104 protein-coding genes and 3 pseudogenes (1 of these 107 running past the window's edge) are annotated in these 113,288 nt (G+C 64.3%); 53 read left to right on the top strand and 54 right to left on the bottom strand.

What is annotated here, in order from left to right; translation table 11 throughout:
* Positions 1–121: the end of a DUF1127 domain-containing protein gene (locus RTCK_RS19130; protein ID WP_142593978.1), read on the top strand. 176 nt of this gene lie to the left of the window's left edge; 121 of the gene's 297 nt are visible here — the last part of the coding sequence; the start codon falls outside the window, past its left edge; the stop codon is at positions 119–121.
* Between the two features lie 71 nt (positions 122–192).
* On the opposite strand, the gene RTCK_RS19125 is transcribed toward RTCK_RS19130, so the two are convergent.
* From RTCK_RS19125 to RTCK_RS19105, 5 genes are all read right to left on the bottom strand, one after another.
* Complete coding sequence (locus RTCK_RS19125; protein ID WP_142593977.1) at positions 193–1,074, bottom strand: DUF937 domain-containing protein; 882 nt, start codon at positions 1,072–1,074, stop codon at positions 193–195.
* A 79-nt stretch (positions 1,075–1,153) separates the two neighbouring features.
* Positions 1,154–2,527 (bottom strand): glutamate--cysteine ligase, encoded by a 1,374-nt coding sequence (locus RTCK_RS19120; protein ID WP_142593976.1) that lies wholly within the window; start codon positions 2,525–2,527, stop codon positions 1,154–1,156.
* A gap of 114 nt (positions 2,528–2,641) precedes the next feature.
* Entirely contained in the window at positions 2,642–3,379 is a 738-nt protein-coding gene (locus tag RTCK_RS19115) for a 16S rRNA (uracil(1498)-N(3))-methyltransferase (protein ID WP_142593975.1), read from the bottom strand.
* A 13-nt stretch (positions 3,380–3,392) separates the two neighbouring features.
* Positions 3,393–4,898 carry an inorganic phosphate transporter gene (locus tag RTCK_RS19110; RefSeq protein ID WP_142593974.1) on the bottom strand — a complete coding sequence of 502 codons (1,506 nt, stop codon included), beginning with the start codon at positions 4,896–4,898 and terminating at the stop codon, positions 3,393–3,395.
* 145 nt (positions 4,899–5,043) lie between these two features.
* Positions 5,044–5,544: an NUDIX hydrolase gene (locus RTCK_RS19105; protein ID WP_142521616.1), complete on the bottom strand. Its 501-nt coding sequence runs from the start codon at positions 5,542–5,544 to the stop codon at positions 5,044–5,046.
* Positions 5,545–5,829: 285 nt separating this feature from the next.
* Here RTCK_RS19105 and RTCK_RS19100 point away from each other — a divergent pair, with 285 nt between their 5' ends.
* Genes RTCK_RS19100 through glcF form a run of 3 tightly spaced genes read left to right on the top strand, consistent with a single transcriptional unit; the run spans position 5,830 to position 9,770 of the window.
* Entirely contained in the window at positions 5,830–7,269 is a 1,440-nt protein-coding gene (locus RTCK_RS19100; protein ID WP_142593973.1) for an FAD-linked oxidase C-terminal domain-containing protein, read from the top strand.
* Positions 7,266–8,468, top strand: a complete 1,203-nt coding sequence (glcE, locus tag RTCK_RS19095) for a glycolate oxidase subunit GlcE (RefSeq protein ID WP_142593972.1) — start codon at positions 7,266–7,268, stop codon at positions 8,466–8,468. Before RTCK_RS19100 ends, glcE begins: the two co-directional genes overlap by 4 nt.
* Positions 8,469–8,471: 3 nt before the next feature.
* Positions 8,472–9,770 (top strand): glycolate oxidase subunit GlcF, encoded by a 1,299-nt coding sequence (gene glcF, locus RTCK_RS19090; protein WP_142593971.1) that lies wholly within the window; start codon positions 8,472–8,474, stop codon positions 9,768–9,770.
* A gap of 50 nt (positions 9,771–9,820) precedes the next feature.
* Here glcF and RTCK_RS19085 read toward each other — a convergent pair whose 3' ends face one another.
* From RTCK_RS19085 to RTCK_RS19075, 3 genes are all read right to left on the bottom strand, one after another.
* A complete protein-coding gene (locus RTCK_RS19085; protein WP_235988761.1) occupies positions 9,821–10,459 on the bottom strand; it encodes an outer membrane protein in 639 nt (212 codons plus the stop codon).
* Between the two features lie 230 nt (positions 10,460–10,689).
* Positions 10,690–11,370 (bottom strand): L,D-transpeptidase, encoded by a 681-nt coding sequence (locus RTCK_RS19080; protein ID WP_142593970.1) that lies wholly within the window; start codon positions 11,368–11,370, stop codon positions 10,690–10,692.
* 139 nt (positions 11,371–11,509) lie between these two features.
* Positions 11,510–12,253 (bottom strand): L,D-transpeptidase, encoded by a 744-nt coding sequence (locus RTCK_RS19075; RefSeq protein ID WP_142593969.1) that lies wholly within the window; start codon positions 12,251–12,253, stop codon positions 11,510–11,512.
* A 208-nt stretch (positions 12,254–12,461) separates the two neighbouring features.
* Between RTCK_RS19075 and RTCK_RS19070 the strand changes: the two genes are divergently transcribed.
* The gene (locus RTCK_RS19070; RefSeq protein ID WP_142594245.1) at positions 12,462–13,091 is read left to right on the top strand and encodes a DNA-3-methyladenine glycosylase I; all 630 of its coding nucleotides are present in this window, start codon (positions 12,462–12,464) and stop codon (positions 13,089–13,091) included.
* Here RTCK_RS19070 and RTCK_RS19065 read toward each other — a convergent pair.
* The 5 genes and pseudogenes from RTCK_RS19065 to relB all read right to left on the bottom strand — a co-directional run bounded on the left by RTCK_RS19065 (position 13,078) and on the right by relB (position 15,452).
* A complete protein-coding gene (locus RTCK_RS19065; protein ID WP_142521610.1) occupies positions 13,078–13,782 on the bottom strand; it encodes an HAD family hydrolase in 705 nt (234 codons plus the stop codon). The two genes, RTCK_RS19070 and RTCK_RS19065, sit on opposite strands and share 14 nt — an antisense overlap.
* Positions 13,783–13,802: 20 nt before the next feature.
* Complete coding sequence (copM, locus tag RTCK_RS19060; RefSeq protein WP_142521609.1) at positions 13,803–14,162, bottom strand: CopM family metallochaperone; 360 nt, start codon at positions 14,160–14,162, stop codon at positions 13,803–13,805.
* Between the two features lie 36 nt (positions 14,163–14,198).
* Positions 14,199–14,965: pseudogene (locus RTCK_RS19055) on the bottom strand (hypothetical protein).
* A 3-nt stretch (positions 14,966–14,968) separates the two neighbouring features.
* Complete coding sequence (locus RTCK_RS19050) at positions 14,969–15,238, bottom strand: type II toxin-antitoxin system RelE family toxin (protein ID WP_142521607.1); 270 nt, start codon at positions 15,236–15,238, stop codon at positions 14,969–14,971.
* Complete coding sequence (gene relB, locus RTCK_RS19045) at positions 15,222–15,452, bottom strand: type II toxin-antitoxin system RelB family antitoxin (RefSeq protein WP_142593968.1); 231 nt, start codon at positions 15,450–15,452, stop codon at positions 15,222–15,224. Before relB ends, RTCK_RS19050 begins: the two co-directional genes overlap by 17 nt.
* A gap of 138 nt (positions 15,453–15,590) precedes the next feature.
* On the opposite strand from relB, the gene hisS reads away from it, so the two are divergent.
* The 4 genes from hisS to RTCK_RS19025 all read left to right on the top strand — a co-directional run bounded on the left by hisS (position 15,591) and on the right by RTCK_RS19025 (position 19,669).
* Positions 15,591–17,081: a histidine--tRNA ligase gene (gene hisS / locus RTCK_RS19040; RefSeq protein WP_142593967.1), complete on the top strand. Its 1,491-nt coding sequence runs from the start codon at positions 15,591–15,593 to the stop codon at positions 17,079–17,081.
* 161 nt (positions 17,082–17,242) lie between these two features.
* The gene (locus RTCK_RS19035; protein ID WP_142593966.1) at positions 17,243–18,364 is read left to right on the top strand and encodes an ATP phosphoribosyltransferase regulatory subunit; all 1,122 of its coding nucleotides are present in this window, start codon (positions 17,243–17,245) and stop codon (positions 18,362–18,364) included.
* A complete protein-coding gene (gene hisG, locus RTCK_RS19030) occupies positions 18,361–19,071 on the top strand; it encodes an ATP phosphoribosyltransferase (protein ID WP_142593965.1) in 711 nt (236 codons plus the stop codon). The genes RTCK_RS19035 and hisG overlap by 4 nt, the downstream gene beginning before the upstream one ends.
* On the top strand, positions 19,064–19,669 hold the full coding sequence (locus RTCK_RS19025; RefSeq protein WP_142521602.1) for a class I SAM-dependent DNA methyltransferase: 606 nt from the start codon (positions 19,064–19,066) through the stop codon (positions 19,667–19,669). Before hisG ends, RTCK_RS19025 begins: the two co-directional genes overlap by 8 nt.
* A 62-nt stretch (positions 19,670–19,731) precedes the next feature.
* On the opposite strand, the gene RTCK_RS19020 is transcribed toward RTCK_RS19025, so the two are convergent.
* The 3 genes from RTCK_RS19020 to groES form a co-directional block, all read right to left on the bottom strand.
* Positions 19,732–20,187, bottom strand: a complete 456-nt coding sequence (locus tag RTCK_RS19020) for a DoxX family protein (RefSeq protein WP_142593964.1) — start codon at positions 20,185–20,187, stop codon at positions 19,732–19,734.
* Between the two features lie 232 nt (positions 20,188–20,419).
* Positions 20,420–22,060: a chaperonin GroEL gene (groL, locus tag RTCK_RS19015; protein WP_142521600.1), complete on the bottom strand. Its 1,641-nt coding sequence runs from the start codon at positions 22,058–22,060 to the stop codon at positions 20,420–20,422.
* A 59-nt stretch (positions 22,061–22,119) separates the two neighbouring features.
* Positions 22,120–22,416 carry a co-chaperone GroES gene (gene groES, locus RTCK_RS19010; RefSeq protein WP_142521599.1) on the bottom strand — a complete coding sequence of 99 codons (297 nt, stop codon included), beginning with the start codon at positions 22,414–22,416 and terminating at the stop codon, positions 22,120–22,122.
* A 245-nt stretch (positions 22,417–22,661) separates the two neighbouring features.
* Between groES and RTCK_RS19005 the strand changes: the two genes are divergently transcribed.
* Both RTCK_RS19005 and RTCK_RS19000 read left to right on the top strand, forming a co-directional pair.
* A complete protein-coding gene (locus tag RTCK_RS19005; RefSeq protein WP_142593963.1) occupies positions 22,662–23,510 on the top strand; it encodes a TIGR01459 family HAD-type hydrolase in 849 nt (282 codons plus the stop codon).
* A gap of 7 nt (positions 23,511–23,517) precedes the next feature.
* A complete protein-coding gene (locus RTCK_RS19000; protein WP_142593962.1) occupies positions 23,518–24,498 on the top strand; it encodes a bifunctional riboflavin kinase/FAD synthetase in 981 nt (326 codons plus the stop codon).
* A 4-nt stretch (positions 24,499–24,502) separates the two neighbouring features.
* On the opposite strand, the gene RTCK_RS18995 is transcribed toward RTCK_RS19000, so the two are convergent.
* Together RTCK_RS18995 and RTCK_RS18990 are read right to left on the bottom strand one after the other, a co-directional pair.
* Complete coding sequence (locus tag RTCK_RS18995) at positions 24,503–24,787, bottom strand: type II toxin-antitoxin system RelE/ParE family toxin (RefSeq protein ID WP_142593961.1); 285 nt, start codon at positions 24,785–24,787, stop codon at positions 24,503–24,505.
* Positions 24,784–25,344 carry a hypothetical protein gene (locus RTCK_RS18990; RefSeq protein WP_211181463.1) on the bottom strand — a complete coding sequence of 187 codons (561 nt, stop codon included), beginning with the start codon at positions 25,342–25,344 and terminating at the stop codon, positions 24,784–24,786. The genes RTCK_RS18995 and RTCK_RS18990 overlap by 4 nt, the downstream gene beginning before the upstream one ends.
* On the opposite strand from RTCK_RS18990, the gene ileS reads away from it, so the two are divergent.
* Positions 25,343–28,336: an isoleucine--tRNA ligase gene (ileS, locus tag RTCK_RS18985; protein ID WP_142593960.1), complete on the top strand. Its 2,994-nt coding sequence runs from the start codon at positions 25,343–25,345 to the stop codon at positions 28,334–28,336. The genes RTCK_RS18990 and ileS overlap by 2 nt on opposite strands.
* A 140-nt stretch (positions 28,337–28,476) precedes the next feature.
* A complete protein-coding gene (locus RTCK_RS18980) occupies positions 28,477–29,097 on the top strand; it encodes a hypothetical protein (RefSeq protein WP_142593959.1) in 621 nt (206 codons plus the stop codon).
* Between the two features lie 12 nt (positions 29,098–29,109).
* Here RTCK_RS18980 and RTCK_RS18975 read toward each other — a convergent pair whose 3' ends face one another.
* The gene (locus RTCK_RS18975; protein WP_142521592.1) at positions 29,110–29,568 is read right to left on the bottom strand and encodes a nucleoside deaminase; all 459 of its coding nucleotides are present in this window, start codon (positions 29,566–29,568) and stop codon (positions 29,110–29,112) included.
* A 148-nt stretch (positions 29,569–29,716) separates the two neighbouring features.
* Between RTCK_RS18975 and RTCK_RS18970 the strand changes: the two genes are divergently transcribed.
* From RTCK_RS18970 to RTCK_RS18960, 3 genes are read left to right on the top strand one after another with little or no spacing between them, the layout of a single operon-like run.
* Positions 29,717–31,558, top strand: a complete 1,842-nt coding sequence (locus RTCK_RS18970; protein WP_142593958.1) for a pseudouridine synthase — start codon at positions 29,717–29,719, stop codon at positions 31,556–31,558.
* 6 nt (positions 31,559–31,564) lie between these two features.
* A complete protein-coding gene (gene rsmD, locus RTCK_RS18965) occupies positions 31,565–32,125 on the top strand; it encodes a 16S rRNA (guanine(966)-N(2))-methyltransferase RsmD (protein WP_142593957.1) in 561 nt (186 codons plus the stop codon).
* Between the two features lie 8 nt (positions 32,126–32,133).
* Positions 32,134–33,012 (top strand): patatin-like phospholipase family protein, encoded by an 879-nt coding sequence (locus RTCK_RS18960; RefSeq protein WP_142593956.1) that lies wholly within the window; start codon positions 32,134–32,136, stop codon positions 33,010–33,012.
* 7 nt (positions 33,013–33,019) lie between these two features.
* On the opposite strand, the pseudogene RTCK_RS18955 reads toward RTCK_RS18960, so the two are convergent.
* Positions 33,020–34,816, bottom strand: a pseudogene (locus RTCK_RS18955) (monovalent cation:proton antiporter-2 (CPA2) family protein).
* Positions 34,817–34,918: 102 nt separating this feature from the next.
* Here RTCK_RS18955 and RTCK_RS18950 point away from each other — a divergent pair.
* The 6 genes from RTCK_RS18950 (at position 34,919) to lpxK (ending at position 40,715) form a co-directional block, all read left to right on the top strand.
* Positions 34,919–36,265: a TldD/PmbA family protein gene (locus RTCK_RS18950; RefSeq protein ID WP_142593955.1), complete on the top strand. Its 1,347-nt coding sequence runs from the start codon at positions 34,919–34,921 to the stop codon at positions 36,263–36,265.
* A gap of 3 nt (positions 36,266–36,268) precedes the next feature.
* Positions 36,269–37,075: a 3'(2'),5'-bisphosphate nucleotidase CysQ gene (locus RTCK_RS18945; RefSeq protein ID WP_142593954.1), complete on the top strand. Its 807-nt coding sequence runs from the start codon at positions 36,269–36,271 to the stop codon at positions 37,073–37,075.
* Positions 37,076–37,133: 58 nt separating this feature from the next.
* The gene (locus RTCK_RS18940; protein ID WP_142521586.1) at positions 37,134–37,376 is read left to right on the top strand and encodes a DUF4170 domain-containing protein; all 243 of its coding nucleotides are present in this window, start codon (positions 37,134–37,136) and stop codon (positions 37,374–37,376) included.
* Between the two features lie 168 nt (positions 37,377–37,544).
* The gene (gene waaA / locus RTCK_RS18935; RefSeq protein WP_142593953.1) at positions 37,545–38,864 is read left to right on the top strand and encodes a lipid IV(A) 3-deoxy-D-manno-octulosonic acid transferase; all 1,320 of its coding nucleotides are present in this window, start codon (positions 37,545–37,547) and stop codon (positions 38,862–38,864) included.
* Positions 38,861–39,577, top strand: coding sequence for an HAD family hydrolase (locus RTCK_RS18930; protein WP_142593952.1), 717 nt, complete (start codon positions 38,861–38,863; stop codon positions 39,575–39,577). Before waaA ends, RTCK_RS18930 begins: the two co-directional genes overlap by 4 nt.
* A 94-nt stretch (positions 39,578–39,671) precedes the next feature.
* Positions 39,672–40,715, top strand: coding sequence for a tetraacyldisaccharide 4'-kinase (lpxK, locus tag RTCK_RS18925; RefSeq protein ID WP_142593951.1), 1,044 nt, complete (start codon positions 39,672–39,674; stop codon positions 40,713–40,715).
* Positions 40,716–40,725: 10 nt separating this feature from the next.
* Here the strand turns inward: lpxK and RTCK_RS18920 are convergent, their stop codons facing one another.
* Positions 40,726–40,956 carry a DUF2093 domain-containing protein gene (locus RTCK_RS18920; RefSeq protein WP_142521582.1) on the bottom strand — a complete coding sequence of 77 codons (231 nt, stop codon included), beginning with the start codon at positions 40,954–40,956 and terminating at the stop codon, positions 40,726–40,728.
* A gap of 61 nt (positions 40,957–41,017) precedes the next feature.
* Complete coding sequence (gene mutL, locus RTCK_RS18915; protein WP_142521581.1) at positions 41,018–42,829, bottom strand: DNA mismatch repair endonuclease MutL; 1,812 nt, start codon at positions 42,827–42,829, stop codon at positions 41,018–41,020.
* A gap of 195 nt (positions 42,830–43,024) precedes the next feature.
* Between mutL and RTCK_RS18910 the strand changes: the two genes are divergently transcribed.
* Positions 43,025–44,377: a putative bifunctional diguanylate cyclase/phosphodiesterase gene (locus RTCK_RS18910; RefSeq protein WP_142593950.1), complete on the top strand. Its 1,353-nt coding sequence runs from the start codon at positions 43,025–43,027 to the stop codon at positions 44,375–44,377.
* Positions 44,378–44,477: 100 nt separating this feature from the next.
* On the opposite strand, the gene RTCK_RS18905 is transcribed toward RTCK_RS18910, so the two are convergent.
* Together RTCK_RS18905 and RTCK_RS18900 are read right to left on the bottom strand one after the other, a co-directional pair.
* Positions 44,478–45,161, bottom strand: coding sequence for a PRC-barrel domain-containing protein (locus RTCK_RS18905; RefSeq protein ID WP_142521579.1), 684 nt, complete (start codon positions 45,159–45,161; stop codon positions 44,478–44,480).
* Positions 45,162–45,320: 159 nt separating this feature from the next.
* The gene (locus RTCK_RS18900; RefSeq protein ID WP_142593949.1) at positions 45,321–46,202 is read right to left on the bottom strand and encodes an SMP-30/gluconolactonase/LRE family protein; all 882 of its coding nucleotides are present in this window, start codon (positions 46,200–46,202) and stop codon (positions 45,321–45,323) included.
* A gap of 277 nt (positions 46,203–46,479) precedes the next feature.
* Here RTCK_RS18900 and RTCK_RS18895 point away from each other — a divergent pair, with 277 nt between their 5' ends.
* The 8 genes from RTCK_RS18895 to RTCK_RS18860 all read left to right on the top strand — a co-directional run bounded on the left by RTCK_RS18895 (position 46,480) and on the right by RTCK_RS18860 (position 52,898).
* A complete protein-coding gene (locus RTCK_RS18895; RefSeq protein ID WP_142593948.1) occupies positions 46,480–47,211 on the top strand; it encodes a helix-turn-helix transcriptional regulator in 732 nt (243 codons plus the stop codon).
* A 301-nt stretch (positions 47,212–47,512) separates the two neighbouring features.
* A complete protein-coding gene (locus RTCK_RS18890) occupies positions 47,513–48,649 on the top strand; it encodes an Mrp/NBP35 family ATP-binding protein (RefSeq protein ID WP_142593947.1) in 1,137 nt (378 codons plus the stop codon).
* Between the two features lie 186 nt (positions 48,650–48,835).
* On the top strand, positions 48,836–49,981 hold the full coding sequence (locus RTCK_RS18885; RefSeq protein ID WP_142594243.1) for a cell wall hydrolase: 1,146 nt from the start codon (positions 48,836–48,838) through the stop codon (positions 49,979–49,981).
* Positions 49,982–50,243: 262 nt separating this feature from the next.
* A complete protein-coding gene (locus RTCK_RS18880; protein WP_142593946.1) occupies positions 50,244–50,597 on the top strand; it encodes an AtpZ/AtpI family protein in 354 nt (117 codons plus the stop codon).
* Positions 50,598–50,650: 53 nt separating this feature from the next.
* Entirely contained in the window at positions 50,651–51,403 is a 753-nt protein-coding gene (locus RTCK_RS18875; protein ID WP_142593945.1) for a F0F1 ATP synthase subunit A, read from the top strand.
* Between the two features lie 68 nt (positions 51,404–51,471).
* Positions 51,472–51,699, top strand: coding sequence for a F0F1 ATP synthase subunit C (locus RTCK_RS18870; RefSeq protein ID WP_010026583.1), 228 nt, complete (start codon positions 51,472–51,474; stop codon positions 51,697–51,699).
* Positions 51,700–51,781: 82 nt separating this feature from the next.
* Positions 51,782–52,408, top strand: coding sequence for a F0F1 ATP synthase subunit B (locus RTCK_RS18865; protein ID WP_142593944.1), 627 nt, complete (start codon positions 51,782–51,784; stop codon positions 52,406–52,408).
* Between the two features lie 4 nt (positions 52,409–52,412).
* Complete coding sequence (locus RTCK_RS18860; RefSeq protein WP_142593943.1) at positions 52,413–52,898, top strand: F0F1 ATP synthase subunit B; 486 nt, start codon at positions 52,413–52,415, stop codon at positions 52,896–52,898.
* An 87-nt stretch (positions 52,899–52,985) separates the two neighbouring features.
* Here the strand turns inward: RTCK_RS18860 and RTCK_RS18855 are convergent, their stop codons facing one another.
* Together RTCK_RS18855 and RTCK_RS18850 are read right to left on the bottom strand one after the other, a co-directional pair.
* Positions 52,986–53,651, bottom strand: a complete 666-nt coding sequence (locus RTCK_RS18855; RefSeq protein ID WP_142593942.1) for a ribonuclease HII — start codon at positions 53,649–53,651, stop codon at positions 52,986–52,988.
* Positions 53,652–53,824: 173 nt separating this feature from the next.
* Positions 53,825–54,982, bottom strand: a complete 1,158-nt coding sequence (locus RTCK_RS18850) for a PA0069 family radical SAM protein (RefSeq protein WP_142593941.1) — start codon at positions 54,980–54,982, stop codon at positions 53,825–53,827.
* 127 nt (positions 54,983–55,109) lie between these two features.
* On the opposite strand from RTCK_RS18850, the gene RTCK_RS18845 reads away from it, so the two are divergent.
* A complete protein-coding gene (locus RTCK_RS18845; RefSeq protein ID WP_142521569.1) occupies positions 55,110–55,616 on the top strand; it encodes a glycosyltransferase family 2 protein in 507 nt (168 codons plus the stop codon).
* Here the strand turns inward: RTCK_RS18845 and RTCK_RS18840 are convergent.
* The 3 genes from RTCK_RS18840 to RTCK_RS18830 all read right to left on the bottom strand — a co-directional run bounded on the left by RTCK_RS18840 (position 55,613) and on the right by RTCK_RS18830 (position 59,539).
* Positions 55,613–56,566: a 4-(cytidine 5'-diphospho)-2-C-methyl-D-erythritol kinase gene (locus RTCK_RS18840; protein WP_142593940.1), complete on the bottom strand. Its 954-nt coding sequence runs from the start codon at positions 56,564–56,566 to the stop codon at positions 55,613–55,615. The genes RTCK_RS18845 and RTCK_RS18840 overlap by 4 nt on opposite strands.
* Positions 56,567–56,570: 4 nt before the next feature.
* Positions 56,571–58,403, bottom strand: coding sequence for a tetratricopeptide repeat protein (locus tag RTCK_RS18835; protein WP_142593939.1), 1,833 nt, complete (start codon positions 58,401–58,403; stop codon positions 56,571–56,573).
* Positions 58,404–58,522: 119 nt separating this feature from the next.
* Positions 58,523–59,539 carry a polyprenyl synthetase family protein gene (locus RTCK_RS18830; protein ID WP_142521566.1) on the bottom strand — a complete coding sequence of 339 codons (1,017 nt, stop codon included), beginning with the start codon at positions 59,537–59,539 and terminating at the stop codon, positions 58,523–58,525.
* Positions 59,540–59,637: 98 nt separating this feature from the next.
* Between RTCK_RS18830 and RTCK_RS18825 the strand changes: the two genes are divergently transcribed.
* The 4 genes from RTCK_RS18825 (at position 59,638) to RTCK_RS18810 (ending at position 61,803) form a co-directional block, all read left to right on the top strand.
* The gene (locus RTCK_RS18825; RefSeq protein ID WP_142521565.1) at positions 59,638–59,868 is read left to right on the top strand and encodes a putative signal transducing protein; all 231 of its coding nucleotides are present in this window, start codon (positions 59,638–59,640) and stop codon (positions 59,866–59,868) included.
* On the top strand, positions 59,865–60,644 hold the full coding sequence (locus RTCK_RS18820) for a tRNA1(Val) (adenine(37)-N6)-methyltransferase (protein ID WP_142593938.1): 780 nt from the start codon (positions 59,865–59,867) through the stop codon (positions 60,642–60,644). Before RTCK_RS18825 ends, RTCK_RS18820 begins: the two co-directional genes overlap by 4 nt.
* A 79-nt stretch (positions 60,645–60,723) precedes the next feature.
* The gene (locus RTCK_RS18815) at positions 60,724–61,587 is read left to right on the top strand and encodes a S49 family peptidase (protein WP_142593937.1); all 864 of its coding nucleotides are present in this window, start codon (positions 60,724–60,726) and stop codon (positions 61,585–61,587) included.
* Positions 61,588–61,611: 24 nt separating this feature from the next.
* On the top strand, positions 61,612–61,803 hold the full coding sequence (locus RTCK_RS18810) for a hypothetical protein (RefSeq protein ID WP_142593936.1): 192 nt from the start codon (positions 61,612–61,614) through the stop codon (positions 61,801–61,803).
* Here the strand turns inward: RTCK_RS18810 and RTCK_RS18805 are convergent.
* Complete coding sequence (locus RTCK_RS18805; protein WP_185928061.1) at positions 61,784–62,146, bottom strand: hypothetical protein; 363 nt, start codon at positions 62,144–62,146, stop codon at positions 61,784–61,786. The two genes, RTCK_RS18810 and RTCK_RS18805, sit on opposite strands and share 20 nt — an antisense overlap.
* A gap of 162 nt (positions 62,147–62,308) precedes the next feature.
* On the opposite strand from RTCK_RS18805, the gene RTCK_RS18800 reads away from it, so the two are divergent.
* From RTCK_RS18800 to glyS, 4 genes and pseudogenes are all read left to right on the top strand, one after another.
* Positions 62,309–63,238, top strand: coding sequence for a glycine--tRNA ligase subunit alpha (locus RTCK_RS18800; protein WP_185928085.1), 930 nt, complete (start codon positions 62,309–62,311; stop codon positions 63,236–63,238).
* Positions 63,239–63,310: 72 nt separating this feature from the next.
* Entirely contained in the window at positions 63,311–63,862 is a 552-nt protein-coding gene (locus RTCK_RS18795; protein WP_142593935.1) for a LemA family protein, read from the top strand.
* Between the two features lie 11 nt (positions 63,863–63,873).
* A complete protein-coding gene (locus RTCK_RS18790; protein WP_142593934.1) occupies positions 63,874–65,799 on the top strand; it encodes a DUF2207 domain-containing protein in 1,926 nt (641 codons plus the stop codon).
* A gap of 107 nt (positions 65,800–65,906) precedes the next feature.
* Positions 65,907–68,202: pseudogene (glyS, locus tag RTCK_RS18785) on the top strand (glycine--tRNA ligase subunit beta).
* Positions 68,203–68,274: 72 nt separating this feature from the next.
* Here the strand turns inward: glyS and RTCK_RS18780 are convergent.
* The 3 genes from RTCK_RS18780 to purD all read right to left on the bottom strand — a co-directional run bounded on the left by RTCK_RS18780 (position 68,275) and on the right by purD (position 72,094).
* Complete coding sequence (locus RTCK_RS18780; protein ID WP_142593933.1) at positions 68,275–70,110, bottom strand: methyl-accepting chemotaxis protein; 1,836 nt, start codon at positions 70,108–70,110, stop codon at positions 68,275–68,277.
* 172 nt (positions 70,111–70,282) lie between these two features.
* Complete coding sequence (locus RTCK_RS18775; RefSeq protein WP_142593932.1) at positions 70,283–70,726, bottom strand: plant virulence effector HPE1-like domain-containing protein; 444 nt, start codon at positions 70,724–70,726, stop codon at positions 70,283–70,285.
* A 96-nt stretch (positions 70,727–70,822) separates the two neighbouring features.
* On the bottom strand, positions 70,823–72,094 hold the full coding sequence (purD, locus tag RTCK_RS18770; protein WP_142593931.1) for a phosphoribosylamine--glycine ligase: 1,272 nt from the start codon (positions 72,092–72,094) through the stop codon (positions 70,823–70,825).
* A gap of 146 nt (positions 72,095–72,240) precedes the next feature.
* Here purD and RTCK_RS18765 point away from each other — a divergent pair, with 146 nt between their 5' ends.
* From RTCK_RS18765 to ubiA, 3 genes are all read left to right on the top strand, one after another.
* Entirely contained in the window at positions 72,241–74,547 is a 2,307-nt protein-coding gene (locus RTCK_RS18765) for a Tex family protein (protein WP_142593930.1), read from the top strand.
* 154 nt (positions 74,548–74,701) lie between these two features.
* Positions 74,702–75,958, top strand: coding sequence for an SAM-dependent methyltransferase (locus RTCK_RS18760; RefSeq protein WP_142593929.1), 1,257 nt, complete (start codon positions 74,702–74,704; stop codon positions 75,956–75,958).
* 58 nt (positions 75,959–76,016) lie between these two features.
* A complete protein-coding gene (ubiA, locus tag RTCK_RS18755) occupies positions 76,017–76,970 on the top strand; it encodes a 4-hydroxybenzoate octaprenyltransferase (RefSeq protein ID WP_142593928.1) in 954 nt (317 codons plus the stop codon).
* A 59-nt stretch (positions 76,971–77,029) separates the two neighbouring features.
* Here ubiA and RTCK_RS18750 read toward each other — a convergent pair whose 3' ends face one another.
* Positions 77,030–77,596: a DUF6101 family protein gene (locus RTCK_RS18750; protein WP_142521550.1), complete on the bottom strand. Its 567-nt coding sequence runs from the start codon at positions 77,594–77,596 to the stop codon at positions 77,030–77,032.
* A 278-nt stretch (positions 77,597–77,874) separates the two neighbouring features.
* Here RTCK_RS18750 and RTCK_RS18745 point away from each other — a divergent pair, with 278 nt between their 5' ends.
* Positions 77,875–80,199 carry a DUF1217 domain-containing protein gene (locus RTCK_RS18745; protein ID WP_142593927.1) on the top strand — a complete coding sequence of 775 codons (2,325 nt, stop codon included), beginning with the start codon at positions 77,875–77,877 and terminating at the stop codon, positions 80,197–80,199.
* A 27-nt stretch (positions 80,200–80,226) separates the two neighbouring features.
* On the opposite strand, the gene RTCK_RS18740 is transcribed toward RTCK_RS18745, so the two are convergent.
* Genes RTCK_RS18740 through RTCK_RS18730 form a run of 3 tightly spaced genes read right to left on the bottom strand, consistent with a single transcriptional unit; the run spans position 80,227 to position 83,335 of the window.
* Positions 80,227–81,663: an FAD-binding oxidoreductase gene (locus tag RTCK_RS18740; protein ID WP_142593926.1), complete on the bottom strand. Its 1,437-nt coding sequence runs from the start codon at positions 81,661–81,663 to the stop codon at positions 80,227–80,229.
* Between the two features lie 14 nt (positions 81,664–81,677).
* Positions 81,678–82,655 (bottom strand): L-threonylcarbamoyladenylate synthase, encoded by a 978-nt coding sequence (locus RTCK_RS18735; RefSeq protein ID WP_142593925.1) that lies wholly within the window; start codon positions 82,653–82,655, stop codon positions 81,678–81,680.
* Positions 82,656–82,708: 53 nt separating this feature from the next.
* On the bottom strand, positions 82,709–83,335 hold the full coding sequence (locus RTCK_RS18730) for a DUF6656 family protein (RefSeq protein WP_408004574.1): 627 nt from the start codon (positions 83,333–83,335) through the stop codon (positions 82,709–82,711).
* A 134-nt stretch (positions 83,336–83,469) separates the two neighbouring features.
* On the opposite strand from RTCK_RS18730, the gene RTCK_RS18725 reads away from it, so the two are divergent.
* The 4 genes from RTCK_RS18725 to RTCK_RS18710 all read left to right on the top strand — a co-directional run bounded on the left by RTCK_RS18725 (position 83,470) and on the right by RTCK_RS18710 (position 87,282).
* Positions 83,470–83,934 carry a BA14K family protein gene (locus tag RTCK_RS18725; RefSeq protein WP_142521546.1) on the top strand — a complete coding sequence of 155 codons (465 nt, stop codon included), beginning with the start codon at positions 83,470–83,472 and terminating at the stop codon, positions 83,932–83,934.
* Between the two features lie 179 nt (positions 83,935–84,113).
* Positions 84,114–84,560 carry a BA14K family protein gene (locus RTCK_RS18720; RefSeq protein WP_142593924.1) on the top strand — a complete coding sequence of 149 codons (447 nt, stop codon included), beginning with the start codon at positions 84,114–84,116 and terminating at the stop codon, positions 84,558–84,560.
* Positions 84,561–84,734: 174 nt separating this feature from the next.
* Positions 84,735–86,516, top strand: coding sequence for an acyl-CoA dehydrogenase (locus RTCK_RS18715; RefSeq protein WP_142593923.1), 1,782 nt, complete (start codon positions 84,735–84,737; stop codon positions 86,514–86,516).
* A gap of 10 nt (positions 86,517–86,526) precedes the next feature.
* The gene (locus tag RTCK_RS18710; protein WP_142593922.1) at positions 86,527–87,282 is read left to right on the top strand and encodes a crotonase/enoyl-CoA hydratase family protein; all 756 of its coding nucleotides are present in this window, start codon (positions 86,527–86,529) and stop codon (positions 87,280–87,282) included.
* A 299-nt stretch (positions 87,283–87,581) separates the two neighbouring features.
* On the opposite strand, the gene RTCK_RS18705 is transcribed toward RTCK_RS18710, so the two are convergent.
* The 3 genes from RTCK_RS18705 to RTCK_RS18695 form a co-directional block, all read right to left on the bottom strand.
* A complete protein-coding gene (locus RTCK_RS18705) occupies positions 87,582–89,162 on the bottom strand; it encodes a peroxidase family protein (protein ID WP_142593921.1) in 1,581 nt (526 codons plus the stop codon).
* Between the two features lie 138 nt (positions 89,163–89,300).
* Positions 89,301–90,545 carry a class I SAM-dependent RNA methyltransferase gene (locus RTCK_RS18700; RefSeq protein WP_142593920.1) on the bottom strand — a complete coding sequence of 415 codons (1,245 nt, stop codon included), beginning with the start codon at positions 90,543–90,545 and terminating at the stop codon, positions 89,301–89,303.
* Positions 90,542–91,294, bottom strand: a complete 753-nt coding sequence (locus tag RTCK_RS18695) for a TlyA family RNA methyltransferase (protein ID WP_142593919.1) — start codon at positions 91,292–91,294, stop codon at positions 90,542–90,544. Before RTCK_RS18695 ends, RTCK_RS18700 begins: the two co-directional genes overlap by 4 nt.
* A gap of 202 nt (positions 91,295–91,496) precedes the next feature.
* Here RTCK_RS18695 and RTCK_RS18690 point away from each other — a divergent pair, with 202 nt between their 5' ends.
* Entirely contained in the window at positions 91,497–93,545 is a 2,049-nt protein-coding gene (locus RTCK_RS18690) for a methyl-accepting chemotaxis protein (protein WP_142593918.1), read from the top strand.
* Between the two features lie 77 nt (positions 93,546–93,622).
* Here the strand turns inward: RTCK_RS18690 and dxs are convergent, their stop codons facing one another.
* From dxs to RTCK_RS18650, 8 genes are all read right to left on the bottom strand, one after another.
* Positions 93,623–95,542 (bottom strand): 1-deoxy-D-xylulose-5-phosphate synthase, encoded by a 1,920-nt coding sequence (gene dxs, locus RTCK_RS18685; protein ID WP_142593917.1) that lies wholly within the window; start codon positions 95,540–95,542, stop codon positions 93,623–93,625.
* Positions 95,543–95,633: 91 nt separating this feature from the next.
* On the bottom strand, positions 95,634–96,557 hold the full coding sequence (locus RTCK_RS18680) for a pirin family protein (protein ID WP_142593916.1): 924 nt from the start codon (positions 96,555–96,557) through the stop codon (positions 95,634–95,636).
* A 70-nt stretch (positions 96,558–96,627) separates the two neighbouring features.
* On the bottom strand, positions 96,628–97,731 hold the full coding sequence (locus tag RTCK_RS18675) for a GNAT family N-acetyltransferase (protein WP_142593915.1): 1,104 nt from the start codon (positions 97,729–97,731) through the stop codon (positions 96,628–96,630).
* 122 nt (positions 97,732–97,853) lie between these two features.
* Positions 97,854–98,213: a DUF1850 domain-containing protein gene (locus RTCK_RS18670; protein ID WP_142593914.1), complete on the bottom strand. Its 360-nt coding sequence runs from the start codon at positions 98,211–98,213 to the stop codon at positions 97,854–97,856.
* Positions 98,210–100,321 carry a TRAP transporter permease gene (locus tag RTCK_RS18665; protein ID WP_142593913.1) on the bottom strand — a complete coding sequence of 704 codons (2,112 nt, stop codon included), beginning with the start codon at positions 100,319–100,321 and terminating at the stop codon, positions 98,210–98,212. The genes RTCK_RS18670 and RTCK_RS18665 overlap by 4 nt, the downstream gene beginning before the upstream one ends.
* 82 nt (positions 100,322–100,403) lie before the next feature.
* Positions 100,404–101,339 (bottom strand): TAXI family TRAP transporter solute-binding subunit, encoded by a 936-nt coding sequence (locus RTCK_RS18660; RefSeq protein ID WP_142594240.1) that lies wholly within the window; start codon positions 101,337–101,339, stop codon positions 100,404–100,406.
* A 143-nt stretch (positions 101,340–101,482) separates the two neighbouring features.
* A complete protein-coding gene (locus tag RTCK_RS18655; protein ID WP_142593912.1) occupies positions 101,483–101,737 on the bottom strand; it encodes an exodeoxyribonuclease VII small subunit in 255 nt (84 codons plus the stop codon).
* Positions 101,738–101,739: 2 nt separating this feature from the next.
* The gene (locus RTCK_RS18650) at positions 101,740–102,672 is read right to left on the bottom strand and encodes a histone deacetylase family protein (RefSeq protein ID WP_142593911.1); all 933 of its coding nucleotides are present in this window, start codon (positions 102,670–102,672) and stop codon (positions 101,740–101,742) included.
* A gap of 127 nt (positions 102,673–102,799) precedes the next feature.
* Here RTCK_RS18650 and RTCK_RS18645 point away from each other — a divergent pair, with 127 nt between their 5' ends.
* A complete protein-coding gene (locus RTCK_RS18645) occupies positions 102,800–103,204 on the top strand; it encodes an acyl-CoA thioesterase (RefSeq protein ID WP_185928059.1) in 405 nt (134 codons plus the stop codon).
* 1 nt (position 103,205) lies between these two features.
* Here RTCK_RS18645 and RTCK_RS18640 read toward each other — a convergent pair whose 3' ends face one another.
* From RTCK_RS18640 to RTCK_RS18630, 3 genes are read right to left on the bottom strand one after another with little or no spacing between them, the layout of a single operon-like run.
* Positions 103,206–103,769 carry a biotin transporter BioY gene (locus RTCK_RS18640; protein WP_142521529.1) on the bottom strand — a complete coding sequence of 188 codons (564 nt, stop codon included), beginning with the start codon at positions 103,767–103,769 and terminating at the stop codon, positions 103,206–103,208.
* Positions 103,770–103,778: 9 nt separating this feature from the next.
* On the bottom strand, positions 103,779–104,399 hold the full coding sequence (locus RTCK_RS18635) for an energy-coupling factor transporter transmembrane component T family protein (RefSeq protein WP_142593910.1): 621 nt from the start codon (positions 104,397–104,399) through the stop codon (positions 103,779–103,781).
* On the bottom strand, positions 104,396–105,076 hold the full coding sequence (locus RTCK_RS18630; protein WP_142593909.1) for an energy-coupling factor ABC transporter ATP-binding protein: 681 nt from the start codon (positions 105,074–105,076) through the stop codon (positions 104,396–104,398). Before RTCK_RS18630 ends, RTCK_RS18635 begins: the two co-directional genes overlap by 4 nt.
* A 112-nt stretch (positions 105,077–105,188) precedes the next feature.
* Between RTCK_RS18630 and RTCK_RS18625 the strand changes: the two genes are divergently transcribed.
* The 3 genes from RTCK_RS18625 to RTCK_RS18615 all read left to right on the top strand — a co-directional run bounded on the left by RTCK_RS18625 (position 105,189) and on the right by RTCK_RS18615 (position 107,575).
* Positions 105,189–106,379 carry a winged helix-turn-helix domain-containing protein gene (locus RTCK_RS18625; protein WP_142594239.1) on the top strand — a complete coding sequence of 397 codons (1,191 nt, stop codon included), beginning with the start codon at positions 105,189–105,191 and terminating at the stop codon, positions 106,377–106,379.
* 62 nt (positions 106,380–106,441) lie between these two features.
* Positions 106,442–106,876 (top strand): antitoxin Xre-like helix-turn-helix domain-containing protein, encoded by a 435-nt coding sequence (locus RTCK_RS18620; protein ID WP_142593908.1) that lies wholly within the window; start codon positions 106,442–106,444, stop codon positions 106,874–106,876.
* A gap of 3 nt (positions 106,877–106,879) precedes the next feature.
* Positions 106,880–107,575 (top strand): RES family NAD+ phosphorylase, encoded by a 696-nt coding sequence (locus RTCK_RS18615; RefSeq protein ID WP_142593907.1) that lies wholly within the window; start codon positions 106,880–106,882, stop codon positions 107,573–107,575.
* A 29-nt stretch (positions 107,576–107,604) separates the two neighbouring features.
* Here the strand turns inward: RTCK_RS18615 and ribB are convergent, their stop codons facing one another.
* From ribB to RTCK_RS18600, 3 genes are all read right to left on the bottom strand, one after another.
* Positions 107,605–108,705, bottom strand: a complete 1,101-nt coding sequence (gene ribB / locus RTCK_RS18610; RefSeq protein WP_142521524.1) for a 3,4-dihydroxy-2-butanone-4-phosphate synthase — start codon at positions 108,703–108,705, stop codon at positions 107,605–107,607.
* 12 nt (positions 108,706–108,717) lie between these two features.
* Positions 108,718–109,815 (bottom strand): chorismate synthase, encoded by a 1,098-nt coding sequence (aroC, locus tag RTCK_RS18605; protein WP_142521523.1) that lies wholly within the window; start codon positions 109,813–109,815, stop codon positions 108,718–108,720.
* A gap of 97 nt (positions 109,816–109,912) precedes the next feature.
* Entirely contained in the window at positions 109,913–113,017 is a 3,105-nt protein-coding gene (locus RTCK_RS18600) for a bifunctional diguanylate cyclase/phosphodiesterase (protein WP_142593906.1), read from the bottom strand.
* Positions 113,018–113,288: the final 271 nt, after the last annotated feature.

Raw genomic sequence — 113,288 nt, 5'->3', positions numbered from 1 at the left:
GCGCCACGATCTGATGAAGGCCACGCATGGCTCCGGCCTGTTCGACGATCCTGCTGCCTTGCTTTCTGAGAGCGCGCGTTTGCGTGCCAAGTCCCGCTTCGAGCGTCTCCGGACCTATTGATCCGTTTCCCCGCAGGGTGAGAGCCAATAGCCCTGCCGCTTGCCCGGCCCGGTTTTCCCGGCCGGGCTTTTTTATTCGCCCTTCGGCGTTTCGGGGGTGCCGCCTAGGGAGGATGGGCGGAAGTAGCTGTCGAAGATCGATTCCATGTTCTTCTGGTAGGCCTTCTGCACTTCAAGCCCGCTGTCGAACATGCTGTTCAGGGCCTCGGCATAGGGATTGGCGCCTGTCGTCCCCGAGCCGGCGGCTGGCGGCTGGCTGCTGCCGCCTCCGCCAAATCCTGTCATCATGTCCTGGAAGGCCTTGGCGAAAGGATTGTCGCCGAAGGAGCCCGCTCCCATAGGTGCGCTCGCAGGCTTGTCCTTGTCCAATCCCCAGGCATTGCGCAGGCTCTGCATGAACGGGTTGTCGAAGAGATCCGTAGCAGCAGCGCTCGTGGCCGTCGGCTTCGGCTGCAGTCCGAGCGTGTCCAGCCACTGCTTCGCCATCTGCCCCATCGGCGTGGAGGAATAGATGTCGCCGGACTGCTGCATCTGCCCCGTCGCCTGCTTGAAGAGGCCGCCCATTAGCGTGTCCGCCATGATCGGCATCATCTTCTTCAGGATCTCCTGCCCCACACCCGTAAGCTGCTCGGCCTGCGCGGCGATGGCGCGCGAGACTTCCCGCGAGCCGAACAGCCGTTCCAGCACGGCGTTGCCGTCCGCGATCCCCTGCGGCGTGAAGGCCTTTCCCATGTCCTCGAAATACTTTGCATAGGCGCCGGACATCATCGTGTTCATCAGCGTGGTGAAGTCGTAAGGGTTTGCGGCTGTCCGCTTCAGCCCGGCGGAGAAGGCCGGGGTCAGCGCGGCCATGGCCTGGGCAGCCTGTTCCTGGGCGAGATTGAACTGCTTGGCCATCGCCTCCATGGCCGCCCCGTTCTGTGCCTTCAGCATCATGTCGAACAATGGCAGCATGGAATGTCCTTTCCGATTGCGCGATATGCCAATATATCCGGAAAGTCACGGACGAAAACCGCTTTTCGGCCGGTAACCTCTAGTACTGGTACTCGTCGAAGACCGGCTCCACCGACTGCTGCCAGCGCCCGTGGTAAAGCGTCAGCAGATCCTCCGCCAGCGTGGTCCTCTTGGCGATGATCTCCTCCAGCGAGGCGAGGAAGACGCTCTCGTCCTGGCCGTCGTCGTTGAGGCGATTGCGGGCCTTCAGTCCGGCCGAGGAAATGGCCAGTACGTCACGCGTCACGTCGAGCAGCGATTGGCCGGCGATCTCGGCCTTGAGGCCCTGTGCCGGGACGGCGTCGCGAAGCGCGAGCACGTCCTCGTAGGTCCATCCGGCGGTCAGTCTTTCCGCCGCATCGAGTGCGCCGTCGTCGTAGAGCAGCCCGACCCAGAAGGCGGGAAGCGCGCAGATGCGCCGCCAGGGGCCGCCGTCGGCGCCGCGCATCTCCAGGAACCGCTTCAGCCGTACATCCGGGAAGAGGGTGGAAATGTGGTTCGTCCAGTCGCCCATGGTGGGCTCCCATGCCTCGATCTCACCCTTCAGCGCGCCTTCCATGAACTGGCGGAACGTCACGTGCGTGCAGTCGTGATACTTGCCGTCGCGGACCACGAAATACATCGGCACGTCGAGCGCCCATTCGACATAGTCGGTAAAGCCGAAATCCGTCTTGAAGACGAAGGGGAGCAGCCCGGATCGCCGGTTGTCGGTGTCGCGCCAGATGTCGCCGCGCCAGGAGAGCAGCCCGTTCGGCCTGCCCTCGGTGAAGGGGGAGGAGGCGAAGAGCGCGGTGGCCAGCGGCTGCAGCTTCATCGATACGCGCATCTTGCGCGCCATGTCGGCTTCCGAGGAGAAGTCGAGGTTCACCTGGATCGTGCAGGTGCGGTACATCATGTCGAGACCCTGCTTGCCGACCTTCGGCATGTAGCGGGTCATGATCTCGTAGCGCGATTTCGGCATGCGCGGCGTTTCGGCCAAGCTCCATTTCGGGCTGCCCCCGATGCCGAGGAAGCGGATGCCCATGGGCTCGGCCACCTCGCGAAGGACCTCCAGGTGCCGGTTGGATTCGCGGCAGGTCTCGTGGATCGTTTCGAGCGGCGCGCCCGAAAGCTCGAACTGCCCGCCTGGCTCGATGGAAATGGCGCCCATGCCGGCAGGTTCTGCGAGCCCTATGATATGTTCGCCGTCCATGATCGGCTCCCAGCCGAGCTTCTCCTGCATGCCGTTCAGCAGACCGGATATGCTCGCCTCGCCGAAATAGGGGACGGGGCCGTGGTCGGTCCGGAAGAAGGCGAACTTCTCGTGCTCGGTACCCAGCCGGAACTGCTCTATCGGTCGTGCGCCGCTCGCCAGGTAGGCGGAAAGCTCGGACACCGAATTCAACGGTGTCTGGTCGGTAGTGTCACGGGCCATGGGAGATAACCTTGTAGGTCCGACAGGGCTGTCGCATTCGGCTGCTTTAACTGGATTGAAGTGCGGCGCAAATGAATTTCTTTCAAGATGCTTTCAGAAAATCGAAGGGCCTTGTCAGCGCCAGTCGCCGATGCCGGCCTGGATGACGGCAAGGGCGGCCACGGCGGCGGTGTCGGCCCTCAGGATGCGCGGCCCGAGCGGGATCGGGGTTACGAAATCCAGGCTCCGCAGCAGGCTGCGCTCCTCCTCGGAAAAACCGCCTTCCGGCCCGACCAGCAGGGCGAGTTGCTTTTCCTCTATGCGGGCGAGGATCGTCAGTGGATTTTGACCTTCGTCGCCCTCGTCGCAGAAGATGATCCGGCGCTCGGCCGGCCATCCGTCGAGCAGGTCGCGCAGTCGTGCAGGCGCCTTGACCTGCGGTATCGACAGGATGCCGCATTGCTCGGCCGCCTCGACCGCGTTCGCCTGCAGCCGGTCGAGGTTCGTGATCTTGCCTTGGACATGCTGTGTCATCACCGGCTGCAGGACACCGGCGCCCATTTCGACGGCCTTCTGCACCATATAGTCCAGCCGGCCCACCTTCAGCGGCGCGAAGAGATAGTGGAGATCCGGTGCCTGGGCTTGCGGACGCGTCTGTTCCAACGCCTCGATCATGAGCCGCTTGCGGGAGGGGAAGGAGAGCCTTGCCCTCCATTCGCCGTCGCGGCCGTTGAAGACGAGGATCTCGGCTCCATCGGTCAGGCGAAGCACGTTGGCGAGATAGTTGAACTGCTCCGGCTCAGCCTCGATGTGACTGCCGGCCGACAGGCCGCCGTCCAGGAAAAGGCGTTGCATTCGGAAGTTGGCGCGCATGTCCGTTCACCCCTCAGAGGAAGAACAGAGCCATAACCATATAGAGCAGGGCTGCAAGAGCACCGGCCGCCGGGACAGTGATCACCCAGGCCGCGACGATGGTCATGAAATGCGAGCGGCGCACGAGATAGCGGCGGCGCAGTTCTTCCGCGTTGCGCTCGGGCCGTTCCTCGATCTCCCACCTGTCCGCCTTCATCTTCATGTATTCGACGCGGCGCTTGGAGTTGCGGGTATACCATTCGCGGAAGAAGCCGACGCCGAAGACGGCTCCGACGGCGATATGTGTCGAGCTGACCGGCAGGCCGAGCCACGAGGCGATGATGACGGTCAGCGCTGCGGAAAGGGAGACGCAGAATGCGCGCATCGGGTTGAGCTTGGTGATCTGTTCGCCCACGAGCTTGATGAGGCGCGGCCCGAACAGAAGGAGGCCGACCGAAATCCCCAAGGCCCCGATCACCATCACCCAGAGCGGGATGTCGACGGCGCCGGAGACACTATTGCCCTGGGCCACGGAAACGATTGCCGACAGGGGGCCGATGGCATTGGCAACATCGTTGGCCCCATGCGCGAAGGACAGAAGTGCTGCAGCGAAGATCAGCGGCATCTGGAACAGCTTGCGAAGCGACTGGTTGCGGTTTTCCAGGCCCCGCGACTGGCGTCGGATCAATGGCACGCTCAGCGCCCAGGAGAGGACGCCGGCTCCGAGCCCGATGAGGCAGGCCGCAAGCAGCGAGACGTGGATGATCTGGCGTAGCCCCTTGAGGGCAAGATAGGCGGAGAAGGAACCAACCATGACGGCGATCAGGACAGGCACCCAGCGGCGCGCAGCGCCGATCTTGTCATGCCGGTAGATGATGAATTCCTTGATGAAGGCCAGGAATCCCGCGGCGACCACACCGCCCATGAGGGGGGAAACCACCCAGCTCGCCGCGATGCCTCCCATTTGCGGCCAATCCACCGAACCGAACCCCGCTGCCGCAACGCCGGCACCGACCACGCCTCCGACTACGGCATGCGTCGTCGATACGGGAGCGCCGATCCAGGTCGCGAGGTTGACCCAAAGGGCTGACGACAGCAGCGCGGCCATCATGGCCCAGATGAACATGTCCTTGTTGGAGAACAGCTCAGGATCGATGATGCCCTTCGAGATCGTCTCGACGACATCCCCGCCGGCGATCATGGCGCCGGCAGTTTCGAAGACGGCGGCAATCAGGAGCGCGAGCCCCATGGACATGGCCTTGGAACCGACCGCGGGCCCGACATTGTTCGTCACGTCATTCGCGCCGATGTTCATGGCCATGTAGGCACCGACAGCGGCTGCGGCCACGACGACGATCGCTCCCGGCTTGTCGATCACGTAGACCGCCGCAAACATCATCGCCACGACGAGGAAGATCAGGGCGATACCCGGGCCTGCCAGTCGCCGGGAGACGTTGTGGGTTGCAGCTTCGACGGAGGTGATCTTGTCGAGGTCTTTGTCCAGCGTCTGTTTGACGAGGCGCGGGGTCTGCTGTGCCATGTGGGATCCTTCGGCCTAGGGGGCGGTGCGACGGGGGCGCCGCGATCGATCGGCCGGTCGGGAATGCCTGCCGAGACGACGATGGCGTCCGCCTAGCGGCATTGCACCCTCAATGCAATATGACAGTTTTGTGACAGTGGCCGTGTCAGGCGCCTGTCGCCGATTTAACCGCAGACTGTTGCTGTCTTTCGGCAAAACCAAGGAGAAGCTCCTTTAGTTCCGGTTCGTTCACCCGAGCGGCGGCCTCGGAGGGGGAAACCCATTCCAGCCGGCGGCTTCCCTTCTCGGGGAAGTTTCTCGCCATGTCCTCGACTTCAAGCGCATGCACCTGCACCCGGACCGGGATTTTGAGCCCTGACGTCAGCGCCTTTCGATAGTGGTAGAAGCCGAGCGGCTCCTTCTCGACCTTGCCCTTGGCTCCGGCCTCTTCGAACGCCTCCCGTTCCGCGACGGCATGCGCCTTCTTGCCGGGCATCGGCCAGCCTTTGGGAATGACCCAGCGCCCCGTATCGCGGCTGGTAAGCAGGAGGATCTCGCAGATGCCCTGTTTCTTCTTTGCGCGGTAGCACAGCGCGGCATACTGTTGCTTCGGCGGCCGCCGCAGCATCAGGCTGACGTCTGTCTTCAAGCGGCTCAGAAGTTGCAACAGGCTTTCCTCCTTCCACTGGGATCTCGCTCGCCGTTCTCCGGCGGGCGCTTCACGTTGTCGCGCGGCCGGAAGTGAGTCGTTTTATTTTCATCTTCAAATATAGTGCTTTTCCGAGGCTTGTGCAGGGATGGTTCGCCGAATGCGGCAGAGTTTTCCGGAACAGTGCAGCGGAGAGTTCAGCATGCTTCCGCGGAGAGCTGTTTCGGTTGAGGGTTCTGCGAGGGAACCGTGGCAGAATGGCGTGTCACCTGCTATGAGAGCCGGCATGCGGGAGGAGATGCCGTGTCCGACGCTATAAAATTTCTGGAGCCACGTCAGGCGGTTGTTTCGCGCCGGCCGGCGATTGTCGAGGATCTGGCAGAACTGCTGCCGCCCGAATGTCTCGTGCATGAACCGCGTGAACTCGTGCCGTTCGAAACTGACGCCTTCGTGGCCTACCGCCGCCTGCCGCTCGCGGTGGCCTTGCCGAAGACGACGGAACAGGTGGCGGCGGTGATGAAATACTGCCATCGCTATGGCGTTCCGGTGGTTCCGCGCGGCGCCGGTACTTCCCTTTCCGGAGGGGCCATCCCGCAGGAGGACGCGGTCGTTCTCGGGCTTTCCAAGATGTCGCAGATCATCGAGGTAGACCCCGCCAACCGCACAGCGACCGTCCAGGCCGGTGTCACCAATCTGAGCATTTCCGACGCGGTCAGCCCGGAAGGCTTTTTCTACGCACCCGACCCCAGCTCGCAGCTTGCTTGCACGATCGGCGGCAATATCGGCATGAATTCGGGTGGCGCGCATTGCCTGAAATACGGTGTCACCACCAACAACCTGCTCGGCGTGAAGATGGTGCTGGTCGACGGCACGGTGATCGAGCTCGGCGGCAAGCATCTCGATGCCGCGGGCTACGATCTTCTGGGCCTCGTCTGCGGCTCCGAAGGCCAACTCGGGATCGTCACGGAGGCAACGGTGCGGCTGATCGCCAAGCCGGAGGGCGCCCGGCCGGTCCTCTTCGGCTTCGATACGTCCGAACAGGCCGGTGCCTGTGTTGCCGACATCATCGGGTCCGGAATCATCCCTGTGGCGATCGAGTTCATGGACAAGCCGGCAATCGAGATCTGCGAGGCCTTCGCGCAGGCGGGCTATCCGCTCGATGTGGGAGCACTGCTGATCGTCGAGGTGGAGGGGTCGGAGGCCGAGATGGAGGCGATGCTGAAAAGCATCGTCGAGATCGCCAGCCGCCATGGTGTCAGGACGGTGCGCGAGAGCCAGAGTGCCATGGAGGCGGCGCTGATCTGGAAGGGGCGCAAGTCCGCCTTCGGCGCCACCGGCCGCATCTCGGACTACATATGCATGGACGGCACCGTGCCCCTCGGCAAGCTCCCCTACGTCCTGGAGAAGACCTCCGAGATCGTCGAGCGCTTCGGCCTGAGGGTCGCCAACGTCTTCCACGCGGGTGACGGCAACATGCACCCGCTGATCCTGTTCAATGCCAACGATCCGGAAGATGCCGCCCGCGCCGAAGAGGCGGGCAACGAAATCCTCAAGCTCTGCGTCGATGCCGGCGGCTGCCTGACCGGCGAGCACGGAGTCGGCATCGAGAAGCGTGACCTGATGCGCCACCAGTATTCCGATGCCGACCTCAACCAGCAGATGGCGGTGCGTTCCGCCTTCGATGCAGGCTGGCTCCTCAACCCGTCCAAAGTGTTCCCGCTGGAGGGGCGTCCGGCCGCATGACCTTCGTACCCCACAGTGAAGCGGATGCGGCCTATGTCATCCGTAACGCCGCCGCCAGGGGCACGCGCCTGGCGATCTGCGGCGGCAATACCCGAAGCGGTTTCGGAAATCCGGTCGCCGGCGACGAAACTCTGAGCTCCAGGGGGCTGTCCGGGATCGTCGATTACGAACCGGCCGAAATGGTCATGACGGCGAGGGCCGGCACCCCGGTCGCCGAGATCGAGGCCGCCTTGGCGGCGAAGGCCCAGGTGATGGCCTTCGAGCCGATGGACCACCGGCCCGCGATGGGTACGTCCGGCGAACCGACGATCGGCGGCGTCTTTGCAGCCAACGTCTCAGGCCCGCGCCGCTTCGTAGCCGGTGCCGCCCGCGACAGCCTGCTCGGCATCCGTTTTGTCAACGGCAGCGGTGAGATCATCCGCGCCGGCGGACGGGTGATGAAGAACGTTACCGGCCTCGACCTCGTGAAGCTGCTCGCCGGCTCGCACGGCACCCTCGGCCTCATCACGGAAGTGACGTTCCGGGTCCTGCCGGTGCCCCAGACGGCGGTGACGATCCTAGTTTCCGGATTGGATGATGCGGCCGCCAGCCGAGTCATGGCGGTGGCGATGGCCATGCCGGTGGAAGTCTCGGGGGCCGCGCATCTGCCCCAGAGCGTAAAGGGCCGCTTCCTGGGCGGTGCCTTGCCGGAAGGCGAGGCAACGGTGCTGAGGCTCGAGGGACTGGAGGCCTCCGTTGCCGTTCGTGCCGACAAGCTGGCCGCCGCCATGGCGCCCTTCGGTCCGGTGTCGCGCCTCGCCGCGGAGGAAAGCCGCCGCCTCTGGCAGGAGATCCGCGACGTGATGCCGTATGCCGGGGTGGCGCACAAGCCGCTGTGGCGGGTGTCGGTTGCACCCTCGGCCGGCCACCAGCTGGTCGCGGCACTTCGCTTGGAAGCGGGGATCGACGCATTCTACGACTGGCAGGGAGGGCTGGTCTGGATGCAGATGGAGGCCGATCCGGAAGCCGCGCTCTTGCGGCGCTACATCAAGGCGCTCGGAGGCGGCCATGCGACGCTGGTGCGGGCACCGGAGCGGGTGAGGGCGATGACGCCGGCGTTCGAGCCGCAGCCGGATGCCGTCGCGGCCCTTTCGGCACGCATCAAGGAGAAACTCGATCCGGCCGGCATTTTCGGTCCGGGAAAGATGGCAGGAGCCTGAACGTTGCAGACCAACTTCACCGCCGAACAGCTCGCCGATCCGCATGTGGCGGAATCGGAGAAGATCCTGCGGCGCTGCGTCCATTGCGGCTTCTGCACCGCTACCTGTCCCACCTACGTAACTCTCGGCAACGAACTCGACAGTCCGCGCGGGCGCATCTATCTCATCAAGGACATGCTGGAAAACGGGCGGCCGGCGGATGCCGAGGTCGTCACCCATATAGACCGCTGTCTCTCCTGCCTTGCCTGCATGACCACCTGCCCCTCGGGGGTCGACTACATGCATCTTGTCGACCATGCACGGGTCCATATCGAGAAGACCTACCGGCGCCCCTTGATGGACCGCCTGATCCGGCAGATGCTGGCCACGGTCCTGCCCTATCCGAAGCGGTTTCGCCCTGCTCTGGCGCTCGCCAGGCTCGGTCGCCCCATTGCGCCGCTGTTGAAGGCCCTGCCGCCCCTCAGGCCGCTCGCCGCCATGCTGGAACTTGCGCCCCGGGGAAGGCTGACATCTTCCAATTCCGCTCGGCCCGGTGTGCGGGCGGTGGAAACCGAGCGCCGTGGGCGGGTGGCGATTCTGACGGGATGTGCCCAGCCGGTTCTGGATGCCGGCATCAACGAAGCGGCGATCCGTCTTTTGACCCGCCTCGGGATCGAGGTCGTCGTACCGGAAGGGGAAGGCTGCTGCGGCGCCCTCGTCCATCACATGGGCAAGGAAGAGCCGGCGCTGGACTTCGCCCGCCGCAACATCGACGTCTGGAACCGCGAGATCGAGCAGGGGGGACTGGATGCGATCGTCATCACCGCCTCCGGCTGCGGCACGACGATCAAGGACTACGGCCACATGCTGCGGCTCGATCCGGCTTATGCGGAAAAGGCGGCACGGGTATCGGCACTGGCGAAGGACGTGACGGAATACCTTGCGACCCTGGATCTGCCGGAGAACGAGCCGCGCGGGCTGACGGTCGCCTATCATTCCGCCTGCTCGATGCAGCACGGCCAGAAGATTACCCTTCTGCCGAAGGTTCTTTTGAAAAGGGCGGGCTTTGCCGTGCGTGATCCGGCGGAGGGCCATCTCTGCTGCGGCTCCGCCGGCACTTATAACATCCTGCAGCCGGAAATCTCGGCGCAGCTCAAGGCGCGCAAGGTAAGAAATATCGAAGCGACCCGCGCCGATATCGTCGCCACCGGGAACATCGGCTGCATGACCCAGATCGGAACTGCAACCGCCCTGCCGATCGTCCACACCGTGGAATTGCTCGATTGGGCCTATGGCGGCCCCAAACCTGCCGATCTGGCATGAAAAAAGCCGGCGCTGCGGCCGGCTTTTTAAATGTTCCTGCTCGCGAGGCTTCAGAACTTGAAGGAAACGCCGACATTCACCGCGTTGGTGAAGATCTCGGTCTTCAGCGAATCGCCGCTGTCGATATCGACGTCGACGAAGGAATAGTTGCCTTTGTACTCGACGAAGGCGGCCCAGCGGTCGGTTATGTCAAACTTCACGCCGGCCTGGGCCTGAAGGGTCGCGCCGCCGAATTGGTATTCGGACGTCGTGCCGCCTGGGCGCGTCACCTCGATGTGCGGAACGTTGATACCGACGCCGGCGCCGACATAGGGCGTGAAGCGGCTGCCTTCGATCGGGAAACGGTAGAGCGCGTTCACCGTCAGGAGGTTGATGCCGTCGGTCATCTCGAAGTGGCTCCAGCCGGCCTCGGCCAGCGTGTCGTCGTCCGCATAGACCTTGGCATGGGTAAAATCGAGCGAAATGCCGAGGTTGGAAAGGCGGCCGCCATCGAACCAGTAGGTTCCGCGCACACCCCAGTAGATCGGCATTGAGAAGGAGTTTCCTTCCCAACCGGCGGTGAAATCCGGCTCACCCGTTACTTCCACATCGCTGTGTGGGGCAGTCTGGTAGCCACCATAGACGGAGAACTCGTAGCCGCCGGTGCTTTCAACGGCAACGGCTTCCACGGGAGCTTCGATCGGTGCCATGTCTGCTGCCTGCGCAGAGGAAAGGACGGCGAGCCCGACGATTGCTGAGGACGCCAGAAAAAGCGAAATGGATTTGCGCATGGAGAGCCCGGAGTGTTGCTTGCTTCGACCCAATCTTAGCGAGCTGAGGCGTTGCGGTCTGTGGTTTTTCTGCACCACCACGCAGGAACTTAATCCTTGCATGGTGAATGAATGGTAAAGGGCGGCGGTTTCGCCGCCCCTTTGGAGCGTCAGCCGCCGAACAGGGTTCGCAGGATGTCGACGCCGCGGTCTTTGAAGGCCACGTCCCCATGCTTGTTGCCGGGTCCGATGACGATGACCTTCGTGCCTACCGGGGCGCGTGCGTAAAGGTGCTCGACATCCTTGTTCATCATGCGGATGCAGCCGGATGACAGGTTGAGGCCGATGGACCACGGCTGGTTGGTGCCGTGGATGCGGAAGATCGTGTCCCGCCCGCCCTTGTAGAGATACATCGCCCGTGCGCCGAGCGGGTTGTCGGGGCCGCCCTTCTGGACCGCGGGGAGGATATGCCCCCTCGCTGCCTCGCGGCGACGCATTTCCGCCGGCGGCGTCCACGAGGGCCACTCTGCCTTGCGCCCGATCTTCACCACGCCCGACCAGCCGAAGCCTTCGCGGCCGACGCCGATCCCGTAGCGGGTCGCGCGGTTCCTTCCTTCCACGTAGTAGAGGAACTTGTTGTGCGTATCGACGATGATCGTCCCGGGCGCCTCATTGGTGGAGAATCGCACCATGCGGCGCTTGTACTTCTCCGGTACGGCGCGGTCGCGCACCGAAGGCGCAACGTCGCTTGCCGTCGTCGGACGTGCCCCTGAAGCCGTCTGGGCCGGCGCCTCGCCCGCCATCATGGCCGCAATCAAGCTGACGGCAACCAGCATTTTCCGCGATTTCATCTTACCCCTCTTGTCCGCTGTGCGGTGAAACCGGAGCAAGATGTCCCGGCACATGACAAACGGCAAGATCGCGGAAAACGAATCACGGGGTGCGACGGTCGATTTTTAGGCCGGCCCGTGGCGGACCGGCCACATTTTCTCACATCACAATGACTTTCGTCCCCACCTTCACCCGCTCGTAGAGATCGACCACGTCCTCGTTGCGCATGCGGATGCAGCCCGAAGAGACGGCGCTGCCGATCGTCCACGGCGCGTTCGTCCCATGAATGCGGTAGAGGGTCGAGCCAAGATACATCGCACGCGCGCCGAGCGGGTTGGCCGGGCCGCCCTCCATGCTGGCGGGGAGGACATGTCCCTTGGCGGCTTCGCGCGCTACCATCTCCTTCGGCGGTGTCCACCGCGGCCACTCTGCCTTGCGGGTGATCCTGTGGGTGCCGGCCCATTCGAAACCCGGTTTGCCGACGCCCACACCATAGCGGCGGGCCTGGCCGTTACCAGACACGAGGTAGAGGAAGCGGTTGTTCGTATCGATGACGATCGTGCCCGGCGCATGCTTCGTCTCGAATGCCACTGTCTGCGGCAGGAACTGCGGCTCGATCTGGCTCCGCACGACCTTGTTTGGCCGCACGCTTGCCTGGTGCACATTGCTGCGGCGGACATGGGCGTCGCTGCGCGAGCGGGACTGGAGGAGGCCTTGCGGTTTCGCCGGCCGCGCAGGGTAGACGACGGGCCGCACATTGTTGCCGCCGAGTTGCATCACCCACGGTGCCATCAGGTCCGGGCTGACGATCACGGGCGGCCGTTCGCGATAGCGGTCATTGGCCTGAGCCAAGGTCGCGAAGGCAGGAAGAAGGCCGAGGGCCAGCAGAAGCATCTTGTTCATTGTCGGATCCACTCGCTACACATGCACCGAAGGGGCTTTCTCGCCCGGTTGCGGAACACGCTGCCAAGGGAGAACGAGGGAAGTGTAAACGGGTGGCGATTCGAATTGCCGTTCGGCGATAAACCCTTCGGCAGGGTTACCTGCTGGTGTGGGGATATGGTTGACCAAGATTGAAAACGGTCCCTCGGGCATTAACGGAGAGATGAAGATGGAAGGGACGGGCATCATCACGGGAGAGGACGGCCTTGGGCGCTGCGCGTGGCACGGCGGTCTGGAGGACTACCGCCGCTATCATGACGAGGAGTGGGGCAGGCCGGTGACCGATGACTTCCGGCTGTTCGAGAAGATATGCCTCGAAGGATTCCAGTCCGGCTTGTCCTGGCTGACGATCCTGCGCAAGCGGGAGAACTTTCGCGCCGCATTCGCGGGCTTCGACTTTGAGAAGGTTGCCGATTTCGGCCAGAACGATGTGGAGCGGCTGGTCGCCGATGCCGGCATCATCCGCCATCGCGGCAAGATCGTCTCGACCATCAACAACGCCCGCCGGGCGATGGAACTGCGCGACGAGTTCGGTTCGCTCGCGGCCTTTTTCTGGCGCTTCGAGCCTCCAGCGGGGGAGCGCCCTGCGGTGATGGACATTGCGACGCTGCGGGCGAACCCGACCACGCCGACGTCTGTCCGGCTGTCGAAGGAGTTGAAGAAACGTGGCTGGACCTTCGTCGGCCCCACCACCGTCTATGCCTTCATGCAGGCCATGGGGCTCGTGAACGACCATCTCGCCGGCTGCTTCTGCCAGCCGGAGGTCGACCGGCTGCGGGCCGCCTTCATTCGCCCGTGATATCCGTCAGTACGTCCCGCAACTGCCCCAGATGCTCGATCTGCCGGAAGCGCGGCGCATCGGTGGGCGGCTCGACATGCTCGACGACCCATGTCAGCGCGTGGGGCACGAACACGCCATAGCTGCCGGCGGCAATCGCCGGCACGATGTCAGACTTCAGCGAGTTGCCCACCATCATCGCCCGATCGGGCCCATCGGCGACCTTGGAGAAGATCCGCCGGTAGGTGGTGGCGCTCTTGTCGCTGACGATCTCGATCACGTCGAAGAGGTCGCCGAGTCCCGATTGTGCGAGCTTGCGCTCCTGGTCGAAGAGGTCGCCCTTGGTGATCAGCACCAGGAGATAGTCTCCGTTCAGCGCCCGCAGCGTCTCCTCAGCGTGCGGCAGCGTTTCGACCGGGTGGCGCAAGAGCTCGCGGCCGATGTTCAGGATCTCGGAGATCGTCTTCGCCGGGACCTTGCCCTCGGTGATCTCGATCGCCGTCTCGATCATCGACAGGGTGAAGCCCTTGATGCCGAAGCCGTAGTGCTCGAGATTGCGCTTCTCGGCCGTCAGCAGGCGTTCCGAGATCTGCTCCCCCTCGGCATAGTCGCCGAGCAGACCGGCAAAATGCTCTTCCGTCAGCCGGTAATACTGCTCGTTCTGCCAGAGCGTGTCGTCGGCATCGAAGCCAATGGCGGTGAGGGGGCGCATGGCTGGCGCTCCTTTGTCCACTATTTCCCGTGCTCTTCGAGCCATTTGCGCATCTGGGCGATTTCCGCCTCCTGCGCCGCGATCACCTCTTCCGCTATCTTGCGGAGTTCAGGATCCTTGCCGTGCTCCAGCTCGATCTTCGCCATGGCGATAGCCGCTTCGTGATGCGGGATCATGCCGCGCACGAAATCGACGTCTGCATCGCCGGAATAGTCGATCGCCATGTCCTCATGCATCTTGGCGGCGGCTTCCTCGAAGGCGCTGATGACGGCATCGGGCGACGCCTCCGCGCCGGCATGCGAATGCCCCTCCTGGGCGGCGGCGGGACCGGCGAGGAAAAGGGCGAGGGCGGAGGCAAGGAGGAGAGATTTCGCAGCCATGGTTTTCTTGTCCTTTGCTGTTGAAGGTGCGCGCCGTCATGCCTTGAGCGTACGGACCGCGACCACCCGGTGAAGGATCTGGTAATCGCGGCTCTGTTCGCCAAGGGGGACCACCGGCCAATCCCATGCTTCGTCCGCCAGCGGTACCGTCTCGCCGTGCAGAAGATCGGCCTCCTCCAGGGTCCTGCCCTCACGATCCATCACCGGAAGCCGGTGTCCGTCAGCAGAACCGTGCTGCAGGGAAGCGCCGCAAGCCCGTTCAGGTGAGCGCGGATCAACTGCGGCAGAATGTCCGCCTTTCCCGTGGGGCCATCCTGCTTCAGACGCCGCTCTGCCCCGACGCCGACCTGCGACAGGAGGTTCGCCGAAACGACGAGGTTGAGATAGGGCACCTGACGCAGGAAGGCGAGCGGCTCGACCTCGTGGCCTGCCAGCGCCGCATCGAATCCGGACAGGTCGCGGCTGATCAGCCGGACATCGCGCAGCCGCTTCGCCTTGAGCCGGAAGCGGACGCTTGCGAGATGTACGAGGTCGACGAGGACGACCGTATCGAACGCCTTGGCCATTTCCTCGACCGGCACGTCGCGCAGGAGGCCGGAGCCCAGCACCACGGCCGTGCGCCGTCGCTTCATCCGCCCGAGCATGTCGGCGACAAAGGCGAGGCAGTTCGCTTCATGCTCCGCCCATTCCCGCGAGCAGCGGTTGGCACGCGACCAGAGGCTGACGGAGGAGCGGATGAAGGGGCGGAACCCGGCCTCGGTGGCCGGATAGGTCGCGGCATATTGAAGAGCTTCGGAGATCATGAATTACCGGTAGACGTCCCGTCGGTGCCCGACCTCGACCACCAGCACGACGAGCCGCTGGTCCTGGATGTCGCAGATGATGCGGTAATCCCCGACCTTGTAGCGCCAGTAGCCGCCGAGAGCATGGCCTTTGAGCGCGGTCCCGAGTTCCCTCGGGTTCTCGTGTGCCGCCAGACGATCTTCCAGAAACGAGATGATGCGGGCAGCATCTCTCGTCGCAAGGCGCTGCAACTGCTTTTCCGCCTTTGCGCGAAATTCAATCGTCCAGGCCAAGTCTCTGCTTCACTTCTGCCAGAGTGCGGGTTGGTTCACCATTGCGGACGCTTTCCATCGCCTCTTCCGCCAGAGCGATGTCGTGCAGGTCCTCCAGATGCTGCTCGATGACATCGCGCAGATAGGCGTCCGGCGCGGTGCCGGCCTCCGTCGCATATTCCTCGACGAGCTTGAGCATCTCGTCCGGCATTTCGATCGTGACGCGCTTGTTCATGGCCGTGACCCTTTTCGTGGCGCAGATATACCACCGCTCCCTACCTTTCGCCAGCCGGCCGCCCTTGCCGCTCCGGGTCCGATCCTCTAAGAAACCGCTCACAAAATCCGGCTTTTCCGGTGGCATTGGAAGACGATCATGAGCGACAAGCAGAAGAAACCCCTCAAACTGAAGGCCCGCCTGCCGCGCGGCTTCGTCGATCGCTCGGCTGCCGATATCCATGCCACGAACGAGATGATCGGGAAGATCCGTGAGGTCTACGAGCGCTACGGCTTCGATCCGGTCGAGACGCCGCTCTTCGAATACACCGATGCGCTCGGCAAGTTCCTGCCGGACAGCGACCGGCCGAACGAAGGCGTATTCTCGCTGCAGGACGACGATGACCAGTGGATGTCGCTCCGCTACGACCTGACGGCGCCGCTCGCCCGCCATGTGGCCGAGAACTTCAACGAGATCCAGCTGCCGTTCCGCACCTATCGCGCCGGCTATGTGTTCCGCAACGAGAAGCCCGGCCCCGGCCGCTTCCGCCAGTTCATGCAGTTCGACGCCGATACCGTCGGCGCGCCGGGCGTCCAGGCCGATGCCGAGATGTGCATGATGATGGCCGACACGATGGAAGCGCTCGGCATCCAGCGCGGTGACTATGTGATCCGGGTGAACAACCGAAAGGTCTTTGATGGTGTTCTAGACGCCATAGGCTTGGGTGGTGACGACAATGCGGGGCGGCGCCTGAATGTTCTGCGGGCTATCGACAAACTCGACAAGTTCGGAATCGACGGGGTGCGCCTCTTGTTAGGACCTGGCCGCAAGGATGAGTCTGGCGACTTCACCAAGGGCGCGGGTCTTTCGGAAAATCAAATTGCTCAGGTCGTAGCCTATCTGACCGACGATAGCTTTCATCCCGCCAGCGATCTTTACGATCAAGGTCAGGCCGAACTGATGCAGATCGAGGCTCTGGTGACGGCGGCGGGCTACGCCGCGGACCGTATCAAGATCGATCCGTCGGTGATCCGCGGCCTCGAATACTACACCGGCCCGGTCTTCGAAGCCGAACTTACCTTCGATGTCACTAACGAGAAGGGCGAGAAGGTCGTCTTCGGCTCCGTCGGCGGCGGTGGGCGCTATGATGGCCTCGTCTCGCGCTTCATGGGCCAGCCGGTGCCCGCCACGGGCTTCTCCATTGGCGTCTCGCGGCTGATGACGGCGCTGAAGAACCTCGGCAAGCTCGGGCAGGACGAGGTGCTCGGTCCAGTCCTTGTGACCGTCATGGATGGCGATGTGGAGAGCATGGGCCGCTACCAGCGCTTCACGCAGCAGCTTCGCGCCGCCGGCATCCGCGCCGAAATGTACCAGGGCAACTGGAAGAAGTTCGGCAATCAGCTGAAATATGCCGACCGCCGCGGCTCGCCGATTGCCATCATCCAGGGCGGTGATGAGCGGGCAGAGGGCGTCGTGCAGATCAAGGACCTGATCGAGGGCAAGCGCCTCTCGGGAGAGATCGAGGACAACGCCACCTGGCGCGAGGCCCGCGTCGCGCAGGAGGTCGTGCCGGAAGCCGATCTCGTCGCCAAGGTGAGGGAAATCCTGGCAGCCCAGGCGGAAGACCGGCGGCGGGCAAAGGATGTTTGACGTGATGCTGCGTCGTTACCCCCCTCTGCCCTGCCGGGCATCTCTCCCCCAAGGGGCGAGACCGATCTGGGGCGGGCGTCGCGAACTCCCTCCGATCTCCCCCTTCGAGAGGGAGATGTCACGAAGTGACAGAGCGGGCATCGTTGGGGAGAAAGCCTAACATGCCCCTGACCGACATGCCCGACTTCGCTGCCGACCTGCTCGCGGAGTTCGAGGCGCGCCGCACCACGCGCGTCAACACGCCGGTCATTCAGCCGGCCGAACCCTTTCTCGACATGGCCGGAGAGGACCTGCGCCGCCGCATCTTCCTGACGGAGAGCGAGACGGGCGCCAGCCTCTGCCTCCGCCCGGAATTCACCATTCCCGTCTGTCTTCGCCACATCGAGACCGCAACCGGCACGCCGAAGCGCTATTCCTATCTCGGCGAGGTCTTCCGCCAGCGCCGCGAAGGTGCACACGAATTCTATCAGGCCGGCATAGAGGACCTCGGCGAAGTCGATATCGCAGGCGCCGATGCCCGTGCCATCGGCGACGCCATGGGCATCCTTTCCCGCCTCCTGCCCGGCCGCCCGCTGGCGCTGACGCTGGGTGACCAGGCGGTGTTCGAGGCGGTGGTGAAGGCCCTCGGCCTGCCGCTCGGCTGGCAGAAGCGGCTGATCCATGCCTTCGGCGACATGGTCCATCTCGACGCTCTTCTGGAGCGGCTGGCACGCCCGCAGCCCGTGGCGGGCCTCGATCCGCAGATTGCGGCCCTTCTCGCCACCGGCCAGGAAGACGAACTCGTGGCCCGGATCGACCGCACCATGCAGGACACGGGCTATTCCACCAATGCCAGCCGTTCGCCGCTCGAGATCGCGCGGCGACTGAAGGAGAAGCTGACGCTTGCCGAAACGAAGCTCGACGGCGGCGCGCTGCTTCTCCTGCGCGAGTTCCTGACCCTGAGGCTGCCGCTCGCGGAGGCCTCCTCGGCGCTTGCCGGCTTTGCCGATGCGGCGGGCCTGACGCTCGGGCCGGCCCTCGAACAGTTCGATGAGCGGCTGGCGGCGCTCGCCCGTGCCGGGATCGATCTTGGGGGCATGACCTATCGCGCGGCGTTCGGTCGCCCGCTGGACTATTACACGGGCCTTGTCTTCGAAGTGACCGAGGCGGAATCGCCGGCGGTCCTCGCCGGCGGCGGCCGTTTCGACAGGCTCCTCACGCTTCTCGGCGCTAAGGACCACATTCCGGCGGTGGGCTTCGCGCTTTGGCTCGACCGTATGGAGACGGCGAGGGGGAGCCGATGACGATTACGATCGCACTGCCCTCCAAGGGCCGCATCAAGGAAGACACGGCGGCGGTGTTCGAGCGCGCCGGTCTCGCCATTTCCGCAATCGGCAATGATCGCTCCTATCGGGCCCGGGTCGACGGCCTGGAAGGCGTCGAGATCGCCTACCTCTCCGCCTCCGAAATCGCACGCGAGCTGGCAGGCGGCTCCGTCGATTTCGGCGTCACCGGCGAGGATCTGGTCCGCGAGGGCATGGCCGATGTCGACGAGAAGGTGGAGTTCTGCGCTCGCCTCGGTTTCGGCCAGGCGGATGTCGTCGTCGCCGTGCCGGAGATCTGGCTGGACGTGGAGACGATGGAAGACCTCGGAGACGTCGCCGCCGATTTCCGCGCCCGCCATGGCCGCCGCCTGGGGATCGCGACGAAATACTGGCGGCTCACGCAGCAGTTCTTTTCGCGCCAGCACGGCATCCAACTCTACCGGATCGTCGAGAGCCTGGGTGCTACGGAAGGCGCGCCTGCGGCAGGTCAGGCGGATATCATCGTCGACATCACCTCCACCGGCTCGACCCTGAAGGCAAACCATCTCAAGGTGCTGGACGACGGCGTGATCCTGAGCAGCGAGGCCTGCCTGGTGAGGGCGAGGAAGCAGGGACATGAGGGGGATCCGCGCATCCGCCGGATCGTGGAGGCGGTGCGGAGCGCGGTTGCGTCCGGGGATGGCTGAAGACGAGAACATCGTCGGGCTCTATGAGCGCCATGCTCAGGCGTTCGACAGCCTGCGCGGCAAGAACCTGTTCGAGAAACCCTGGCTGGACCGGTTTACGGCTCTTCTTCCCGCCAGCGGCACGGTTCTGGACCTCGGTTGCGGATCGGGCGAGCCGATCGCCGCGTACCTCATCGGCCGGGGTTTGCGCCTGACCGGGATCGACAGTTCGGAAACGATGATCGAACTCTGCCGCCAGCGTTTTCCCGGCCACCGGTGGATCGTCCGCGACATGCGCAGGTTGCCGCCGGGCCGGACCTTCAACGGCATCGTCGCCTGGCACAGCTTCTTTCACCTGAGACCAGAACAACAGCGCAGCATGTTTCCGGTCTTCGCCTATCTGGCGGCGCCCGGCGCGGCCCTGATGTTCACCGCCGGCCATTTCGAAGGCGTGGCGATGGGCGAGTTCGGCGGCGAGCCGCTCTACCATGCAAGCCTTGCCGGGGAGGAATACGCCTCTCTCCTGCAGGAAAACGGCTTCCGGCTGGTCTCGCAGGTGGATCAGGATTCGGGCTGCGGCGGTGCGACCGTTTGGTTGGCGCAGCGGACAACCGGGTGAAAGAAAAAAGGGCGCCGGACGTATGGTCCAGCGCCCCGTCTCGGGCAGGGAATTCGGTCAGGTTAGGCAGCGATTGCGACAGAACCGCGGCGGCGGGCGTCGAGCGAGTAGGCGCCGGCGCCCACGGCTGCGAGTGCAAGGAAACCGCCGGCAATCGTCAGGTTCTTCATCATCATCAGGCCGTTGAACATGGTCAGCATGCCGTTGGCGGCTGCCGGGAAGTCAGGCACGTTGATGGTGCCGGAATGGAAGACGAGGCCCGTGAAGGCGGCGAAGAGAGCGAGCAGGATCGCCGCGGTGCGCGTCTGGAAGCCGACCAGCACGAAGAGGCCGGCAACGAGTTCGAACAGGCCGGCAAGGTAGGCGAGGAGGGTCGCAGCCGGGAATCCTGCACCGGCGATCATGCCCGCGGTGCCAGCGGGGTCGAGCAGCTTGGGATAGCCGGACAGGATGAACATGGCCGAGAGCAGCACGCGGCCGGCAAGAAGCAGAAGATTGTTGGTGGTTGTGTTGGTCATTGCAGGTCTCCAGAAGGATGGTCGTTGATGTTCAGTGGCATCGAATTCTGGAAGCCAATATGCCATATGATCCGATCAGCAATAAGATGAACAATAAGAGACGGATCGTCTCCAATAATTGAACGATCCCGGTGTAATTGCTGCCGCGCCAGGGGCGTAAACCAAGAAGGGCGGCCCGAGGACCGCCCTTCCTGAACTGAACCGGATGGCTCGGATGTAGGACCCGAAGGTCTTACATCATGTCCATGCCGCCCATTCCGCCCATGCCGCCAGGCATGCCGGCCGGAGCGTCCTTCTTTGGCAGTTCGGCGATCATGGCTTCCGTCGTGACGAGGAGGCCGGCAACCGAGGCTGCGTCCTGAAGGGCGGTACGGACGACCTTGACCGGGTCGACGATACCCATGGCGATCATGTCGCCATACTCGCCGGTCTGGGCGTTGTAGCCGTAATTGTCGCCGTTCTGTTCGAGGATCTTGCCGACGACGATCGAAGCTTCGTCACCTGCGTTCTCGGCGATCTGACGGGCCGGAGCCTGCAGGGCGCGACGGACGATGTTGACGCCGGCTTCCTGGTCGGCATTCTCGCCCTTGACGGTGAGCTGAGCGGATGCACGCAGCAGGGCGACGCCGCCGCCCGGCACGATGCCTTCCTGAACGGCAGCGCGCGTCGCGTTGAGGGCGTCGTCGATGCGGTCCTTCTTTTCCTTCACTTCGACTTCCGTGGAACCGCCGACGCGGATCACGGCAACGCCGCCTGCGAGCTTGGCCAGGCGTTCCTGCAGCTTCTCGCGGTCGTAGTCGGAGGTGGTCTCCTCGATCTGCGCCTTGATCTGGGCAACGCGGCCTTCGATGTCGGCCTTCTGGCCGGCGCCGTCGACGATCGTGGTGTTTTCCTTGGAGATCGACACCTTCTTCGCACGGCCGAGCATGTCGAGCGTGACGTTTTCGAGCTTGATGCCGAGGTCTTCGGAGATCACGGTGCCGCCCGTCAGGATGGCGATGTCTTCGAGCATGGCCTTGCGGCGGTCGCCGAAGCCCGGAGCCTTGACGGCAGCGATCTTGAGGCCGCCACGCAGCTTGTTGACGACGAGCGTTGCAAGCGCTTCGCCTTCGACGTCTTCAGCGATGATGAGGAGCGGCTTGCCGGACTGAACGACGGCCTCCAGAACCGGCAGCATGGCCTGCAGGTTGGAGAGCTTCTTCTCGTGCAGGAGGATGTAGGCGTCGTCGAGATCGGCGACCATCTTTTCCGGGTTGGTCACGAAGTAGGGCGACAGGTAGCCGCGGTCGAACTGCATGCCTTCGACGACTTCGAGTTCGGTCTCGGCGGTCTTGGCTTCCTCGACCGTGATCACGCCCTCGTTGCCGACCTTCTGCATGGCTTCGGCAATGTCGAGACCGATCTGGCGCTCGCCGTTGGCGGAGATGGTGCCGACCTGGGCGACTTCTTCCGAGGTGTTGATCTTCTTGGCCTTGGCCTGGAGGTCGGCGACGACGGCCTTGACGGCGAGGTCGATGCCGCGCTTCAGGTCCATCGGGTTCATGCCGGCTGCAACGGCCTTGGCGCCTTCGCGAACGATGGCCTGGGCCAGAACGGTAGCGGTGGTGGTGCCGTCACCGGCGATGTCGTTGGTCTTCGAAGCGACTTCGCGGACCATCTGGGCGCCCATGTTCTCGAACTTGTCTTCCAGCTCGATTTCCTTGGCGACCGATACGCCGTCCTTGGTGATGCGCGGAGCGCCGAAGGACTTGTCGATGACGACGTTGCGACCCTTCGGGCCGAGCGTAACCTTGACGGCATCAGCGAGGATGTCGACGCCGCGCAGCATCTTCTCGCGCGCGGTGCGGCCGAACTTGACTTCTTTAGCTGCCATTTTGAGAACTCCTGAAAAGGGGTGTCAGCGTTGTTTCGGAAAGGCGAAAGGCTGGCAAATCAGCCGATGATACCCATGATGTCGGCTTCCTTCATGATCAGAAGGTCTTCGCCGTCGAGCTTGACTTCGGTGCCGGACCACTTGCCGAACAGAACCCGGTCGCCGACCTTGACGTCGAGTGCGACAACCTTGCCGGACTCATCGCGGGCGCCGGAGCCGACGGCGACGATTTCGCCTTCCTGCGGCTTTTCCTTGGCGGTATCCGGGATGATGATGCCACCCTTGGTCTTCTCTTCAGACTCGACGCGACGAACGACGACGCGGTCGTGCAGGGGGCGGAAATTGGTGCTTGCCATTGTCTAATCCCTCGATCAAATGACATGGACGGATACGAGATCCGTGTCTTGCGTTAGCACTCGGTTTGAAAGAGTGCTAACGGCGGTCGAGATAAGCGCGGCCAGATCGAGAGTCAAGAACGGCGCGGCCCTAAAATCGGATTGCCGTTAACGTGCCTGCCTGGAGCAGACGGCAGGAAATCCCTTGCCATCGGGCCGAAGCTTTGCGATGTCAGCGCCTGTTCCAACACGGGTTCAGAAGCAGCATGGCCAAGCGCATCAGCAATCTCAGCGAGATCACCGGAAACTATGAGGTGATCCTGTCCGATGTCTGGGGCGTAGTCCACAACGGCGTCGATGCCTTCCCCGATGCCTGCAGCGCCTTGTCGGACGCGCGCGCGCCAGGAGCGACCGTGGTGCTCATCACCAATTCTCCGCGTCCGTCACCGGGTGTCATCTCGCAGCTGAGGCTGCTCGGCGTTCCGGACGCAGCCTATGATCGGATCGTCACCTCCGGCGATGTGACCCGCCACCTCATCGCCGAAGGCCCGAAGAAGGTTTTCCTGCTTGGCCCCGAGCGCGACATGCCGCTGTTCGACGGCCTGGAGGTGGAAGTCGTCGGGGCTGACGAAGCGGATGCCATCGTTTGCACCGGCTTCTTCGATGACGAGAAGGAAGTGCCGGAAGATTATCACGACATGCTCGTCGCCTTCCGAAAGCGCGACGTTCCGTTCATCTGCGCCAATCCGGATCTCGTGGTCGAACGCGGTCACCGCATCATCCCCTGTGCCGGATCGGTTGCCGCCTATTACGAGGACCTCGGCGGCAAGACCCGCATCGCCGGCAAACCGCATACCCCGATCTACGAGGAGGCGCTGGCCTTCGCCCGGCAGACCCGCGGCGAGTTCGCCCGCGAGCGCGTCCTGGCGATCGGAGACGGCATGCCCACCGATGTGCGCGGCGCCATCAGCCAGGGCCTCGATCTGCTCTATATCAGCGCCGGCATCCATGTGAACGAGTATACGGTGAACGGCCAGATCGACGAGGCGGTCATGAACGCATGGCTGAAGCGCGAAGGGGCGGCGCCGAAGTGGTGGATGCCGCGGCTCGCCTAGGACGCCAATGACCGTGTTTCACCGCAACGAGAAGAAGCAACCGCTACCCCCAGGCCTGCAGGGAGGGGTCGTCGCGATCGGCAATTTCGACGGCGTTCATCGCGGGCACCGCAGCGTTCTTGCGCGCGCGCTGTCGCTGTCGCGGGATCGGAATGTGCCGGCGCTGGTGCTGACCTTCGAGCCGCATCCGCGCACGGTGTTCCGGCCGGACAGCCCCGTCTGCCGCCTGACGCCCGCCCCCCTCAAGGCGCGCCTGCTGGAGGCCATGGGCTTCCGCTGCGTCATCGAGTATCCCTTCGACCGCGAATTCTCCCAGCGCTCGGCGGAAGAATTCGTCCAGACGGTGCTCGTCGACTGGCTGCAGGCCAGCGCCGTCGTCACCGGCTTCGACTTCCACTTCGGCAAGGGCCGGGAGGGAGGGCCCGCTTTTCTGATGTCGGCGGGGGAGCGGCTGGGTTTTTCCGTCAGTCTCGTGGACGCCTTCCGCGACGAGAACGCCGAGGTCATATCCTCCAGCCGCATCCGGGCGCTGCTGGCAGAGGGCGACGTGGTGGCGGCCGCCGGCCTGCTCGGCTACCGGTATACTGTCGAGGCCGAGGTGATCGGCGGCGAGAAGCTCGGCCGCACCCTCGGTTACCCGACGGCCAACATGGCGCTGCCGCCGGAGACGGAGTTGAAGCCGGGCATCTATGCCGTGCGCTTCCGCGCCGCCGACGGAATTGTCCGGGACGGTGTGGCGAGCTACGGCCGCCGTCCGACGGTGACGGAGGACGGCGCGCCGCTTCTGGAAACCTATGTCTTCGATTTCAGCGGCGACCTCTATGGCCAGACCTGCTCCGTCTCCTTCTTCGGGCGGCTGCGCGACGAACTGAAGTTCGACGGACTGGATCCGCTGGTCGAGCAGATCAGGCGCGATGGGGAAGAGGCGAGGGCGCTACTTTCGGGCGTGGCGCCGTTGGGCGAACTGGACGCGAAGATCGCGTTCTAAAGGCTTAGTCCCGCGTAGGAGGCCAGGTGCGGGCAGTATGCACGATCGTCAGGATGGAAACTGTCGCCTCATCGACTTCATAAACGATGCGATAGCTTTCGTGCGGGATGATTTCGCGTGTTCCCGGTATCGCACCTGGTCTGCCCAGGAGGGGGAAGTCTCTCAGTTGGGCGATTGCAGCGGCGATTAGCTCGTCCATGCGTATCGCCGCGCTTGGATTATAGGACGCGATATAGTCAAATATCTGTGCGCGGTCGCGTCTTGCCGCAAGTGCCCATCGGATGATCACGATCTCGAGCGGCTGCCGCCGGCAACGGCAGCGCGCCGCGCTGCGAATTCTTGCTCGACATCGATCGCGTCCAGGCCTTCTCCTGAGGAGATCTGCGATCGGGCAGCATCGACCTTCCTTTGGAGGAACGCTGTGTATTCCGGCTCCGTCGCTTGCTGCCTGACGAAGTCGCGCATCATGTCGCGTAGGATCTGCGAAGCAGATTGCTGCGAATCCTTGGCTGCTGCCATGAAGGCGTCGTGGAGCTCGACGTCCAGATGGAACGTGAAGACGGCATCTTTAGTCATCATTGTCTCCTCTGTTGGAAAAGATAGATGCTGTCTGAACCTCTCGCAAGCTGCCGGGAATACCTCTTCCTTTCCTCCTTCAAAACCCGTAAGACGCCGATCATGAGAACGTACCGGCCGGTCCCCTTCATACGAATTATCGGCCCGGCCTTCCGCGTCGCCTGAGACGGGCGTCGGGAAGGTCCGGGTTTCCGGCGCTTTGTCACGCGCCTCCGCCACCTCATCTCTTTCCGATGCGCTCGCGAGCGCCAAAACGATTGCCCGACCCATGACCGATACTGCCGACAAGCTCGACTACTCGAAGACCCTCTACCTGCCCGAAACAGATTTCCCGATGCGCGCCGGCCTGCCGCAGAAGGAGCCGGAACTCGTCAAGCGCTGGCAGCAGATGGACCTTTACAGGAAGCTCCGCGCTTCCGCCGCAGGTCGCCAGAAGTTCGTTCTCCATGACGGCCCGCCCTATGCCAACGGCAACATCCATATCGGCCACGCGCTGAACAAGATCCTCAAGGACGTCATTACCCGCTCCTTCCAGATGCGCGGCTATGATTCCAACTACGTCCCCGGCTGGGATTGCCACGGCCTACCGATCGAGTGGAAGATCGAGGAGAAGTACCGCGAGAAGGGCAAGAACAAGGACGAGGTGCCCGTCAACGAGTTCCGCCGGGAGTGCCGCGAATTCGCCGCCCACTGGATCAAGGTGCAGTCGGAGGAGTTCAAGCGCCTGGGCATCGAGGGCGACTTCGACAATCCCTATACGACGATGAACTTCCACGCGGAAGCGAGGATCGCCGGCGAACTCCTGAAGATCGCCATGAGCGGCCAGCTCTATCGCGGATCCAAGCCGGTCATGTGGTCGGTGGTCGAGCGAACGGCGCTGGCCGAGGCGGAGGTCGAGTATGCCGATGTCGAGAGCGACACGATCTGGGTGAAGTTCCCGGTGGTGCGGTTCAGCGATCCGGGTGTGGCGCTGGAGACGGGTGAGGCCTATCGGCAGGCGGTCATCGAGCAGAACGCGGATGGCGGTATCCTCGAAGATCTTCAAGGTTCATTCGTGGTCATCTGGACGACCACGCCGTGGACGATCCCGGGCAACCGCGCGATCAGCTACTCCCCGAAGGTCTCCTACGGATTGTATGAAGTCACGGCCGCCGAAAATGACTTCGGTCCGCGCCCGGGTGAGAGGCTGATCTTTGCCGATAATCTGGCCGAGGAGTCCTTCGCGAAGGCGAAGCTGCAATACAGAAAGCTTCGCGGGGTTACAGGGGAAGAGCTCGCGTCACTCGTGTGCGGGCACCCGTTGCGCCAGTTCGGCGGCGGCTATGAGTTCCCTGTCCCGCTTCTCGCCGGCGACCACGTCACCGACGACGCCGGCACCGGCTTCGTGCACACCGCACCCAGCCACGGCCGGGAGGACTTTGACGCCTGGACGGATAATGTCCGCGAACTCGAAGCGCGCGGCATCGACACTAAGATCCCGTTCCCCGTCGACGACGCGGGCTTCTACACGGCTGACGCTCCCGGTTTCGGTCCCGACCGCGAGGGCGGTCCCGCCCGCGTCATGGACGACAACGGCAAGAAGGGCGATGCCAACAAGGCGGTGATCGAGGCCCTGATCGCGGCAAACTGCCTGTTCGCCCGCGGCCGGCTGAAGCATTCCTATCCCCATTCCTGGCGGTCCAAGAAGCCGGTCATCTTCCGCAACACGCCGCAGTGGTTCGTCTACATGGACAAGGAACTCGGCGACGGCACGACGCTGCGCTCGCGTGCGTTGCGAGCCATCGACGATACGCGCTTCGTGCCCGCTGCCGGCCAGAACCGCCTGCGCGCCATGATCGAGCAGCGCCCTGACTGGGTTCTTTCCCGCCAGCGCGCCTGGGGTGTCCCGATCTGCGTCTTTGTCGACGAAAAGGGCGCGATCCTGCAAGACGAGTCCGTCAATGCCCGCATCATGGAAGCCTTCGAGCAGGAGGGTGCCGATGCCTGGTTCGCCGAGGGCGCGCGCGAGCGCTTCCTCGGTTCCCGCGCCAATGAAGGCTGGAGTCAGGTCCGCGACATTCTGGACGTCTGGTTTGACTCCGGTTCGACGCACACCTTCACGCTGGAGGACCGTCCGGGCCTCAAATGGCCAGCCGACGTCTATCTGGAAGGTTCCGACCAGCATCGCGGCTGGTTCCATTCCTCGCTGCTGGAATCGGCCGCCACCCGCGGCCGCGCGCCCTACGACACGGTCATCACCCATGGCTTCACCATGGACGAGAAGGGCCAGAAGATGTCGAAGTCTCTCGGCAACGTCGTGGCGCCCCAGGACGTCATGAAGGATGCCGGCGCCGACATCCTTCGCCTCTGGGTCATGACCACCGACTATTGGGAAGACCAGCGCCTCGGCAAGACGATCATCCAGACCAATGTCGACGCCTACCGCAAGCTGCGCAACACCATCCGCTGGATGCTCGGCACGCTGGCGCACGACGAGGGCGAGGAGATTGCCTGTGCAGACCTGCCCGAGCTCGAGAGGCTGATGCTGCATCGCCTGGCGGAGCTCGACCGGCTGGTGCGCGACGGCTATGACGCCTTCGACTTCAAGAAGATCGCTCGGGCCCTGATCGACTTCGCCAATATCGAGCTGTCAGCCTTCTACTTCGACATCCGCAAGGACGCGCTTTACTGCGATGCGCCGTCGTCGCTGCGCCGTCGTTCGGCACTTTCCGTCATCCGCCGGATCTTCGACTGCATGGTGACGTGGCTGGCGCCCATGCTGCCGTTCACGACGGAGGAAGCCTGGCTCTCACGCAACCCGGATGCCGTGTCGGTGCATATCGAGCAGTTCCCGGAGGTTCAGGCCGAATGGCGCAACGATGCGCTGGCGGAAAAATGGGCCTCGGTCCGTCGGGTGCGCTCGGTGGTCACCGGCGCGCTGGAGATCGAGCGCAAGGAAAAGCGGATCGGTTCCTCGCTGGAAGCGGCACCGGTGGTGCACGTCTCCGACCCGTCGCTCATGAAGGCGCTGGAAGGGCAGAAATTCGAGGAGATCTGCATCACCTCGGCCATCCGCGTCGTCGGGGGCGAAGGGCCTGAAAGCGCGTTCCGCCTTCCCGAGGTGCCGGGCGTTGCCGTCGAACCGAAGCTCGCGGAGGGCACGAAGTGCGCGCGTTCATGGCGTGTCACCACGGATGTGGGGTCCGATCCGGAATATCCGGAGGTTTCGGCGCGCGATGCCGCAGCCTTGCGGGAACTGGCCGCCCTCGGCCGTCTCGGCTGACCAGGGTCCCTCTCACCGGATGATTGCGCTTTGGCGTGTCATCCGGTACATCTGCCCGAAATTGGCCGGAATTTCCGGTCAGGGGGTATCGAGCGGAAATCTGAAGGCGTCGAAGGACGGGCGCCGCTGGAAGGGTTTTGATGAAGACGTCGCATGGGTTTCGCGCAGCATCCAGCGCGGCCGGCCTGATGGCCGGAATGCTCGCCCTTTCGGGCTGCATGGGAAGTCCCACCTACGGGACCGGAACCTCCGCGATGGAGCAGTTGAGCAACGACCTCACCTCTGCGGTTTCCATAGGCCCCCAGGACGAGCGCAACGTGAAGTACAACCCGCGCCCGAACCTCGTCGTTGCGGCTGAAGACAAGTCGCTGCCGCCCCCGCAGGCGTCCCTCGCCAACCGCGAGAACAATCCGGGCTGGGTTGAATCGCCGGAAGAAACCCGCGCTCGCCTGCGCCAGGAGGCCGACGAGAACGAAAACAACCCCCGCTATCGTTCACCACTGCTGGCCGGGAAGGGCAAGGCCGGCCAGATGACGGAGTCGGAGAAGTGGGAAGCCTTCCGGCAGGCCAAGCAGAACCTCCACAATGCAGACGTGACGCAGCCGCGCCGCTCTCTGACGGACCCGCCGGTGGAGTATCGCGCAGTGGATTCTGCAGCACTTGATGATCTGGGCGAGCCGGAACTCAAGAAGGAGCGCCGCCGCAAGAAGGAAGCGGAAGCGACACAGAAGACGTCCAGTTGGTGGAAGCCCTTCCAGTAGTCCGGACTTCGCCTACCCAGGCTCCCGTTTTGCCTGGAAGAAATCCCTCAAGACAGTGGCCGACCGTCGCTCCTCGATGCCGGAATACACGTCCGGTGCGTGGTGGCAGGTGGTTTGCGCATAGAACCTGCCGCCGTGGTGCACGCCGCCCCCCTTCGGGTCCTCCGCGCCGTAGTAAAGACGGCGGATGCGGGCAAAGGAGATGGCGGCCGCGCACATCGCGCAGGGCTCCAGCGTAACGTAGAGATCGGCGCCTGTCAGCCGCTCCTGTCCCAGGAGCCGCGCAGCCTCCCGGATGACGTTCATCTCCGCATGGGCGGTCGGGTCGTTGTTCTCTCGCGTCCGGTTTCCCGAGCGGGCGACGATCCGGCCGTCCAGCACCAGCACGGCTCCGACGGGTATCTCGTCCCTCTGCCCGGCCAGCACCGCCTCATGCAGGGCTTCCGCCATGAAACCGTCGTTCTGGGCCATGATCGGCGATTTCCTCTTAACCCCGGTGGCTTGAACTGGTAGGAAGCGATCGAAAAGGCCCGCGCGTCGCGCGGCAAGCCTAGATGCACCTCAACCAGCATGAATGTCCGGCTAACCCGTTCGACTTCACGCTTCAGGCAAACAACAAATGACACCCAAAGACAAGCCAAAGCGCGGCGGATCCAAATCCTTCGAACGCAGCACCAAACCCAAGCCGTCTGCAAAGGGGGCCGGAGGCAAGTCCGGTTTCTCGGCGAAAGCAGGGTTGAAGCCCAAAGCCGGGAAGGAAAAGGTGGAGGCTCATGCCGTGGAGGCAGCGGCAAAGCCCGAGCGGATATCCAAGATACTGGCACGGGCAGGAGTGGCATCCCGCCGCGACGTCGAGCGCATGATCATGGAAGGCCGGGTTCGCCTCAACGGCCAGGTTCTGGAGACGCCCGTCGTCAATGCCACGCTCGAGGATCGCATCGAGGTCGATGGAGAACCGATCCGCGGCATCGAGCGCACCCGCCTCTGGCTCTACCACAAGCCGGCGGGGCTGGTGACCACCAATGCCGATCCGGAGGGCCGTCCCACGGTCTTCGACAATCTCCCCGACGGGTTGCCGCGGGTCATGTCGATCGGTCGCCTCGATATCAACACCGAAGGCCTTTTGCTGCTGACCAATGACGGCGGCCTTGCGCGCGTTCTGGAACTGCCGACCACCGGCTGGCTTCGGCGCTACCGGGTCCGGGCCCATGGCGAGGTCGACCAGGCTGCCCTGGACAAGCTGAAGGAAGGCATCGCCGTCGACGGCGTCCTCTATGGCGCGATCGACGCTACGCTCGACCGCAAGCAGGGCCATAATGTCTGGATGACCGTCGGACTGCGCGAAGGCAAGAACCGTGAGGTCAAGAACGTGCTCGGCGCCCTCGGTCTCGAGGTCAACCGCCTGATCCGGATCTCCTACGGTCCGTTTCAGCTTGGCGACCTGCCGGAGGGTCATGTCCTCGAAGTGCGGGGTCGGATGCTGCGGGAGCAGCTCGGTCCGCGCCTCATCGAAGAGGCCAAGGCAAACTTCGACGCGCCGATCTACAACGAGCCGGCCAGGGCCGATGATGCCGCTGCCGCGCCTGCTCATGCCGAACGTTCCGAAAGCGGCGGATGGGCGAAGCAGGCAAGGCCCGAGCGGAGCGAAAAGCTCGCGAAGCGGCCGGAACCCCGGGGCGCGGAACGAGGCTTTGCCGGGAAATCGGCGCCTCGCGGAGGCTCCCGTGACGACCGTGGCTCCGGCGCGGAGAAGCCAAAGAAGCGTCTGCCGATGGGAACCTCCCGCACGGCCAACGTCTGGATGGCGCCGGGAGCGCGTCCGACCACCGACAGCAAGGCGAAGAAATCCTCCGCCCGGGCGGAGGCGGAAAGACTGTTCGACAAGCCGAGCCCGCAGAGCGAGCGCCGCGTGGTCGTAAAGCGCGCCGACGAGGACAGCGATTGGATTCGCGCCGAAACGCCGCCGCCCGGCCGCGAGGAGCGAGGCGGCGATTTCGGTCGCAAGCGCGCCTTTGGGGGGCGCTCCGAAGGAGGCGGCCGAGAGCGATCGTTCTCCGACGAAGCTCGCAGAGAGCGCAAGCCCCGCGACGGCGGCGATCGCCCGCGCGGCAAATCGTTCTCGACTGAGGCCAGATCTGATCGTCCTCGCGGCGATCGCCCGTTCGGTGACCGCCCGGCACGCGGCGAACGTCCGTTTGCCGACAAGCCGCGGGGAGCGCGCGCCGAGGGAGATCGTGCCCGCGGCCCGCGCGCCGACAAGCCAGCCGGTGATCGTCCCTTTGGAGACAAGCCGCGCGGGAAGCCCTTCGGCGGCAAGCCTGCGGCCGGCAAGCCCGGCGGCGGAAGCGCGTTCGGCGGCAGGCCTGGCGGAAAACCGGGCGCTGGACGCGGCAAGCCTGGTGGGGGCGGTGGCAGGCCGGGCGGACGTCCTGCCGGTGGAAAGCCGCGGACGCGGGGGTAGGGAGCCATGCGTATCGTCGGGGGCGAATTTCGTGGCCGCACACTGGCTGCACCCAAGTCGAACGATATCCGGCCGACCATCGACCGGACCCGCGAAAGCCTGTTCAACATTATCGGCCACGTCTATCCGGAGGCGCTTCAGCAGACCCGGGTGATCGATCTCTTCGCCGGTACCGGGGCGGTCGGTCTCGAAGCCCTGTCCCGCGGTTGCCGTCAGGCGCTGTTCGTTGAAAACAGCGTCGAGGGGCGCGGCCTGCTCTGGGAGAATATCGACAGCCTCGCCCTGCATGGACGTACCCGCATTCTCCGGCGCGACGCCACCCTGTTGGGAGCGGTCGGAACGGTGGAGCCGTTCGATCTCCTCTTCGCCGACCCGCCTTACGGAAAGGGGCTTGGCGAGGCTGCGATGCTTTCTGCCCATTCCGGCGGCTGGCTCGTCCCCGGCGCCCTCGCGATCCTCGAGGAGCGCGCCGACGTTACACCGGTGGCGCATGAGGCGTTCAGGCCGCTGGAGCAGCGGCTGTTCGGCGACACGCGAATCCACTTCTTTCGATATCAGCCCGGCTGATCCGCACGATGAACACGAAACTCGCCTTCAACGATCCTGATGTGAACAAGCGGTCGGGCGATCTGACTTTCGCCGTGGCGTTCGGCGGCGGAGGCGCCCGCGGCCTCTCGCACGTCCATGTGATCGAAACGCTTGATGAGCTGGGCATACGCCCGGTGGCGATTGCGGGATCGTCCATCGGCGCGATCATGGGAGCGGGCATGGCGGCGGGAATGTCCGGTGCCGACATCCGCGCCTATACGATGGAAACGGTCGGCAATCCGTCCGTCCTTGCCAACCGCCTCTGGAGCCTCGGCCCCTCGTCCATGCGCGATACGCTGGGCGATTTCCGCTTCGGCCAGTTCAACCTCGAACTCGTCCTGAAGGCACTCTTGCCCGATGCCATCCCGGCACGCTTTCAGGATCTCCGGCTTCCCCTCAAGGTCCTGGCGACAGATTATTACGGTCGCTCCGAAGTGGTGTTGCAGGAAGGAGACCTGCGGGCGGCGATCGCAGCCTCCGCGGCGCTTCCGGGCATCTTCATGCCGGTGCCGATCAACGGGCGCATCATGATCGATGGCGGCATCTTCAATCCGGTGCCCTATGACCACCTCATGGATCTCGCCGACGTCGTGATCGGGGTAGATGTCGTGGGTGCTCCGGAAGGCGACGGATTCTCTCCGCCCAGCCGCATGGACAGCATGTTCGGCGCCAGCCAGCTGATGATGCAGTCGGCGATCGCGCTCAAGCTGAAGCTGCAGCCGCCCCATATCTTTCTGCGTCCGCCGGTGGGCCGCTTCCGTGTTCTCGACTTCCTGAAGGCGAAGGACATCCTCGAGCAGTCGCTCTCCGTCAAAGATGATCTCAAGCGCGCTATCGACGCGGTCCACCTGGCCGCCGGGGGCTAGGGAGCGGTCAAGGAGCGGGCTGCTCCTCCGCCTCCATTCCCGTTGCCTCGGTCGGCGTCACGTGCTTGGGCTTGATCAGCGGTTCGGGCTTCACGGGACGATTATGCAGCATGTGGCCGCCGGCTGCGATACCTTCGGCGGCCTGGATCAGCAGCCGCTCCTCGTCCCGCCAGCGGATATCGGCCTCGATCGCCTCTGCCTCCGACATGCTCATCCCCAGCGCTTCGAGCGTCTTGCGGCCGAAGACGAGCCCCGATTCCAGTGTTTCCCGCAACTCGTATTCGACATCGCAGCGACAGCGTATGGATCCGGTCATAGGACCGGACGAACAGCCGGACGTTCGGAAACTCCGAGCGGATCAGGTCGACGATCCTGTCCGTCACCTCCCGCTTCTGCGTGAGAACGGCGACGATCTTGGCCTTCTTGATGCCGGAGGCCAGGAGAACATCCTTTCGGGTCCCGTCGCCGAAGTAGATCCGGAAGCCGAACGATGCCGCCTGGCGGACGCGGTCCGCCGAGTCGTCGATTACCGTGACCTCGCGTCCGCCCGCCAGCAGGATTTGCGCCGCGATCTGCCCGAAGCGGGAAAAGCCGATCATCAGAACGTCGGCGCCCGCACCTTCGAACGTCTCCTCCAGTTCCTCCCGCTCGAAGCGCAACAACCGCCGCGACAGCGCCGCGCCGACCGGGGTCAGTGCCATCGAAAGCGTGACGACCGCGATCAGCAGCGACGCGGTCGACGATGAAAGCAGTCCGGCACCGACGGCGGTGGTGAACAGCACGAACCCGAACTCGCCCCCCTGCGGCAGGAGGAATGCGATCCGCAGGCTGTCGTTGTGGGGTGACCCCACCAGGCGGCACAGGCCATAGGTGATCGATCCCTTGGCGAGCATGAAGGCGGGGACGGCGACGAGGATCAGCCCCAGTTGATTCCACAGGACATGGAGTTCGAGCGAGAGACCGACAGCGACGAAGAAGAGCGCGAGCAGCAGTCCCCGGAACGGCTCGATATCCGCCTCCAGTTCATGGCGGTAGGAGGATTCCGCCAGCATCACGCCGGCGAGGAAGGCTCCCATGGCCATCGACAGTCCGACCGCTTGCATGGCCGCGGCCGAACCGAGAACGATCAGGAGCGCGGTGGCGATCATCACCTCCCGCGCCCCGGTGCGGGCGATGACCTGGAAAAGCGGGGTCAGCAGGAAGCGGCCGGCAAGCACCATGGTGGCAATCGCGGCAAATGCCACCAGCAGCCCTCTCATCGCGGAAGGTCCGTCTCGTCCACGCCCGTCGCGAGGATGCTGGTCAGGGCGAGGAGCGGCACGATGGCGAGATCCTGGAACAGCAGGATGGAGAAGGCGCGCTGGCCGTACTTGCTGTTGAGATCGCCCTCGTCGTTCAGGATCTGGACGGCAAAGGCCGTGGATGACAGGGCGAGGCCGAAGCCGATGATGAGGCTGCCACGCCAATCCGCCAGGCCCGCTGCCATCACGAGACCCGTCAGCACGGCGCCGCAGAGGATGACTTGCGCCGGCCCGAGACCGAAGACGTCGCCGCGCATCTGCCAGAGCCGGGAGGGCTTCAGTTCCAGGCCGATCACGAACAGCAGGAAGACGATACCGAATTCCGCGACGTGCAGGACTTCCTCGGCCTCGGTGATGCGGTGCATGATCGGTCCGATGACGACACCCGCCGCCAGATAGCCGAGAATGGTGCCGAGACCGAGCTTCCGGAAGATAGGCGCGGCAATCACCGCGCCCCCCAGCAGCACCAGCATCTGGGAAAAGAAAGAGCCGGAACCGATCATCGGGAGTGCCTTGATGTGATGGATCTGTTTCAAGAATCGCAGCAGCGCGTCTTGATGCCTTACATGCCGCACAATAAATGGAGCGGCAACGAAAGGTACACAATGACCTCCGCTATCGACTCCGAAACTCTCCTCGCCCGCGCATCCGAATTGATCGACCTTGCCCGGGCCGCCGGGGCCGACCAGGCCGATGCGGTCGTCGTCCGCTCCCGTTCGCGCTCGGTCAGCGTCCGGCTGGGCAAGGTGGAAGGTACCGAGGCCTCCGAGAGCGACGACTTCTCGCTTCGGGTCTTCGTCGGAAAGCGCGTTGCCAGCGTGTCGGCCAATCCCGGTTTCGACATGAAGGTGCTGGCGGAGCGGGCGGTCGCCATGGCCCGCGTTTCCCCGGAGGATCCCTATGCCTGTCTGGCCGAGGAAGCCGACCTGGCCCGGAGCTATCCGGACCTTCAGCTTTTCGACCGCACCGACGTGCCGACGGAGAAGTTGCGGGAGGCGGCGCTGGAGGCGGAACAGGCCGCTCTCGATGTGGAGGGCGTTACGAATTCCTCCGGTGCGGGAGCTTCCGCAGGCATGGGCGGCCTCGTGCTGGTCACCTCCCACGGCTTTTCCGGAAGCTACATGGCAAGCCGCTTCGGCCGCTCGGTCAGCGTCATCGCCGGCGAAGGCACGAAGATGGAGCGCGACTACGACTACGACAGCCGGCTCTACTTCGCCGACCTCGATGATCCGCGGATCATCGGGCGCCGGGCGGGAGAGCGCGCCGTCCGCCGTATCAATCCCCGCCAGGTGGACACCGGCAGCAATCTGACGGTGGTCTTCGATCCGAGGATCGCGCGCGGCTTCGTCGGGCACATGGCCGGGGCCATCAACGGTGCCGCGGTCGCCCGCAAGACGAGCTTTCTCCGCGACCGGATGGGACAGCAGGTGCTGAAGGCGGGGCTCGACGTTACCGATGATCCCCTGGTCCTGCGAGGCTCTTCCTCCCGGCCCTTCGACGGCGAGGGAGTTACGGGAAAGCGTCTGGTGATGATCGCGGACGGTGTCCTCAATCACTGGTTCCTGTCGACCTCCACCGGCCGCGAGCTGGGGCTTGCGACCAACGGGAGAGGCGTGCGCGGCGGTTCGGCGGTAACTCCTGCCGCGACCAACCTGGCGCTGGAGCCGGGGGAGATGTCACCCGAAGAACTGATCCGCAATGTCGGCAACGGGTTCTACGTGACGGAACTCATCGGGCAGGGGGTCAACATGATCACCGGCGAGTATAGCCGCGGCGCGACCGGGTTCTGGATCGAGAACGGCGAATTGTCCTTCCCCGTGTCCGAGGTGACCGTCGCCTCCAACCTGAAGGACATGTTCATGCGCCTTACGCCGGCAAATGACATCGACCGGAAGTTCGGCGTCGCCTCGCCGACACTGGCGATCGAGGGCATGACCCTCGCCGGGCGCTGATCGATGGCCGGCGGGCATCGGGACTGGCAGGAAGACCTCGCACTGATCCGGCAGGCGGCTCGGGAAGCCGGAGACGTCGCGCACTCCTTCTTCGGGCAGTCCCCGGAGGTCTGGTGGAAAAACGAGGGACGGTCCCCCGTCAGCGCTGCCGATTTCGCGGCGAACGACCGTCTTCAGGGCCTGCTTGCCTCCGCCCGCCCGCATTACGGCTGGCTTTCGGAGGAGACGGACGACGACAGCGCCCGCCTTTCCCATGACACCCTCTTTGTCGTCGATCCGATCGACGGAACGCGGGCGTTCATCGCCGGCGAGCGGACCTGGTGCGTGTCCGTCGCGGTGGTGCATCGGGGCCGCCCCGTGGCCGGGGTGCTTGTCGCGCCGGCACTGGGCGAAGAGTTCAGCGCCTCGGTGGACGAGCCGGCCCTGAAGAACGGTGAGCCCATATCGGTCTCCCATCCCGATCCCGCCCTGCCGTTGACGCTGGCGATCGCCGAGGATCTGCTGCGAAAAGTCCCGGCGGAGCAGACGCACACCATCCGCCGGGTGCGCCACGTGCCCTCCCTGGCCTACCGGCTGGCGATGACGGCCGAAGGCAGTATCGACGGGACCGTGGTGAAGCGGAACTCGCATGACTGGGATCTGGCGGCTGCCGACATCATCCTCGAGCGCGCCGGCGGTCGGCTGCTCGACGCTGGCGGGCTTCCGCTCGTCTATAACCGCGAAAGTGTGACGCACGGTATGCTGCATGCGGGCGGCGGGCCGGCTCTGGACAAACTGCGCCGGTTCATGCCAGACGAACCGGCAGGTTGACGTTTCTCTCCCGGACAGCAAGAGCAACCTTCGGGAGGACAAGCTGAAGGGACTGACAATGCCGGAAACGAGCGAAAAGAAACAACTGCTGCACCTGGTCTTCGGTGGCGAACTGGCGAGCCTCGAGGGAGTGCAGTTCAAGGACCTCGAGAATCTCGATGTCGTCGGCATCTTTCCCGACTACGCCACCGCCCTTACCGCGTGGCGCGCCAAGGCGCAGCAGACGGTGGACAATGCCCAGATGCGCTATTTCATCGTCCACATGCACAAGCTCCTCGACCCTGACACCAAGGGCGCATAATCACCTAAAACAGGGGATATCCTGTCGCTGTGGGTGGCTGCGGAGACCATTGTGTTCCAAGGTCTCCCGGCGCTATTTTTGACGCATTTGTACCAGAGTAGGTCGGGCGCCGATTGCACGGAGGGTTTCCAGATTAGCGGACACAGGCGGGTAGCGAGGGTTGGTGCGATGAGCAAGGGTCTGGCGCGTGCTGCGCTGACCGGCTACCGCGTGGCCGGAATCCTGCTTTATCCGCTTGCCGTGCCCTACCTCACCTATCGAAGCTGGAAGGGAAAAGAGGATCGCGCCCGACGGGCGGAACGGCTGGGCCGTCCGAGCGCTCCCCGGCCCCGCGGCCCGCTTGTCTGGGCCCATTCGGCGAGTGTCGGCGAGACCCTGGCGCTGGTGCCGCTGCTGCGTGAGCTCGGCCGGCGCGATATCCACGTCCTGCTGACGACCGGAACGGTGACGTCGGCCGAACTGGTCAGGAACCGCCTCGGGAATGAGGTCATCCACCAGTACGTGCCCCTGGACCTGAAATTTCCGGTCAAGCGGTTCATCTCCTACTGGCGGCCCGACGCCTGCATCACAGCGGAATCGGAAATATGGCCCACCACGATGCTGGAGCTGTCCCGCCGGAAGATCCCTCAGATCAGGGTCAATGCCCGCATTTCCGACCGGTCGTTCGATCGGTGGCGGAACCATGAGCAGATCGCCGAGGCGCTTTTCGGCAGGATGTCCCTCGTCGTGGCGCAGTCCGACGTCGATGCGGAGCGCTTCCGCGATCTCGGCGCCTGGCCGGTTCTCGTCTCCGGCAACCTGAAAGGCGACACCGATCCGCCTCCCTGTGATCCGGCCGTGCTCGATCGCTATCGCCGGGAGATCGGCGACCGCAAGACCTGGGCGGCCATCTCGACCTTCGAAGGCGAGGAAAAGGTCGCTGCGGGCATCCACAAGGTCCTGAAGCCGCGCAACGGCCAGCTGACGATCGTCGTTCCCCGCCATCCGGAGCGGGCGGATGGGATCGAGGAGATGTTGAAGGCCCAGGGGCTTGTGGTGGCGCGCCGGTCGCGCAATGACGCCATCACGCCGGAGACCGACATCTTTCTCGGCGACTCGATGGGCGAGATGGGCCTCTACCTCCGCCTGACGGAAGTCGCTTTCGTTGGCCGCTCACTGACTGGAGAGGGTGGGCAGAACCCGCTCGAACCCGCGATGCTCGGTTGTGCGGTCCTCTCCGGAAGCCAGGTCCAGAATTTCCGCGATGCCTATGCGAACCTGGTCCGCAAGGGCGCGGCCCGGCTGGTGCGCGATGTGGAGATGCTGGCGAAGGCAGTCCACTACCTTCTGTCCAACGACCTTGCCCGGCGCAAGATGATCGATGCCGGTCAGGAGACGATCACCGAGATGAGGGGCGCCCTGGCCGTGACGGTTAAGGCGTTGGAACCCTATATCAACCCGCTGACGGTGAGCGCGCGGCTGCAGCCGAAGGCCGCTGCTGCGCAATGAACGCACCGCTCCGCTCCGATATCGCCGGTATCCTGTTCGACAAGGACGGCACCCTCATACGCTATGACGAGAGCTGGAGCCCCGTGAACCGGGAGGCCGCGCGCATTGCGGCGGCCGGAGACCTGCAACTGGAGCCCCGGCTTCTCCTCGCCGTGGGCATGGATCCGCAAACCGGCCTGACGCGGGCCGACAGCCTGCTTGCCGCCGGCAATGCCGCGGAGATCGCGCTCGGTTTCGAGGCGGCGGGTTCGCCGATCGATGCGGCGGAACTGACGGTCCTTCTCGACGAGCTGTTCGTGCGCGCTACGGAATACGCTGTGCCGGTTACCGATCTTCGCGCACTGTTCTCACGGCTGAAGGCGCGGGGGTTGAAACTCGGCATTGCCTCCAGCGACAACGAGCTCTCGATCCGCCAGACGGCGGAGCGGTTCGGGATCACGTCCTGCGTGGACTTCGTCGCCGGCTATGACAGCGGCTTCGGCACGAAGCCCGATGCCGGAATGCTGCTCGGCTTCTGTGCCGCGACGCGGCTTGAGCCGCGGCAGGTGGCTATGGTCGGCGACAACCGGCACGATCTCCAGATGGGGGCAAATGCCGGAGCCGGTGCAAAGATCGGCGTCCTGACGGGCACCGGTTCCCGCGAAACGCTTGCCGAACTTGCCGATATCTGCATCGAGGATATCACGGCCCTGGAGACGCTGTTGCGGAGGTAGCCGCGGATGCGGGCATCGAAGCCTGCCCCTTGCCTTTTGCGCGCACTTTCCCTTTTGTGCCGGTGACCGATTGGATCGCGGGGAGTTTCTGCTGATGGTATCCGAGGCGCCGCCGTTCTGGTGGTCGAAGGCCGACTGGCGAGCATGGGCGCTTGCGCCTTTTTCCTTCGTCTACGGGCAGATGGCGGGCCGCCGAATGGCGGCGACCGGACGGGCGAGTGTCGGCGCGCCGGTCCTCTGCGTCGGAAACTTCACGGTGGGCGGCGCCGGCAAGACGCCGACCGCCATGGCGCTGGCGCAGGCGGCGCAGGCGAAAGGCTATAAATCGGGCTTCCTCACCCGCGGCTACGGCGGCTCGCTCGATGTCACCACGCTCGTGGACACCGGCCACCACAGGGCGACGGCCGTCGGAGACGAAGCCCTGCTGTTGGCACGCGTGGCGCCGACGGTGATCTGCCGCCGCCGGGTGGAGGGTGCGCAGAAGCTCATCGCCGAAGGGGTCGACTTCATCATCATGGACGACGGCTTCCAGAGCGCCCGGCTGATGCTCGATTTCGCCCTGATCGTCATCGACAGCGTCCGGGGAATCGGCAATGGGCACCTGGTGCCGGGAGGCCCGGTTCGCGCTCCGATCGCACAGCAGATGCGCGACCTGTCGGCGATCCTGAAGGTGGGGGATGGCGATGCCGCCGATCGGCTGGTACGTCAGGCGGCGCGGGCGGGAAAGCCCGTTCATGTCGCGACCCTGACGCCGCGGCCCGCGCCGGACCTTAAGGGTAGGCGGGTGCTGGCCTTCGCCGGGATTGCCGATCCCGCCAAGTTCTACCGTACGCTGGAGGCCCTCGGCGCAGACATCGTCGCCCGGCGGTCCTTTCCCGACCATCACTATTTCACCGGGGACGAGGTGGCCGATCTGGTTCGCGAGGCCGACCGGCAGGGCATTCTGCCCGTGACGACCGCGAAGGATGCCGCGAGATTGGCGGGTATGCACGGCGCACATGAAGAACTGCTGGGCAGGACGAGGGTGGTGGAGGTGGATATGTGTTTCGACGACCCCAACGCCCCCGGCAAGATCATTGACCTCGCTGTCGCCAACTATCGCCAGAGGCGCCTTCGGGAAGGCCGCAAGGAAGGCTGACCCCGCAGGCTCAGCCGCGCTGGCTGGGCAGGATGCCGGCGCGCTTGTCGGCCTCCAGCGAGGCGGCGGCGTCGGTATAGGCTTCCTGGCGGGCGACGCTCCAGTAGCGAAGCTCGTCGAGGGGGATCATCGCGCCGGTGACCGCACAGACCACATGGGAGCCGGCGGAGACGATCTGGTAGTCCCCGTCGAGATACCGGACCTTCGCTTCCCGGCTGCCGCTTCCCTCGAACCGGTTCATCTTTCGTCTCCTGCGGAAAATCATGCGGTCATCTAGCGCGCTCGCGGAATGAGCGCCAGCCTCAACTGCGTCCGAACAGCCGTTCGATGTCGGCGAGCTTCAACTCGATATAGGTCGGCCGGCCGTGATTACACTGGCCGGAGCCCGGCGTGTCTTCCATCTGCCGCAGGAGGGCGTTCATCTCCTCCGGCCGCAACCGCCGGCCGGAACGGACGGAACCGTGGCAGGCCATGGTGGCCGCGACGCCTTCAAGCCTGTTCCGAAGACCGCCGGCGGTGTTCCATTCGGCAATCTCGTCGGCAAGGTCGCGCACGAGCAGGCCGGCGTCGATTTCACCCAGCATCGCCGGTGTCTCGCGTACCGCGACGGCGCCGGGTCCGAATCTCTCTATGGAAAGTCCGAAACCGTCGAGCTCGGACGCATGTGCCATCAGCCGGTCGCAGTCCTCCTCCGGCAGGTCGATGATCTCCGGGATCAGGAGCGCCTGGGAGGGCAGCCGACCGGCATCGAGGGCCTTGCGCATCGCCTCGAAGACGAGCCGTTCATGTGCGGCGTGCTGGTCGACGATGACGAGGCCGTCCTCGGTTTGCGCGACGATATAGTTTTCGTGAAGTTGTGCGCGTGCCGCGCCGAGGCGGTGGTGGGCCGTGGAGGCAGGTGCATCGTCCGGCTCCCGCGGTTCAGGAGCCGGCGGTGCCGCGTCCGTGCGCGCTGCCGGCGCAAGCAGGGTTTCGAATGCAGCCTGTGGGCGCTCCGCAAAGGAATAGCTTTGCGCCAGCGGACGCGACGGGGAGGTTGCGGCATTCCACGGCCTGCCGGGAACGGTGTCTCCCATCCCCGGCCTGAACGCCCGCATCAGCCCGCTGCCCCCGGTCGTGGAAGCGCGGCTTCCGTCACGGGCGAGAGCCTCGCGGATCGCGCCTACGATCAGGCCCCGGACGAGGCCCGGATCGCGGAAGCGGACATCCGCCTTGGCGGGATGGACGTTGACGTCGACGAGAGCCGGGTCGAGTCGGATCGAAAGCACCGCGACGGGATACCGGCCGGCCGGTATCGTTTCGGCATAGGCACCCCGGATGGCGGAGAGGATCAGCTTGTCCTGTACCGGACGGCCGTTGACGAACGCGTACTGATGCGCCGAATTTCCCCGGTTGAACGTGGGAAGGCCGGCAAAACCGCTGAGGGAGACATCCTCGCGGGTGGCGTCGATCTCGATCGCGTTGTCGCGGAACTCGGATCCCAGGATCTGGGCGATGCGGGCCAGTTGATCGTCACCCGTCGCCGGCAGTTCCAGGGTCGAGCGGTCGGTGCCGGACAATACGAAACGGATCGCCGGAAACGCGATCGCCATCCGCTTCACCATCTCGGTAATGGCGGCGGCTTCCGCCCGTTCGGATTTCAGGAATTTCAAGCGTGCCGGCGTCGCGAAAAACAGATCCCGGACCTCGACCACGGTGCCACAGTTGGCGGCAGCCGGTCTGACCGGCGACATGCGACCGCCGAGCACCGTCACCTGCGAGCCCTCTGAATCTCCCTGGCGCCGGCTGGTGATCGAGAGCTTTGCCACGGAGCCGATCGACGGCAGTGCCTCGCCCCGGAAGCCGAGGGTTCGGATATCGTCCAGCGTCTCGCTAATCTTGGAGGTGCAGTGGCGCCGAACGGCAAGGTCGAGGTCGGCACTGTCCATGCCGCAGCCGTTGTCGGTGATGCGCACGAGGCTTTTCCCGCCACCGGCCGTGGCGATCTCGATTCGCGTCGCTCCCGCGTCGATGGCGTTCTCGACCAGTTCCTTGGCCGCGCTGGCCGGCCGTTCGATGACCTCGCCGGCGGCGATCTGGTTGATGAGGGTCTCGGGAAGCAGCTTGACGGTCATCTGCCGATAATCCGGGATTCGAGGGAGCTTGGGAAGCCCCGTCCATTGATCCGGCTGCAGGAAGGAGCCGCTATCCTTGGGTTATCGCGCGTAATCGAAGGGGCAGGGGTCCGTTTCTGGCAGGAGCGCGGAGACGTATTTGTTAACGTTTCTGCCTCATCGTGCCGATATGTATACAATAGGTCGGATTTTGGAATGAGGTCGGCAGGCACCCTGTTGCCGCAGGTCACTCAGAATGAACTGCAGGCGATGGCATACAGCGATCCTCTGACCGGTCTGGGGAACCGGTACCGGCTGCGCGACAAGGTGCGCCTGCTTGCGGCCGAGCGGGCACAGGATCCGGCGCCCTTCACGATCTGCATTGCCAATCTGGACGGCTTCAAGCCGATCAACGACCTGTTCGGCGCCGACGCGGGCGACGAGATCCTCTGCCAGGTCGCCCATCGGCTGAGGGCTTGCGTGCCGGATGGCGCCACGGTGACCCGCCACGACGGCGACGAGTTCGCCTTCGTCTTCCCTCTGGTCTTCGAACGGCTCGGGGCGGAGCGGATGGGGCAGATGATCAGGGATGTCCTGTCGGCGCCCTACGATCTCGGCGATCGCAACGTCCGCTTGTCCGCCTCTTTCGGCTTTGCGATCTATCCCTTTGCGGGGGAAGAGTTCGAAGACCTGGTGAAGAGCGCGGAAACCGCCCTCTATCGCTCCAAACGGCGGGGCAGGGGGCAGATCACCGTCTATTCCCGCGAGATCGCCCAGGAGATGAAGCAGGCGACGCAACTGGAACAGGCGTTGCGGACGGCTGTCATTGCCGACGCCGTAGATGTACACTTTCAGCCAATCGTCCGGCTGGGCGACGGCGCGGTGCTCGGCTTCGAGGCCTTGGCCCGCTGGATCGACCCCGATCTCGGCTTCGTTTCCCCCTCCGTCTTCGTGCCGCTGGCGGAAGAGCGCGGGTTCATCGACGCACTGTCGGAAACACTGCTGCGCAAGGCGGCGGAAGCAGCCTTGTCCTGGCCGAGCGATCTTTTCCTTTCCTTCAATCTGTCCTCCGCGCAACTGATGGATCCCGGCACGGCGGATGCCATCCTGTCGACGCTCGCGCGGGTGGATCTCGATCCTCGCCGGCTGGAGCTCGAGATCACGGAGACCGCCGTCATGACGTCGGCGGATACCGCGCATCGGATCATCACCGACCTGCGGGCAAAGGGCGTGAAGATCGCCCTCGACGATTTTGGGACGGGCCAGTCGAGCCTTGGAAGGCTGCGGGATTTCACCTTCGACAAGGTGAAGATCGATCGCGCTTTCGTGTCCCGCATCACCACGGACCGCGCCTCCGAGCATATCGTGAAGGCGATCATCGCCATGTGCGAAGGGCTCGACCTGCAGGTCGTGGCGGAGGGCATAGAGGAATACGCGGATGCCGAAAAGCTGAAGGCCCTCGGCTGCCCGATGGGGCAGGGCTATTACTACGGCAAACCGATGACCGGAGCGGCGACTCACCGCTATCTTCAGGAACATCGCCCCGCTTTGATGGTCGAAGGAGCATAGCTGTCTCTCCCGCAGCATCATGGCCCGCCGAGCGGCATGGAAAAGGCGGCGCCGCGGCGCCGCCCCTTCAGGATCCCTCAACGCGTCACTCGCTCCAGGCTTAGTTGTTGCCTTCAGCCGTCGGCGGGGTAGTTGCGTTGTTGGGCATGGCGGTACCGGCGCCCGTTCCGGTCGACGAGGTCGTCGTCGTATCGGTGGAAGCAGCGTCGGCTGCGGCCTGCTGGTCGTCAAGGGTCATGAATTCGGGCGCTGCCTTCAGCGACTCTGCGGTTTCCGTCGTGGTGAGACGGACTTCGTTGTTGTTTTCCGTGTCGCGGGACATGGTGATCTTGTCCATGGGCACCGCCACGTCCTTTTCACCGATGCCGAGGAAGCCGCCGACGCCGATCACGGCAGCGACGATGCCGCCCTGCTCTTCCATGATAAGGTCGTTGACGTCGCCGATGCTCTCGTCTTCGGCATTGTAGACCGGCTTGCCGATATAGTCGTTCGCGCTGATCTGGGTTTCGGACTGCTCCGTGATATAGGAGCCGGACGCCGCTGCGGTATCCGTCGAAGCGTCGGCTTCGGGCGCCGCCGCGCTGTCGGTCGAGGTGGCGCCGCCCGTTGCAGGAGCGCTAGCGGCGCCACCGTCCGTCGGCTGCATGGCCGGGTCTGCCGGGGCAGCCGGCGAAGCAGGAGCGGCCGGTGCAGCCGGGTCGCTGGTCTGGGCCATGGCCGGTGCGATCGCGGTCGAGGCCATCAGGACGGCTGCGGCCGCCATCGTGCTGAGTGTCTTCTTCATGTCGAACCTACCTTCTTCTGTTGATCTTATGAACGCGCAGCGAGCATCTCGCCGCGCCGGTTCGACAGCACAATGGTTAGGTTCGTTGTTTAGTTCCGCATCAGCTTGCCGAAAATTTATGCTGCCTCCGGTTGCGTCGGGGGCTCGCGACGGACGCGATCAAAGGCGGAATGCAGGTTCCGGCAGCCCGGCCATGTCCACCGCAAAGCTGAACAGTTGACCAGCCAGGAGATCCGTTTCCCGCTCCGCAGGACCAAGCCCTTCCCAAGCGGAAGTCACCGCGAGCCGGTCGAAGGTATCTCCGTGAAATACCGGGCATGTCGGCTGCCGGGCAGGAACGGCGAGACTCCTCAGGAGCCGTCCGTCCGGTGCATAGCAGTCCACGGCGCCCCCGCCCCAGCGGGCGTTCCAGATATTCCCTTCGAGGTCGCACACCGAACCGTCCATTCCTCCCGATCGATCGCTCGTATCGGCCAGGAGAGAAGCATCCCCCACCGGCAGCCCGGTTGCCGGATCGAGCGGAACGCACATCAGGTGGTTGACCTTGGTATCGACGAAATAGCCCGTGGTGCCATCCGGCGAGAAGCAGATCCCGTTCGGGATGCTGATGCCGGCGAAGAGCCGCGTTACCGTCGCCCGCGCCACGTGGTATATTGCTCCCGCACCCTCTTCAGCCCTTTTCCCCATCGTTCCGATCCACAGGCTGCCGCTCGGATGAACGCGGCCGTCGTTGGAGCGATTGGTCGTCGTCCCAGGCTCCAGCTCGACATGAGGCGTAAGCGCGTCATCGGAGCGGCTCCGGATGTAAAGGCCCTTTTCGGTGGCAAGCAGTTGTCGCTCGTCATCGATCCTCGCGACGACGCTGGCCAGGAAGGGCAGGCGGTGATGTCGCTCCTGGCCGGAGGCGAGATCCCGTTCGTGAAGCGTCCTGCCCAGGATATCGAACCACCACAGCCTGTTTGTTTCGGCTTCGAAGCTCGGGCCTTCACCCAATTCGCAGATAGTCTCTGAAAGGACATGGGAAATGGGTTCATCTGACATGGATTCGGTTCCTGACTGTCGCGCCTGAAACAGGGGGCGTGGTTTTATCGTGGCGGCAGAGTGACGAAGTGATGTATGCAAAATCCGACTTTTTGTCGGAAACTTGATTGCTATTGGGGTCTTTTCGGCTTACCTGTCTACAATCTTTACATGCGAAGGCAACGGCACTGACGTTCGGGATTCGGGCGCTCACCGATCCGCCTGAACATGATTCGAATATTTGCCTGCCAGCCTGCTTTTCAGGTCCATCCGAAGATAGTCGAGAACCTATTTCCCTATGTCGCATCTGGATAGAGTCGTCCCGCGCGAGCCCATCGAGGAGCAACTCCTCGAGCTTGAGCGGCTGAAGACGCAGTTTGATGTCTTCCGATTCATGAAGCGACTTTGCGAGGCCTATGGGGCCCGCGTCTTCATGGTCGTGAACATGCCCGGGGCCACCTCCATGGTGCTTTCGGCGCATACGGTGATAACGAACTGGCCGGCCGAACTCATCACCCATTTCGACCGGGAAGGGCTTCTGTCCTCCAGTCCGCTTTTGAAGAAGCTGCAGATCTCCTTCGTGCCGTTCCAGTTCGACATGGAACGGGTCAGCCAGGAGCGGGGCAGCGCCGTATCCCTGGAGATGTTCCGGCCGTACCATCTCCTGCGGGGAGCATATTTTCCGGTGCAGGACAGTTTCGGAATGCGCGGCGCGGTTTCCCTGTTCGGCGATGCGCCGCCCTTCAGCCTTCAGCAGATGATGGAACTGAGCTTCATTGCCATCCATGTCTATCAGAAGCTGGGCGAGATCCGGAATCTGACGACCCGCCCCGTCGATACGCTGACCGACCGGGAACTGGACTGTCTCAACTGGACCGCAGCCGGAAAGACGAGCGCGGAAATAGCGGAAATCCTGGGATTGTCCGAGCATACGGTCAATCACTACCTGAACCGCGCCGCCAAGAAGCTCGACAGCGTCAACCGGACGCAGGCGGTCGCCAAGGCGCTGCGGGCGGGCCTGATCACCTGAGCTTATCAATATCGCGCGGTCGATCCGCGTGCTGCGGAATCGGATCCGTGGGATAATCCGTTGATATCGAGCCGGTGGCTCCTCCTTTCCCGACTGGCACGTTTCCTGCTTCAAAGGATCAGGTCCAGAGGGGCTGGAAGCGTCCGCAGAGGCGCCGTTAAGAAGATGCCGTCCGGCACGAGCGCTTCGCAGCCGCTGTGCCGGACGGCATTGTCATTCCCGGTTGCGGCCAGGCGGGACCGGCGCCTATATAGGCGCCGACGGTGCCGATTGCCGGCACCGTCCGCGACAGGAGTGTGGCATGACGGATGTGACCAAGGAACAGGTTCTTTCAGCGCTGGCCAAGGTCCGCGGCCCCGACCTCACCAACGACATCGTGTCGCTGAAGATGGTCTCCGATGTCTTCATCTCCGACAACAAGGTCTATTTCTCGATTACCGTGCCCGCGGACCAGGCGGAAAAGCTGGAGCCGCTCCGGGCGGCGGCGGAGCGATCGGTGAGGTCGCTTCCTGGCGTCAAGGGCGCGCTCGTGACCTTGACGGCTGACCGCAAGGCGGGCGCGCCCGCCGCATCGCCGCCGCGCCCGCAGCCTGCCCGCGCACCGCATGCGCATGCCGCTCCGGGCGGCCCGGCCAAGACGGGTGTCCCGGGCGTGAGCAAGATCATTGCCGTCGCGTCCGGCAAGGGGGGAGTCGGCAAGTCCACCACCGCCGTCAACCTGGCGCTGGGGCTCAAGGCGAACGGCCTGCGGGTCGGCATTCTCGATGCCGACATCTACGGGCCGTCGATCCCGCGCCTCCTGAAGATCTCGGGCCGGCCCCAGCAGATCGAGAACCGTATCATCAAGCCGATGGAGAACTACGGGCTGAAGGCCATGTCGATGGGTTTCCTCGTCGACGAGGAAACTGCCATGATATGGCGCGGGCCGATGGTGCAGTCGGCCCTGCTTCAGATGCTGCGCGAGGTGGCCTGGGGCGATCTCGACGTGCTGGTGGTCGACATGCCGCCCGGCACCGGCGACGTGCAACTGACGATGGCGCAGCAGGTGCCGCTGGCGGGTGCAGTGATCGTCTCGACGCCGCAGGACCTGGCGCTGATCGATGCCCGCAAGGCGATCACCATGTTCCGCAAGGTCGAGGTGCCGCTCTTGGGCATCGTCGAGAACATGAGCTATTTCCTCGCCCCCGATACCGGTGCCCGCTACGACATCTTCGGCCATGGCGGTGCCCGGGACGAAGCGGAGCGTATCGGCGTGCCGTTCCTCGGGGAAGTGCCGCTGACGATCGAGATCCGCGAGAAGTCTGATGTCGGCACCCCCGTCGTGGCCGCCGAACCGGACGGGCAGGCGGCCGGGATCTACCGCGACATTGCGGCGAAGGCCTGGGCAGAGCTGCAAGGACGCACCGCGAGGCCGGCCCCGGCCATCGTCTTCGACTAGGTCCGGAGGCGTCCTCGTCGCACGGGGATCGGAGGTCATCATCTGACATTTATGTGATGCTGCTAATTTTCTGCGGTTGCGCCGGCATCTCGCCGTCCGGCGTTAACTCCGCATCAAGGTTAATGATTGATTCTCCACGGGTCGCTGTTGCCTGTGGAGTCTCTCGTTTTGCGTTCGAAGTTCGTTCTGAGTCGCAAGTCCCGCGCCCGCCTGAATGCCTGGACCGCCCCCGCCGTCTTCGGTCTCGCGTCCTGGCTGGCTTTCCCCACCGCGGCTGCGCACGGCGATCTTTCCGACCTTCTCTCCGGCCTCGATGCCAGCCACAGATGGCGCGTCGTCCTCACCCAGTCCCCGGCGGGATCGATCCACTCCTCCGAACTCTCGTTCCCGGACATGGAGCGGCTGGTTCCTGCCGATGCCGGCATGACCCTGCCCAACGGCGGCAAGGTGGCGTTTGCCGGCGGTGCGGCAGAGCCGGAGGCGTCCCCCGACGAGGATCGCGTCAACCGCAAGGCGAAGAAGGGGCGTATTGTCGCTGTCGTCCCGATGCAGCCGCCGAAGGCCTTCAGTGCCGGATCGGTTCTCCAGCGGACGAGTGCGCTAAGGCTGCCGTTGGAGACGGAGGAGGAACTGGCGACCTTCGCCAAGCCCGGAAAGGCTGCCGCGCAGATCGAGTTGGCGGAGTTCTATTTCCGCAAGGAAGAGAAGGCGAACCCGAACCTCTCGCCGATGATCGCCGATCTGGTCACCAACGACAAGGCCGATGTCCTGGCCACCGCCTATGCGCCGGCCGAGCCGGATTTCGCGCGCGAATCGCCCTTCGATGCGGTCCTGAAAAAGCCGGAGGCCGGCCGCTTCATCCCGCCGATCGGCGAGGACGACCATGCCTGGGCCGCCACGCCTCTCCCGGCCGAGGCCTTTTCCGCCCGCGAGCAGCAGTGCCTCGCATCGGGGATCTACTTCGAGGCGCGCGGGGAATCGGCGCGGGGGCAGGCGGCGGTGGCGCAGGTGATCCTCAACCGTGTCCGCAATCCGGCCTATCCGAAGACCATCTGCGGCGTCGTCTACCAGAACGAGGACTGGCGCAACCGTTGCCAGTTCTCCTTCGCCTGCGACAATATCCGCGACCGGGTCCGTTCGCAGCACCACTGGAAGATGGCGCGCGAGGTGGCGATGGCGGTGACCGCCGGCAAGATCTGGCTGAAGGAAGTGGGGTCCTCCACCCACTACCATGCCGTCTATGTGCGCCCGAAGTGGGCGAAGTCCATGAAGAAGGTCGGACGCATCGGGCTCCATGTCTTTTACCGGACCTATGGCGGCGGCTGGAGCTGACAGCGGCCGCCGGCCGCCGCCGGGATTCCCGTCAACTTTCGGACAATCTGCCGGCCGGCAGCGGAAGATGTTGATTTTGTTTATGAAAAATACCATTGGCCTTATCTTCCCGGTGCCTTGACTACAGAAGCGCTCAAAACTATGTTGCGCCCGACTTGAAAACGGGCCGGAAGGCGCGAAATCCCTCGCTGTCAGCATGTTTCGGACGGATCGGACGGTCTCGGAGCCGTAGGATGCGGCAGGATGGCAAGGAAGATCGCGGATGACGGATAATCGGGACGAAAGTCTGGAGCAGCGCCGCAGGCGCCTGTCCGCCGAACTGGCGGAACGGGACCGGGAAGAGGCGGCTGAGGCGAAGAGGGATGCTCAGAGCGAGGAAAGCCGCAAAGGCTTGGCTCTCGGCCTGAAGATCTCCTCCGAGTTCATCGCCGCGATCGCGGTGGGCGCCATGCTCGGCTATCTTCTCGACCGTTTCGCCGGGACGGGCCCCTGGGGAATGATCGTTCTCCTTCTGCTGGGGTTCTGCGCCGGCATATTGAATGTTCTGCGTGCCGTCGGAATGGTGGCGATGCCGCCGTCGCTTGCGGGCGGTCAGGATAAGAAGCGGAAGCCATAGATGTGCTCTCGGCGGATCTGTGGCGGGCGAGTGAAGTAGAAAGAAGGTAGACGGTGGCCAACGATCCGACCCATCAGTTCCAGATCAGCAAGATCGTGCCGATCGAAATCGGCGGAATGGACTTTTCCTTCACCAACGCCTCGCTCTTCATGGTTGCGACCGTGGCTTGTGCCGCCGGTTTCCTGTATTTCGCGACCTCGCAGCGCGGCCTGATCCCGGGCCGGGCGCAATCGGTCGCGGAGATGTCCTACGAGTTCATCGCCGGCATGCTGCGCGAGGGCGCGGGCAATTCGGGCATGAAGTTCTTCCCGATGGTGTTCACGCTGTTCATGTTCGTGCTGACCGCGAACCTGCTCGGCATGTTTCCCTACTTCTTCACCGTCACCAGCCAGATCATCGTCACCTTCGCGCTCGCGCTGTTCGTGATCGGCACGGTTCTCGTTTACGGCTTCTACAAGCACGGCTTCCATTTTCTGAACGTCTTCGTGCCGAGCGGCGTGCCGGGAATTCTCCTGCCGCTGGTCGTTGCCATCGAAATCATCTCCTTCCTCTCCCGTCCGATATCGCTGTCGGTGCGTCTCTTCGCCAACATGCTGGCAGGGCACATCACGCTGAAGGTCTTCTCGGGCTTTGTCGCCTCGCTGGGCGCGCTCGGCGCACTCGGCATCGGCGGCGCGATCCTGCCCCTCATCATGACCGTCGCCCTGACGGGTCTCGAATTCCTCGTCGCCTTCCTGCAGGCTTACGTCTTTGCGGTACTGACATGCATGTACCTCAACGACGCGGTCCATCCGGGCGGGCACTAAGGAATAACCACATTGGCGTCCTGAGGCGTCAGTCATCAGCCGCAACAACCCATTCAAGGAGTTCTTACATGGAAGCGGAAGCAGCAAAGTTCATCGGTGCAGGTCTCGCTTGCTTTGGTATGGCCGGCACGGCTCTCGGCCTCGGCAACATCTTCGGCAACTACCTGTCGGGCGCCCTGCGCAACCCGTCCGCTGCCGACAGCCAGTTCGGCCGTCTGGTATTCGGCTTCGCCGTTACGGAAGCTCTGGGCATCTTCTCGCTGCTCGTTGCTCTCCTTCTCCTGTTCGCCGTCTGATATCGGCATCGGGTACGGGATCACGGCCGCTTGCGATGGCGCGCCGTGATCCTTCGCATTTGAATTCCACCTGGAGGTGATGATGTTCGTGACTTCGGCATTTGCGCAGACCGCGCCGGAAGCCACAGAGACGCATGAAGCGCCGGGCGCCGCGCCTGCCGGCGAAGTGCACACCGAAACCGGCGTCCCTCACGACGACGCGCACGCCACGGGCGTCTTTCCGCCCTTCGACGCTTCGACCTATCCGTCGCAGTTGCTCTGGCTGGTCATCACCTTCGGTCTCTTCTACCTTCTCATGAAGAAGGTCCTCGTTCCGCGCGTCGGCGGCATCCTCGAACAGCGCCACGACCGCATCGCCCAGGACCTCGACGAGGCTGCGCGCCTCAAGACGGAAGCCGACGTCGCTGTCGAGACCTACGAGCGGGAATTGGCAGCCGCCCGTTCCAAGGCGCACACCATCGGCGAAACGGCCCGTGAAGCCGCCAAGTCGAAGGCTGCCGTGGACCGTGCCGCCATCGAGGCGGAGCTTGCCCAGAAGCTTTCCGCCGCCGAAACCCGCATTGGCGAGATCAAGGCGCAGGCCTTCGCACAGGTCGGCGCGATCGCCGAGGAAACGGCCACCGCCATCGTCGATCAGCTGATCGGCTCGAAGGCGAGTGCCGACGACATCAAGACTGCCATTGCGGCAGCATCCTCGAAGGGGGCCTGATTCCATGGCGTTCGACGCAACATTCTTCGCCCTCGTCGGCCTGATCCTCTTTTTCGTTCTCCTGGTCTACCTGAAGGTTCCGGGCATGATCGGCAAGTCGCTCGACGAGCGCGCCGACAACATCCGCAACGAACTGGCCGAAGCCAAGCGCCTTCGCGAGGAAGCCCAGCAGCTGCTCGCGGAATACCAGCGCAAGCGCAAGGAGGCGGAAGCGGAAGCTGCCCAGATCGTGGCGGCCGCCGAACGCGAAGCCGCCGCCCTGACGGAAGAAGCGCGCCAGAAGACGGAGGAATTCGTCGCCCGCCGCAACGCGCTTTCGGAGCAGAAGATCAAGCAGGCCGAGGCCGATGCCATCGCCGCCGTGCGCTCCGCCGCCGTGGACCTGGCCGTCGCCGCCGCCGAGAGCGTCATCGCGAAGAAGGCGGACGCCGCGACCCAGGACGCGCTGTTCAGGGATTCCCTGGGCAAGGTACAGTCGCGCCTGAACTGATCGAAAGCGCTTTAGAACCTGCAAAAGGGCCGTGTGCTGCAGCACGCGGCCCTTTTCTGTGACCGGTTCGCGTCAGAGGAATGGGCGCTATTGCTGCACGTCGTCCCGACGCATCGGCCGGAAGCTCATCCGGTGCAGCAGGCAGGGGCCGTGCGCCTCGATTCCGGCACGGTGTTGGGGCGTTGCGTAGCCGGCATGGCTGTTGAAGCCGTAGAGGGGGAAGACTTGGTGGGCGCGGGCCATCATCCGGTCCCGCGTGACCTTGGCGATGATCGAGGCCGCCGCGATCGAGACCGATCGTGCGTCGCCCTGGATGACCGCCTTGCCGGGACAGCAGAGCCCTTGCGGCACGTCGCGGCCGTCGGCCAGCACGTAGGCCGGTCTGAGCGAGAGGCCTGCCACGGCCCGCCGCATCGCGTCCAGGCTCGCCCTCAGGATGTTGCGCTCGTCGATGTGACGCGGGCCTGAGGCGGCGATCGAGACTTCGGCGGTCGCCATGATGGCCTCGAACAGCGTCTCGCGCTGGATCGCCGTCAGTTGCTTGGAATCATTCAGGCCGTCCGGAATGTTTTCCGGGTCGAGAATGACCGCCGCCGCGACGACAGGCCCTGCAAGGGGGCCGCGACCCGCCTCGTCCGTTCCGGCAACCGGCCAGTGCCCGGCCTTGCGCGCAAGAAGTTCGAGGCTGAAATCCGGCACAAGCGGAGCATCCTCGAAGAGCATGGGAGAATCGGGGGGCGTGCGAGACAACATGGCGGCAGAATCGCACGCCCACCCGATCTCCTGCAAGCCCCGGCGCGTGTGATGCGGCACACTGTCCCGCCACGGGGAGGCGGGGCCGAGGCGGTTCCGGCGTCGGAGTGAGCGGCAGTCCGCGCCGAAATCCTGATGAGGGCGCCTTTCCCGCCCGGCCTGAAAAGCTCCGTCTAGAGCAGCGACAGCTGAATACCGCCGCCGTCCGGCCTCACGAACAGATCGTCGCGCAGCGGCAGCCCGCGCCGTCCCATGCCCAGGCGCTTCGTCGCCATCTCGAAACGGCGGCCGATCTGCCAGGCATAGGGACCGGAACCCTTCATCCGCTTGCCGAACTCCGCATCGTAATCCTTGCCGCCGCGCATGGAGCGCACCAGCGACATCACGTGCCGGTAGCGGTCGGGATAGGCCCGCAGCAGCCAGTCGCGAAACAGCGGGCTCACTTCCAGCGGCAGCCGCAGCAGGACATAGCTCGCCTCGGCGGCGCCTGCGGCATGTCCCGCATCGAGGATGCGTTCGATCTCGTGATCGTTGAGGCCCGGTACGACCGGAGCGACCATGACGGCCGTTGGGATTCCGGCATCCCTCAGCGCCTTGATCGCCTCCAGCCGTTTAGCGGGCGTCGAGGCGCGGGGCTCCATGGATCGTGCCAGCTTGCGGTCCAGCGTCGTCACCGAGATCCCCACCTTGGCCAGGCCCCTGGAAGCCATGTCCGCAAGAATGTCGATGTCCCGCATGACGAGCGCGGATTTGGTGACGATCGCCACCGGATGGTTTGCCTTCTGCAGGACCTCCAGGATCTGGCGCATGATGCGCCATTCCCGCTCGATCGGCTGATAGGGGTCCGTATTTGTCCCGATCGCAATGGCGCGCACCTTGTAGTCCGGCCGGCTGAGTTCCCGTTCCAGGAGCTTCGGCACGTCGGGCTTGGCAAACAGTTTCGCCTCGAAGTCCAGCCCGGCCGAAAGGCCCATGAAGCTGTGGGTGGGCCTGGCGAAACAATAGATGCAGCCGTGCTCGCAGCCGCGATAGGGGTTGATGGACCTGTCGAAGGAGATGTCCGGCGAATCGTTGCGGGTGATCGCCGTGCGCGGCTTTTCGACCTGCACTTCCGTCCGGAACGGCGCCAGATCTTCGAGGGTCTGCCAGCCGTCGTCGAAAACCTCCCGTCGCTCCTGCTCGAAACGACCGCTCGGGTTCAATCCTGCGCCGCGGCCGCGCCTGCGGTCGACCTCTATGCGCAGTCCGGAAGACTTTACCAGTGCATCGGCAGTATCGGCCGTATGGGCAGGCGCAAAGGCGCTCTGCCGCAGATGAAGCAGCTCGTTCATGGGACCTCCGAAGGGGCATTGCCCCGACCTGATGATTAAATTCCTATCGTTAAAAAGAGAACAATGCAAGAACAAACTCGGAAAACGTCCTGTGGAAAACATCGGGGCGATGCGTTAGAAGCAGATCATGCTGACGGTGATGATTGAGACACGCAATCAGGAGGCGGAACTGGCTCAGACGCTGTCCGGGCTGGTCTCGGCGGCTGTCGAAGGCCTGGTGGCCGAGGTGGTCGTGCTTGATCACGCATCCAGCGACGGTTCCGCGCGCGTCGCTGATGCGGCCGGTTGCCGCTTCCTTGCCGAATGGGACATCGCGGAAGTGCTGGCATCTGCGAGAGGCGACTGGATCCTTCTCGTCGAGCCGGGAGCACGCTTCCAGAAGGGTTGGATCGACGAGGTGCTGGAGTATGTCGCTCTCAACCAGGCGCCGGCCCGCTTTTCGCCCGCGCGGGGCCACAAGCGCCCCTTTCTCAAGCGAATGGTTGCCAAGACGCCGCCGCTCGAACACGGCCTGCTGCTGACGAAGCGGCAGGCTCTTTCGGCCGCGCAGTCCGGGCTGGACCTCACGCGGCTCAAGGCTGTCAGGCTGACGAGCGAACTCATTCCCGCCCGCTCGCTGCGTGTCGCAGGTTAGCCTTCGGTTACATCGTTCGGCGTCTTTGAGAGGGGTGATGACGGCGATCCGGTGACCGTCTCGGCAGCTTGGAAATACCAGTCAGGTCTCAGCGTCCGGAGCGCGGCAGCCGCCTGTTCCGCCTCCGCCCTCGAAGCAAAGATGCCGAAGCATGTGGCGCCCGAACCGGACATCCGGGTCAACCGCGCTCCCTGAGCCGCAATCAGCGCCGATATTTCGCCGATCTCCGGCACGAGCTCTCGCGCCGGGTCTTCGAGATCGTTGCGCAGGCGGGACAAAAGGGTGATCCAGTCCGATGTGCCGAAGGCTTCCATCCCGGGATTTCGTTTGGACCTGAGCCGCGAGAAGACCTCCGGCGTCGAGACCCCCCGCAGGGGATTGCCCAGCACGAGAGGCAGGGCAGGGAGGTCCGCAAGAGGGGAGAGATCTTCGCCGATGCCGCGAGCGAGTGCGGGGCGCTCCCTCAGGCACATCGGCACATCCGCTCCCAACGAAAGGGCCAGCGCGTCCATGTCGTCCGCTGCGAAGGCTTCCGCTTGCCAGAGGCGCAGGAGCCCCCGCAAGGTTGCGGCGGCATCGGCGGAGCCGCCGCCGATCCCGGATGCCACAGGCAGGTTCTTCTCCAGATGGATGGCGGCGGGTGAAGCCGTCAGCCCCCGCTTCGTCAGCAGGTGACGGAGACCGTCCCGCGCCCGCGCCACCAGATTGCTCGCGTCTGGCGCAATGCTCCCCGAAAACGGTCCGGAAATCGTCAGCCGATCCCGATCGGAGGGCATGAAGGTCAACCGGTCGCCGATGTCGGCGAAGGTGACGAGGCTTTCGAGCAGGTGGTAGCCGTCCGGCCGCTGCCCGACGACATGGAGCGCCAGGTTGATCTTCGCCCGCGCGAGCTCGGCCACACCGGCCGCAGCGTCCGCCTCCGATGTAGTGGATGCCGGTTTGGCAGGCATGAAGTCAGGATTTCTTGTCCGGTTCCGTGGCCGGCGGCGGTGCCGGCATCTCGGGCTCTGCGGCTCCATTCTTGGCGGTGGTCGCGTCGGGGTCGAGCGGCGGAAGGCCCTTCTCGATCTTCTCCTTGATCTGTTCCCGGTTGACGTCCTCGCCCTCGGAAACCAGCGCCCGGTTCCATTGATAGACCGCCTCAAGCTTACGGCCGACCCGCCAGTAGGCATCGCCAAGGTGGTCGTTGATCGTCGCGTCGCCGGCACGAAGCTGCACGGCCCGCTCCAGCTCCGTCACCGCTTCCTCCAAGCGGCCCATGCGATAATAAGCCCAGCCGAGCGAGTCGACGATATATCCGTCATCCGGCCGGAGCTCGACGGCACGCCGGATCATGTCGAGACCTTCCTCGAGGTTCCGGTTCATATCCACCCAGGAATAGCCGAGATAGTTGAGCACCTGGGGTTGTTCCGGATTGAGTTCCAGCGCCTTCTTGAAATTAGGCTCTGCCTGCTCCCACTTCTTCAGGCGTTCGTAGGCGATCCCGCGCTGGAAGAAGATCGTCCAGTCGCCCTGCTTCGGAACCGGTCCGATGACCTCCACGGCCTTGTCGTAATTCGACGCCATCTCGGCATAGTCCTTGGCATCGGAAAGCACGCTGCCGTAGGCGAGATAGCTGCGGATGTCGGAAGGATCGGCTGCAATCAACTCCTTGAGGTGCTCCCGCGCCTCTTCGATCTGGTCGGAGCCGGCGAGCGCGAGACCGAGCTGCAGCTCTGAAATGCGCCGCATGGGCGAGCCGGCGGGCACCTGCTCATAATAGCCGATGGCGCGTTCCGGCTTTTCCAGCTTCTCGGCAATGCCGCCGAGCAGGATCAGCGTGTCGGCACTCTCCGGATCCAGCGCATGCGAAACCTGGAGATAGAGCGACACCATGTCTTCCGCACCCTGGCGGTTCAGTGCGGCGCCGATGGAGAAGAGGACGGAAGCGGCGCCTTCCGTCGCATCGGAGACCTGCTGGGCGGGTTTGTCGCCGTTCTCGATGCTTTCCCGCAGGGCCTTCAGCGGCGCGTAATTGCTGATCATCTCGTCGCCGACGGAGATTGCGTCCAGCGCCTTCTGTTTGTTGCCTGCGGCGGCCTCCAGCCGTGCCAGCGCCATCACGCCGCGCATGAACGTGTCGGGCGCGGTGGCGACCGCATCCTGGTTGGTGATGGCGGCCGTCAGGTGCTCCCGCGCCGTCCCGGCGTCGCCGGCAACGAGCGCCATCATGCCGAGCTGGTATTCGGTGAAGACCTTGAACCACTCGGGGCCGTCCATGCTCCGCACGGATTGCAGGGCCTGCTTCTCGCGCCCGGCACCGACATCCGCCCAGGCGCTGATCAGCGAGTGGGTCAGCTTGTCGAGATCGTTCGAGCCGTCATAGGCAAGCAGCTTCTTCGCCTCGTCGTATCGTCCGTCGCGGATGGCGTCGAGGCCCCGGACGATCGTCGTGATGCGCTCGACGGCTTCGTCGTCCTTCAGGGCTTCCGCCTCGGCCAATCCTTCGTCGAAATCGCCGTTCAGGAACAGCGAGATCATCAGTCGTTCCCGGATCTCCAGGTTGGCGGCGTCGAACTCCAGCGCCTTGCGGTAGAGGGTGATCGCCGTCGGATAGTCGTGATCGACATCCGCCGTCCGTGCGGCGAGGAATGCGCCTGCGAAGGATTGCACCTTGGCGGGCTCGAACGTGACGGTCTCGTCCTTCGGCTTGCCTTCCGGGGTCGCGGCACGCGGCGCGCCGGCCAGTGACAGTGCCATCGCCAGCGCAGCGCCGGAGAGCAGGAAGAGATTGAACTTGTGCCGCATAAGATGCCTTTCGCTAAACGTGACGCGGCGACCACGGGCCTCGTCCCGTCCCGATTGATTCACAACAGCATGGCTTTTTTGGCGCGGGACCGCAAGAAAACTCCGGCAAGCGCGCCCGGTCAATTCACCCGCTGGATCGAGAAATCGATCACTTCGAGGAGAGCGGCCTTGTGCGGCGAGGCCGGCAACGGCGCCAGCGCGTCGCGGGCAATGGTCCCGTAGTGGACAGCCCGGCTGAGGGTGTCGTTCAGTGCGTCGTACTTCTTGATCAGGCCGAGCGCGTGCTCGAGGTTCTCCTCTGTGCTTTCGCCGTTCTCGATGGCATTGCGCCAGAAGCTACGCTCTTCTGCCGTGCCTCGCCTGTAGGAGAGAATCACCGGAAGCGTGATCTTGCCTTCCCGGAAATCGTCCCCGACATTCTTGCCGAGATTGGCAGCCGTTCCGCCATAATCCAGCGCGTCGTCGACCAGCTGGAAGGCGAGGCCGAGATTCATGCCGTAGGATTTGAGCGCATTGCGGCCGGCCTTGTCGGTCCCGGCGATGATCGGACCGACTTCGGCGGCGGCGGCGAACAGGGCGGCGGTTTTCGCGCGGATGACGGAAAGATAATCGTCTTCCGTCGTCTCCATGTTCTTGGCAACCGAAAGCTGCAGCACCTCGCCTTCGGCGATCACCGAGGCGGCGGTGGAGAGGACGTCGAGGGCCTCCAGCGATCCCACGTCCACCATCATGCGGAAGGCCTGGCCGAGCAGGAAGTCGCCGACCAGCACGCTCGCCTGATTGCCCCAGATGGTGCGGGCGGTCGATTTGCCGCGGCGCAGATCGCTCTCGTCCACGACGTCGTCGTGGAGTAGGGTGGCCGTATGCATGAACTCGACGCTGGTGGCGAGCTTCACGTGTCCGTCGCCCTCGTAGCCGAACATCGAAGCGGCCGCGAGCGTCAGCATCGGCCGCAGCCGCTTGCCGCCCGAAGAGATGAGGTGGTTGGCCACTTCGGGGATCATCTGTACGTCCGATCCGGCCTTCGACAGGATCAGCTGGTTGACGCGCTCCATGTCGGCCTTGGTGAGGTCGACCAGCGGTTTGACCGAAGCCGGCTTCTTCTTGCCTTCTTCAAGCGATAAGACGACGCCCAAGGTCCGGTCTCCTGTTCAAATGCCGTGACGGTCTGTAGATGTGGCCCTATACCGTTCCCGGCGCGAATTGCCAAACATTGAAATGCGAAATCGGATCCATGCGCGAACTCATCCGCACCAATGATGCAGTCCTCCTCTCCTTCGCGGAGAGCCTGATGCGGGATGCCGGCATCCACTGCATGATCGCCGACCAGACGATGAGCATCCTGGAAGGTTCTCTCGGTCTCCTGCCGCGCCGATTCCTGGTGGAGGAGGAGCGTGCGGACGAGGCGCGGGGTATACTTGTCGATGCCGGGCTGGCACCGGAGCTTCGGGATGCGGAGCCATGAAGGAGACCGTGGACGCGTTTCATCGCGGCCGCTTTCATGTCGTGCAGCCGAAGGGCGAGGGACATCGCTCGGGGGTCGATGCGATGCTGCTCGCATCGCTGGTGGATGGTTCAGGCCCCCTGAGCGTTGCTGATCTCGGGGCAGGAGCAGGGGCGGCTGGCCTGGCGGTCGCTTCGCGCCTGCCGGAGGCACGTGTTCTTCTCGTGGAACGCTCGCCGCTGATGGTCGAATATGCCCGCAAGACCCTGGCCCTGCCGGAAAACGATACGATGGCCGGGCGGGTCACCCTTCTTCAGGCGGACGTGGCGCTGACCGGCAGGGCGCGGTTGGAGGCGGGGCTTGCCGATGAGATCCACAATCACGTCATCATGAACCCGCCCTTCAACCATGCCGCCGACCGCCGCACACCGGATGCGCTGAAGGCGGAGGCGCATGCGATGGGTGAAGGATTGTTCGAAAACTGGATCCGAACCGCGGGCGCGATCATGAAGCCCGGTGGGCAGTTGTCCCTGATCGCCCGGCCGCAGTCGATCGTCGAGATCATCGCCGCCTGCGGCAAGCGCTTCGGAGGCCTTGAAATCACGGCCGTGCATCCGCGTCCCGGCGAAGATGCCACGCGCCTGCTGGTCACGGCCATCAAGGGTTCCAGGGCACGCCTGACGTTCCGGGCGCCGCTTTTTCTCCACGATCGTGAGGGGCACGCCTTTACCCGAGAGGCCGACGACCTGAACAACGGAAGGGTTCCCCATTCGCGGCGGAAGGCGGTGAAAGCCTGAAAAGGCGGCATGGCCATTGTGTTCCCGGCCGTCGATCATACATCTCAACCAGAACTTTGTTGCAGAAGAAGGGTTTGAGATGGCTGGCCTGTTGTCGCGTGTGTTGCCGAAGCGGTTCCGCAAGGAGGGGGTGGCGATCCCCGTCGTCAGGCTCCAGGGCGTGATCATGACCGGCGGCAGCCAGTTCAGGCCGACGCTGAACCTCGCTTCCGCGGCGCCGATGCTGGAAAAGGCCTTCTCCAGGAAGGATGCGCCCGCCGTCGCCATCTCCGTCAACTCCCCCGGCGGCTCGCCGGTCCAGTCGCGGCTGATCTATCAGCGCATCCGGGCGCTCGCGGAGGAGAAGAACAAGAAGGTGCTGATGTTCGTGGAGGACGTCGCCGCCTCCGGCGGCTACATGATCGCGCTCGCCGGCGACGAGATCTTCGCCGATCCGACCTCGATCGTCGGCTCGATCGGCGTCGTTTCCGGCGGCTTCGGCTTTCCCGAGCTTCTGCGCAAGATCGGCGTCGAGCGCCGCGTCTATACCGCCGGCGAAAACAAGGTGATCCTCGATCCGTTCCAGCCGGAGAAGGAAGGTGACGTCGAGTACCTGAAGACCCTGCAGCTCGAGATCCACAAGGTCTTCATCGACATGGTCAGGGACCGGCGCGGCAGCCGGCTGACGGATGACGAGACGATCTTCTCCGGCCTGTTCTGGACCGGCACGCGGGGGTTCGATCTCGGCCTGATCGACGGGATCGGCGAGATGCGCGAGACGCTCAAGCGCCGCTTTGGCCCGAAGACGCGGCTGGAACTGGTCGGCGGTGCCCGCAACATCTTCGGTCGCCGCCTGCCCGGCGTCGTGCGCGACAGTGCCGCAGGCGCAATCGGCGCGGGCGCGGTCTCGGGCCTTGCCGAGACGCTGGAGGAAAGGGCATTGTGGAGCCGCTACGGATTGTAGCGCAGACGGGCCGAGGCGGGGGCGATGACACAACTCATATTCTTCATCCTGATCGTCGGCGGCGGCTGGCTCCTCTACAAGCGTTTCATCCGCGATGCCGAGAAGCTGACGGCACGTTCGCGGGAGCGGCAGAAGGAGCAGGAGACCGGTGCGCTCGGCACGCTCGTCAAGGATCCGGAAACTGGCGAATATCGGGTCAAGCGGGACGAGGAGTGACGCTCAAAGCCGCTCCTTCACCCGCGACGCCCAATCCGATCCGGCATAGCCGACGCATAGGATGAAGACCGTTCGGGTCGACTCGGGCCCGGACTCGATCGAACAGGTTGTCCTTGTCCATCGGAATGAACTGGTCTCGCGGCGTCTGCATCCGTCGCCGGATTTCGTCGGCCATGCCGGCCAGGGGTTCGTTCGGGCCGGCGGGAGCGGTGTCCTCGCGCATCAGACTGTCGATTCCCGCTTCGACGACCTTCTCGATCGACGGAAACTGCCCGTCCTCGACCATGCGCTCGGCGTGGCGCAGGTAGCGTTCCGACAATGTCACGGTGTTCGTGACGTTCATCGCAAGTCTCCAGCAGTGCCCGAACGATAGCATGGATCGCCGCGATCCGGGAGCGGACATTTCGCGCCGGCGTATGAAACCTTGACCGGAACCCTTCGGACGTGGCACTCGTCCGCATCCGATCAAGACCCGGCGATACCGATGACCGACCTTCCCGACCACATGTCCCCGACCCGCTCCTTCCAGGGGCTGATCCTTGCGCTCCACAATTACTGGGCGGACAAGGGCTGCGCCGTGCTGCAGCCCTACGACATGGAAGTCGGCGCCGGCACCTTCCATCCGGCGACGACCCTGCGCGCACTGGGGCCGAAACCGTGGAAGGCGGCTTACGTGCAGCCCTCGCGCCGTCCTTCCGACGGGCGCTACGGAGAGAACCCGAACCGCCTTCAGCATTACTACCAGTACCAGGTCATCCTGAAGCCGAACCCCTCCAACCTGCAGGAGCTCTATCTGGGTTCGCTGAAGGCGATCGGGCTCGATCCGCTGCTGCACGATGTGCGCTTCGTCGAGGACGACTGGGAAAGCCCGACGCTGGGGGCCTGGGGCCTCGGCTGGGAATGCTGGTGCGACGGCATGGAGGTTTCGCAGTTCACCTATTTCCAGCAGGTCTGCGGCATCGAATGTTCGCCCGTCGCCGGTGAACTCACCTATGGCCTCGAGCGCCTCGCCATGTATGTCCAGGGCGTCGACAACGTCTACGACCTGAACTTCAACGGCCGAGAAGGCGAGGAAAAGATCTCCTATGGCGACGTCTTCCTGCAGGCCGAGCAGGAATATTCACGCCACAATTTCGAATATGCCGATACGGCCATGCTGCATCGCCACTTCATCGATGCGGAGAAGGAGTGCCAGGCGCTACTCGCCGCCGGCGCACCGGGGGATGCGGGCCGCCTCCACAAATGCGTCTTCCCCGCATACGACCAGTGCATCAAGGCATCCCACGTCTTCAACCTGCTCGATGCCCGCGGCGTGATCTCCGTTACCGAGCGGCAGAGCTACATCTTGCGGGTGCGCACGCTGGCCAAGGCGTGTGGCGAGGCCTTCCTTCTGACTGATGCCGGCGGAGCAAGTTTCGGCGTGAAGGCTGCCTGAGGCGCGCCGTTTGACGCTCCGCTGAAACCTTTCTACTGTCCCCAGGTCACGTTTATCCGGGGGTTTTCCGGGATGTATATCCTGCTCGCCATTGCCGTTCTCGTCGGCCTCTACCTCGTCTATCTCTACAACAGCCTCGTGAAGTCGCGGCAGATGGCGGAGGAGGCCTGGTCCGGCATCGACGTGCAGTTGAAGCGCCGGGCGGACCTGATCCCCAACCTCATCGAGACGGTGAAGGGTTACGCCGCCCATGAAAAGTCCACCTTCGAAGAGGTGGTCGAGCTTCGCAATCGCGCTCAATCCGTTCCTGCCGGTGACGTTGCGGGACGCGCCCAGGCGGAAGGCTTGTTGTCCCAGGCGCTCGGCAAGCTCTTCGCGTTGGCGGAAGCCTACCCCGACCTCAAGGCCAACCAGAACTTCCTGGAACTGCAGAACTCTCTGGAGACGATCGAGGGCGAAATCCAGATGTCGCGCCGCTACTACAACGGTGCGGCGCGCGACCTGAACGTCCGGGTGGAGAGCTTTCCCTCCAATCTGGTCGCCGGTCAGTTCGGCTTCTCAAAGCGGGAGTATTTCGAGATCGACGATCCGGCCGATCGCGCCGTTCCGGCGGTCAAATTCTAGCCCGGCCGACCATGCTGCGTCTCCTGCTGCCCATCCTGCTCTGGTCCACTATCGGCCTGCCGGCTGCGGCCGAGGAATATATCCGGTCCTATCATTCGGATATCCAGGTCGCGGCCGGCGGTGAACTCACCGTGGCCGAAACCATTACGGTCAATGCCGAGGCGCGCGATATTTCCCGCGGCATCTTTCGCGATTTTCCCCTGACGATGGAGGACGAGGAAGGCCGGACGATCAGGGTGGATTTCGAGGTGCTGTCGGTGACGCGCGACGGCAGACCGGAGGCTTGGCATACCGAACCGGTCTTCGGCGGCATCCGCATCTATGCCGGCTCTGCCGACGTTCTGCTCGATCCCGGCGAACATACCTACGTCATCACCTACCGCACCGACCGGCAGATCCGTTATTTCGGCAACCATGACGAACTCTACTGGAACGTCACCGGCAACGGCTGGATGTTCCGGATCGACCAGGCTTCGGCGCGGGTGACGCTGCCCGAAGGCGCGCCGGTGACGGAGACGGTGGCCTATACCGGTCCGCTGGGCGCGGCCGATACCGATGCCAACATGCGGGTCAGAGGCAACACCGCCGTCTTCTCGACCGTCCGGCCGCTTGCGCCGAACGAGGGGCTTACGGTCGTGGTCGGCATTCCGAAAGGCGTCATCGCGCCGCCCTCCGCCGAGGAGCGGCGTAGCTGGTGGCTGCGGGACAATCTGAACATGATCCTCGGTTTCGCCGGCCTTACGGTGGTGCTGCTGTATTACGCCCGCAACTGGACCCGCGTCGGCCGGGACCCGGCGGCCGGCATCATGGTGCCGCGCTGGGATCCGCCCGATGGCTTGTCTCCCGCCCTCGTCAACTACGTCGACAACAAGGGCTTTTCCGGGCAGGGCTGGACGGCATTGTCGGCAAGCCTGCTCGATCTGGCCGTAAAGGGCTATGTGACGCTGGAGGACCTGACTTCCTCCATCACCATCCGTCGCACGGAAAAGCCGGTTGCCGGGCACCTGCCCGCGGGACAGATGTCGCTGATGAACAAGATCGGCGAGCCGGGGCAGACGCTGACCATCGACAGGGCGCATGGCAGCGAAGTGCAGGCGGTGGGTACAGATTTCCGTCGGGCGATCGAGAAAGAGCACAGGGGCAAGTACTACCGCTCCAACCGGGGCTATGTCGTCGGTGGCCTGATTCTCAGTGCCGCCTTGCTGGCGGTGCTTTTCGTCTTCGGCAATGTGGAGCCGGATCTTCTCGTTGCCTTCCTGGTGCCGGCGTTCTTCGCGGGTGTCTTCGGTAGTTTTGCCGTGAACCTCGGGAAGGGGCTGCGGCGGGGCCGTTCGCTGGTTTCGAAGATCGTCAGCATCGTGATCCTCGGCTTTATCGGCTTCGTGGCGCTGTCCGTGATTTCCGGCATTCTCGTCCTGCTCTTCTCGGAACTCTCGGGCAGCGAACATTGGCCGGTCCTCGTTTCCGCCGGCGGCATCGTGCTCGTCAACGTCATCTTCTTCTTCCTGATGGGCGCCCCGACGCCGCTCGGCCGCAAGCTGATGGACGGAATCGAGGGACTGCGGACCTACCTGACGCTTGCGGAAAAGGACCGCATGAACATGGCGGGTGCCCCGAAGATGTCGCCCCGGCATTTCGAGACCCTGCTTCCCTATGCGGTGGCGCTGGGGGTGGAGAAGCCGTGGAGCGAGACGTTCCAGACCTGGCTCGCCACTGCCGCGGCCGGTGCCGCCGCCGCGTCCTATTCGCCATCCTGGTACAGCGGCCATGACGCCGGCGGCATCGGCGACCGCATCGGCGGCTTCTCCTCGTCCATGGCTTCGACCATCGCCTCGACCATCCCTGCGCCGAAGGCGAGCTCCTCCTCGTCCGGCTTTTCCTCCGGCGGCGGCTTTTCCGGTGGTGGTGGCGGCGGTGGCGGCGGCGGGGGTTGGTAGGCGGCGGCAGACTTTCGCCGTGCCCGACTGATGACTTTTGCCAATGGGCTTGCTAGAGCCTCGGCACGTTCCACCATTCGCGTGAAATTCACTGAAAAGCTGAAGATATGCCCGATCTGCTTCTTGAACTCCGTTCCGAGGAAATCCCGGCCCGCATGCAGCGCAAGGCGGCGGGTGACCTGAAGAAACTTGTGACCGACGCGCTGGTCGAAGCAGGCCTGACCTACGAGGGCGCCCGCGAGTACTGGACGCCGCGCCGGCTGGCGCTCGACATCCGCGGGCTGACGGCCCGCTCCGCCGACCAGCGCGAGGAAATCAAGGGTCCCTCCACCAAGGCTCCGGAACAGGCGGTTCAGGGTTTTCTGCGCAAGGCCGGTCTTTCCTCCGTCTCGGAAGCCCAGGTTGTCAGCGATCCGAAGAAGGGCGATTTCTACGTGGCGGTCATTTCCCGCCCCGGACGTGCCGCGGAAGATATCATCGCCGATGTCATGCCCGGCATCATCCGCAACTTCCCGTGGCCCAAGTCCATGCGCTGGGGTGCGGCTTCCATGCCGAAGGGTGCCCGTTTTGCCGGTGTGGAAGGCAAGGGGCCGGAAAGCCTGCGCTGGGTGCGCCCGCTGCAGTCGATCGTCTGCGTCTTCGGCCCCGAGCACGATGAAACCCAGGTCATCCCCTTCGAGATCGACGGGCTCGTTGCCGGCAACGTCACCTACGGCCACCGCTTCCATGCCCCGGAGGCGATCACCGTTCGCCGTTTCGATGACTATGTGAGGAGCCTGGAGAAGGCCAAGGTCATGCTCGATGCGGAGCGCCGCAAGGACGTGATCCTGCACGACGCCCGCGACATCGCTTTCGCCAATGGTCTCGAACTGGTCGAGGACGAGGGCCTGCTGGAGGAGGTGTCCGGCCTCGTCGAGTGGCCGCATGTGCTGATGGGCGAGTTCGAGCAGGATTACCTGGAAATTCCGGCCGAGATCATCCGGTTGACGATCAAGACGAACCAGAAGTGCTTCGTCACCAGGCCGCAAGGGGCGGGAGAAGGGCTCTCCAACCGCTTCATCCTCGTGTCGAATATCGAGGCGAAGGACGGCGGCAAGGAGATCATGCACGGCAACGGCAAGGTGGTGCGCGCACGCCTTTTCCGACGCCAAGCATTTCTGGACCCGCGACCAGGGCGACCTGCCGGATCTGCAGGAACTGACGGCTTCAGCCGATAAGTTCGGGCTCGACCTCAAGAAGCCGCTCGACCAGCGCATGGCGAAACTCGATGTGCTGAACGTCACCTTCCACGCCAAGCTCGGCACGCAGGGTGAACGCGTCGCGCGCATCCGCGCGCTGGCGAAGGAACTGGCACCGGTCGTCGGCGCCGACCCGGCGCTGGTGGACCGCGCCGCAGTGCTCGCCAAGGCCGACCTTCGCACCGAAGCGGTCGGGGAGTTCCCGGAGCTTCAGGGCCTGATGGGACGCCGCTATGCCGTTCTCCAGGGGGAGCATCCTTCCGTCGCCGCGGCGATCGAGGATCACTACAAGCCGCAGGGCCCGTCCGACCGCGTGCCGGACGACAAGGTCGCCATCACCGTGGCGCTCGCCGACAAGCTGGACACGCTGGTCGGCTTCTGGGCGATCGACGAAAAGCCGACCGGTTCGAAGGATCCGTTCGCACTGCGCCGCGCGGCATTGGGCGTCGTGCGTATCCTGCTGGAACGCGGTGTACGGCTTTCGCTGCTGGATACGTTCGCTAGGCGCCTGTTGGGACGATCTATCGCTCCAGCGGAACGCGCAGTGGTTTTCGCTACCTCTACTGTCGACATCGTTAGCAGCGTTTTGTCCGTCAGCAGAGATTCTAAAGGTGAATGGGAGAGCTTTAGGAGTGTATTCGCGGATGGATCACTCCTCTCCTTCTTCCACGACCGCCTGAAGGTCTATCTGCGCGATCAGGGTGCCCGCCACGACATCATCGATGCCGTGCTGACGCCGGAGGCCGACGACCTGCTGATGGTCGCCCGCCGCGCCGAGGCGCTGACCGCCTTCATCACCTCCGAGGACGGCATCAACCTGCTGGCCGGAACGAAGCGCGCCACCCAGCTTCTGGCCGCGGAGGAGAAGAAGGGGACGGTGGTCGCCGATGGCGTCTCGGAGGAACTGCTGCGGCTCGATGCCGAAAAGGCGCTGTGGAATGCGATCACCACCGCCTCGAAGGAGGCCTCCGAGGCAGTCGCCGGCGAAGACTTCCGTTCCGCCATGCAGGCCCTGTCGAGGCTTCGGGCGCCGGTCGACCGCTTCTTCGAGGAGGTGCTGGTCAACGACGAGGATACGGCCATTCGCGCCAACCGCCTGGCCCTGCTGAAGGCCATCCGTGAAGCGACGGCGACGGTCGCGGATTTCTCGAAGATCGCTGGTTGAGAAGAGTTCACATCCAAAAAAAAAGGCCGCCGGCGGGAGCCGACGGCCTTTCTTTGTTGTCGATGTCGGTTGTTATCCGGCCTTGCGCATCTGCTCCGCCATGCCCTGCAGGCGGTGCACTTCCGAGCGCTGGCTCACCCGGAAGGTCCGGATCAGCGTAAGCAGTTCTTCCGTGTCGACAGCCAGCGATTCGGCAGAGGCGGTGGTCTCTTCCGCCATGGCCGCATTGTGTTGGGTCGCCGCGTCGAGCTGGTTGAGCGACGACGAGATCGACCGCAGCGTGGTGTCCTGTTCTGCGGCGGAATGGGCGATCTTGCTGACCACGTCGCTTGCCGCCTTCACCTGGTCGGAAATCCGCTTCAGGGCCTCGCCCGCTTCCCCGACCAGCCGGACGCCGTTCTGCACCTCGCCGGACGAACGGGAGATCTGGTCCTTGATCTCCTTGGCGGCGGCGGCTGACCGTTGCGCCAGTTCGCGCACTTCCTGCGCCACGACGGCAAACCCCTTGCCGGATTCGCCGGCGCGCGCCGCTTCCACGCCGGCATTCAACGCCAGCAGGTTGGTCTGGAAGGCGATCTCGTCGATGACGCCAATGATCTTGGCGATTTCCGCGGACGACTGCTCGATGCTGCTCATCGCATTGATCGCTTCGGTGACGACGCTGTCGCTGCGCCCGGCCTCGCTGCTGACCGCGGTCACGCGCTGCGCTGCTTCCCGCGCGCCGTCGGCCGTCTGACGCACGGCGACCGTGAGTTCGTCCAGTGCCGCCGAGGTCTCTTCCAGATTGGCTGCCTGCCGCTCGGTGCGCTGCGACAGCTCGCTGGAGGCGCGGCGGATTTCCTCCTTGGAGCCGCCGATGTCGATGCCCTTGGCGTTGACCTTGGCCATGGCCGCCTCCAGGCGCGACAAGGCATCGTTGAAATTGTCGCGAAGGGCGGCGTAGCGGCTGCCGAGGTCGCCGCAGCGAACCGTGAGGTCGCCTTGCGCCAGCGCCTCCAGTGCGGTGCCGATGGTAGCTACCACGCGCGCCTGCGATTGCGCTTCCTCCTGCTGCAGGGCGACGTTCTGCTGGCGCTCCCGGTCGAGTTCCTGCTGCTGCTGCACCTGGCGTTCGGAAAGGGCATGGCGCTCGCGCACCTTTTCCTGCAATTCGGCGGTCGCCTTGGCCATCATGCCGACCTCGTTGCGCATGTCCGTGTGCGGTATGGCACGAGAGACATCCTCGTTCGCCACCGCTTCGAGCGCCGAATGCACCGCTGCGAGGGGCTTCGTGATGTTGCGGATGACGAGGAAGGCCAGCCCAACGGCCGCGAGAAAGACGACGAAGCCGAAGGCGATCACTTCCATGATGGTGTTGCTGACCTTCGTCTCCAGATCGTCAACGTAGACGCCCGTTGCGACCACCACGTCCCAGGGCGCGAACATGTTCGAATAGACGGCCTTCTTGTAGACCTTGTCGGCCGCCAAGCCTGGCTTTTCCCAATGGTATTCGACGATTCCGCCGCCGGCCTGGGCGTTCTTGACGATCTCTTCGCGGAACAGCTTGCCCATCCTGTCCGGTTGTCCCTTCTGGGATGTCCCGACATTTTTCGAGTTGTAGTGGAACGTCATGACGATGTCCTTCGTCATGCCGAAGACGTAGCCGGCGGGCTCGTACTTGATCGCGGCGACGGTGGCGTAAGCCTGCTTCTGGGCCTCTTCCCGGCTGAGCGTGCCCGCCTTCTCCTGGTCGTGGTAGACCTGCATGATCGAAATGGCGGACTCCACCTGGGTCCGCAACATGTCGTAGCGCTCCGCGTAGATTGAGGCGACGGACGTGCGTATCTGGTAGTAGGTGACGCCGGCGAAGGCGATCATCAGCCCTGTAATGAGAATAAAGAGCTGGTGTGAAATCTTGAGGTTTTTCATGTGGACTCGCTGAACACGCCGCAACTGTTGCCAGCCGCGAGCGCGTGACTTGGGCTATGGGAGGGAAGTTGCGCGTCCTGCGCTTCACGGTGCTGCACCGCACTGCAGGCACAATGAAGATTAAAGATTGATTATTGGTTTAGTCGCCAGGCCCGAACTGACAGCCAGCCTGTCAGTTCAGCCGCAAATGCAAGGCATCGAGGTCGAGGGGCGACGATTCGTTTGCCGGGGCTACGCCGTCGGCATCGGTCTTCACAGCTCCTACCAGGGCATGGTCGACACCGTCTCCTACGGTGCCGGCCAACATGGAGCCGCCTTCCACCATCCAGTCCTGCATCTTGCTGATATGCACGACGGGAGAGCCGCCGAGCCATGCTTCCGTCCGGACGAGCTTCTTCTCACCGCCGATCTCAACGATCTCGATGCGCTGCGGCCCCTTGTCCAGGACCGGAACCTTGTAGCCGGAAACCTCTTCCTCGGTCTTGGGAGGCGGGCAGTCGCCGCAGGTCTTCATGACAATGCTGCCGTTGCCGCCGTTGCCGGCGAGCGGCAGGATCGATGAAGCCGCCGCCGATCCCGCCATCAGGATCAGGGCACTGGTCAGCACAAACCGCATGGCACAACTCCTCTCAGAATGGAGAAGCAGTATCAGCCGAAGGTTTCGAAGCGGTCAGCGTGACTGGTAAGTTTTCGGTAAACAGTTGGCGTTCGTTCAGGAGCGCTCGCGCTCGATCGCCCGCCAGCCGATGTCGCGGCGGGTGAAGCCGTTCTCCCACGGGACGCGGTCCACCAGGGCGTAGGCCTTAGAATGGGCCTCTGCCACTGTCTTGCCCGTGGCGGTGACATTCAAGACGCGCCCGCCGGTCGCCACGAGCCTGCCGTCCTTCAATGCCGTTCCGGCATGGAAGATCTGCTCCTTCTCAGACGTCTGCGGCAACGGGCCGATCGGCGTTTCCTTTTCATAGGTGCCCGGATAGCCCTTCGAGGCCATCACCACCGTCAGCGCGATATCTTGCGACCACTGGGCGGAAACCTGGTGGAGCGTCCCGGTTGCCGCGGCATGGAGCAGCACGAGAAGATCGCTCTTGAGCCGCATCATCAGCACCTGGCACTCCGGATCGCCGAAGCGGACATTGTACTCGATGAGCTCCGGTCCCTTGGCGGTGATCATCAGGCCCGCGAAGAAGACGCCGGTGAAGGGATGGCCGCTCTCCGCCATGCCGCGGATCGTGGGCTCGATGATCTCCTTCATCGTCCGCTCGACCATGTCCGGCGTCATGACAGGCGCGGGAGAATAGGCGCCCATGCCGCCCGTATTGGGGCCGGTATCCGCATCGCCGACCCGCTTGTGGTCCTGGGCGGTCGCCAGGGGCAGCGCCGTCTTGCCGTCGCAGAGGCAGAAGAAGCTCGCTTCCTCGCCGTCGAGGAAGGCTTCGACCACGACTTCGGCGCCGGCTGAACCGAAGGTGCCGGAGAAGCAGTCGTCGATGGCAGCCAGCGCCTCGCCGGGCGTCATGGCCACGGTCACGCCCTTGCCGGCGGCAAGCCCGTCCGCCTTGATGACGATCGGCGCGCCCTGTTCCTGCACGTAGCTTTTCGCCGCTTCCGCATCCGTGAAGCGCCGGTAGGCACCGGTCGGAATGCCGTAGCGGGCGCACAGATCCTTGGTGAAACCTTTCGAGCCTTCCAACTGCGCGGCGGCCGCCGACGGTCCGAAGGTCGCGATGCCTGCGTCCCGGAGCCGGTCGGCCAGCCCCGCCACCAGCGGCGCCTCCGGACCGACGACGACGAGATCGATACCGGCATCCCGGCAGAACGTCGCGACGGCGGCATGGTCGTCGACATCGAGCGGAAGGAGTTCTGCATGTTCGGCGATGCCGGGATTGCCGGGGGCCGCGAAAAGCTTGGTCAGCGTCGGTGACTGCGCGAGCTTCCAGGCCAGTGCATGCTCGCGTCCGCCGGAGCCGATCAGCAGAACCTTCATCTCTCGCCCTCTCTTCTTGCCTTACGCGGCGGTTAAGGGGAGGGGAGGCAAAGGTCAAGCGCATCCTGTGGAATCGCCGGTTCTCCACGTTGCCATGCCGTAAAGTTTGATTATGGTCGCCCTCCCTTGCGAACAGAGAGAGTGCCATGGCCGCCGACATCCGTCTCCTTGCCGCCGCGATTGCCGCCGAGATCAACGCCCGGCCGGACCAGGTTGCCGCCGCCGTCGGCCTGATCGACGAAGGCGCGACGATCCCCTTCATCGCCCGTTACCGGAAGGAAGTGACCGGCGGCCTGGACGACACGCAACTGCGTACGCTCTCCGAGCGGCTCGTCTACCTGCGCGAACTGGAAGCGCGCCGTGCCTCGGTGGTCGAGTCGATCACCTCGCAGGGCAAGATGACGGACGAACTGGCGGCAAAGCTCGCCAGGGCCGCCACCAAGGCGGAACTGGAGGACCTCTATCTCCCCTACAAGCCGAAGCGCCGCACACGCGCCGAGATCGCCCGCGAGCGGGGGCTCGGACCGCTGGCGGAAGCGATCTGGGCGGATCGCGCTGCCGACCCGGCGGATCTCGCCGCGGCCTACGTTGCGGGCGAGGTGACGGATGTGAAGACGGCGCTCGAAGGTGCCCGCGATATCGTCGCCGAGACCATTTCCGAGAATGCCGACCTGCTCGGCCGCCTGCGCCAGCATATGCGCGAACGCGCCGTGCTCAAGGCGAAGGTGGTCGACGGCAAGCAGGAGGCCGGCGCGAAGTTCGCGGACTATTTCGACCATTCGGAACGCTGGGCGACGGTGCCGGGCCACCGGGCGCTCGCCATGCTGCGCGGCTGGAACGAGGAAGTGCTGGCGGTGTCCATTGAAGTGGATCAGGACGATCCGTCGCCGGTCAAGCCGGCGCAGCGGATCATCGCCTCCGCCTTCGAGATTGGCGACAAGGGGCCTGCGGATCGCTGGCTGATGGAGGTTGCGGGCTGGACCTGGCGCGTCAAGCTCTCCACGTCGCTCTCGCTCGACCTGATGCGGGAACTGCGCGAGCGCGCCGAGGAGGAAGCGATTCACGTCTTCGCCCGTAACCTCAAGGACCTGCTATTGGCGGCTCCCGCCGGGTCGCGGGCGACCATGGGACTCGATCCCGGTATCCGGACCGGCGTCAAGGTTGCCGTCGTCGACGGTACCGGCAAGCTGCTGGAGACGACGACGGTCTACCCGTTCCCGCCGAGGAACGACCTCCGCGGCACGCAAGCCGAGCTCGCATCGCTCGTCCGTAAGCACGGGATTGAACTTATCGCCATCGGCAACGGCACCGGCAGCCGCGAGACGGAGAAGCTGGTGGCAGACATGCTGGCCAACCTTCCGGCGCCGAAGCCCACCAAGGTGATCGTCTCGGAAGCTGGCGCATCCGTCTACTCCGCGTCTGAAACGGCTGCGGCCGAATTCCCCAACCTCGATGTCTCCCTGCGCGGTGCGGTTTCCATTGCGCGCCGCCTTCAGGATCCCTTGGCGGAGCTCGTGAAGATCGAGCCGAAGTCGATCGGCGTGGGCCAGTATCAGCATGATGTCGACCAGGGAAAGCTGTCGCGCTCGCTGGATGCCGTTGTGGAGGATGCGGTGAACGCGGTGGGCGTCGATCTCAACACGGCATCCGCGCCGCTGCTCTCCCGCGTCTCCGGCCTCAGCCGCGCCATCGCCGAGGCGATCGTTCTGCACCGCGACCAGAACGGTCCCTTCGAGAGCCGGAAGGAACTCCTGAAGGTCGCCCGCCTCGGCAACCGGACCTTCGAGCAGGCGGCGGGCTTCCTTCGCATCCCCAACGGAAAGGAACCGCTGGATGCCTCGGCCGTCCACCCGGAAGCCTATGGGGTGGCGAAGAAGATCGTTGCCGCTTGCGGCCGCGACCTGCGCACACTGATGGGCGACAGCGCCACCTTGAAAAAACTCGATCCGCGGCAGTTCATCGACGAGCAGTTCGGCCTGCCGACCGTGAAGGATATTCTCGCCGAACTGGAAAAGCCCGGCCGCGATCCTCGCCCCAGCTTCAAGACGGCGACTTTTGCGGAAGGCGTGGATGAGATCACGGACCTGAAGCCCGGCATGCTGCTCGAAGGGACCGTCACCAACGTTGCCGCCTTCGGAGCCTTCGTGGATATCGGCGTGCACCAGGACGGGCTTGTCCACGTGTCCCAGCTCGCCGACCGCTTCGTAAAGGATCCACATGAGGTCGTGAAGGCGGGCGACGTCGTGAAGGTTCGGGTTGTCGAAGTGGACGTCAAGCGCAAGCGCATTGCTCTCACCATGCGAAAGGATGGCGGGGAGGCAGCTCCGGCTCCCCGCGGCGCAAATCGAAACGGGCCGCACCCGAACGCCCGGCAGATGAAGGCGGAGCCGAAAGGCGCCGGCTCCCAGGGTGCGCTCGGCGCCGCCCTCGCGGAGGCCCTCAAGCGCCGTTAGCAACTTGTCTGTTTGCGCGAAAGGATGCGGCCCAAACCCGTTGGACGGCATCCTTTTTTGTGCAATGTTTTCGCGCGTAGATGTGCTTGCAACTGCAGAGAAAGCAATTATTCCTTATTATTCTGCAAGATAGACTTCGTCCGGAGGTAGTTTCATGACCTCGTCCCTGCGTCGACTTCTCGCCAAGATCATCAGGAAGGGAAGGCTGACCGTCAGCGGCCCGACCGGCTCGCAGGTGTTCGGCGACGGAGGCGGGCGGACCGTCGCCATCCGCTTCACCGACACGGAGGCGGAGGAAGAAATCGCCTCGGACCCGCAGCTCAAGCTGGCGGAGGTCTACATGGACGGGCGCCTCCTGATCGAGGAGGGCGACATCTACGAATTGCTCGCGATCGTCAAGGACAATACCTTGAGTGAGGCGCTGACTCCGGGGATGATATGGCGCGGGCTCCTCCGCATCGCGCAAGCGCGCGTCAGGCACGGCGTGCCGGTCAACCGCAACCAGCGCAACGTCGCCCATCACTACGACCTGAGCGCCAAGCTCTTCGACCTCTTCCTAGACGAGGACTGGCAATATTCCTGCGCCTATTTCAATCCGCCTGATATCAGCCTTTACGAGGCGCAGGTCGCCAAGAAGCGCCATATCGCGGCAAAGCTCCTTGCCGAGCCGGGCCAGAGGGTTCTTGAAATCGGTTCCGGCTGGGGCGGAATGGCCATGTATCTGGCGGAAGCCTGTGGCACCGACGTCACCGGCATCACGTTGAGCCAGGAGCAGTTGCGCGTGTCCCGCGACCGGGCGGCGAAGCGGGGCCTTTCGGATCGCGTGCGTTTCGAACTGCAGGATTACTATTACCTGCCGGCGTCGGTGAAATACGACCGCATCGTTTCCGTCGGCATGTTCGAGCATGTGGGGCGGCTGAACTTTGGCCGGTTCTTCCGCAAGGCCGTCGATGTCCTGCAGGAAGACGGAGTGATGGTCCTGCATGCCATTGGTCAGCCTTACCCGGCGCGCTACAACGGTCCGTTCATCGAGAAGTATATCTTCCCCGGCGGCTATATCCCCTCGTTGGCGGAAGTCATGCCCTCGATCGAGAAGGCCGGTCTTTTGGTTGCCGACATCGAGATCCTGCCGATGCACTACGCGCACACGCTGCGCCATTGGCGCCAACGTTTCCTCGCCAGGAGGGAGGAAGCGGTGGCGATCTACGACGAGCGCTTCGTGCGGATGTGGGAATTCTACCTCGCCGGCTCCGAGATGGCCTTCACGCACGAGAACTTCTTCATCTTCCAGATGCAGCTCACCAAAAAGCGCATGGCTGTGCCCGACAACCGAAATTACATCGCCGAGCGGGAAGAGCGGATGAAGGCGTTCGAAGCGACCCGGAGCCCACTGGAGCCGGTGACTTTCTGAAAGCGTCTCGCGCGGTTCCTGCCTTGCGAACGGGCCGCAGGGCCGCTACGACCTGAGCATGACGAAAATCGACGATCTCAACGGCCGCGTCTATGATGCGCCTTCCGACAACTGGGTCTACCGCGTGCTGCCCAGTCCTGCATGGCCCTATGCGCAGCTCGCCCGCTGGGACAGGCCGATCGGCTGGCAGTTGCTGATGTGGCCGTGCTTCTGGTCCTCGGCGCTGGCTGCAAATGTTGCCGCCGGCCGCGAGGAGCTGTCCGTCGGCCTCTTCGTCTTCCACCTGCCTCTGTTCTTCATAGGTTCGGTCGCCATGCGCGGCGCCGGCTGCACCTATAACGACCTCGTGGATCACGACATCGACAGCGAGGTCGCCCGGACCCGCTCGCGGCCCCTGCCGTCGGGCCGGGTAAGCCGTTTCCAGGCGAAGGTCTTCCTCGTCCTCCAGGCGCTGGTCGGTCTGCTTGTGCTGCTCCAGTTCAACGGCTTCGCGATCCTGCTCGGCATCCTGTCGCTGGGGGTGGTGGCGATCTATCCCTTCGCCAAGCGCTTCACCGACTGGCCGCAGTTCTTTCTCGGGCTTGCCTTCTCCTGGGGCGCGCTGATGGGCTGGGCCGGCTTGTTCGGCAGCCTGGCATGGGCGCCGATCTGGCTCTACATGGGCTCCGTCGCCTGGACGATCGGCTACGACACGATCTATGCGCACCAGGACAAGGAGGACGACGCCCTTGTCGGTGTGCGCTCGACCGCGCGGCTGTTCGGCGAGAACACCGGGCGCTGGCTCGTCGGCCTCTACGGGCTGACGCTGGTTCTTCTGCTCGCGGCCTATCTCGCGGCGGGCGTCGGCGTGCCCGCCTATATCGGCCTGCTCGTGGCGGCCGTCATGTTCGCGTGGCAGATCCTCGTCCTCGACATCGACAACCCGGACCAGTGCCTGCAGCTCTTCAAGTTCAACACCCGCGTGGGCGCGGTCGTCTTTGCCGGACTCGTTCTGGCGCTGCCGTTCGCCTGAAACGCAGGAACCCGGCTTGCGGCCGGGCTCCAGCATCAGCGCGGGCGGCGGTGGATCGGCTAGCGTCGCGCGATGATCTCCTTGCCCTCGATCTTCATCGTCACACCGAGCTTGCCCGTGGTGCGGCGGACCAGGAAGCGCGGACGGCGGGCGGCGAAATAGGAATGGCGGCGGCGCGGTCTCGCCTCCTGCGTGCGAACATCGCCCAGATGGTTTTCGAGCGGCCGTGCGACGCCGTCGGCCTCCACCATCAGCATCGGGATGCGGAAGGCCTCCGACCAGCTGCGCCAGTCGGCGGCGATGTCGCACAGGTCATGGGCGACGAGGAGCGGGATGCAGAGTTCCGGGTCTTCGTGATGCAGTTCGAGCGTCACGGTGACCTGCCCGTCGCCATGGTCGATGGCCCGTGCGGCCACTCCCTTGAAGGCGCGGGCGGGAAGGGCGAAGGAGAGTGGCAGCCCGCTCGACGGCAGCGTCTTGCGCAGGATGGCGCCCCGCGAGTCGATGGTGATCACGACATCGCCGGAGGTGTCGCGCAGGGCATAGGTGACTTGCTGCGGAAACCGCGTGGGGTCGAGCCTGAGCGTGGAGCCTGCCCAGGCAGGCTTCAGAACCGTGTTTGTCATCGTGTATGCTACCCTTGTTTTACCTGAGAGCCGTTTCCGGTTTCTCGTGCGGGACTTTTGTCCTCTGATGGGCAGACCATACGGGCCGCTCTATGCCGGACCGCTTAAAAATCGCGGTTAAGGAAGTTTTGCGTCGGGGAATGGTTATCAAACGCCAATCCTGCTCGGTTTCCAGAAGGTGAACACGTTCTCTCGCGTGCACGTCGGGAAGCAAAAGCCCCGGGCAAGCAAGCTCGGGCATGCTGCTGTCGGCAATATTGCGACCGGAGCACCTGTCCATGGTTTCGACATATCTCAGCTACGACCTCGTCAACCGCGACATGTTCAAGACCCTGCAGCGTGTCGCAAGTCAGGACATGGTGGCGCGGGATGCGGCCTACTATGCGGAGAATATCGGCAAGATCACCTCGGTCGAGGAGTTCGTCAACGACTACCGCCTGTTCTCCTACGCCATGAAAGCCCATGGCCTGGAAGAGATGACCTATGCCAAGGCCTTCATGAAGAAGGTGCTCGAAAGCGATCTGAGCGACCCGAACAGCTACGCCAACCTTCTCACCGACGACCGCTACAAGAACTTCGCCGCCGCCTTCAATTTCTCCGGCAGCAGCACGCCGGTCGCGCAGTCGGCCGCGCAGCAGGAGGAGATTCTTGAACTCTACGACCAGAGCATCGTCGCGGCGCAGGATCATGTGGCGGAGGAGACACGCTACTACAAGGCCATGATGGCGCAGGTCGATCATGTGGACGACATCCTGAGCAATGACAGGCTGCGCCGATACGTCTTTGAATCGCTGGGCATCGACGACAGCGTGTATTCCTATCAAGTCGTCCGCAGCGCAATGAGCAGTGACAAGGATGATCCTGCGAGCTACACCAACACCGTGCTCAAGGATCAGATGACCTATCTGATGGCCAAGCTTTCAACGGCCCAGGCAGAACTTGCTGCCCTTGGTACCAATTCTAGTGAGCATGTGGAAAGGAAGGCGTCCCTTAAGCTGGAGATCGCCGGCTACCAGAAGGCCATCAAGTCGACACAGGCTCATATCGATCTCGCCGGCGCCTTCGAATTCGCTGCGGACGGCACATCGGCGAAGGGTGCAGCGCAGACAGAACAGCAACTGGAGGCGATTACCGACCTCTACCTGCTCAGCCGGCCGCGCCAGACGCAGGCTTCGGCGCTTCGCGAACGGGACTATTTCGAGGAAAAGATCCCGACGATCACCAGCGTCGATGATCTGCTGGACGACCCGAGACTTTACGATTACGTCCGCAAGGCCTTCAACCTTAACGAGCTTTTCGTGGTAAAGTCGACGCTGGAGCAGATCCTGACCAGTGATCTTTCGGATCCGAACAGCTACGCCAATCTCTACGGCAAGGACCGACCCCAGTACCTGGAGCTTGCGACCGCCTTCAACTTCAACACCGATGGCAGCCTCGATGGGCCAGTCGCGCAGACCGCCGCCCAGACGTCGCTGACGTCGAACCATTACTTCAGCCGCTATGACGACAAGCAGGAAGAGGCGGACGAAAAGGCGATCAAGCTCTACAAGTCGGAGATGGCGGCGGTGAAGTCCGTCGAGGATTTCCTGTCCGACAAGGCGATCTATGGCTTTCCCCTGCAGGCCGTCGGACTGGATCCGGACTCGATCTCCCTGCTGACGCTGAAGAACGTGCTGAAGAGCGACCTCTCCGACCCCAAGAGCTACGTCTACCGCCTCAAGGACGAACGCTACCTGACGCTGGCGCAGGCCTTCAATTTCACGCGGGACGGCGGTATCATGGCGCCGGTCCAGGCTCAGTCGACGGCCACCATCACCGAGACGGCCAAGGCCTATATCGTGCAGCAGACCCGCTTTCTGGAGGGGGACGAGAAAGAGGCTGCGCGAAAGAAGGCGGACGAGGAATCAAGCTACTACACCGAGACGATGAGCGGCATCAAAACGCTCGACGAGTTCCTGAAGGATCGTCGCCTGGTGGATTTCGTTCTGACGGCGAAGGGTATCGACGCATCGACGGTCACGGATGACTTCCTGAAACAGATATTCGCTTCGGACCTCGATGACCCTGACAGCTTCGTGAACCAGCAGACGAACAGGGAATTTGCCGAGCTGCTGGGCTCGTTCAATTTCGACGAGAATGGCAATCTGGACCGCGACGCGCCGGCGACGATCCAGGGGCGCGGCAAGGTCCTTGAGACGCAGAACCTCTACCTGCGCCAGACCCTGGAAATCCAGCAGGGCGAGGAGAATGCCGGAGTGCGCCTTGCCTTGTATTTCGAGCGCATGGCGGACTCGATCACCGATGCCTACGGCATCCTCGGCGACGAAGCGCTGATGGAGTTCTTCCGCATCACCTTCAGCCTGCCCACCGAGATCGGCTCCATGGATATCGATCAGCAGGCGAAGATCGTGGAAGAGAGGCTCGACCTGAACGACCTGAAGGATCCCGAGAAGATCGGCAAGCTGGTCCAGCGCTTCACGATCCTGTACGATCTGGAGAGCGGCGTGACCGGTCCCTCGCCGGTCGATATCCTCACCGGCAGCGGTGCCTATACCGGCATCAGTGCAGATACCCTCTGGGCGCTGTCCCAGGTACGCCGCTAGCGCCGGGCGATCAGCCCGCCACCGGTCTCATTCGATGGCGACGACCTTTCCGGGGTTCATGATGTTGGCGGGGTCGAACGCACGCTTGATGCGACGCATCAGGTCGATCTCGATCGTGGGCCGGATGCGCGCGAGTTCGTCGCGCTTCAACTGGCCGATCCCGTGTTCGGCGGAAATCGAACCGTCCAGCGACAGGACTATGCCGTGGACGACCTCGTTGATCTCGTACCAGCGCGCGAGGAAGGCGGCCTTGTCGGCCCCAACGGGCTGCGAGATGTTGTAGTGGATATTGCCGTCGCCCAGATGGCCGAAGGCGCAGATGCGGGCGCCGGGTATTGCTGCCATCACCGCTTTTCCGGCTTCTTCCATGAACAGCGGAATGCTGGACACGGGAACCGAGACATCGTGCTTGATCGAGCCGCCCTCGGGCTTCTGCGCATCCGACATGCTTTCGCGCATCTGCCATAGCGCCTTCTGCTGCGCCACGGAGCCTGCGATGACCGCGTCCCGCACCAGGCCCGTCTCCAGGCCCCATTCCAGCAGAGCGTGGACCATGGTCTCGGCTGTCTCGGCCGAGTCGGAAGTGGAGATGTCGATCAGCGCATACCAGGGATGCGGCTCCGACAGCGGATCCCGGACGCCTTCGATATGGCGGGTCGTGAACTCGACGCCGAGGCGAGGCATGAGTTCGAAGCCGGTGAGGGAGGTGCCGCACAGGTTCGATGCCTTCTCGAACAGCCGCAGCGCATCGGCGGGGGAGGCGATGCCGGCCAGCGCCACCTGCCGGCCGATGGGCTGCGGGAAGAGCTTCAGCACCGCCCCGGTGATCACGCCAAGGGTACCTTCCGCGCCGATGAACAGATCGCGCAGGTCGTAACCGGTATTGTCCTTCTTCAGCCGGCGCAGGCCGTCCCAGATTTCGCCGGTGGGCAGCACCACTTCCAGGCCGAGGCAGAGCTGCCGCATGTTGCCATAGGCCAGGACCGCCGTGCCGCCGGCATTCGTCGAGAGGTTGCCGCCGATGCGGCAGGAGCCCTCGGATCCGAGCGACAGCGGGAAGAGCCGCTGCACCCCTTCGGCTGCCTTCTGCACGTCTGCGAGAATGGCGCCGCCCTCGGCGACAAGCACATTGGCGACGGGATCCACGTCGCGGATCCGGTTCATGCGCTCGAGCGAGAGGATCAGATCGGTGCCGCTCCCGCGGGGCACCTGTCCTCCCACGAGGCCGGTGTTGCCGGTCTGCGGGACCACCGGTGTCCGGGTCTCCGTCGCAAGCTTCAGTATGGCAGCCACGTCCTCCGTAGAGCCGGGCTTCAAGACCATGGGGGAGGCGCCCCGGTAAAGCCCGCGGTTCTCCACCAACCTGGGCGCGATGTCCTCAGGTCTGCGCAGGACGTTGCCCTCTCCGACGATGGCCGCGAAACGGTCCAGCAGGTCCGGAGATATACCCGAAATGGTGTCCATCGGTATCCTCCCTGCTAAGGTCTCGGCGCTGCGGCGCGCGAAAGGCGGTCGTTGATCGCTTCTCCCAGTCCCTTGTCGGGGATGGAGGCGACGGCGATCCCATGGGCTCCGGTCGCATCTGCCTGCTTGAGGTAGCCGAACAGATTGGCTGCGGCTTCCGCAAGGTCGCCGCGCGGGCTGAGATCGAAAACGGCTATCGCCCGTTCCTCGCCCTCGACGTGCCGCTCGCCGAAACGGATCAGCGCCTCATCCGCCTGGACTTCGGTGGCATTCAGCCTCACCGGCGCGCCAGGTGCGTAGTGGCTCGCCAGCATCCCCGGTGCTTCGATGCTCGCTGCGGCACCCTGCGGGCGGACGATCGGCAGCCCCGCTACCGCCTCGATCCGGTCGGCGGAGACGCCGCCGGGGCGCAGGAGGCGGACGAGATCGCCATCGACACGGACGATCGTCGATTCCAGGCCGACCGGTGCCGCATCGCCGTCGATGATCAGGGTCAGCTTTTCACCAAGATCCTCGGCGACATGCTTTGCGCTGGTCGGACTGACCTTCCCGGACGTGTTGGCGCTGGGGGCGGCAAGCGGCTTTCCCAACTGGCGGATGACCGTGGACGCAAAGCCCTCCGGCACCCGTATGCCGACGGTGTCCAGGCCTGCCGTCGCCAGAGGGTGGATCGCCGAATCCGTCCTGAGCGGTAGGATAAGGGTCAGGGGGCCCGGCCAGAACTGCTCGGCAAGCCGCCGCGATACCGGATCGAAAACCGCATGCCACTCCGCCATGGCGATATCGGCCATGTGGCAGATCAACGGGTTGAAGCGAGGCCTGCCCTTGGTTTCGTAGATGCGCGTGATGGCTGCCGGATTGGTCGCGTCCGCGGCAAGGCCGTAGACCGTTTCGGTGGGAAGGGCGACCGGCAGGCCCTCGGCCAGTGCCGCCACCGCTTCGTTCAGCGCGTGCTGCGCGTCTGTTCGATGATGAATGATCCTTGCCGTCATGTTCCGCGTCCTATCGCGGAACCGGCCGGCACGGCAACGGCAAACTCCGCAGGCTAGAGCTTTTTGATCATCGCGCGGATGGATTGGTTGCGGGCGCCCAGCAACAGGACGTTCTTCATGGCTTCGTGCGGATCATCGGTTCGAAACAGCAGCCCGTCCTTCCTCAGGGAACGGTCGATGCGCAGCGTCTCACCCGGTGCCTTCTCGTATGCGACCGCAAAATACATCCGCGAATAGCCGCTGCGGATGTTCTCGAAGAACGGATAGGTCTCACTGATGTCTGAGGAGAAGTTGGCGATATAGAAGGACCAGTGGATCGGTCCGCGCTGACCGAACGACGTCGTCGAGGTGGTGACGTGGCAGTAGCCGAGGTGTGGGATCTCGTCGAAGACACGGTAGAAGATGAGCTTGGGAAAGCGGATCGCTTCATGGAATGCGTTGATCCGCTGATGCGTGGTCTCGCCCGCCCTCGTCAGTTTCCGGCCCGTACGCTCCGCAACCTCCTCGCGGGTGAGGTAGCGTTTCCCGCCCACACCGGCCCAGGGAGGCGCCGGCCGCGCAATCCGGCCCGTCCGCAGGAACTCGGAATGCGGCGCGGCACTGATGGAGGGCAGGCGCCTCGGTGGATTGGCCTGATAATATCGCAGCTTTTCGCTCGCCTGCACCCCTGATCCTCCCATGTCGGATTCGATGATCCTACGTGCATTATGGTTAACTGCAGGTATCGCTGCGGCATGGTCACTCGCTGGACCGGCGGGAACCAACGCTGGTTCGTTTCCGTTGATGACGGCACAAAAAGGAAAGAGGAAGCGCCATGAGAACCTTGAGATTTCGTCTCGCAACCGTTGCGGCGGCCTTGGCTGTAACAGTCACCAGTTACGTTCCGGTTCAGGCGATGCCATTGCCGGCAGCACCGGCCGCGGCAACTCAGAATGCGGTGACGGAGGTCCAGTATCGCGACCGGTGGGAAGGCCGCCGGGACCGCCGGGAAGCGCGCCGTGACTATCGCCGCGGATACCGGGCAGGCTACTATAACGGTCACCGCGGCTATCGGGACCGTCGTCCGGGCTACCGCTACTACAATGGCTACTGGTTCCCGCTGGCGGCGTTCACGGCCGGGGCGATCATCGGTGGCGCGGCTCAGGCCCGGCCCAGTGCCGCCTTCAGCGCCCGCCACTACCAGTGGTGCGAGAACCGCTATCGCTCGTATCGGGCTTCGGACAACACCTTCCAGCCCTATAACGGTCCGCGCCAGCAGTGCAATTCGCCTTATTCCTGATACGAGCGTTGATGTTCGAAGCCGCCCTCACCGAGGGCGGCTTCTTGGCGAAAAGCTCTTCGGGCTCGATGTTAATCCATGGTTCAGCTTGAAAAGGATAGCATCTTCATGATCCATCGACGCCCGGCAGCAGAACGGACGGCAGGAGCGCAGACAGTTCAACTTGAATGGAGACGATAATGAAAAACCTGTTCAGGAAGGTCGCGATCGCCGCCGTCTCGGTGGCGGCCGTGGCCGCCAGCATGATGCCGGCACAGGCAATGCCCCTGCCTGCCGCACCGGTGGCCAAGATCGAGGTCAGCTCGGATGTAACCGAAGTGCGCCATCGCGGCTACCGTCGCGGCTACTATCACGGGCACCGCGGCTATCGGCATCACCGTCCCGGCTACCGCTACCACGACGGCTACTGGTTCCCGCTGGCGGCGTTCGGCGCCGGAGCGCTGATCGGCGGAGCGATTGCGGCTCAGCCCCGCTACGTGGAGCCGGAACCGGTCTATCGCGCCACCGGACTCAACCCTCGCCACTACGACTGGTGCCACGCCCGCTACCGGTCCTACGACGCCTATTCCAACACGTTCCAGCCCTATAACGGGCCGCGCCAGACCTGCTACTCGCCGTACTACTGATCGGTCACGCCGCTCGTGGCGGCCTCAAGCTTCTGAAGCCTGCCCGGCGCCCGCCCGGCAGGCTTTTTGGTGACCTGTTCTCCAGGGCTCCATTGACAAGCTGATTTACGTTTACGTAAAAAGCAGGGAGTTCCGCCGAGCCTTTGTCTCGGCCGTCCATGAGGAGGATGCAGCATGTACAAGGCTCCGGTCGAGGAGATCGCCTTTACCCTGAACCAGGTCGTCGGACTGTCTGGAGCCATCGAAACGGGCAAACTCGGCGATCTGTCCGCGGATCTGGTGGAAGCAATTCTCGAAGAGGCCGGACGCTTCGCCACCAACGAGATGGCGCCGCTCGGGGAGGCCGGCGACAGGCAGGGCTCCCGTATCGCTAACGGCGTGGTGACGACCCCGGACGGCTGGGCCGACCTCTACCGTAACTGGCGGGAAGGCGGCTGGAACGGCCTCACCGGGCCGGAGGCCTATCGCGGCCAGAACCTGCCGCACATGCTCAACGTCGCTGCCCTCGAGATGTGGAATTCGGCCTCGATGGCCTTCGCGCTCGCGCCGACCCTTACCATGGGCGCGATCGAGGCGCTCGATAAGCATGGCAGCGAGGACCTCAAGGCGAGGTATCTCGAAAAGCTCGTCTCCGGCGAATGGACCGGGACGATGAACCTGACGGAGCCGCATGCCGGTTCCGATCTCGGCGTCCTCAAGACCCGCGCCGAGCGCCGCGACGACGGCACCTACCGCATCTTCGGCCAGAAGATCTTCATCACCTGGGGCGAGCACGATGCCGCCGACAACATCATTCACCTGGTGCTGGCGCGCCTTCCCGACGCGCCGGCCGGGACGCGCGGCATCTCGCTCTTCCTCGTGCCGAAGTTCCTGGTCAACGAGGACGGCTCGCTCGGCGCCCGCAACGACGTCTTCTGCCATTCCATCGAACACAAGCTCGGCATCCACGGCTCGCCGACCTGCACGATGATCTACGGCGACGGCAAGTTCGGCGACGGGAAGGGCGCGATCGGTTGGCTCGTGGGAGAGGAGAACAAGGGTCTCGCCTGCATGTTCACGATGATGAACAATGCCCGTCTCGCCGTCGGCATGCAGGGCGTGGCGATCGCGGAAGCCGCGACCCAGAAGGCGATCGCCTATGCGCGCGAGCGGACGCAAGGTAAGGCCCCGGGATGGACCGGGGCCGGCATGAGCCCGATCATCGAACATCCTGACGTCGTCCGCATGCTGCTGACCATGAAGGCGCTGACCCAGGGTTCGCGCGCCATCTGCTACGCTTGCGCCCACGCCATCGACATGGCCCATCACAGCGAGGGCGATGAGGCGAAGGCCTGGGGCGAACGCGCCGCGCTACTGACCCCGATCGCCAAGTCATTCGCCACGGATGCCGGCGTGGACGTCGCATCGCTCGGTATCCAGGTGCATGGCGGCATGGGCTTCATCGAGGAAACCGGTGCCGCCCGCTACCTCCGCGATGCCCGCATCGCTCCGATCTACGAAGGCACCAACGGAATCCAGGCGATCGACCTGGTGACCCGCAAGCTGCCGCTCTCCGGCGGTGGCCAGGTGAGCGGCTTTATCGCCGAGTTGAAACAGATCACCGGACACGTCGCCTCCTCGAACGACCCCGCCTTCGGCGAGACGGCTGCCGGCCTGCAGGCGGCAATCGCCGATCTGGAGGCCGCGACGGAATGGCTCCTCACGGCACAGGCGCAGGGCCGTGTTTCGCAGGCACTTGCCGGCGCGACGCCCTATCAGCGGCTGTTCGGCCTCGTGCTGACAGGGATCTATCTTGCCAAGGGCGCGCTTGCCCCCGCCGAGGACGGCAAGGGAGCGTCGCGCCTGGCGCTCTGCCGTTTCGCAGTGGAAAACCTGCTTCCGGAGACGGCGGCGCTGAAGCGCCAGGTCGTCGAGGGGGCGGCAAGTCTCGAAGCGGCCCGCGCCGTGCTCGCCTGAGGAGGAAGCCATGAGCGACAGCCACATCCTCTTCGAGCGGCCCGAGGCACAGCCGGGCGTCCTCGTCATCCGCCTCAACCGGCCGGAGAAGAAGAACGCCATTACCACCGCCATGTATGCGCGGATGACCGAGGCGTTGCACGATGCGAACAACCATGCCGATATCCGCGCCATTGCCTTCCTCGGCACCGACAATTGCTTCTCGGCTGGCAACGACATGGGGGATTTCCTCGCCTATGCCATGGGCGGTGGCGGTCGCCCCTCGGCGGCAGACTTCCTTCAGGCGCTGGCCACCTGCGACAAGCCGATGGTGTCCGGCGTGGATGGCCTGGCGATCGGCATCGGCACGACGATCCACCTGCACTGCGACATGACGATCGCCTCTGACCGCAGCCTGTTCCGCACCCCCTTCGTGGACCTCGCGCTGGTGCCGGAGGCCGCTTCCAGCCTCATCGCGCCGCGGGTCATGGGCCACCAGCGAGCCTTCGCGCTCCTGGCCGCCGGCGAGGGCTTCTCCGCCGAGCAGGCCCGTGAAGCGGGCATCGTCTGGAAGGTCGTCCCCGCCAGCGATGTCGAGGCCGAGACGCTTGCGCTCGCGGCAAGCCTTGCGGCCAAGCCGCCGCACGCTTTGAAGATTGCCCGCAATCTCATCCGCGGCAATGGCGACGACGTGCTGGCGCGCATGGACGAGGAACTGGTGCATTTCACCGCCCAACTCCGCAGCGCCGAGGCGCGGGCGGCGTTCGAGGCCTTCATGCGTCGCTGAAGGGCCCGAAACTTAACTTTAGTCAAGTATTAATAAGTTTATCCTTAAGTATGCGCCGGGCGCAGGAGGCGTCCCTGCGCATGATGCGCCTTTTCCCTTCCCAGAATGGTCGGTCGCCTGAGCAATGCTTCGGACCTCGCAACGGAAGCCGCCGAGCTCATGGAGCTTCTGTGGCGCTTCAATCTGGGCACGTCCGTGCAGCCTGCGGCAACGAGCCGGGACGGACGTCGGGCGGCCTGAGCCGCCCATCCGGATGAACATAGCGAAAGGCCGCGGCATCCTCGCCGCGGCCTTCCGATTCAGGGGCCGAGGGGATTGATGTCGCCCACGAAACGGATGAGGTCGGCCATGGTGAAATGGCCTGGCTCTTCGCAGGGCAGTTCCGGCTTCCAGTTCGAGCGCTTCCACAGGAACGACTCCTCGTCGCCATGGATCATGCCCAGGAAGGTCTCGGCGATGATGGTGGAGGCCATGGGCCCCAGCCGCCTCCCTTCGTGATGGTGCTGTGCTTCCTTCAGGACATAGTACCAGAGCGGTGTCGCCTCATGCAGGCCGTGCTTCTTCGCGATCTCGCCATCGGGTCCCGTGGCAATCTCCTCCGGCGTCATGGGCTGGATTCTCATCGCGCGACAGATGTCCTGACCGGACGGCAGGCCGATCTGGACGCCGCGCCGCAGGTTGCGGAAGGCGAGGTTGGCCTCGCGCTCCTCCTGCTCCGTCGGGTCTTCGCGCAGGCCGGGAAGCGTATGAAGCGAGGGGGCAATGAAGGGATCGAGCTTCCGTGAGAAGTTGAACGTGAAGTCCGCGCCTCCTTCGCCCGCCAGGTCGAAGAAACGCCGCCAGTCGATAATCCAGTTCGACGGCAGTTGCGCAAGTGGCGGCAGAGGGGGAGGCGGCGGCGGTGAGGCCGGGGCCAGTTCTCCGACGATCTTCCCGGACTTGCCGGTGAAGAAGAACAGCGCCTGGAGGGTCCCGTTGGCGATCCGGGGACTGCCGGGGTGGAATGCCCGGTTGTGGCTGTAGGTTTCGCGAACCATGGAATGGCCCAGCCGGTAGCAGGCGGCGGCGAATTCCGCCGGCATGTAGGGGCGTTTCTTGAAGCGATAGAAGCGTCGTCCCTCCTTCTTTATGCGGTTGATGAGGCCCGGTTCCGTCAGCCGCTCCACGAAGTCGAACAGGACGATCCACTGGTAGTGCCACGTCACGATCCGGCGCGCCTCCAGGAACAGGGCCGTGCCCGTGAGCGGCGAGCCGTTCTGCCTCAGCCAGTAGACGACCGCATTGTGGAACTTCAGCATCAGCAGGTGCATCTGTGCCACGAGCAGGTTCTCGTCATTGCGCTCGTCGAAGATCAGCGCATGACCCACCTGGTTGCGCGGCAGGTCGTTCCGGAGCAACGGAATGGGCTGGTCCAGTTCATTGTCCGACGCGGCCGTACGCCCGATCAGAAGCAGCGGCGTGATCTCGAACGTCGCGGGGTCGCGCTGGTAAAGATAGGGATGGATGCCGGGTCCGTCGCCATACAGGGAGTCGAGGTCGAGCGCCGGCGTCCTGAAGTTGTCGGTCGCGTTCGGGTCAGCCTTCTGCTGGTCGAGCGGCGTCGTGTCCAGCGTGATGTCGTGGTCGATGAACTGGCCGAGATAGGTATAGCCGGCAGGTATGCTCGCATTGTCGCCGTCCGGGTCCGGATCCACGCCGATATCGCCTTCGTCCCGCATCGCCCGCGCGAGGGCGAACAGCGCGTCGTCGTCCACATGGAGCGGCAACAGGTCCGGAAACATGACTCCGAACTTTCCGGGATCTCCGATACCGCTGAATGAGTGGAGCGTCTCGCGCTTCATTCCGCGTACGCCATGTCCGTGCATTGCAATCGCTGTCATGACTTCCCTCCCGCTGCAATCTTCGGTGACAGTGTGTCTGTCAATAATCGCAAAGATTGCATCTGTGAGACGGAAGTGCAACCAACTAGGTGCACAACTTCCGGATGCGCGCGGTTGATGCTTTGCTGGGCCGGTTTGTCAACGCTCGAGAAGGGCGACCGCTTCCACGTGGGGCGACCAGAGGAACTGGTCCACCGGCACGACGGTGCGGATCCCGTAGCCACCGTCGGCGAGAAGCCTGAGGTCGCGGGCGAGCGTCAGGGGATTGCAACTGACGGCGACGACCTTTTTGACGCCGGAGCGGGCCAGTTCCCTGACCTGCGCCTCGGCTCCGGCGCGGGGCGGATCGAAGACGACCGCATCGAAGGCCTTGAGTTCCTGGGCCGTGAGCGGCCGGCGGAACAGGTCGCGCTTCTCCACGCTGACCGGCTTCAGGCCCTGCGTGTTGCGCGCCGCCTGATCGAGTGCCTTCAGGGACTTTTCCTCGCCCTCCACCGCATGCACACGCGCCGTCCTGGCGAGCCGGAGCGCGAAGGTCCCTGAACCGGCGAACAGGTCGAGCACGCGCTTCGCCTTTCCTGTATGGGCAAGGACGAGCGCCGCCATCGCGTCCTCGGCCTCCTTCGTCGCCTGCATGAAGGCTCCGGGCGGGGGTGATACGAGGACGCCGCCGAAATCGACCACCGGCTTCTGCGGTTCGACCAGGATCTCGCCGTTGGCGGAGACGCGGGCGATGCCCCTCAGCGCGAGGACCGCCTCGACCACCCCCCTTCGCTGCTTGTCTCCGAGAGGTTTCAGGCCGTCGGCGGCGAGATCGAGCCCCGTCAGGGTCTCCAGCACCGCGAGCCGGAAGGCCCCCGCGGCGCTGGCAAGCGCCGCCGCGACCCGCCGGATCTGCTCCAGCCTGTCCATGATTCCCGGCGATGCGACGGGACAGTCTTCGATGGAGACGATATGGTTCGTCTCGGCCCTGTTGAAGCCGAGCAGCAGCTCCTTTTCCGTGCGGCGCACGGAAAACACGGTCCGTCGCCGCTGGCCCGGCCCGCAAGCCACCAGCGGCCCCACCTCCGGCGTCAGACCCTTGGCTGCGAGAGCCGCGACAACCAGCTCCCGCTTGAAGTCGCGATAGGGGAGCTCCGCCAGGTGCTGGAGGGAACATCCGCCGCAGGCGTCCCGGTCGGGATCGTAGTGGCGGCAGGTCGGCGCCACGCGGTCGGTTGAGGTCTTCGCCGTCGAGATCACGGTGCCTTGGCTGCCATGCCGGGCGATCGCCACTGTCTCCCCCGGAAGGGCATGCGGCACATATACCGGTCCCTCGGAAGTATGGGCGATGCCGTGGCCCAGTGCGCCAAGCCTGTCGATGGTGACCGTCTGCGTGCTCATATGGTCTTCGTTCCTGCCAGCAGGAATTCCTGGTTGCCGTCGCCGCCGGGGATGGGCGAGGGCATGAGGCCGAGGCTTCGCCAGCCCATCTCGTCCGTCAGCCACTCTGCGAGCGACGCGGCGATGCTCCGTCCGCTTCCCGGCTGCTTCAGAAGGCCGCCCTTGCCGATGGCATCGCGGCCGGCCTCGAACTGCGGCTTGACGAGAAGCACGCATATGGCTCCGCGCTCGGCCAGATTCAACGCCGGCGGCAGCGCGAGCTTCAGCGAGATGAAGGATACGTCGGATACGACGAAGTCGATCCTGCGCCCTGCAAGGTCGCCCGCGGTCAGGCTGCGGGCATTGAGGCCCTCGATATTCGTCACGCGCGGGTCTGCCGCCAGCGACGGATGCAACTGGCCATGACCCACGTCGATCGCCGTTACATGGGATGCGCCCCGCTGCAGGAGGACCTGCGTGAAGCCGCCAGTCGAGGCGCCGACATCGAGACAGGTGTGTCCGGCAGGATCGAGTCCGAAATGATCGAGCGCCGCCGCCAGCTTCAGCGCCGCCCGCGACACATAGTCCTGCGCGGGATCATCGATCTCGATCACCACATCGTCATGGAAGGTCTGGCCGGGCTTGTTCACGACCTGGCCGTTCACCTTCACCGTGCCGCGCGCAATCGCATCGCGGGCCCGGGAACGGCTGGGAAACAGGCCGAGCGAAAGAAGCAGTTGATCGAGCCGTTGCGGCGGATGGATGGGCATGCTCCTCCATGGGAGTCTTTCCGCGGCAACGCAAGTGGTTGAACCCTCCGGCGCGTCAGAAAGGTCATGTGAAATATCAATCTAATTTTAAGTCGTATGCGATTCAGTGCGCGGAACGCCATCCTCAGGCGCTGCTGTCTTCCGACTGCCCGAAATGACTTCGGTTTCATCTGGTAATGCTCTTCGGTCGTGCAGGTGCCCAATGTCGCTCAGAAATCTTTCGCTCAACAAGAAACTCATCGGCACCTTCGCGGCGCTCATGTCCGTCTGCCTCCTGGCCTCCGCGGGCGTCTTCTGGCAGGTCGTCCAGTCGACCTATGCGTCGGTGGAGCAGGCAAAGGCGCATGAGATCCTGCACCATGTGGACGACGCTCTCGAAGGCATGCTCGAACAGGCGGTCAACCAGAGAGGCTTCCTGCTGTTCCGCAGCGACAGCACCTATAACGAGGTGTTTGCCCAGCGCGAGAAGATGATCTCCGCGATCGAGGAGGCGAAGAAGGCGGCGGCCGGACAGCCGGCCATGGTCGCTTCCCTGGACCGGATGCGTGCAGCAGCCGATGCCTTCCACACCCAACTGAGCGAACCGCAGCTTGCGGCGCGCAAGAGCACCGACGCGCCGATCGAACAGATCATCGAGATCGGCCAGAACCAGTCAAAGGGTCAGCTCGACGCCTTTCGCGAGGCTGCGGCGGAGATCAAGCAGGATGCGGCCGCCCTCGCCGCCAGGATGCAGGCGGAACAGAAGAGCGCGCAGTGGGACATCATGATGGCCCTCCTCTTTGGGGGTGCTGCGGCCGGCATCATCGCGTCCGGTCTGGTATGGGCCCTGTCGCGGGCGATCGTCACGCCGATCATCGGCATGACCAATGCCATGACCGAGCTTGCCTCCGGTAACAACGACATCGAGGTGCCAGCGCTGGGCCGGGGTGACGAGGTCGGCGAGATGGCCAAGGCCGTTGCGGTCTTCAAGGATGCGGCCATCGAGAAGATCCGGCTGGAGAACGAAAGCGAGGCGATGCGGACCGCTACCGAGCGCGAGCGGATGAGCAATGACGAGTTGAAGGCCCGTGAAGCAGGGCAGCTGGAATTCGCCGTGGATTCTCTTGCCAAGGGACTGTCGAGCCTTGCAAACGGAGACGTGGCCTATCGTATCGACACGCCCTTCACCGGCAATCTCGACCGGCTGCGGGTCGATTTTAACGACGCGGTCACGAAGCTGCAGAAAGCCCTGCAGTCCGTCGGCGCCAACGCGGCCGCCATCAATGCGGGAGCGGAGGAGGTCCGCACCGCCGCCGACGACCTGGCCCGCCGGACGGAACAGCAGGCGGCCTCCATCGAGGAAACCGCCGCTGCGCTCGAAGAAGTCACCACGACCGTCAAGGATGCCGCCAAGCGCGCCGAGGATGTCGGGCAGCGCGTCGAACGTGCCCGCGTCGGTGCCGAGAAGTCCGGCGATGTCGTTCGCCGCGCCGTCTCGGCCATGGAGCAGATCTCCAAGTCATCGAGCGAGATCATCAACATCATCAGCGTCATCGACGACATCGCCTTCCAGACCAACCTGCTGGCCCTCAATGCCGGCGTCGAAGCTGCCCGTGCGGGTGAGGCAGGCAAGGGATTTGCCGTCGTCGCCCAGGAGGTTCGGGAGCTTGCGCAGCGCTCGGCCAATGCCGCGAAGGAGATCAAGTCGCTGATCACCACCTCGTCGGAACAGGTGGATTCCGGCGTCGCGCTGGTCGGCGACACGGGCAAGGCGCTGGAAGCGATCGTCGGCGAGGTTCAGGAGATCAACGAGCACATCAAGGCGATCGTCATCTCCACCCGTGAACAGTCGACCGGCCTGCAAGAGATTAACGTCGCGGTCAACACGATGGATCAGGGCACGCAGCAGAACGCGGCGATGGTCGAGCAGCAGACGGCCGCCAGCCATTCGCTGGCAAGCGAGGCGGAGTCCCTGAACGCCCTGCTGCGCCAGTTCAACCTGGGCAACAAGGCGACGGCCTCCTCCGCGATACATGCGACCCGCCCGGTATCCAGCGGGTCGACGGCGAAGCCGAGCACCGCTGCAGCGGCACCCGCGCCGGTCGCCAAGCCCGTCACTCAGCCGCTATCGGCCCGCAAGCCCGCCGCCGCGACAGCAACCTCGCGTCCCGCGCCATCGCCTGCAAGCGCCCTGCGCGGCAAGCTGACGGCAGCCTTCGGCAGCGGCGCCGCCGCGGCCAGGCCCAGCGAGGACAACTGGGAAGAATTCTGAAGCCGTCACAGGACCAAGCTTGAAGCGGCCGGGCATGTCCCGGCCGTTTTGCTGTCGGTGTTGGGGGACGCTTCCGCCTATCCGGCAGCGCCAACGCCGAGTTGCTTGTGCCCCAGGGCCTTGAAGACGGTGGAGACGATGCCGGCCCGGTCGAGCCCCGCCCGGGCATACATGGCGTCCGGGCTTGCCTGCTCCATCCAGACATCCGGCAGTACCATGGAGCGGATCTTCAGGCCGTTGTCGAGCAGGCCTTCGGAGGCGAGCAGATGCAGCACGTGCGAGCCGAATCCGCCGACGGCACCCTCCTCGATGGTGACCAGCACGTCATGGTGGCGTGCCAGCCGGCAGACCAGCTCGTGGTCGAGAGGCTTGGCGAAACGGGCGTCCGCAACGGTCGTCGAGAGGCCCGCCGCATCGAGATCCTCCGCTGCGATGAGACAGTCCTTGAGACGGGTGCCGAAGGAGAGAAGCGCTATCCTCGACCCTTCCTTGACGACCCGGCCCTTGCCGATCTCCAGGATTTCCCCGCGCTCCGGGAGTTCGACTCCGACGCCTTCGCCGCGCGGATAGCGGAACGAGATCGGGCCTTCATCGTAAGCGGCAGCGGTCCGCACCATGTGCTTCAGTTCGGCCTCGTCGGCGGCTGCCATCACCACCATGCCCGGCAGTGTGGCGAGGAAGGTCGTGTCGAAGGAACCCGCATGCGTCGGGCCGTCGGCGCCGACGAAGCCGGCACGGTCGATCGGGAAGCGCACCGGCAGCCCTTGTATGGCGACGTCGTGGACGACCTGGTCGTAGCCGCGCTGCAGGAAGGTGGAATAGATCGCGCAGAACGGCTTGTAGCCTTCCGCCGCAAGGCCGGCGGCGAAGGTCACCGCGTGCTGTTCGGCGATGCCGACGTCGAAGGTGCGGGAAGGAAAAACCTCTGCCAGCTTGTCGATGCCGGTGCCGTTCGGCATCGCGGCGGTGATTCCGATGATCCTGTCGTCGAGACGCGCCTCCTGCACGAGCGCTTCCCCGAACACGCTCGTGTAGCTCGGTGCGTTCGGTTTCGCCTTGGCCTGCGTGCCGGTGATGACATCGAACTTGTTGACGCCGTGATACTTGTCGGCTGCGGCCTCCGCCGGCGGATAGCCCTTGCCCTTCTGGGTGCAGACATGGATCAGCACCGGCCCCTGGCCGTTGTCGCGCACATTGCGCAGCACCGGCAGCAAGTGCTCGAAGGAATGCCCGTCGATCGGACCGATATGATAGAAACCCATCTCCTCGAACATCGTGCCGCCGGTCATGTAGCCGCGAGCATGTTCGACGGCGCGGGTGATCGCCCGGTCGACGCCCTTGCCGAGATAGGCTGTCAGCTTCTTGCCGATTTCGCGCACGCCCATATAGGTGCGCCCCGAGGCGAGCCGCGCGAGATAGGCGCTCATCGCCCCGGTCGGCGGCGCGATCGACATGTCGTTGTCGTTGAGGATGACGATCAGGCGGGCGTCCAGCGCTCCCGCATTGTTGAGCGCCTCGTACGCCATGCCGGCCGACATCGCCCCGTCGCCGATCACGGCGATCACATGGCGCCTCGATCCGCTCAGATCGGCGGCCACCGCCATGCCAAGACCTGCGGAGATCGAGGTCGAGGAATGGGCCGCGCCAAAGGGATCGTACTCGCTCTCGGCGCGGCGGGTGAAGCCGGAAAGCCCATCCTCCTGGCGGAGCGTACGGATACGGTCGCGGCGTCCCGTCAGGATCTTGTGCGGATAGCACTGATGCCCGACATCGAAGATCAGCCGGTCGTCCGGTGTGTTGAAGACCTTGTGGATGGCGATCGTCAGTTCCACCACGCCCAGACCCGCGCCGAGGTGACCGCCCGTCTTCGACACCGCGTCGATCATCTCGTCGCGCACCTCGCGTGCGAGCTGCGGCAGGTCGCGATCCTCGATCATCCTGAGGTCGGCCGGGAACTTGACCGTGTCGAGCAGCGGAGTCTGGGGGAGGGGTGTCACGGAGTCTGGCCTTTTCTGCTCTTTCCGGATGCGTCTGTCCCTCCAACATGAGGAGGAAATAGGCTTTTTCAAGTGAATGCCTTAACGGATTTCACCTGTCGGGCAAAGGGACAAACTCCTCTTCATCCCCCGGCACGATATCGAAGCGGCCCGTCCGCCACTCTTCCTTGGCCTTCTCTATCCGCTCCCTGGAGGACGATACGAAGTTCCACCAGATGTGGCGCCTGGAGTTCAGCGCGGCGCCGCCGAACAGCATCACGTGGCAACCCTGCGGGCCCGCCTCCAGCGTGATCTCGTCGCCCGGCCGGAAGACGAGCAACTGGTCGGCCGCGAACCGGTCGCCGGCGACGCCGAGTTCGCCCGCGAGGATGTAGAGGGCCCGCTCCTCATGATCTGCCGGAAAGGGGAAGCGATGGTCCGGCTCGAGCCGCAGGTCCACATAGAGGGTATCGCTGAACGTCGGAACGGGCGAGGAAAGCCCCGCGAAGCTGCCGATCACGACGCGGCCGCTCGCCCCGTCGCTGTCGATCACGGGCATGAGATCGGCGCCGGTATGGGAGAACGCCGGATCGATCTCCTCTCTATCGTCGGGCAGGGCGAGCCAGGTCTGCAGTCCGGAAACGGAGAGCGGTTGCCCGCGCAGGTTCTCCGGCGTCCTTTCCGAGTGAACGATCCCCCGGCCTGCCGTCATCAGGTTGATGTCGCCCGGCCGGATCACCAGTTCCGTGCCCAGGCTGTCGCGATGCTTGATCTCCCCGTCGAAGAGGTAGGTGACCGTCGAAAGCCCGATATGGGGATGCGGCTTGACGTCCAGCGCCTCGCCCGCGCGCAGCAGCGCCGGTCCCATCCGGTCGAAGAAGATGAATGGCCCGACGAGCCTTCGCTGGCGCGTCGGCAGGGCGCGCCGGACGGCAAAGCCGCCGATATCGCTGGAGCGGGGGATGATGAGGTTCTCGATCGCGTCGCAGGCGAAACGATCGCCGGCTTCCGGATCGGCTCCGGGGAAGAAGGACATGGGGCAACTCCTGATGGAGGAGCAGCCTACGCCAGTCGCGAAGGCTTTGCCAGTTCGACGGGGTGTCTTGTCAGCCTGTCTCGCCGCCGATCAGGCGGCTCCACTGCTCGCCGACCAGTCCGCCGAGACATGCATCGCCGGCACATGCCGCCGTGATCGCCGGGTCACGGGAATGGATGATGCTGGCGGAAGCATGGAACAGTGCGAGGCGGCGGCCGAGCATCGCCTCCATGAGGGCGGGCTGCATCCGGCCGCGGACGGTGCTTGCGCCGCGGGCCGCGGCATCGGCCAGGGTGGCATCCAGGACCGGGCCCTCCTGGCCGGGCAAGGCAAGAAGCTGCAGCACGCGCGCCGTCGACTGCCGGCGCAGATGGTAGAAGAAGGCGCCGATCGGCGTTTCCCGACGGTCGAAGACGCCCCCGATCACGGCCTCGCCGAAGGAGGGCTTGGGCATCGCCTTGCGGACGAATGCGGCGATGGCCTCCGGGGGCCAGCCGGGCCTGAAGGCAAAGCGCCGGGTGCAGGTGTCGAAGATGGCGGCGAATTCCTCCACATCGAGCGGACGCGTCACCGTCCCGTTGCGGCTGGGTGTCGGCCCCATGCCGGACCAGCGCACCGCCTCGCCCCTGTTGCGCCGGAACCGGCGGTCTGCGAAACGGGCGAGCGGAGCGGCGTGCCGGAGGAACGGCAGGCGGTGAGCGGCGGCATCCGCCAGCGCGGCAGCCGGATTGACGACGCGGATCCAGTCGAGGCTGTATTGCGGCAGGGCGGCAGCTCCCAGCCCGCGCCACATGCGCAGCGAGACGTCGCTTGCGGTGTCGGTGAAGGAAAGGTCCTGGGGTCCGCCCAGGGCCGACTTCAGAAGCTTGGCGCCGGCAAGCGGTCCGGCCTTGGCATGGTCCACCATGATCGAACTGCACAGGGCCATGCGCAGCGGCCTGTCGTTCAGGACCATTGGCAACGCATGGCGCCCGATGAAGCCGCGAATGTGGCCGTCCTCGACATGGACGAGGGAGGGCAGTTGGGGGTCGACTGCGGTGTCTTCCAGATAGACGGCGCGGAGATCGTCCAGGAGAACGCCCGGCGGCGGGGGCTCACCACGGCGGAATATCCCGTGAAACAGGCCGGCGACAGCCGGGATGTCCTCCTCCCTCAATGCGCGTATCTCGGCCATGATCCGTCCGTGGCGATTGCTTTGGCGTCACCTCTACGGCCGGAGTATCAACAGTCGATTGATGGTGGAGAGGTATCGGCCGCTATGGTGAAGAGGCCCTTGCCGGTCTGGCAGCCGACACGTCAGTCGCAGGGCCGGAGCACCACGTCTTGGCCGTTGGCGGCGCCTGCCTCCAGGCAGCCGTCGTCGTGGCACAGCTTCCATCCGCTGCCTGTTGCTCCGGATGCCGCGAGTGCCAGGCTGGAAAGCGGCTTGAGGTCGGGTTTCCAGGTCCACCAGCCGTCGCGCAGCACCGCCTCCGGACCGGGCTCCATGCCGGCGCCCGAGCCTTTGACGGCGGCTTCGGCCAGTTCCAGTCCCGCCGGCGTTATTCTCCATCGCTCCCGCCATTCGGTCTTCTGGACCGAGTGCGTCCAGGACAGCGAAAAGGCCGAGACGGCGAGCATGATCGTCTTGCCTCCGTAGAGCAGGCAAAGGCTCATGATATGGCGACGCTGCGGGCTGTCCGCAGTGCACGCAGCCAGTGCTGTGCGATGACAAGGATGCCCAGGGCCCAGCCGATCTCGTCCGTCCAGGGCAGTGCGAGGACCACCAGGAAGCCTGCGGCGAATGCCAGCAGCCGCTCCCAGAGCGCCAGTCTTGCGAAGAGGAAGCCCACCACGGCGACACCCCACAGTGCAATGCCGAAGCAGGCCTTGGCGAAGACATAGGCGACCTCGACGGGATAACCCCAGGCCGCCGCGATGGGCCCGGCATCCTGCAGCATCAGCGCAGGCGTGTAGACCGCCATGAACGGCACCACGAATCCCGCCGTGGCAAGTTTTGTGGCCTGGATCGAGATCTTCAGTCCGGATGTCTTGGCCATCGGCGCGGCGGCGAAGCATGCGAGCGCAACCGGAGGGGTCAGGTCGGCCATGATGCCGAAGTAGAAGACGAACATGTGGGAGACGAGCAGCGGCACGCCGAGCTCGAGCAGCGCCGGTCCGGCGAGCGACGAGGTGATGATGTAGTTGGGGATCGTCGGGATTCCCATGCCGAGGATCAGGCAGGTGATCATCGTCAGCACCAGCGACAGGAACAGGTTGTCCTCGCCGATCCTGATGATGAAGCCGATGAAGGTCGAGGCGATGCCGGTCAGTGTGAGGGTGCCGATGACGATGCCGACGATGGCGCAGGCGATACCCACCGGCAGCGCGTTCTTCGCACCTTCGGCCATGGCATCGCGGCAGATCCCGAGGGTCTCGCGGCCTCCCTTGACGAAGACGCAGCCGGCGATCAGCGCGAGGATCACGAGCGCCAGGAAGTTGACGCCGAATTTCAGGAAGGATGCCGCCGCAAGTCCGACCGCCAGCCAGAACACCAGCCGGAACACGAAGGGGCCGATCGATGCTGCAAGCGGCATGCCGAGGATCAGAACGACGACGAGGGCGAGCCCCATCGTTCCCGCGAAGATCGGCGTGTAGCCCGCAAACAGAAGGTAGACCAGCACCGCAAGCGGAAGCACCAGCGGCCAGTGTTCCTTGACCGCCAGCCACGGGTTGGGCAGCTCGGACTTTTTCATGCCGCTCAGCCCTGCCTTGCCGGCCTCGAGGAAGACGGTCCAGAAACAGACGCCAAAATAGAGGATTGCCGGAATGATCGCCGCCTTGACGACTTCCGCATACGGCACGTTCAGCGTCTCGGCCATGATGAAGGCGACGGCGCCCATGACCGGCGGCATGATCTGCCCTCCCATGGAGGAGGTCGCCTCCACCCCGCCGGCGAAGGAGGAGCGGAAGCCGAACCGCTTCATCAGGGGAATGGTGAACTGGCCGCTCGCCACCACATTGGCGACGCCGGAGCCGGAGATCGTCCCCATCAGTGCGGAGGACATGACGCAGACCTGCGCCGGTCCGCCGCGCCAGGTGCCGACGAGGCCGAGCGCGAAGTCGTTGAACAGCGCCAGCATCCCGGCCCGTTCCAGGAAGGCGGCGAAGACGACGAAGATGAAGATATAGGCTGCCGACACGTAGATCGGCGTGCCGTAGATGCCTTCCGTCCCGAAGCCGAAGTGCTCGACGATCAGTTCGAAATCGTAGCCGCGGTGGATGAAGGGCGGCGGGAAATATTGGCCAAAGAAGCAATAGGCGAGGAAGATTGCCGCGATGATCGTCAGCGGCAGGCCCATCAGGCGGCGAGCGCCTTCGAAGACCAGTACGATCATCACCGTGGCCACCGTCAGGTCGAGCGGCGTGTGGAAGCCGCTGCGCAGGATGAGGTCGTTATAGTAGACCCAGTTGTAGATACCGGTCAGGAAGCCGACGATGCCGAGTGCCCAGAACCAGATTTTCCCGGCCTTCGTCTTGGCCACGAGGTTGCCGAACAGGGCAAAACCGAGAAGCAGCAGGAAGCCGACATGCATGGCCCGCACGACCTGGCTGGGCAAGGTACCGTAGGCCGCCGTCCAGAGCTGGAACAGCGAGAAGCTGAAGGCGATCCAGAAGGCGATACGCCCGCTGAGTCCGTCTCCAAAGCCGGACGGCAAGCCTTCGATCGCCTCTTCCGCCGAATGCGGAGCAGGCTTGCTCTCCACTGCTGCAAGATCTGTCATGCGTTCCTCGAACTGTCGCTAGAAAAGGAAATCCCCGCGGCGTCGTTTCGACGGGCCGCGGGGACATGAGAGCGAGGCGCTCTTACTGCATGATTCCGGCTTCCTTGTAGTAGCGCTCGGCGCCAGGGTGCAGCGGAACGGGCATGCCGTCCAGGGCCTTCTTCGGGTCGATGGCCTTGGCGGCGGCATGGGAGGCGGCGAGGCGGTCGAGGTTCTCGAAGAGCAGCTTCGTCATCTGGTAGACCGTTTCTTCCGAGACGCCCTCATGGGTGATCAGGAAGTTGCCAACCGCAGCCGTCGGAACGTCTTCCGTCTGCCCGTCATAGGTGCCGGCCGGAATGGTAACCGGGATGTAAGGAGAGCCGATCTTCTCGACGTCAGCCGCCGGAACGGCAACCACGTTGATCTTCAGCGAGGTGGCGAGGTCGCGGATCGAAGCAACCCCGAGGCCGGCGGACTGGAGCGTGGCGTCGAGCTGGCGATTCTTGATCAGTTCGACGGATTCAGCGAACGGGAGGTATTCCGTCTTGCCGAGGTCCTCGTAGGACATGCCCGCAGCTTCGAAGATAGCCCGGGCGTTCAGCTCCGTTCCGGACTTCGGTGCGCCGACGGAAAGGCTCTTGCCCTTCAGGTCGGCAAGCGACTTTACGCCGGACTCCTGGCTGGCGACGATCTGGATGTAGTTGGGATAGATGCCGGCAATGCCGCGTAGCTTGTCCAGCTTGCCCGGAAAGCCCGCCTCCGTGTTTCCTTCCCAGGCCATCTGCACCGAGTCCCCCAGCGAAAAACCGATCTCGCCGCGTCCGGCCTGCAGCAGGTTGAGGTTCTCGACCGAAGCCTTGGTCGCCTGCACCTGGGTGCGGGCGCCCTCGATTTTCTCGCCGTAGATTTCTGAAAGCGCAACGCCCAGCGGGTAATAGACGCCCGAGGTGCCGCCGGTCAGGACGTTGATGAACTCCTGCGCCTTGGCGCCCGCGGACGCGAAGGTCGCGGACACGGCCAGCGTGGCGGCCAGCATGAGATTGATTTTGCCTGATTTCACGATTTTTCCTCCCAAAGCCATCGTCAGCAGGCGCTAAACATGCGGAAGTAGGAGGGGGCCGTCAATCGCTTTATGGCCGGAACGGAAAACTTCCTAGAAGCTTGAACTAATTGCGGCCGTCATTCCCCGTCGAGCGGCTCCGCGCCCTGCGGTTTGCCCGCACGGTCGAGCCGGATTTTCTCGATGCGGTTTTCCGCCGCCGTGAGCAGTTTCTCGCAATGCTTTTTCAGCGCTTCGCCGCGCTCGTAGATGGCGATGGACTCGTCCAGCGCCACGTCCCCACGTTCCAGCCTGGCGACGATGCTTTCCAGCTCCGCCACGGCCTTTTCGAACGTGTAGCCGCTGATATCAATGGTTTCGGCGGTATCGGTCATCCTCAGCCCTTCATCAATCTGCAGATGTGAAGACCGGCGGATTCCGCCAGTCCTTCCAGATCATAGCCCCCCTCCAGCAGGCTGATAAGCCGGTTGTCCGCATATTTCCCGGCAATTTCCATCAGCCGTCCGGTCGCCCAGTCGAAGTCATCGCCCACCAGGTTGATCTGCGCCAGTGGATCGCGGTGGTGGGCGTCGAAACCCGCGGAGATGATCAGGAAGTCGGGGCGGAAATTCTCCAGCGCCGTCAGGACGCGTGTCCGGAACGCCTCGCGGAAATGCTCGCTGGCCGAGTCCTTTTCGAGAGGCGCATTGACGATGTTGCCCTTCGTGCCGGTTTCGTCCTTCGCACCCGTCCACGGATAGAGCGGCATCTGGTGCGTTGAGCAGAACAGCACGGAAGGATCGTCCCAGAAGATGTCCTGCGTGCCGTTGCCGTGATGGACGTCCCAGTCCACGATCGCCACCCGTTCGGCGCCATAGGCCCGCTGCGCGTGACGTGCCGCGATCGCAGCGTTGTTGAACAGGCAGAAGCCCATCGCCTTCGTCTTTTCCGCATGGTGCCCCGGAGGCCGGGCCGCAACGAAGACATTGTCGGCGGCGCCCGTGAAGACGTCGTCCACGGCGGCCATGGCCCCGCCGATTCCGGTCAGCGCAGCCTGAAGGCTCCTAGGTCCCACATAGGTGTCCGCCTCGATCTGGCGCACCTCGTCCTCGTCCGGGATTTCGCGCACCACGGCCCGCAGATGCTCCTCGGGATGGGCGAGCAGCACCGCGTCCTCGCCGGCCTGCGGCGCCTGCTTGCGGTCCAGCTTCTCGAAGTTTGGATGCTGGAGCGCGATTGCCAGCGAGCGCAGCCGGTCCGCCCGTTCGGGATGCCCTTCCGGTGTCCGGTGCTCCAGGAAGATGTCGTGTTCGTGAAGGCGGGTGGACATGCGGGCCTCGTTTTCCGGTTTGCCACGACATGGAGCAGATCACGCGCCATTTCAAGCAACCGGAATGCCGTGCTTGTTTAGGTGCGGGGAATGGGCTTACATGCTTCCGGTCAGGTTGGAAGGTGCCGTGGATAAAGAGCCCGCCGATTTCATCGAGTTCCAAGTTCCGTTCCGGGACGTGGACCTGCATGGCGAGATGTTCAAGTCCGTTTATCTGGCCCGGGCGGAGGAGGCGCTGGCTTCCTTCTGGAAGCGGCGTCCGGCGGCCGCGGACGATCTTCACTTCACCGTCGGCAAGATCACCTGCACCTTCCATGCGGCGCTGCGCCTGCACGATCACGTGCGGATGGACGTTCATGTCAGCAAGATCGGCGTCAAATCGGCGGGCTTCCTGGTGCGCATGGTGCGCGAAGGCGACAGCGACGCCGTCGCCGAGGCGGAAATCCTCTGGGTCTCCTGCGACCGGCAGTCGAAGGAGCCGGTCGCGCTGCCCGAAGACCTGCGCGACTGGCTCTACGAATTCCTGGACTAGATCAGGCTCTGGCGGGCAGCAGCGGATAGCCGACCATGACCGCGCGGCCGGCAAGCGCGGCGACGGCGGCCTTGACGAGGTCGCCCGGAATGAAGGCCATCGAGCCGACGAAAGCCTTGGTGAGGCCGAGGCCGGAAACCACGGCCAGGTAGCTGATGCCGAAGGCATAGAGGACGACGACGCCGCCCGCCACGGCCGCCGCGAAGAAGCCTGCGGTTTGCAGCATTGCGCCCTGGGAGTTCTTCACGAAACGTTCCGACAGGTAGCCGGTGACGAAGGCGGCGAAGACCCAGCCGATGAGGAAGCCGGTGGTGGGAGCGGCAAAGACGGCAAGGCCGCCGCGGCCGCCGGAAAGCACGGGCAGGCCTATGGCCGCAAGCAGCAGGACCAGCAGGACGGCGATCGTGCCGCGTTTGGCGCCGAGGATGACACCCGCAAGCATCACGCCCATCGACTGGGCCGTGATGGGTACCGGAATGAAGCCGAGCATGATGGGCGGCAGCAGGCCCAGCGCGACGATGATCGCGGCGAAAAGGGCACTGAGGACGAGATCGCGAGTACTCATGGGGCGCTCCTAGGATCGGGATGGTGGTTTGTGCCCGCGGATTCCGCGGGCGTCAATGGCCGCCGCGATCTCGTCCGCGCTCTTCAGGGTCTGGATGGTGAGCGGCACGATCACGGTCATCGGCCGCAGTTTCAGGCCCCGGGCCCGATGCGCCTGGCGCAGGATCTCGTATCGTGAGACGACCTCGGGCACAAAGCGGATGACGAGGCCGACGGCAAGACCGATGTCGTCCGCCCTCACGAGGCCGATCCGCTCGAACGGGCGGGCAGCCGAGGAGATCTCCCCGATGAACGAGCCGACCGGCGTCGTGGCGGTCACGGCCGCCGCGACGAGCATCAGCGTCGTAAGCCGCAGCAAGACGACGACGCCTTCTTCCACGGTGTTCAGCATCAGGGTCGCCAGCGCCACCACCGCAATCGTCAGCAGGATGGGCCTCAGCCGAAGCCAGCCCTCCCGCCAACCCATACCGAGGGAGCCGTAGAGAAGAGCGCCGGCGAAGGCCGCACCGCCCAGCATGATTGGGGAGCGGGTGAGGAAGAGGGCCAGGCTGACGACGATGAGAAGGATGAGCTTGATGCGCGGGGAAAGGCGATGGAGCCGGCTGTCACCCTCGACGTAGAGTGATCTCATGACACGGCGATCTTCCGGTATTCGGCGACGACCTCTTCCGGCCTGCCGTCCGCCACGATGCGTCCTTCATGGAAAAGCAGCACCCTGTCGTAGTCCTCGATCAGGGGAAGGTCGTGGCTGATCACCAGCACATCCTCGTCGAGTGCGCGCAGCGTCCTCTCCACCAGCGTACGGTTGCGAAGGTCGAGCTGGTTCGTCGGCTCGTCCAGGATGACGATCGGCGGCTCCGTGACCAGGACCGATGCAAGCGCCGCGAGTTGCAGTTCGCCACCGGAGAGCTCGTGAACGCGGCGGTCCGCCAGATGTCCGATGCTGAAACGGGCAAGCACTCCGTTCACCCTGTCCTGCATCTGGCCTCGCGTCAGCTTCCGGCCGCGCAGTCCCAGCTCGATGTCCTCGCGCAGGATCGGGAGGATGATCTGGTTCTGCGGGTTCTGGAAGATGAAGCCGACCTGGCCGCGCACCGCCTCGCCATCGGCGCCGGTATCGAACCCGTTGACCGTCACCCGGCCCTGGCTCGGCTGCACCAGACCGTTGATCATTCGGGCGAATGTCGTCTTGCCGGAGCCGTTCAATCCGATGATGCCGATGCGGCGCTCCGTCAACGAGAGCGATAACGGATGCACGGCAGTTCGGCCATCGAAGCTCGTCCCTGCCTGATCGAATCTGACGTCCACCCGCGCATCCCCTCGCTTGCTGGCGCTCCTATAGACCGGATGCCGGGAGAGGGGAATGCAAAACAGAACGTGAACATTGAAGTGGGACGACGATCGCCCTACTCTTGCGCGCATGGCGATTCTCATCCCGAACGAGCAGGCGCGCAAGATCTTCCTGGAGCGGCAGGGGCTTTCCCTGCCGCCCTCCCGCAGCCTCGACAAGCCCGGCCTGTTGAGCCTGATCGACAAGATGGGCTTCGTGCAGATCGACAGTATCGCAACCGTCGAGCGCGCCCATCACATGATCCTGTTCTCCCGCAATCAGACCTACCGCCGCGAGCACCTGCAGCATCTCCTGGAGAAGGATGGCGAGCTCTTCGAACACTGGACGCATGACGCCTCCGTCATTCCTTCGGCTTTCTTCCGCTACTGGAAGCACCGTTTCCGCCGCCGCGAAGCGGTGATCGGCGAGCGCTGGCGCAAATGGCAGGGCGAGGATTTCGACCAGGCCTTCGAGGAGACCTACCGGCGCATCGTCGAGGGTGGGCCCATCATGGCCCGGGAAATGAAGGCCGAGGAGCACAAATCCGGCGGATGGTGGAACTGGCATCCCAACAAGACCGCGCTCGAATACTACTGGCACACGGGCAAGCTCGCCATTGCCGGCCGGGTGAACTTTCAGAAGGTCTATGACCTGACCGAGCGGGTGCTGCCGGCCCGCCACCACGAGCCGCAAGTGAGCCACGACGAGTTCGTGGACTGGGCCTGCCGCAGCGCACTGGAGCGGCTGGGGTTTGCGACCTCCGGCGAGATCGCCGCCTTCTGGGACCTGGTGACCCCGCAGGAGGCGAAGGAATGGGTGGAGCGCCGCCGAGACCAGCTGACGGAGGTGCTGGTGGAGAGCGCCAACGGCGGCCGACCGCGCGCGGCCTATGCCTTCGCCGGCTTTCCGGATCGCCTCGGCGACGTTCCGGAGCCGCCGGCCCGCGTCCGCGTGCTCAGCCCCTTCGACCCTCTGCTGCGGGACCGCAACCGGGCCGAACGGCTGTTCAATTTCAGCTACAGGATCGAGATTTTCGTGCCCGAGTCTAAGCGGCAGTACGGCTATTACGTCTTCCCGTTGCTCGAAGGTGACCGGATGATCGGCCGTATCGACATGAAGGCCGACCGCAGAACAGGAACGCTCGATGTAAGGCGTCTCTGGCTCGAGCGTGGGGTTCGTGCGTCGAGCGGCCGGCTGGAGAAGTTGGAGGCGGAACTGATGCGCGTCGGCAAGTTCGCCGGCGTGGAGCGCGTCAATTTCCTGCCGGGCTGGCGTGCCTGATGGGGGGATTGGAATACACCATCAAATGATGTATATCTCTCACGTCATCTGATGGAGCATCTATGACTACCGCACTGGAACTTGTTTCGCCGAAGAGCACGCGGAAACGCCAGACCTTCGCATCGGAAGAGGATCGCGTCCGGCTTTCTGCCACGGCGCTCAAAGCCTTTCGGCGTCTCGTGGAGGAATGGGATCTCACTGGCGCCCAGTCCGCTGCGCTGCTGGGCGTGTCGGTGAGCACCTGGGACCGGCTGAAGCCGGGAGGTGAGGGCCGGACGCTGAGCCAGGACCAGATGACGCGCATTTCGGTCCTGACCGGGATCTACAAGGGGCTGCATCTGCTGTTTGCCGATGGCATGGCGGATCGCTGGCCTTTGCTGGAAAATTCCGGTCCCTTGTTCGATGGCCGGCCGCCCGTCGCGGCGATGATCGAAGGAGGTATTCCGCTGATGCTGGACGTGCGTCGCTACATCGACGCGGTCCGCGGAGGCCTTTGAGCCGTGATCGATGGCGTGCCGGTCACCACCACGGCCTATTCGCGGACGGTGCGGCTGGTCTCCACGGCGAGGCTCCGGGAATCGGTGCTGGCGCCCCTGGTGGATGATGCGGATGAGCTTGCCGAGCTGGCGGAAATCGAAGGCGCCACCAGCAGCCGCAGCATTGCGGAAAGTACCGGCATCTCCGGCCTCGGCGCGCATGAACTCGTCTACGACGTCCCGCATGCACATTTCATCAATGCGAGCTTCGCCTACGCTAAGCCACGCGAGCCGAACCGCTTCAACGGGGAAAATCGAGGCGCCTGGTATGCGGCACTCGACGTCGAAACCTGCCTTGCCGAAATCACCTTCCACATGACGGAGTTCCTGGCCCGGACCGGCCGCTTCGAAGCGGTCGTGGAGTATGCGGAGATGTTCTGCAGCCTGTCCGGAGACTTCCTGGATCTGCGGCCATTACCCCGCCACCCGGCGCTCCATCGGGACAAGGAAATCGGCTATCGCGAAGGAAATACCCTTGCCGCCCAGGCTCGTGCACAAGGGTTGAACGGCATCATCTACCCCTCGGTTCGTCACCCCGGAGGCACTTGCTTCGCGGTGCTGCGGCCTGCCGCGGTTCAATCCGTCCGCCAGGGGGATGTCTACAGGCTGATTTGGGCCGGTGATCCGTCACCGGCTGTAGAGGGCCCTATCGGTGCCTAGCCGCCACAATCGCGGTGGCGCATCAAGTCTCAGCAGATCACCGTCTCTGCGATACGGATGCCGAAACCTTCGAGGCCGACATAGTGCCGCTCGCTGCGGGTCAGAAGCTTGATGGAAGTGATGCCGAGGTCCTTGAGGATCTGCGCGCCGAGGCCGATCTCCAGCCATTCGCTTTCGCGCGCCTTGGCCTGCTCGTGCGCTTCCTGGTCCTGGCGGTGCTTGCGCCCGTGATCCTTCTGGCCGACGCCGACGGAGCCTTCCCGCAGGTAGATGATGACGCCGCGGCCCTCGGAGGCGATCTTCTCCATATAGGTCTCGACCGGGTGGTGGGCGCCGAACACATCGGCTGCCACGTTTTCCAGGTGCAGGCGAACCGGGATGTCGACCCCGTCGCGGATGTCGCCGAAGACGATGGCGACATGCTGCATCGGATCCCACGGCAGGGAATAGGCATGTCCCTTCGCCTTGCCGAACCGGGTGTCGACGTCGAAGGTTGACTGCAGCTCGATCAGTGTTTCCTTGCGCTGCCGGTAGGCGATGAGGTCGGCGACGGAAACCTGCTTCAGGCCGTTCTTCTCGGCAAAGTCCGCCACTTGCAGTCCCCGCATGACCGTGCCGTCGTCGTTGACGAGTTCGCAGATCACGCCGATGGGGGGCAGGCCGGCCAGCTTGCAGAGGTCGACCGCGGCTTCGGTGTGTCCCGAGCGCATCAGCACGCCGCCCTCGCGGGCGATGAGCGGGAAGATATGGCCCGGGCGGACGAAATCGGCAGGACCGGCATTGGGATTGGCGAGGTTGCGGACCGTCAGCGTCCGGTCCTCCGCCGAAATGCCTGTCGTCGTGCCGTGCTTGAAGTCGACGGTCACTGTGAAGGCCGTGGTATGCGCGCTGTCGTTTTCCGCCACCATGGCATTGAGGTTGAGCCGCTTGGCTTCCTCGCGCGGCATCGGCGCGCAGACGATCCCGGAGGTGTGGCGAACGATGAAGGCCATCTTCTCGGCCGTGCAGTGGACGGCGGCGACGATCAGGTCGCCCTCGTTCTCGCGGTCGTCGTCATCGGTGACGACCACGATCTCGCCGGCCTCGAAGGCACGGATGGCGTCCACGACGCGTTTCTGGTCATAGGCCATGGGGAGAGATCCTTATCGCTGCCGGCCGGTCTGTGCCCGGTCGCGGAGGTAGTGGTCGGCGATCGCACAGGCGACCATGGCTTCGCCGATCGGCACGGCGCGGATGCCGACGCAGGGGTCGTGCCGGCCCTTGGTGCGCACGTCGACATTGTTGCCGTCGGCGTCGATCGACTGCCGCTCCGTGAGGATGGAGGAGGTCGGCTTGATGGCGAAGCGTGCTACCACCGGCTGGCCGGTGGAGATGCCGCCGAGGATGCCGCCCGCATGGTTGGAGAGGAACAGCGGCCTGCCGTCATTGCCCATGCGCATTTCGTCGGCATTCTCCTCGCCGGAGAGTTCCGCGGTTGCGAACCCGTCGCCGATCTCGACACCCTTTACCGCATTGATCGACATCAGCAGGGAGGCGATGTCCTGGTCGAGCTTGCCGTAGATCGGTGCTCCCAGCCCGGCCGGTACGTTCTCCGCCACGACCTCGACCACGGCGCCGATAGACGAGCCCGACTTGCGGATGGAATCCAGATACTCCTCCCAGACGGGAACGATCGCAGGGTCGGGCGCGAAGAAGGGATTGCGGTCGACTTCCGCCCAGTCCCAGTTGGCACGGTCGATCTTGTGCTTGCCGATCTGAACCAGGGCGCCCCGCACGACGAGCCCGGGGACGACCTTCCGCGCCACCGCGCCGGCTGCCACGCGGGCGGCCGTCTCTCGGGCGGAGGAACGGCCGCCGCCGCGATAATCGCGGATGCCGTACTTGACGTCGTAGGCATAGTCGGCATGCCCCGGCCGGTAGCGCCTTGCGATTTCACCGTAGTCCTTCGAACGCTGGTCCGTGTTCTCGATCAGCATGGAGATCGGCGTGCCGGTGGTGATCATCGTCTCGCCGTCCTCGGCGAGCATCACGCCCGACAGGACCTTGACGATATCGTCCTCGCGCCGCTGGGTCACGAAGCGTGATTGTCCGGGCTTGCGCTTGTCCATCCAGTTCTGGATTTCGGAGAGCGTCAGCCGCAGGCCGGGAGGGCAGCCGTCGACCACGCAGCCGAGGGCGGGGCCGTGGCTCTCGCCCCAGGTGGTGACGCGGAAAAGATGACCGAACGTGTTGTGAGACATACCGGGCCGCTCGTTAAGGACCGGCCTCTGCCGCTCCTGATGCGGCTGTCTTATGGAAATCGGCGCCGGGCGACAAGTCCTCTTTCCCGCTCACCCGTCAGGCTGCCGCCCTGGTCCAGCCGGAGCGGGCCGCCTGCGTGAAATCGGCGAACGGCAACGGCCTCGCAAAGGCGTAGCCCTGCAGGAGGTCGCATCCGAGTTCGCGCACCAGTGCGGCGTGCTGCATGGTCTCGACACCCTCCGCCACCGTCTCGACGCCGAGCGAACGGGCAATGTCGATGATCGACCGTACGAGTGCCCGCTCCTGCGGCGAATGCAGGATCGGCATCACCAACTGGCGGTCGATCTTCAGCCGCTGTGGCTTCAGCTTCAGGAGCCCGACGATCGAGGTGTGGCCCGTCCCGAAGTCGTCGATCTCGATGTCGATGCCGAGCTTCCTGATCTCTTCGAGATTGCCGGCGACGATATCTTCGTGCTCGTCCAGGAAAATCGATTCGACCAGTTCGAACGAAATCCGGTTGCGGCGGATCTGCAGCGCCTTCAGGCTGTCGATGAGGTTCTCGTCGTGCAGCCGGCGGGAAGAGACGTTGACCGACACCCTCGGGACCTCGATCCCCATTTCCGCCCACCGGGCCTGATCCCGCAGCACGGTTTCGAGGACGATCTGGTCCATCGTTGCGGCAACGTTCAGGTCTTCCGCGATCTTGAGGAAGCGGTCGGGCGCAAGAATGCCCAAATGCGGGTGGTTCCACCGCACAAGTGCCTCAACGCCGGTCAGCAGGTTCGTCTGGGCATCGAACTGCGGCTGGTACCAGGTCACGAATTCGTGGTTCTCGATGCCCGCGAGCAGATCGTCGGCGGTGCGCTTGTGGCTGATGATTTCCGCCTGAAGATTTTGCGTGAAGAACTCGTAGCGGTTTCGCCCCATCGCCTTCGCCCGGTAGAGCGCGATGTCGGCATTCACCAGAACCCGCCGGGCGTCGATGTTGATGCCGTGCCCCTGGGCGATGCCGATCGAGACGCCGCAACGGCAGGAAAATCCCTCGAAGTCGATCGGCTGGCGCAATTCATGGATGATGCGGGCCGCGAGCTGCGCCACGTCTTCGGTTTCGCCTCCCTCGGGCATCAGAATGACGAACTCGTCGCCGCCGATGCGGGCGACGACGTCGCACGGCCGGACATTGCGCGACAGCACGTCCGAGGCGTAGACGAGCATCGCGTCCCCCGCCGCATGGCCCAGCGTGTCGTTGATCTGCTTGAACCGGTCGAGATCGAGGTGAAGGATCGCGAACTTCAGCCGCCTGGTGGCACTCTGCCGCGACAACTGGTCGAGCTCCATGTCCAGCTTGCGCCTGTTGCCCAGGCCGGTCAGCGGGTCGTGCAGCGCATTGTGCTCGATGCGGTTCTTGGCGAGCTCCAGTTCGGCGTTCTTTGCGTCCGATTCCGCCTTGGCCGCCTTCAGTTCGGCGGTCAGCATGGCATCCTCGGTAACGTCGAAGGCGATGCCGATGATCTTCCGGCGGCCCTCGCGATCGACCTGGAGCTGGCCGACGGAGCGGATGTAGCGCAGGCTGCCGTCCGCCTGCGGAACACGGACCACCAGCGAGTCCTGGATATTGGTCTGCTTGAAGCGCGAGGCGATCTGGCGGGCGATTGCGCGGTCCTCGGGGTGCAGAAGATCGAACCACGTCTTCTGCGAGATGAAGCCGTCCGTATAAGGGATTCCATAGAGCTGGCACATCCGTTCGTCCCAGCGCTCGACGCCGGATGCCGGGTCGAATTCCCATATGCCGCACTTGTAGGAAGCCAGCGCCAGATCCAGCTTGTGGGAGAGTTCCTCCAGTTCCTGCTCGCGCTTCGAAAGCTCGTCGAGCGCTAGTTCCAGTTCGGCGTTCTTGATGTCGCTCACAGCCTTGGCGTCGCGCAGCGTCTGCGTCATCAGCATGTCGGACGTCACGTCCCAGACGATGCCGGTCGTGCGGACGCTTCCATCGGGATTGCGATAGGCCGCACCTGCGGAGCGAAGATAGCGGACGGCCCCGGCCGACGTTGCAACGCGGTAGGTCTCGGTGCAGGCGTGTTTTGCGCAGATGCATGTGAAGAAGTGGACTTCGGCGACCGTCCGGTCCTCCGGATAGATCGCCCCGTACCAGTCCTCCAGCCGGTTGTTGAAATCGCCCTCCGCACAGCCGTGGAGAGCGGCGGCCCGGTTGTCCCAGAACAGGTGATGGCCGTCGTCGGTGACTTCCCAGATGCCGATGTTGGAGGCTTCCATGGCAAGATTGAAGCGCTGCGACAACTCCAGGAGATTGGCCTCGCGCGTCTGCAGTGTCACGATATTGCGGTTGCGCTCCCCGATCAGCACGCTTGCCATCAGGATCGGGATGATGAGGGCCAGTCCGCCGAGGGCCAGTTGGAAACGATATTCGGTCTGATCGGGTGCGATGACGTTCCAGCCGGCCGTCGGCGCAATCAGGATCTGCCAGATATTGTTGCCGACGGTCACATGCCACCGGATCGGATCCCGGTCTTCGATAGCGGGATCGCCGAAGAATATCTGGTCCCTCACCGCGCTGAGATCCCGTAGCGCAACCTCGAACCAGTCGAGGTTCGTCAGGTGCGCGCGGCTGGACCGGTCAGCGGCGCCCACACCCGCATCGGCCATGATCCTCTTCTTGTCGAGTACCAGAGCCACGGCCGCCCGCGACGGTTCCGAACGGTCGGCGGTATCGACCGTATGAACGAGCGTAAGCTGGCCGCTGTTGAACCCGGTCTCGATGGACGGGGACTGCAGTGTCCGTCGAGAGCGTATGTCTTCCGCGAACTTGTCCTCGTCGAGGGTATCGATGCCCGAGCTGTCGGGACGGCTGAACAGCGTGCTGAGTTCAAACCCCGGCGCGATCGCCACTGCCACGACCTCCGGGCTGTCCAGCAATTCCTGCTCGGCATAGAAGCGGAAGAGGTCGTGGTCTCCGCCGGCATGCGATGCATAGGCGAGGCCCAGACGGTTCGCGGATGCCAGCTTGTCCCTGATCTCGGACTGCAACTGGCGGGCCGCGCTTACCGCCGCCTTCTCGGCGGCCGAACGCAGCTCCGCCTGATATTGCTGCTGATGCCGCTTGTCGAGGTAGGTGGCCAGCAGCATCACGGCAACGGCGGTTGCGGCTACCGCGAGGGCAAGAAAAGCGGGCCGCTTCGACATCGGCTCAGAATGCGCATGCAGCGGTTTGCCGGCTCTCAAGCTCGCCCCTTTCCCTCATCATCACAGGTTGTACTACCGTATGCAGGTTAATGCCTGCTTTCGCCTGTGCCGGCCCCGTCGTCCGTCAGTATAGAAGGTGATGGATCGTAGCCTGGATTTGTTCGTTACTATCCCCTAGGCACTTGATCAAAATTAGGGTCGAAACCCATTGATCATGTTGATTTGCTGCGGCAAATCGGATTCAAGGTTCCCAATCAATGGATTGGAGGCT

The organism is Pseudorhizobium endolithicum, from assembly GCF_902153245.2.
Classification (GTDB): domain Bacteria; phylum Pseudomonadota; class Alphaproteobacteria; order Rhizobiales; family Rhizobiaceae; genus Neorhizobium; species Neorhizobium endolithicum.
This window is presented reverse-complemented; position numbering and strand designations above follow the sequence as displayed.

Coding starts and splice junctions, on each gene's coding strand:
- RTCK_RS19125 (WP_142593977.1), bottom strand. CDS start 1,074: ATGCTGCCATTGTTCGACATGATGCTGAAGGCACAGAACGGGGCGGCC.
- RTCK_RS19120 (WP_142593976.1), bottom strand. CDS start 2,527: ATGGCCCGTGACACTACCGACCAGACACCGTTGAATTCGGTGTCCGAG.
- RTCK_RS19115 (WP_142593975.1), bottom strand. CDS start 3,379: ATGCGCGCCAACTTCCGAATGCAACGCCTTTTCCTGGACGGCGGCCTG.
- RTCK_RS19110 (WP_142593974.1), bottom strand. CDS start 4,898: ATGGCACAGCAGACCCCGCGCCTCGTCAAACAGACGCTGGACAAAGAC.
- glcE (WP_142593972.1), top strand. CDS start 7,266: ATGACCTTCGTACCCCACAGTGAAGCGGATGCGGCCTATGTCATCCGT.
- RTCK_RS19085 (WP_235988761.1), bottom strand. CDS start 10,459: ATGGCACCGATCGAAGCTCCCGTGGAAGCCGTTGCCGTTGAAAGCACC.
- RTCK_RS19080 (WP_142593970.1), bottom strand. CDS start 11,370: ATGAAATCGCGGAAAATGCTGGTTGCCGTCAGCTTGATTGCGGCCATG.
- RTCK_RS19075 (WP_142593969.1), bottom strand. CDS start 12,253: ATGAACAAGATGCTTCTGCTGGCCCTCGGCCTTCTTCCTGCCTTCGCG.
- RTCK_RS19070 (WP_142594245.1), top strand. CDS start 12,462: ATGGAAGGGACGGGCATCATCACGGGAGAGGACGGCCTTGGGCGCTGC.
- RTCK_RS19065 (WP_142521610.1), bottom strand. CDS start 13,782: ATGCGCCCCCTCACCGCCATTGGCTTCGATGCCGACGACACGCTCTGG.
- copM (WP_142521609.1), bottom strand. CDS start 14,162: ATGGCTGCGAAATCTCTCCTCCTTGCCTCCGCCCTCGCCCTTTTCCTC.
- relB (WP_142593968.1), bottom strand. CDS start 15,452: ATGAACAAGCGCGTCACGATCGAAATGCCGGACGAGATGCTCAAGCTC.
- hisS (WP_142593967.1), top strand. CDS start 15,591: ATGAGCGACAAGCAGAAGAAACCCCTCAAACTGAAGGCCCGCCTGCCG.
- RTCK_RS19035 (WP_142593966.1), top strand. CDS start 17,243: ATGCCCCTGACCGACATGCCCGACTTCGCTGCCGACCTGCTCGCGGAG.
- hisG (WP_142593965.1), top strand. CDS start 18,361: ATGACGATTACGATCGCACTGCCCTCCAAGGGCCGCATCAAGGAAGAC.
- RTCK_RS19025 (WP_142521602.1), top strand. CDS start 19,064: ATGGCTGAAGACGAGAACATCGTCGGGCTCTATGAGCGCCATGCTCAG.
- RTCK_RS19020 (WP_142593964.1), bottom strand. CDS start 20,187: ATGACCAACACAACCACCAACAATCTTCTGCTTCTTGCCGGCCGCGTG.
- groL (WP_142521600.1), bottom strand. CDS start 22,060: ATGGCAGCTAAAGAAGTCAAGTTCGGCCGCACCGCGCGCGAGAAGATG.
- groES (WP_142521599.1), bottom strand. CDS start 22,416: ATGGCAAGCACCAATTTCCGCCCCCTGCACGACCGCGTCGTCGTTCGT.
- RTCK_RS19005 (WP_142593963.1), top strand. CDS start 22,662: ATGGCCAAGCGCATCAGCAATCTCAGCGAGATCACCGGAAACTATGAG.
- RTCK_RS19000 (WP_142593962.1), top strand. CDS start 23,518: ATGACCGTGTTTCACCGCAACGAGAAGAAGCAACCGCTACCCCCAGGC.
- ileS (WP_142593960.1), top strand. CDS start 25,343: ATGACCGATACTGCCGACAAGCTCGACTACTCGAAGACCCTCTACCTG.
- RTCK_RS18990 (WP_211181463.1), bottom strand. CDS start 25,344: ATGGGTCGGGCAATCGTTTTGGCGCTCGCGAGCGCATCGGAAAGAGAT.
- RTCK_RS18980 (WP_142593959.1), top strand. CDS start 28,477: ATGAAGACGTCGCATGGGTTTCGCGCAGCATCCAGCGCGGCCGGCCTG.
- RTCK_RS18975 (WP_142521592.1), bottom strand. CDS start 29,568: ATGGCCCAGAACGACGGTTTCATGGCGGAAGCCCTGCATGAGGCGGTG.
- RTCK_RS18970 (WP_142593958.1), top strand. CDS start 29,717: ATGACACCCAAAGACAAGCCAAAGCGCGGCGGATCCAAATCCTTCGAA.
- rsmD (WP_142593957.1), top strand. CDS start 31,565: ATGCGTATCGTCGGGGGCGAATTTCGTGGCCGCACACTGGCTGCACCC.
- RTCK_RS18960 (WP_142593956.1), top strand. CDS start 32,134: ATGAACACGAAACTCGCCTTCAACGATCCTGATGTGAACAAGCGGTCG.
- RTCK_RS18950 (WP_142593955.1), top strand. CDS start 34,919: ATGACCTCCGCTATCGACTCCGAAACTCTCCTCGCCCGCGCATCCGAA.
- RTCK_RS18945 (WP_142593954.1), top strand. CDS start 36,269: ATGGCCGGCGGGCATCGGGACTGGCAGGAAGACCTCGCACTGATCCGG.
- RTCK_RS18940 (WP_142521586.1), top strand. CDS start 37,134: ATGCCGGAAACGAGCGAAAAGAAACAACTGCTGCACCTGGTCTTCGGT.
- waaA (WP_142593953.1), top strand. CDS start 37,545: ATGAGCAAGGGTCTGGCGCGTGCTGCGCTGACCGGCTACCGCGTGGCC.
- RTCK_RS18930 (WP_142593952.1), top strand. CDS start 38,861: ATGAACGCACCGCTCCGCTCCGATATCGCCGGTATCCTGTTCGACAAG.
- lpxK (WP_142593951.1), top strand. CDS start 39,672: ATGGTATCCGAGGCGCCGCCGTTCTGGTGGTCGAAGGCCGACTGGCGA.
- RTCK_RS18920 (WP_142521582.1), bottom strand. CDS start 40,956: ATGAACCGGTTCGAGGGAAGCGGCAGCCGGGAAGCGAAGGTCCGGTAT.
- mutL (WP_142521581.1), bottom strand. CDS start 42,829: ATGACCGTCAAGCTGCTTCCCGAGACCCTCATCAACCAGATCGCCGCC.
- RTCK_RS18910 (WP_142593950.1), top strand. CDS start 43,025: ATGAGGTCGGCAGGCACCCTGTTGCCGCAGGTCACTCAGAATGAACTG.
- RTCK_RS18905 (WP_142521579.1), bottom strand. CDS start 45,161: ATGAAGAAGACACTCAGCACGATGGCGGCCGCAGCCGTCCTGATGGCC.
- RTCK_RS18900 (WP_142593949.1), bottom strand. CDS start 46,202: ATGTCAGATGAACCCATTTCCCATGTCCTTTCAGAGACTATCTGCGAA.
- RTCK_RS18895 (WP_142593948.1), top strand. CDS start 46,480: ATGTCGCATCTGGATAGAGTCGTCCCGCGCGAGCCCATCGAGGAGCAA.
- RTCK_RS18890 (WP_142593947.1), top strand. CDS start 47,513: ATGACGGATGTGACCAAGGAACAGGTTCTTTCAGCGCTGGCCAAGGTC.
- RTCK_RS18880 (WP_142593946.1), top strand. CDS start 50,244: ATGACGGATAATCGGGACGAAAGTCTGGAGCAGCGCCGCAGGCGCCTG.
- RTCK_RS18870 (WP_010026583.1), top strand. CDS start 51,472: ATGGAAGCGGAAGCAGCAAAGTTCATCGGTGCAGGTCTCGCTTGCTTT.
- RTCK_RS18865 (WP_142593944.1), top strand. CDS start 51,782: ATGTTCGTGACTTCGGCATTTGCGCAGACCGCGCCGGAAGCCACAGAG.
- RTCK_RS18860 (WP_142593943.1), top strand. CDS start 52,413: ATGGCGTTCGACGCAACATTCTTCGCCCTCGTCGGCCTGATCCTCTTT.
- RTCK_RS18855 (WP_142593942.1), bottom strand. CDS start 53,651: ATGTTGTCTCGCACGCCCCCCGATTCTCCCATGCTCTTCGAGGATGCT.
- RTCK_RS18850 (WP_142593941.1), bottom strand. CDS start 54,982: ATGAACGAGCTGCTTCATCTGCGGCAGAGCGCCTTTGCGCCTGCCCAT.
- RTCK_RS18845 (WP_142521569.1), top strand. CDS start 55,110: ATGCTGACGGTGATGATTGAGACACGCAATCAGGAGGCGGAACTGGCT.
- RTCK_RS18840 (WP_142593940.1), bottom strand. CDS start 56,566: ATGCCTGCCAAACCGGCATCCACTACATCGGAGGCGGACGCTGCGGCC.
- RTCK_RS18835 (WP_142593939.1), bottom strand. CDS start 58,403: ATGCGGCACAAGTTCAATCTCTTCCTGCTCTCCGGCGCTGCGCTGGCG.
- RTCK_RS18825 (WP_142521565.1), top strand. CDS start 59,638: ATGCGCGAACTCATCCGCACCAATGATGCAGTCCTCCTCTCCTTCGCG.
- RTCK_RS18820 (WP_142593938.1), top strand. CDS start 59,865: ATGAAGGAGACCGTGGACGCGTTTCATCGCGGCCGCTTTCATGTCGTG.
- RTCK_RS18815 (WP_142593937.1), top strand. CDS start 60,724: ATGGCTGGCCTGTTGTCGCGTGTGTTGCCGAAGCGGTTCCGCAAGGAG.
- RTCK_RS18810 (WP_142593936.1), top strand. CDS start 61,612: ATGACACAACTCATATTCTTCATCCTGATCGTCGGCGGCGGCTGGCTC.
- RTCK_RS18805 (WP_185928061.1), bottom strand. CDS start 62,146: ATGAACGTCACGAACACCGTGACATTGTCGGAACGCTACCTGCGCCAC.
- RTCK_RS18800 (WP_185928085.1), top strand. CDS start 62,309: ATGTCCCCGACCCGCTCCTTCCAGGGGCTGATCCTTGCGCTCCACAAT.
- RTCK_RS18795 (WP_142593935.1), top strand. CDS start 63,311: ATGTATATCCTGCTCGCCATTGCCGTTCTCGTCGGCCTCTACCTCGTC.
- RTCK_RS18790 (WP_142593934.1), top strand. CDS start 63,874: ATGCTGCGTCTCCTGCTGCCCATCCTGCTCTGGTCCACTATCGGCCTG.
- RTCK_RS18780 (WP_142593933.1), bottom strand. CDS start 70,110: ATGAAAAACCTCAAGATTTCACACCAGCTCTTTATTCTCATTACAGGG.
- RTCK_RS18775 (WP_142593932.1), bottom strand. CDS start 70,726: ATGCGGTTTGTGCTGACCAGTGCCCTGATCCTGATGGCGGGATCGGCG.
- purD (WP_142593931.1), bottom strand. CDS start 72,094: ATGAAGGTTCTGCTGATCGGCTCCGGCGGACGCGAGCATGCACTGGCC.
- RTCK_RS18765 (WP_142593930.1), top strand. CDS start 72,241: ATGGCCGCCGACATCCGTCTCCTTGCCGCCGCGATTGCCGCCGAGATC.
- RTCK_RS18760 (WP_142593929.1), top strand. CDS start 74,702: ATGACCTCGTCCCTGCGTCGACTTCTCGCCAAGATCATCAGGAAGGGA.
- ubiA (WP_142593928.1), top strand. CDS start 76,017: ATGACGAAAATCGACGATCTCAACGGCCGCGTCTATGATGCGCCTTCC.
- RTCK_RS18750 (WP_142521550.1), bottom strand. CDS start 77,596: ATGACAAACACGGTTCTGAAGCCTGCCTGGGCAGGCTCCACGCTCAGG.
- RTCK_RS18745 (WP_142593927.1), top strand. CDS start 77,875: ATGGTTTCGACATATCTCAGCTACGACCTCGTCAACCGCGACATGTTC.
- RTCK_RS18740 (WP_142593926.1), bottom strand. CDS start 81,663: ATGGACACCATTTCGGGTATATCTCCGGACCTGCTGGACCGTTTCGCG.
- RTCK_RS18735 (WP_142593925.1), bottom strand. CDS start 82,655: ATGACGGCAAGGATCATTCATCATCGAACAGACGCGCAGCACGCGCTG.
- RTCK_RS18730 (WP_408004574.1), bottom strand. CDS start 83,335: ATGGGAGGATCAGGGGTGCAGGCGAGCGAAAAGCTGCGATATTATCAG.
- RTCK_RS18725 (WP_142521546.1), top strand. CDS start 83,470: ATGAGAACCTTGAGATTTCGTCTCGCAACCGTTGCGGCGGCCTTGGCT.
- RTCK_RS18720 (WP_142593924.1), top strand. CDS start 84,114: ATGAAAAACCTGTTCAGGAAGGTCGCGATCGCCGCCGTCTCGGTGGCG.
- RTCK_RS18715 (WP_142593923.1), top strand. CDS start 84,735: ATGTACAAGGCTCCGGTCGAGGAGATCGCCTTTACCCTGAACCAGGTC.
- RTCK_RS18710 (WP_142593922.1), top strand. CDS start 86,527: ATGAGCGACAGCCACATCCTCTTCGAGCGGCCCGAGGCACAGCCGGGC.
- RTCK_RS18705 (WP_142593921.1), bottom strand. CDS start 89,162: ATGACAGCGATTGCAATGCACGGACATGGCGTACGCGGAATGAAGCGC.
- RTCK_RS18700 (WP_142593920.1), bottom strand. CDS start 90,545: ATGAGCACGCAGACGGTCACCATCGACAGGCTTGGCGCACTGGGCCAC.
- RTCK_RS18695 (WP_142593919.1), bottom strand. CDS start 91,294: ATGCCCATCCATCCGCCGCAACGGCTCGATCAACTGCTTCTTTCGCTC.
- RTCK_RS18690 (WP_142593918.1), top strand. CDS start 91,497: ATGTCGCTCAGAAATCTTTCGCTCAACAAGAAACTCATCGGCACCTTC.
- RTCK_RS18680 (WP_142593916.1), bottom strand. CDS start 96,557: ATGTCCTTCTTCCCCGGAGCCGATCCGGAAGCCGGCGATCGTTTCGCC.
- RTCK_RS18675 (WP_142593915.1), bottom strand. CDS start 97,731: ATGGCCGAGATACGCGCATTGAGGGAGGAGGACATCCCGGCTGTCGCC.
- RTCK_RS18670 (WP_142593914.1), bottom strand. CDS start 98,213: ATGAGCCTTTGCCTGCTCTACGGAGGCAAGACGATCATGCTCGCCGTC.
- RTCK_RS18665 (WP_142593913.1), bottom strand. CDS start 100,321: ATGACAGATCTTGCAGCAGTGGAGAGCAAGCCTGCTCCGCATTCGGCG.
- RTCK_RS18660 (WP_142594240.1), bottom strand. CDS start 101,339: ATGCTGGCCGCCACGCTGGCCGTGTCCGCGACCTTCGCGTCCGCGGGC.
- RTCK_RS18655 (WP_142593912.1), bottom strand. CDS start 101,737: ATGACCGATACCGCCGAAACCATTGATATCAGCGGCTACACGTTCGAA.
- RTCK_RS18650 (WP_142593911.1), bottom strand. CDS start 102,672: ATGTCCACCCGCCTTCACGAACACGACATCTTCCTGGAGCACCGGACA.
- RTCK_RS18640 (WP_142521529.1), bottom strand. CDS start 103,769: ATGAGTACTCGCGATCTCGTCCTCAGTGCCCTTTTCGCCGCGATCATC.
- RTCK_RS18635 (WP_142593910.1), bottom strand. CDS start 104,399: ATGAGATCACTCTACGTCGAGGGTGACAGCCGGCTCCATCGCCTTTCC.
- RTCK_RS18625 (WP_142594239.1), top strand. CDS start 105,189: ATGGCGATTCTCATCCCGAACGAGCAGGCGCGCAAGATCTTCCTGGAG.
- RTCK_RS18620 (WP_142593908.1), top strand. CDS start 106,442: ATGACTACCGCACTGGAACTTGTTTCGCCGAAGAGCACGCGGAAACGC.
- ribB (WP_142521524.1), bottom strand. CDS start 108,705: ATGGCCTATGACCAGAAACGCGTCGTGGACGCCATCCGTGCCTTCGAG.
- aroC (WP_142521523.1), bottom strand. CDS start 109,815: ATGTCTCACAACACGTTCGGTCATCTTTTCCGCGTCACCACCTGGGGC.
- RTCK_RS18600 (WP_142593906.1), bottom strand. CDS start 113,017: ATGTCGAAGCGGCCCGCTTTTCTTGCCCTCGCGGTAGCCGCAACCGCC.